Raw genomic sequence first — 112,885 nt, 5'->3', positions numbered from 1 at the left:
GCGTTTCCGCAAGGAAGAGGAAATCAAGAAGGGCGAGGCCAAACTGCGCGAGAGCGGTGCCGTGGGCGCCCAGGACAACGTGAAGATTCTCACCAGCTGCCCCAGCTGCCTGCAGGGCCTGAACCGCTACGAAGGCGACCTGAACAACGGCCTGCTCGAAGCCGACTACATCGTGGTCGAGATGGCGCGCGAGATTCTGGGCGAGAACTGGATGCCCGACTACGTACAGCGTGCCAACAACGGCGGCATCGAGCGGGTGCTGGTCTAGAAATGAAGCCCCCCCTGAGTCGCTTCGCGCCTTCCCCCTCTCTCGCTGCGCGGGAGGGGGACGACACCCTCGCTGCGGGGCGGCCCTTGCTCGGTGTCCCTGGCTTGGCGCCGCGCCGGTTTCAATCGATGCGGATGGCAAGCAGCGCCTTGGAGTCGTGCCAATGAGTTGCCCACTGTGCGCTGAAGATGGCGGTGCGCTAGTCTGGCGTGGTGAGCGCCTGCGTGTCATCCGTGCGCAGGAGGCGGGGTTTCCTGCCTTCTATCGCGTGGTGTGGAATGCACATGTGGCCGAGTTCTCGGACCTGGCTGCCGTTGATCGTGTGCACTGCATGGAGGCAGTGGCCCTGGTGGAGCAGGCCCTGCGCCAGCACCTGTCGCCCACCAAGGTCAACATCGCGGCGCTGGGCAACATGGTGCCGCACCTGCACTGGCATGTGATTGCGCGGTTTGACTGGGACAGTCACTTTCCATCGCCCGTGTGGGCGGCGGCACAGCGGCCCAGCCCGGCGGCGCAAGAGGCCGGCGTGCGGACCCTGCTGCCCGCGCTGGAGGCGCAGTTGCAATCGCGGCTGGCGCAGTTGCCTACCCGGTAACCCTGTTTGCGGTGTGCCCCGGAGCGGGTGGGACAATCGCGGAGGTCGTTTCTGACAACAGTTTTCTCACAGGTGAATCCATGGCAGGTTTGAAAGCGGGTGCGCCCACGCCGCAGGCAATCACGGTGCACGAGGCATCGCGGGTGCTCGAAGTAGGGTTCTCCGATGGCACCACGTTCCGCATTCCGTTTGAGCTGATGCGCGTGTATTCACCCTCGGCAGAAGTGCAGGGCCATGGCCCAGGCCAGGAAGTGCTGCAGACGGGCAAGCGGGAGGTCACGCTGGTCAACCTGGAACCCGTGGGCAACTATGCGGTCAAGCCCACGTTTTCTGACGGGCATGACAGCGGCATCTTCACCTGGGACTACCTCTACGAACTGGGCGACAAGCAAGACGCGCTGTGGACCCAGTACACCGAGCGGCTGGCCGCTGCGGGGGCGGACCGCGATGCGCCGATGGCGCCTCAGGGTGGTGCCGGTGGCCATGCCTGTGGCAGCCATTGAGGCTGCGGGCCGGGTGTTTTTCTGGAGGAGCACAGAACTCGGCGGAAGCCCTTGTCTGTCAAGGTGCTATTGAAATAATAGCTGTTGGTGCAATGTAGAAAAGCGCTGGCGGCTGATTTCTTTTCAATAGCGTTGTCCAAATTGCGACAGATGCCCCATTTCAGTGCGGGGTTGTCGCTGTACCTCTGGCGTTCACGCGCCTAGCATGAATCTTATGAGCACCACGCATTTCGGTTTTCAGTCGGTGGACGAGCAGGAAAAAGCACGCCGCGTGCGCGGCGTGTTCGACTCCGTGGCCTCCAAGTACGACGTGATGAACGACCTGATGTCGGCGGGCCTGCACCGTGCCTGGAAGGCCTACACCGTGATGGTGGCCAACCTCAGCGAAGGCAGCCAGGTGCTCGATATTGCAGGGGGCACGGGCGACCTGGCGCTGGCGTTCTCCAAGAAGGTGGGCGCCACCGGCCGTGTGGTGCACACCGACATCAACGAAGCCATGCTGCGCGTGGGGCGCGACCGCCTGATTGATGCGGGTGTGGTGTTGCCGACACTGGTCTGCGATGCCGAGAAGCTGCCGTTCCCCGACGCACATTTCGATGTGGTGAGCGTTGCTTTTGGCCTGCGCAACATGACGCACAAGGACCAGGCGATTGCCGAAATGTGCCGCGTGCTCAAGCCCGGCGGCAAGCTGCTGGTGCTGGAGTTTTCAAAGGTCGCAAAGCCACTCGAAAAGGTGTACGACTGGTATTCGTTCAAGGTGCTGCCCCAGTTGGGCAAGCTGGTGGCGGGCGACGACGCCAGCTACCGCTACCTGGCCGAGTCCATCCGCATGCACCCCGGGCAGGAAGAGCTCAAAAGCCTCATGCAAAAAAATGGCTTTGGGCATGTGGACTATCACAACATGACTGGGGGCATTGTGGCCTTGCATGTTGGAATCAAGTGCTGAGCGTTTCGCTCAGTCATTAACGGAGACGGAGAAGTCATGATGAAACTGTGGTCTGTGGTGTTGGTTGCGATGCTGGCGTTTGCGCACGCCGATGCCGACGCCCGGCGACTGGGCGGTGGTAAATCGACGGGGCAGCAATCGAGCAACGTTACGCAGCGTGAGTCGGCAGCGCCGGGTGCGCCCGCCCAGAATGCGACCAATGCGGCGGCTGCCAAGCCGCCTGCTGCGGGTGCAGCTCCGGCCGCTGCTGCGGCCAAGAAGCCTTGGGGCGCGATGCTGGGTGGCCTGGCCGCTGGCCTGGGCTTGGCCTGGCTGGCCAGCTCGTTGGGGCTCGGTGCAGGGTTTGCCAACATTCTGATGATTGCGTTGCTGGCAGTGGCCGCGTTTGCCATCTTCAAGATGGTGATGCGCGCACGCAGTGGCGGTGGCAACGGTGGCGCTTCTGCCGGTGGTGCGCCGTTCGCGTTCCAGGGCGCGGGTGCTGCCACGCCCGCCGCAGCGCAGGTGCCTCCGCAGTACAGCCCCAACAACGTGGGCAACGACGCCTCGGCGCGCCCCTGGGAGCGCAGCAGCATGGCGTTTGATGCCTCGCGCACTGCACAAGGCGGTGCGGGTTCGGGCGTGGTGATCGGCTCGGGCCTGTCCGGGTCGCAGAACTGGGGGATTCCTGAAGGCTTCGATACCGAGGGCTTCCTGACTGCCGCCAAGCGCAACTTCGTCACCTTGCAAGCGGCCTGGGACCGTTCGGACATCGCCACCCTGCGCTCCATGATGACCGACAGCATGCTCGGCGAGATTCGCACCCAGCTCACGGAGCGCGAAGACCACCGTGGCGTGCAGCCCAACCACACCGATGTGGTCATGATCGAAGCCCAGTTGCTGGGCATTGAAGACCTGGGCGACGGCTACATGGCCAGCGTCGAGTTCTCCGGCATGATCCGCGAAGAGCCCTCAGCCGGCCCGAGCCCCTTCCGCGAGGTCTGGAACATGACCAAGCCCAAGGCCGGCAGCAGCGGCTGGCTGGTGGCCGGCGTGCAGGCCCTGCAGTAATAAAGGAAATGCCCCGCTGTGGGGCTATCCCAGTTCAGGGAATAATCGGGGACTATGGCAACACCACAGTCCCCTTTTTCGTTTCTGGACGGCCTCTTTGAGCGTGTGGCCGCCGGCCCCCAACCCCCCCAGTGGCTCGTGCATGAGATGCAGCAGCGCATGGTGCTGTTCCTCAACCATGTACTGATGCAGGAAAAAGAGGCCATGGACCGCCTGGTGCGTCAGAAGGGCCGCATCGCCCGCGTGCAGTGGCGTGCGTATTCGATGGCCCTGGTCATCACGCCCGCTGGGCTGTTCAACCTGGCGCCCGAAACTGCCGCGCCCGATCTGCAGCTTCACGTCACCGAGACCTCTCCCTTTGCGCTGGCCCAGACGGCCCTGCGGGGTGACAAGCCTGCCATCCGCATTGAGGGCGATGTGCAACTGGCCGCCGAAATCAACTGGCTGGTCGATCACGTGCGCTGGGATGTTGAGGAGGACCTGGCGCGTGTGATCGGTGACGCCCCCGCACACACTGTGGCGCAGGTGGCGAGCCGCGCTGCGCAGGCGCTGCGCCAGTTCGTGGGCACGCGCGTTGCACCAACGTCGTCAGCCGTCGCGCCCATGCCATCCGGACCCTCCACGCCTTCCGCGCCAAACAGCGGTTCCGACCGGGCTGGCGCATGAAGCAGTTCCTGAGGGGCGGCGCCATCCTGTGGGTGGTGTTCCGGTACGGCCTGGACGCCATGGTGCTGGACAGTTTCCAGAAGCCCTGGCTGCGATCGGTATCGCGCGTCCTGTCGTTCGGACGCAACCTGGATGCACCGCGCGGCCAGCGGCTGCGTTTGGCGCTGGAGCGCCTGGGCCCCATCTTCGTCAAGTTTGGTCAGGTGCTTTCGACACGCCGCGACCTGCTGCCGCCCGATGTGGCCGACGAGCTGGCCCGGCTGCAGGACCGCGTGCCACCCTTCGACCCGGAGATCGCCATCGCCACGATCGAGCGGGCATTCCGGCGGCCGGTGGATGAGGTTTTCACATTCTTCGATCGCGTGCCGGTGGCCAGTGCCTCCATTGCGCAGGTGCATTTCGCCACGCTGCGGGACCGCCATGGCATCGAGCGCGAGGTGGCGGTCAAGGTGCTTCGCCCGGGCATGTTGCCCGTGATCGAGAAAGACCTGAGTCTCATGCGCATGATGGCCGGGTGGGTGGAGAGCCTGTCGGCCGACGGCAAGCGCCTCAAGCCCCGCGAGGTGGTGGCCGAGTTCGACAACTACCTGCACGACGAACTGGATCTGGTGCGGGAGGCCGCCAACGCTGCGCAGCTGCGCCGCAACATGCAGGGGCTGGACCTCGTGCTGATCCCTGAGATTTTCTGGGACTTCTGCCACCCCGAGGTCATGGTGATGCAGCGCATGAACGGTGTGCCCATCAGCCAGATCGAGCGCCTGCGGGATGCCGGGGTCGACATCCCCAAACTCGCGCGCGACGGCGTCACCATCTTCTTCACCCAGGTGTTCCGTGACGGCTTCTTTCATGCCGACATGCACCCCGGCAACATCCAGGTGAGCCTGGATCCGGCCACCTTTGGGCGCTATATCTCGCTGGATTTCGGCATCGTGGGCACGCTCACCGAGTCTGACAAGGAGTACCTGGCGCAGAACTTCGTGGCGTTCTTCCGGCGCGACTACAAGCGCGTGGCGGAGCTGCACATTGAAAGTGGCTGGGTGCCGCCCGAGACGCGGGTGAACGACCTCGAATCGGCCATCCGCGCCGTGTGCGAGCCGTACTTTGATCGCCCGCTCAAGGAGATCTCATTGGGCATGGTGCTGATGCGCCTGTTCCAGACCTCGCGCCGCTTCCACGTCGAGATTCAGCCCCAGCTGGTGCTGCTGCAAAAGACCCTGCTCAATATCGAAGGCCTGGGCCGCGAGCTGGACCCGGAGCTGGACCTGTGGAGCACGGCCAAGCCCTTCCTGGAGAAGTGGATGCTGGAGCAGATGGGGCCGCAGCGCCTGTGGCGGGAGCTGCGGGCCGAGGCGCCCCACTATGCCAAGCTGATTCCCGAACTGCCGCGCCTGCTGCACGACGCCTTGCGGCAGCGCCCGGCTGACCAGCAGCAAGCCTTGCGCGAACTGCTGGAAGTCCAGCACCGTACCAACCGGCTGCTCCAGTCCATCATTTATGGCGGCGTCGGTTTTGTGCTGGGCCTTCTGGCGATGCAGTTGTTTGTGCGGATGCGGATTTTCTGAAACGGTGCGAACGGCACGAAAGTTGCCTTCATAATCCGCTGCAACTTTTGTTACGAATTTTGTAGCAAAGTGGTCACCCCTGGATCTGCAGGGGCCTCGGCGTGTCGGCCCACGGCACGCCGGGCGCACACCTGCTTTTTGTAACCTTCCTTGGAGTTTCGGAGCGGCGCCATGCTGATCACATTCATCGTTCTGTACCTGCTGGTCTCGATTGGTATCGGCCTGTATGCCGCCACGCGCGTGCACAACACGGCCGACTATGCGGTGGCGGGCCGCAGCCTGCCCCTGGCTGTGGTGATAGCCACGACCTTTGCGACCTGGTTTGGATCGGAAACCGTTCTCGGCGTGTCAGCCCGGTTTGTGGATGGTGGGCTGGGTGCGGTGGTGGAGGACCCATTTGGCGCCTCCATGTGCCTGGTTCTTGTGGGGCTGTTTTTTGCCTACAAGCTTTATAAGAAGAACCTCATCACCCTGGGTGACTACTACCGCCAGCGTTACGGGCGTGTGATCGAGGTGGCTTGTTCAGCCATCATCATGTTCAGCTACCTGGGCTGGGTGGCAGCGCAGATCACAGCTCTGGGGCTGGTGTTCAACCTGCTGACGCAGGGGTATGTGTCCGTCACCATGGGCATGGTCATCGGTACGGTCATCGTTCTGGTCTACACCCTGTATGGCGGCATGTGGTCGGTGGCCATGACCGACTTTGTCCAGATGATTGTGATCGCCGTGGGGCTGCTGGCCATTGCCTGGTACGCGGCGGAACTGGCCGGAGGGGCGGGCAAGGTCGTGGAATATGCCGCGCGTGAAGGCAAGTTCCAGTTCTTTCCCACTGGTGGGCTCAAGGAGTGGACCTTTTTCTTTGCCGCCGCGATCACGATGATGCTGGGCTCCATACCCCAGCAGGATGTTTTTCAGCGCGTGATGTCGTCCAACAGCGCCGAGACAGCGCGCACCGGCCCGGTCATCGGAGGGGTGCTGTACCTGCTGTTTGCCTTCATCCCCATGTTTGTCGTTACGGCCGCCGTGTTGGTCATGCCCGAAACCGCCCAGGCGCTGCTCAAGGACGATCCCCAGAAAGTGCTGCCCACGCTGGTGATGGAACGCATGCCGCTGATTCTTCAGATCGCCTTCTTTGGCGCGCTGCTGTCGGCCATCATGTCCACCGCATCGGCCACGTTGCTCGCACCGTCCACCACTTTTGTGGAGAACATCCTGCACAACCTGCGGCCTGGCATGACCGATGCCCAGACACTGAAGGCCATGCGCATATCGGTGCTCGTGTTTACCGCCTGCGTGCTCACTTACGCGATCACCATGCAGGGAACGTCGATCTATGAACTGGTGTCGGGCGCTTACCAGGTACCGCTGGTGGGGGCTTTTGTCCCCCTGGTGTTCGGCCTGTACTGGAAGCGCGCGACTACCCAGGGCGCCATCCTGGCGGTGGCCATGGGCCTGGGTGTGTGGCTGCTGTTTGTGGCCAGCCCCATGCTGTCCGAAGCGTTCCCGCAGCAACTGGCTGGGGTGCTGGCGGCATTGGTCGGCATGATCGGGGGCTCGCTGGCACCGCAGTGGATCGACGACCACAAAGGCCACGTCACCCACTACGAGGGCAGCGCCAGCTGATTGCATCGCCCCATGCCCAGTGCGTGGGGCTTGAGGATGGGCATGCCGCCTATAATTGAGGGTTTTGCACTTTCCCTCAACACACTGACATGCCTATTTACGCCTACAAATGCGGCTCCTGCGGCCATGCCAAGGATGTGCTGCAAAAAATCTCTGATGCGCCCCTCACGGTGTGCCCCGCCTGCGGCGCGGAAGCATTTTCCAAGCAGGTCACAGCGGCCGGCTTCCAGCTCAAGGGCTCGGGCTGGTATGTGACCGATTTTCGTGGTGGCAGCGGTGGCAGTTCTGCCCCTGCGACGGACAGCAAGACGGAACCGAAAGCCGAGGCCGCGGCGCCGGCAAGTTCTGGTGATGTTCCTAAAAAAGAAGCATCTGGTGCAGCAGCATCAAGCGCTGGTGGCAGTTCTACCACTTCCACCTCCTCTGCGAGCTGAGTGACCCTCATGGCTGCCTTGCGCAAGTGGCTGTTGACCGGCCTTCTGGTGATTGTGCCGGGGGTTATCACGGCCTGGGTGCTCAACTGGATCGTGAGCACGCTGGACCAGACCCTGCAAATCCTGCCTGTCGCATGGCATCCCGACAAGCTGCTGGGCTTTCACGTCCCGGGCTTTGGAGTGGTTCTCACGCTGCTGATCCTGTTGGTGGTCGGTGCCGTCGCCAGCAACTTCGCGGGCCGCAAGCTCGTGCAGTGGGGTGATGCGGTGGTGCACCGCATCCCGGTGGTGCGTTCGATCTATTCCAGCGTAAAGCAGGTGTCCGACACGCTTTTTTCCGAAAGCGGCAATGCCTTTCGCAAGGCCGTGCTGGTGCAGTGGCCGCGCGAGGGCGTCTGGACCGTGGCCTTCGTCACTGGCGCGCCCAATGGCGAGGTGGCGGCATACCTGCGCGATGAATTCGTGAGCGTGTATGTGCCCACCACGCCTAACCCCACTGGCGGGTATTTTGTGATGCTGCGCAAGAGCGACTGCGTCGAGCTCGACATGAGCGTGGACGCCGCCCTCAAATACATTGTTTCGATGGGCGTGGTCGCTCCGGCTGACCCCACGCTTGTTTCCCACAGTAAGTAAATCCCTTTAACGCGCCCCTTGGGCGCCGGAAGTTTCTGCCATGGCCATGCGTTCCCACTATTGCGGTCTTGTGACCGAAGCCCTGATGGGCCAAACCGTTACCCTGTCTGGCTGGGTGAACCGTCGTCGTGACCATGGGGGCGTGATCTTCATCGACCTGCGCGACCGCGAAGGCTACGTGCAGGTGGTGTGCGACCCCGACCGTGCCGAGATGTTCAAGACCGCCGAAGACGTGCGCAACGAGTTCTGCGTGCAGGTGGTGGGCCTGGTGCGCCCCCGCCCTGATGGCACGACCAACGACAAGCTCAAGAGCGGCCAGATCGAAGTGCTGTGCCATGAGCTGAACGTGCTCAACCCCTCGGTCACGCCTCCGTTCCAGATGGACGACGAGAACCTGTCGGAAACCACGCGCCTCACGCACCGTGTGATGGACCTGCGCCGCCCGCACATGCAGCGCAACATGATGCTGCGCTACAAGACCTCCATCCAGGTGCGCAACTTCCTGGACAAGGAAGGCTTCATCGACATCGAAACGCCCATGCTGGGCAAAAGCACGCCCGAAGGCGCGCGCGACTACTTGGTGCCCAGCCGCGTGCACGACGGCCAGTTCTTCGCGCTGCCCCAGTCGCCCCAGCTCTACAAGCAGATGCTGATGGTGGCTGGCTACGACCGCTACTACCAGATCACCAAGTGCTTCCGCGACGAAGACCTGCGCGCCGACCGCCAGCCAGAATTCACGCAGATCGACTGCGAGACGTCGTTCCTGGGCGAAGAAGAAATCCGTGCGATCTTCCAGCGCATGATCACGGAGGTGTTCCAGCAGCAACTGGGCGTGGACCTGGGCGAATTCCCGATCATGACTTACCAGGAAGCGGCTTTCCGCTTTGGCTCGGACAAGCCCGACCTGCGCGTAAAGCTCGAATTCACCGAGCTGACCGAAGTGATGAAGGACGTGGACTTCAAGGTCTTCTCCGCTCCCGCCACCACCAAGGGCGGCCGTGTGGTTGCCCTGCGCGTGCCCGGCGGCGCACAGATCTCGCGCGGTGAGATCGATGCCTACACCGAGTTCGTCAAAATCTACGGAGCCAAGGGCCTGGCCTGGATCAAGGTCAACGAAGTGGCCCAGGGCCGCGAAGGGCTGCAGTCGCCCATCGTGAAGAACCTGCATGACGCGGCCATCGCTGAAATCCTCAAGCGCACGGGTGCGCAGGACGGTGACTTGCTGTTCTTCGGTGCCGACAAGGAAAAGATCGTCAACGATTCCATCGGCGCGCTGCGACTGAAGATCGGCCACAGCGAGTTCGGCAAGAAGAGCGGTCTCTTTGAAAACCGCTGGGCGCCGCTGTGGGTGGTGGACTTTCCCATGTTCGAGCACGACGAGGAAGAAGACCGTTGGACGGCCGTGCACCACCCCTTCACCAGCCCCAAGGACGGCCACGAAGAGTTCATGGCCACTGATCCCGGCAAGTGCATCGCCAAGGCCTACGACATGGTGCTCAACGGCTGGGAGCTGGGCGGTGGCTCGGTGCGTATCCACCGCGCCGATGTGCAAAAGAAGGTGTTCGATGCGCTCAAGATCACACCCGAAGACGCTCAGGCCAAGTTCGGCTACCTGCTGGATGCCCTGCAGTACGGCGCGCCCCCACACGGTGGCCTGGCCTTCGGTCTGGACCGCCTTATCACGCTGATGACCGGTGCGGAATCGATCCGTGACGTGATCGCTTTCCCCAAGACCCAGCGCGCTCAGGACCTGCTCACGCAGGCGCCTTCGCCCGTGGACGAAAAGCAGTTGCGCGAGCTGCACATCCGCCTGCGCAACATCGACGCTGTCAAGGCAGCCTGATCCGGGGCTTTCCCCGAACCCGGCGCGGATCCACTCTCGTGGCATCGCACGACAAAGCGGCAAGGGCTTGGCAGCCTGCGCCGCTTTTTTCTTGGCCAGCCCATGCCCACGGCGATGTGGCGCTGGCACTGAAAGGACACTTTCCATGCGTTCAATGACGACCCAGGCTTTGTGGATGGGCGCCGTGCTGCTGGCCCTGGCAGGTTGCGGCGAAAAGAAGACCGAACTGGGCCAGGGCGGTTCCGTGGTCACTGGCTCGGCAGGGCCGGCAGGGGCCAGCAACGCTGCGCGCGAACTGGTGCGCTGCGAGGCGCCCGTGGCCACGCTGGCGCTGGCAGAAAACCCCAGCGGCTACACCATGGGTTCGGGCTACAGCCTCCCGCCATCCCCCGTGCCCCTGGTCAAGCTGCTGGCCCAGCAAAGTGGCTGCTTTCGTGTGGTGGACCGGTCGGCCGGGCTGCGCGGAACCATCCAGGAGCAGGATCTCAAGGAATCCGGCGTGCTGCGCAAGAACAACTCCACCGTGGCAAAGGGCAAGGGCTATGAGGCGCAGTACACGCTCACACCCAGCCTCACGTTCAGTGAGCAGGACGCGGGACGGGGCTTGGCGGGCGTGATTGCCATGATTCCGGTGCTGCGCGACATCGCGGGCCTGGCCGGCATGGTGGAGCAAGTCAAATTCAAGGAGGCGCAAACGGCACTGCTGCTGTCCGACAACGAAACCACCGAGCAGGTTGCCGCCGCCACCGGGTCCGCACGCACCACTGACCTGGGCGTGGGCGGGCTCGTGTTCGGCAAGCTCGGGGGCGCAGCGGGTGCGGGCTGGAGCAATACCAACGAGGGCAAGGTCATTGCCGCTGCCTTCCTGGACGCGCACAACCAGTTGGTGGTGCAGGTCAGGGCGCTGCAGGCCAAGGAGCTGCCGCCGCCCGTTCCCACCACTTCAGCCCCGCGTTCCAAGGCCGGGTAGAGAGGGAAGGTGTCGCCCATGGTGCCGACAGCGCAGCACAGGCCCTACAAGCTTCCAGAGTCGGTGCTGGTGGTCATCCACACGCCCGCCCTGGAGGTGCTGCTGATCCGCCGCACGGGCGGTGATGGGCACTGGCAATCTGTCACCGGGAGCAAAGACCGCCTTGATGAGTCGTTTGAAGAAACCGCCCGCCGCGAAGTGGCCGAGGAAACCGGCATTGACGCGCGGGCGCCCGGCTGCCTGCTGACCGACTGGGCCTTGGAGAACGTCTACGACATCTGGCCGCAATGGCTGCACCGATACGCCCCGGGGGTCGTGCGCAATCGCGAGCGGGTGTTTGGCTTGTGTGTGCCAGCAGCTACGCCCGTGGTACTGAGTCCTCGTGAACACGATGCTTTCGAATGGTTGCCGTGGCAGCGCGCGGCCGAGCGCTGCTTCTCGGCCTCCAATGCCGAGGCCTGCTTACTGCTTCCTCGTTTTGTGTAGGCAGACGTTGGTGCGCGCCCCGCACTGCGCGCGGCGGCGCCGGCAGCTCACCTGCGCTGGGCGAGGATGCGGATCAGGTGGTCTGCGAAGCCCTCCGCTGCAGGCGAGGTGGCCCGCCGTGCGGGGCTATAGAGGCACACGTAGCGCATGACTTCGGGTGACAGGATGCGGCGGCGCACCAGTCCGAGTGGCTTGGCCAGTGCGCCCACATAGTCGGGCGCCAGCGTAGCGGCCACATCGGCGGCAGCCAGGCCCATGGCGGTGGAGATGTTGTCCACGATCTCTACGGGGGTCACGCGCTGCTCGCTGGGCAGCCCGGCGTGCATCTGCGCCACGCTGCGTTCGTGATCCCGCCCGGCAGCCACCAGCGGGTAGGCGTGCAGCTGCGCCCAGGTCACGTTGCGTTTGTGGGCCAGGGGATGGGTGGGCGCACACCACAGCACCCAGGGGCTCTCGAACAGCTGGGTTCGCACGATGTCATCGCCACAGGCGCGATCCGGACCCAGGGCCAGATCGGCGTCGCCGCTGGCAACCGCATCGACGAGTTTTTCCACCGGCACGTCGCGAATGCGGATGTGCACCTTGGGCCTGGTTTGTGTATAGGCCTTGATGGCTTTGGGCAGGATCACGCTGGCGACGACCAGTGGTGCTGCGATTCGCACGATGCCCGCTGCGCGGTTGCGGACATCGCTGGCGGCCGACTGCGCTATGCGCAGGTGCTTGAGCACGGACTCTGCCGAGGCCAGAAACTCCCGCCCCGCGCTGGTGATGTCAACCCTGCGCGTGCTGCGCTCAAACAGTTTGAAGCCGAGTGCGTCTTCCAACTCGCTCACGAGTTGGCTTACTGCAGACGGCGTAAGTGCCAAACGCTCTGCGGTGGCCGCGAAGCTGCGCAGTTCTGCCACGGTGACAAAGGCTTCGAGCTGGCGTGGCGTGAAATGAGGCAGAGACATGGCTGGAGCGATGGAATCGCTGGGATTCATGCCATTCATTAGAACATCTTCACAATCCGTCATAAAGCATTGATTGTGGTCAAGGAAGGCGCTGCAGATACTTCGCGACGGATCGGGCAAGGTTGCCCGGCTCTGTTGTCTGACTGGAGAACTCCCTTGAGCAATGACATGCTGAATGTCGCCGGCATCGCGGTGTCGCCCCACCACTACATCGATGGCCAGCGCGTTGCGTCCGAGATGCGGTTCGATCTGCACTCGCCCATCGACCAGGCGCTGCTGGGCTCCATCAGCGAAGGATCGCCCGCCCATGTGGACGCAGCTGTCACCGCGGCGGCGCGCGCCTTCCCTGCCTGGAGTGCGCTCACGGCGGCGGAGCGCAAACCCTACCTGGATCGTTTCGCCGCCGAGATTGGAAAACGTGCCGAGGCCTTCTGTACGCTCGAATCCAACGATGCTGGCGTGCTGCTCTCGCGCATGAAGCATGGCGTGGTGCCGCGTGCCATGCTCAACATCAGCTGGTTCGCCGAGCATGCGCTCACGCTGCAAGACAGGCCCATTGAGACGGAGCAGGCCACCCACCTCGTGCGCCACGATCCGGCCGGTGTGGTGGCCATCATCACGCCCTGGAATGCCCCGCTCATGCTTTCCACCTGGAAGCTAGGACCTGCGCTGGCTGCGGGTAACTGTGTGGTCGTCAAGCCACCGGAATGGGCACCGCTGACCAGCAGTCTGCTGGCCGACTGTGCGCACGCCGCCGGCCTGCCGCCTGCTGTTTTCAACATTGTGCAGGGCGGGGGCGCCAGCACCGGTGCGCGCCTGGTCAGCGACCCGCGCCTGGCGCGTATCTCGTTCACCGGATCGGTCCCCACGGCCAAGTGGATTGCCCAGTCGGCCGGGGCCAACCTCGTGCCTTGCAGCCTGGAGCTTGGTGGCAAGTCGGCCTTCATCGTGCTGGAGGACGCCGATATCGACAATGCCGCTGCCACCGGCGCACTGATGTACCGCAACGCTGGCCAGGTGTGCCTGGCAGGCACGCGCCTCCTGGTGCACCGCAAGGTGCGCGACGCCTTCGTAGCGGCCTTGCGCGGCCATGTGGAAAAGCTCACCGTGGGCGACCCGCGCGACGAGGCCACCGAGGTCGGGCCGATCATCCACCCGCGCCAGGTGGAGCGCGTGCACGGTTTTGTGCAGCGCGCCGTGGCCGATGGCGCCACGCTGCTCTGGGGTGGCGCGCACCATTCCTTCGGTGCGCAGTATTACCAGCCCACGCTGCTGGCTGGGGTGCGCCAGGACAGCGAGATCGTGCAGAACGAGGTCTTCGGACCTGTACTCACCCTGCAGGTCTTTGATAGCGACGAAGACGCTATCGCCCTGGCCAACGGCACGGACTACGGCCTGGGTGGCGTCTGCTACGGCGAGGTGGAGCATGCGAGCGCCGTGGCGCAGCAGGTGCGCACCGGCTTCATCTGGGTCAACAGCTTTGGCATCCGCGATCTGGCTGCGCCGTTTGGCGGCATCAAGCGCAGTGGTGTGGGCCGCGAGGGCGGGGACTGGAGCTTCGAGTTCTTCTGCGATGTCAAGGATGTGGTGCTGCCCAAAAAGCCGTTCCGCGCAAGTTTCAGCCATCGCTGACCCCACCCCAATCACATGCAGGAGAACACCACCATGGGAAGCATTGTTGGCGCAGCCATCGTCTCGCACCATCCCGGCCTGATGCAATGCGAAGAGTTTCGCGTGCTGCAGGGCGCGGGGGCCGACTCGGACCTTATCCCCGGCTATGCCCGGCTGCGCGCCAAGCTCGCCGAAGCCCGGCCTGACGTGGTCGTCATCTTTGATTCACACTGGTTCACCACGGGCTACCACCTGGTGGATGGGGCCTCACGCTATCAGGGCAACTACATCTCGGATGAGATGCCCTGGTATCTGCACGGCGTGCCCTACAACTACCGGGGCCATCCAGGATTGGCGCTGGAGATCGAGGCCGTCTCGCGCGAATTGGGGGGCTACAACCGCGTCATCAACCATCCCGAACTGGGCCGACAGTACGCCACCATCAACCTGGTCAAGCACCTGCGGTTGGAGCACAGCGACACGCCGGTTGTCACCGTGAGTTCATGCCAGAACTGCGACTGGACGCATTTCGTGAAATCGGGGGAGGCCATTGGCGAGGCCGTGCGCCGCAGCAACCTGCGTGTGGCGCTGCTTGCCTCCGGGGCGCTCAGCCACAAGTTCAACCCCATCGACTGGAAGCCCAACCACCCGCGTATCTTCCATGAGAGCAATGTCTCGCGCCCAGAGAACATCGCGAGTGACAAGGGTGCGATCGAGCTGCTGCAGCAGGGCCGCCATGGCACTGTGCTCGACCGTTGGCAAGACGAATACCGAAAGCTCCCCTGGGAGGCCTTTGGCGCCCACTACCTGCAGATGGTGGGTGCCATGGGGGGCGCGGACTGCCGTGCGCGGGGTGAGACGCTGTCCGCTTACGAGAACGCGCGCGGCACCGGCAATGTGCATATGTGGTTCGATATGCAAGAGCTAGCGGCATGAATTTCGAATTCCCGCTCAAAGAACTGCCCGCCGTGATGCGTGGACCGCGTATCGAGCGCCGCCGCGTTCTGGTGGGTGGCAGTGCCTGCTGGGGCAGCATCGTGGAAGAGGGCGCACAACAAGGGCAATTGCGCCTGGACGATGGCCGCGTGGTGGACTTGGCGGCCGTGCAGCACCTGCCACCGGTGTCGCCCAGCAAGATCATCGCCGTGCACATCTCGTACAGCTCGCGCAGCTTCGAGACGCGCAACCAGCCCAGGCCGACCGAGACGCCCACCTATTTCACCAAGCCGCCGACTTCGGTCAACGGCCATGGCTGTGAGATCCACAAGCCCGCTGACAGCCTGTACCTCAACTACGAAGGCGAATACGCCATTGTCATTGGCAAGACCTGCCGCAACGTGTTGCCCGATGAAGCCTGGGACTACATCGAAGGCTTTTGCCCTGCCCTGGACATGGGCCTGCAGAACTACCGCGACACCGACCAGGGCAGCATGCTGCGTGTCAAAGGCGCGGACACGCTGCTGCCCATCGGCCCCGGCATTGTGCGCGGCGTGAACATTTTCGAACAGACGCTGCGCACCTATCGCAACGGTCTGGTGGTGCAGGAGGCGCACATCGGCGACGAGACCATCTGGGGCCCGCACTACGTGGTGGCCGATATCGCACGCCACATCACCCTGGTGCCGGGCGACGTGATCCTGATGGGGACGCCTTGTCATTCGCGCTCGGTAGACCCGGGCGACCTGGTGGAGTGCGAGATCACAGGCCTGGGGCGCCTGGCAGGCACGGTGGTTGCCATCCCGGCGCCGCGCGCGTCAGCCCTGGGCGTAGGGCACCAGCCCACCGATAGCCCCGAAGTGCGGCGCGTCGCCTTTGGATTTGACGAACGGGTGCCCGACCCCTTGAAAGCGAACTACCGGCGGGCGGCAAGAGGCCAGACCCCATCGCCCTAGTGCTCCGCCTTTGCTTTTGCTTCCCCCGTGATCACGCCACAACAACCTGGAGACAAACCATGAAACCTTCCTTTTCCGCTCCGCGCCGCAATGTTTTGCAATTTGCACTGGCGGGTGCAGCTGGGTCTTTGCCGCTGATGGGCCGTGCGCAGTCCATCGACACCGTCAAGATACTGGCCGGTTTTGCCGCTGGCGGCACGGTAGACACCCTGGCCCGCCGTGTGGCCACCCAGCTGGCACCGGCCTACGCCAAGTCGGCTGTGGTGGAGAACAAGACCGGGGCAGGCGGGCAGATCGCCATTGCGACCCTCAAGGCGGCTCCGGCAGACGGTGCCACGCTGCTGGTCACCCCCATGTCCATGCTGGGCATCTACCCCCACACCTACAAAAAGCTGCCCTACGACCCGGCGGTCGATGTCACTCCCGTCTCGCTGGGCGTGGTGTTCGACATGGGGTTTGCCGTGGGGCCACAGGTGCCAGCGTCGGTGAAGACCGTGCCGGAGTTTCTGGAGTGGTGCAAGGCCAACTCGAACGGCGCAAATTTTGGCTCTCCTGCGCCAGGCTCGGTCCCTCACTTCGTGGGTGAACTCATCGCCCGCGCCGGCAAGGTGGACATGAGGCACGTGGGCTTTCGCGGATCGCAGCCTGCCATTCTGGATTTGATGGGCGGCCAGATCGCCGCTGTGTCGGCGCCTGTGGGCGAGTTCTTGCCCCACCTGGCGGGCGGCAAGGTGCGTCTGTTGGCCACTTCGGGTGCCACACGCAACAAGTTCGTGCCCGGTGTGAGCACGCTGGTGGAGCAGGGCTTCAAGGACATGGTCTACGGCGAGTGGTTTGGTTTCTTCCTGCCGGGCAAGGCACCTGCGGATCTGGTGCAGAAGGCCAACACCGCCATTCGTGCCGCGCTGGCCGACACGGAGGTGATCGCCGGGCTGGCTGCCATGGGGCTGGAGGCCCGTTCGTCCATGCCTGCCGAGCTGGCGGCGCTGCTCAAGGCCGATGGCGAGAAGTGGGGCCCCATCGTGAAGGCCATTGGCTTCACCGCTGAGTCTTGAATACACCCCTGAGTCGCTTCGCGCCTTCCCCCTCAAGGGGGACGCCGTCAGCGCGGCGGGGCGGCCCTTGCGCGGCGGCCGCGGGCCTTGGTCGCGCCGGTCTTCGCGCGGTTGCCACGGTGCACAACCCTGAAGAGAGAACAACAGATGTTTGACGACGCAGTGATCCAGCAACTGGCCCGTGAACTGCACCAGGCCGAGAAGACCCGCGTGCAGGTAGAGCATTTCTCCAGGCGCTACCCCGGCATGACGGTGCAGGACGGCTATGCCATCTCGCGGGCCTGGGTGGCGATGAAGATCGCCGAGGGGCGCACGGTGCGCGGCCACAAGATCGGGCTGACCTCGCGCGCCATGCAGGTCGCCAGCCAGATCACCGAACCTGACTTCGGCACATTGCTGGACGACATGTTTTTTGCCGAAGGTGGCGACATACCCCTGCAGCGCTTTATCCTGCCGCGCGTGGAGGTGGAGCTGGCCTTCGTGCTCAACAAGCCGCTGCGTGGAGAACCTGGGCGCCCTCCGCTAAACATCTTCGACGTGCTGGCCGCCACCGAGTACGTGGTGCCTGCCATCGAGATCATCGACGCGCGCATCGAACAGCACGACCGCCACACGGGTGTGATGCGCAAGGTGTTCGACACCATCTCCGACAACGCCGCCAACGCCGGCATCATCACCGGCGGACGCCCGGTGCGCCCCGATGCGGTGGACCTGCGCTGGTGTGGCGCACTGCTCTACAAGAACGGCGTGATCGAAGAGTCCGGGCTGGCGGCTGCCGTGCTCAACCACCCGGCTACGGGCGTGGCGTGGTTGGTCAACAAGCTCGCCCCGTATGGAGAAGGCCTGGCGGCGGGGGAGGTGGTGCTGGGTGGCTCCTTCACGCGCCCCGTGGCCGCCGCAGCGGGCGACACCTTCCATGCGGACTACGGGCCGCTGGGCAATATCGCTTTTCGCTTTGTTTGAGGGCTTGGGTATGCACACCCCTGTTAACACCTTCAAGGCAGCACTGGCTGCGCGCACGCCGCAGATCGGCCTGTGGTTCGGCCTGGCCCATGGTTATGCGGCCGAGCTGGTGGCGGGTGCTGGTTTTGACTGGTTGCTGCTCGATGGCGAACATGCCCCCAACGATGTGCCGCTCATGCTTGCCCAATTGCAAGGTATTGCCAGCGCACGTGCCCTGTTGGGCACCGGGCCCCACCCGGTGGCGCGCGTGCCCGTGGGCGACACGGCGTTGATCAAGCAGTACCTGGACATTGGTGCGCAGACGCTGCTGGTGCCCATGGTGGATACCCCCGAACAGGCCGCGCAACTGGTGCGCGCCATGCGCTACCCGCAAGACGACGGGCAAGGCGGCATCCGTGGCCTGGGTGCAGGCCTGGCGCGTGCCTCGCAGTGGATGCGCTACCCGGGCTACCTCACGGAGGCCAATGCCCAGGTCTGTCTGCAGGTGCAGGCCGAGAGCACGCTGGCCATTCAGAACCTGGATGCGATCGCCGCCACGCCGGGGGTGGATGGCGTCTTCTTTGGCCCGGCGGATCTGTCAGCCAGCATGGGTCACGTTGGCAATCCAGGCCATCCTGATGTCCAGGCCGTGATCGAAGACGGAATACGCCGCGTGCTGGCAGCGGGTAAGGCCCCGGGCATTCTGATGGCCGACGAGAAGCTGGCACGCCGCTATCTGGAGCTGGGCGCCGTCTTCGTCGCTGTGGGGGTGGACACCAGCGTTCTGGTGGCGGCCATGCGGGACCTGGCGGCACGCTACGGCAGGCCGGTGAGCCTGGCTCCCTCCCGCAATGCACGATCGGTGGCCGTGTACTGATCCTGGCAGGCGCAGGGCCAGCGACCGGGGGCCTACCCTGGTGGCCGCAGCCGAAGCTTGTCCGCTGGATTGTCTGGCGCAGCGCTGGCAGCGCTGGTAGGGGCCCTGGGATCGTCGCCCAGCGGCGGCCGGGCCGCTGAAGCTGGCTCGGCGGCGTTGCGCGAGCGGATGGCCACGCCCCCTGGGTGCCGCTCGCTGTCCTGCCCCAGGATAGCCCGTGCCGGGGTGGAGCCCACGCGGGCGCGCAGCGTGTCAATGGCCTCCTGCAATGGCTCGGGCGAGGCCATGCGTGCCCGGTGGCGCAGCAGCACCTGCTGGGACATGTCCACCAGCTTGGAGTTGAGCGTTCGCTCGGCCTCTGCCAGCAGATGATGGACGGCACCGGTCGGGTCTCCGTGCAGGCTTTGCGCGATGGCGGCCTCGGCGGTTTTGTTGATGTGGACCAGGCATTCGCGCACAAGGTCGCCATACGGCGTGTGCAGGTTGCAGGCGTTGGCCAGAAGCTCGGTCAGGCCGCGCGTGTTGGCATAGCGCATGCCCAGCGCACGCACCCAGCCTTCGCCGTCGGCCAGATCAATCGACGTGACGGCCAGCACCGCCAGCAGGCTGCCCAGGTTGCAAGCGGCCTCGAAATCAAAGCTGCTGGCCGTGATCTCGCGTGCCATGCTGCGCACCGACTCCACTGCTTGCGAGAACTGCCGCTGCTGGATGAGCTGCAGCGTGCGGGCCACCTCGGCAAAACGCAGCACGCGGGCGCTGCCCTGGTGGCGCTCCAGAATGCGGCCAAAGTCGGCCATGCAGCGTTCGATGCCCTTGCGGTCGTTCTCGGCAAAGTACGAGAACGTGAGCAGCACCAGCGACTGGAAGTCAAACAGCTTGGAGTCGATGCCCAGGATGGCAGCCCGCGCCAGCACCTTGGTGGCGGTTTCGCGGTCGCCCATGTAGTACGACATCATCCCCAGCTTCTGCAGCCGCACCACCGAATCCGGGGTCAGGCCGCTGGCCGTGCGGTAGGTTTCGATGGCCTGCGAGAAATTGCCCAGCTCCACCTGCGCCCGGCCCAGCACGTCGTAGGCATCGGCAAACGAGGCGTCTTCGCCAATCAGCTCCTGCAAGGTGGTCACGGCGCGCGCCGCCTGGCCCGACTCGATCTGCGCGCGGGCCACGCCCAGTTTGGCCCAAGGCAGGGCGCGCGCGGCGATCACGGCTTCAAACAGCGTGCGGGCCTCGTCGTGGCGACCCAGGCGCAGCAGCAACTCGGAGCCAATGCGCGCGGCATACAGCCAATAGGGTTGGCGAGACTCAAATCGCTCCACACACAGTTGGGCGGCACGCTCAAAATCTTCGGCCTCGATGGCGTCAAAAATGGGTCGCAGATGGATCTTGCGCAGCCGCGCCAGGCTGAGGCGCTCAAACAGTGCGCTGGGGGTGAAGGGCTTGAGCAGATACCCGTCCAGCGCCGACTCGGCGGCCTCGGCCACGGCGGCATACGACGCCTCGGCCGTGACCATGAAAAACACGGTGGAAAACGGCAGCAGCTGTGCGCGCCGCAGATCGTCCAGCAAGGTCTGGCCCGAGTAGCCGCCTTCGCCAAAGTATTGTTCGCACAGCACGTAGTCAAACACGGTGTGCTCCAGCCGGTTGCGTGCGTCCTGCACACGGCTGCATTGCACGATGCGGGTCACGCCGTACTCACGCAGCTGCCCCACCAGAATGCTGCGTGATGTGGCATTGCTGTCAACAATCAAGGCCAGCACCTGGGGTGGGGCGGATTGTTCTTTCTCGGTTGCCATCGGTGGTGTGTACCGGCCCTGCTGCTGGCGTGGATAGGGGAAGCCCCCAGTGTAAGGGCGACCCGCACGGCGCAAATGCCGGGCAAACCCGCTGCGTGCGCGGCTTGCGACACAATCCCCCATCGCAGGCCCGGCATGGGGACTGGCAAGCGCGCTCAACTACTCCGATGAGGCTCATGGAACACGACGACATTCTGCGGGTGGCCACCTACAACATCCACAAGGGCGTACAAGGCATCGGCCCGGCGCGCCGGCTGGAAATCCACAACCTGGGGCTGGCGGTGGAGCAGCTCGACGCCGACATCGTCTGCCTGCAGGAGGTGCGCAAACTTCACCGGCGGGAACAGGCGTATTTCCAGCGCTGGCCCGAGTTGCCCCAGGCCGAGTTCCTGGCCCCCGAGGGCTATGAGGCGGTGTACCGCACCAACGCCATCACCAAACACGGCGAGCACGGCAACGCCCTGCTATCGCGCTGGCCCGTGATCGGCCACCAGCACGAAGACATTTCCGACCACCGCTTCGAGCAGCGGGGGCTGCTGCATGTGGAGGTGGACGCCCATGGCCGCCGCGTGCATGTGATCGTGGTGCACCTGGGGCTCATCCCGGGCAGCCGCATCCGCCAGATCGAACGCTTGCAGCGTTTTATCGAACGCGAGGTGCCCGGTGGCGCCCCGTTGGTGGTGGCCGGAGACTTCAACGACTGGGGCCAGCAGATCAAGCGCATGCTCGCGGGCTATTTTCTGTACGAGTTTGATGCACCGCGCACCTTCACCTACCCGGCTCGGCTGCCGCTGGCGCAGCTGGACCATGTCTATGTGCGGGGCCTGACGCCGCTGTCCCTGCACGTGCCCAAGGGCCGCATCTGGTGGCGCATGTCCGACCATTTGCCGCTGATTGCCGAGTTCAGGCTGTGACGTTCCCCCCCTGTGTCGCCTTCGGCGCCTTCCCCCTGAGGGGGACGACACCCACGCTGCGGGGCGGCCCTTGCTTGGTGTCCCGCGCCTTGGCCGCGCCAGTTTCGCCGCGAGTTGGTGGCGGCCTGCAGAGATGAGAAGAAAGTCTTCCGCCACGCTGCGTGGATTCGAGTTTGCCGATGACCACCAGGTGCGCCTGCTGCAGGGGGCCGAGGAGCTGTTCCCTGCCTTGATCCAGGCCATGGATGCGGCCTTGTCGGACATCCAGTTCGAGACCTACATTTTTGATTTCACCGGTGCCGGTGCGGCGGTGGCCGAGGCCCTGATGCGCGCGGCGCAGCGCGGCGTGCGCACCCAGCTGGTGGTAGACGGCGTGGGCACCGGCGCCTTGCCGCACGACTGGGCGCAGCGCCTGCAGGCGGCCGGCGTGCAATACCGCGTGTACTCGCCGCTCGGCCCGCTGGGGTTGCTGCTGCCGCACCGGTGGCGAAGGCTGCACCGCAAGCTGTGTGTGGTCGATGGGCGCATGCTGTTTTGCGGCGGCATCAACGTGCTGGATGATTTTCACGACCCCAACTACGGCACGCTGGATGCGCCGCGTTTCGACTTTGCGGTGCTGGCCACGGGCAGCCTGGTGGCGTCGGCCAGCGAGACCATGGACCAGCTGTGGTGGCGCATGCAGGCCGTGCGCGACGCGCGCCAGCGCCGCCTGCCCGAGGCCTTGCAGGCCCTGCGCGCGGCCAGCGCCGCCCAGCACGCGGCCCGGGTCGCCCAGGCAGGCCCGCCCATGCGGGCTGCGCTGGTGCTGCGCGACAACGTGCGCAACCGCAGCCGCATCGAGAAGGCCTACCGCAAAGCCATTGGCGCGGCGCGGCACGAAGTGATCATCGCCAACGCGTATTTCATGCCCGGCGGCAAGCTGCGCCGTGCGCTGGTGATGGCAGCGCGCCGGGGCGTGCGCGTGCGCCTGCTGCTGCAGGGGCGTTATGAGTACTTCATGCAGTACCACGCGGCGCGGCCGGTGTATGGCGCGCTGCTGGAGGCGGGGGTGGAGATTCATGAATACGCGCCCAGCTTTTTGCACGCCAAGGTGGCTGTCATCGACGCGCTGGGCGACAAACCCTGGGCTACCGTGGGCTCGTCCAACCTCGACCCCCTGAGCCTGCTGCTGGCGCGCGAGGCCAACGTGGTGGTGGAAGACGCTGCCTTTGCCACCGACCTGCGCCAGCGCCTGGTGCATGCCATGCAGCATGCTGGCCGGCGCATGGACCCGGCCCGGTACGCAGGCCGCCCCCTGCGCCAGCGCGTGCTCGACCGCGTTGCCTTTGGCCTCATGCGGCTGGCGTTGTGGGTTACCGGAAACAGGTATTGAGCAGGCCCCCATGGGGCGCTGCGCGCCCCGGACGCGCCATTTGCCTGCGCCTGGGCCGTGGGCAGGTGGCATGAACGACGGAATCCTGCAAGGCATTGTGCTATTGTTTTGATAGCTTTTTGCGCTTGTCCATCAAGCGCTGGATGCCTAAAACCCTTGAAATCCATGCGCCAGCGTTCGCTGTTACGATTCTGGCCATGTCCAGCCAACCCGCCGCCGATATGACGCCCACCCCGCCGGATGATGAAGGCACGCCTGTCTCCGTGAAGATTCGCGAACGCCTTGCCGCCGCCCGCAAGCGCTTTCACGCCAATGACAACATTGCCGAATTCATCGAGCCCGGCGAGCTGGAAAAGCTGCTCGACGAGGTCGAAGTCAAGATGCAGGGCGTGCTCGACAGCCTAGTGATCAACACCCAGGGCGACCACAACACCAACAACACCGCGCGCCGCGTGGCCAAGATGTACCTCAACGAGGTGTTCAAGGGCCGCTACGTGGCGCAGCCGCCCATCACCGAGTTCCCCAACGCCGAGCACCTCAACGAACTGATGATCGTGGGCCCGCTCACCGTGCGCAGCGCCTGCAGCCACCACTTCTGCCCCGTCATCGGCAAGATCTGGATCGGCGTGATGCCCAACGAGCACACCAACGTGATCGGCCTGAGCAAATACGCACGCCTGGTGGACTGGATCATGGGCCGCCCCCAGATCCAGGAAGAAGCCGTGGTGCAACTGGCCGACCTGATCATGGAAAAGACCCAGCCCGACGGCCTGGCCATCGTGATGGAGGCCAGCCACTTCTGCATGTCCTGGCGCGGTGTGCGGGACAACGACAGCCGGATGATCAACTCGGTCATGCGCGGCGTGTTCCTCAAGGACAGCGCTCTGCGTCGTGAATTTTTGTCCCTCATTCCTGGAAAGAACTGACCATGCTGGTACGCCTGCTTTACGCCAGTCGCGCGGTCGATACCTCGCCCGCCGCCATCGAAGCCATCCTGACGCAGTCGCGCCAGCACAACCCAGGCAGCGGCATCACCGGCGTGCTGTGCTATGGGGGCGGTGTGTTCCTGCAAGCCATCGAGGGCGGGCGCTCTGCGGTGAGCGAGCTGTATGGCCACATCCAGAAGGACCCGCGCCACAAGAACGTGGAACTGCTGCACTACGAAGAAATTGCCGAGCGCCGCTTTGGTGGCTGGACCATGGGACAGGTCAACCTGTCCAAGATCAACCACTCGATCCTGCTGAAATACTCCGAAAAGCCCGAACTGGACCCGTATGCGGTGTCGGGCAAGGTGTCGTTTGCGTTGCTTGAAGAGCTGATGGCCACCGCCTCCATCATCGGAAGAGCCTGAAAAGCGGGGCGCTTTGCTACTGCGCGGCCTGATCCCGGGTCTGCGGTACTCGCCGCACGGGAGTGCGGCTGCGTTCCTCAACCCAGGCTGAGGCCGCTCGCTACGCAAATCACCCCACTTTTCGTCGTTGCCCTGAACTCGCCATTTCAGCCGCAGCCCACAGGTGCTGCGGCTTTTTGCATTCAAGCCGCTCCTTTTTTTCCCGTGACCTTCACCGCCTTCGCCCTCATCATCCTCGCTGGCCTCATCCACGCGTGCTGGAACATCGTGGCCAAGAAGGCCGGGGGTGACTCGCGGTTTGCGTTCTTCACCTCGGTGATCATGATGGTCGTCTGGGCGCCGCTGGGCTGGTGGCTGGGGCGCGACGCGGTGCCGCAGTGGGGCGCTGTGGAGTGGGGCTTTGTGGCCGCCAGCGGGCTGCTGCATGTGGCGTATTTCGTCATCTTGCTGCGCGGCTACCGCGTGGCGGACCTCACGGTGGTGTACCCGCTGGCGCGCGGCTCGGGGCCGCTCTTGTCGTCGCTGGTGGCCATCACGCTGCTGGGCGAGCAGATCTCTGCGCTGGGCGCTTTGGGCATCGTGGGTGTGGTCGGGGGCGTGTTTCTGATCGCGGGTGGCCCGGGCCTGCTGCGCGCCGCGCACGACCCCGCTGCGCGGGCTCGGGTGCACAAGGGCATGTTGTATGGCTTGCTTACGGGCGCTTTCATTGCCAGCTACACGGTGGTCGATGGCTATGCCGTCAAGTTCTTGCTCATGTCGCCCATTCTGGTGGACTACATGGGCAACTTTGTGCGTGTGGGCCTGCTCGCGCCCGTGGTGCTGCGCGACCTGCCCACGGCCCGCACGCTCTGGCTGGCGCAGTGGCGTTTTGCGCTGCTGGTGGCGGTAGTGAGCCCAGTGGCCTATGTGCTGGTGCTGTATGCCATGCAGCAGGCGCCCCTGTCGCACGTGGCCCCGGCGCGCGAGGTGTCCATGCTGTTTGCTGCGCTTATCGGCGGGCACCTGCTGGGGGAGGGCGACCGCGTGGCGCGCATTTTTGGCGCGCTGTGCATTGCGGCAGGCGTCACGGCCCTGGCCTTGGGATGACGGCCGCCGCACCACAACCTCTGCTGCTGGGCTGCGACTTCTCCAGCAGCCCCACGCGGCGCAAACCCATCGTGCTTGCGCTGGGCCAGCGCCAGGGCGCGCGCGTGTCGCTCACCGCGCTGCAGCCGTTCGACACCCTGGCCGCGTTCGGCCAATGGCTGTCTCAGCCCGGTGACTGGGTGGGTGGCTTTGACCTGCCCTTTGGCCTGCCGCGCGAGCTGGTGCAGGCGCTGGGTTGGCCCACCGACTGGCATGCCTGCATGCTGCACTACCGCAGCCTCAGCCGCGAGCAGATCCGCGCGCAGTTTGCGGAGTTCTGCGATGCCCGCCCCGTGGGCGGCAAGTTTGCCCACCGCGCCACCGACGGGCCTGCAGGCTCCAGCCCTTCGATGAAATGGGTGAATCCGCCCGTGGCCTACATGCTGCACGCAGGTCTGCCGCTCCTGCTGGATGCCGGGGTGCACCTGCCCGGCCTGCACCCTGGCGCCCCTCACCGCGTGGCGCTGGAGGCCTACCCCGGCCTGCTTGCGCGCGAGGTGCTGCAGCGGCGCAGCTACAAAAGCGACGATCGCGCCAAGCAGACGCCGGACCGACTCATTGCCCGCAAGGACTTGATCAACGCCTTGGAACTGGGCCAGACCCGCCTGGGCCTGCGCCTCAAGCTCAGCCACGCCCAGCGCGATGCGCTGGTGCAGGACGCCAGCGGCGACAGCCTGGACGCTGTGCTGTGCCTGCTGCAGGCCGCCTGGGCCGAGCAGCGCCATGCCGAGGGCGATGCGCTCTATGGCCTGCCCCCAGGGCTGGACCCGCTCGAAGGCTGGATCGTGACGGCTGAAAAGCCTTAACCAACCATTCCACCGCTTTTCCCGGCATCGGCCCGGCGCAGGCTGCGTAGCATGGGCGGTACACGCTGGATGCTTTGTTTGCCCATGCCTTTTGCCCCCCGCCTTTTGTTCGTGCTGGTCCTGCTGGCCCCGCTGTTGGTGCAGGCCGCCCCCGCGCCCTGGTACTACTGGCGCAGCTTGGTCGATGGCCAGCGCGTGTGTGCACAAACCTCGCCCGGCCACGGCTGGGAGCGCGACAGCGCTGCCTATGAAGGCCCTGGCTGCCAGCCCCGGCGCAAGGTGCTCATCGTGCCCATGCGGTAGCTGTGGCTGTCCGCCTATGGCTTCTGGTGATTGCGGTGCTTGTTATAAAAATAATAGCTGCTAGCGCTTGCTGGATAAGCGCTAGAGGCCAAAATTGCTTGCATTAATGTGTGTACATTCGATAATGACATGCATGACCGAACTCATCCTAATCCGCCACGGAGAGACCGACTGGAACCGCGAGCTGCGCTTTCAGGGCCATGTGGACGTACCCCTCAACGCCACTGGCCACGAACAGGCCCGCCGTCTTGCAGAGCGCCTGGCTGCAGAGCGCCCCGTGGTGCACCACCTCATCTGCAGCGACCTCATCCGCACCCAGCAGACCGCCACGCCCAGCCTGCAGGTGCTGTTCCCCCAGGCCCGCATCGACACCCTCACCGACAGCGCCCTGCGTGAGCAAAACTTTGGCGTGGTGGACGGCAAGCGCGTGGATGACGTCAAGCTGGAGCACGCCGACGCATGGAACCAGTGGCTGCGCTTTGAAGCCGACTACGGCATGCCCGGCGGCGAGACCACCCGCCAGTTCCACACCCGCGTGATGGACGCTGTCTACCGCATCGCGCAGCAGCACAGCGGCCAGACGGTGATGGTGGTCACCCATGGCGGCGTGCTCGACATGATCTGGCGCACTGCGCGCGGCACAGGGCTGGATGGCCCGCGCCAGAGCGACATTCCCAACGCGGGGCTCAACCGCGTGCGGGTGAGTGGCGAGGCGGTGGAGGTGCTGGACTGGGCCGACGTGCGGCATCTCGCGGATTTGCCGGAGCAGCCGGTGTATGACCAGACGAAGTTGGTGGTGCGGTGAGCTGAGAGGTTCAGGGTTCTGCTGAGTCTGCGTTTGCTTTGGCAATCTGAATCGGCTAGAGCGGCTGGCCGACCTAGACTTACAGCAGTGCCGCCCCGAAGCCGAAAATCAACCCAACGATGGTGGCGAAGCACAGTGCCGTTAGCACCACCGGCAATAGCTGTGCGTCAAAAAGCAATGCGACAGCGAAATTCAAAGCCGCTCCAGCGAGGGCAGAAGATATCAACGATGCCCGCAGTGTGAACGGCAGGGCCGCTCTGCCGGCTGGGACAACGAGTGCCTGTCCTGAACTTGCCGGAAAGGTGCTCCGTCCAATGACTCTGCCAAGGATGCCTCCGGTCACCGCTCCAGCAACCAGCCCGAGGAGGACGCCGCTCCATGGTGAGTTCACACGCCAGAGAGTGAACGCGATAGACAAAGCGCAGGAGACCGACGCGCTTTGCGCTGACAGTGTTGCCAACGGAACTACAAAATCTCCGGGTTTGAGCGGTGGCATGTTGTTGATCATGGGAGTTTGCAAGCGGTGGACTATGTGCAGGAGCAATCGCTAGATTGTGCTTGCACGGGCAATCCCAGCGCCTCACTCACCACCCCCACCTGCCGCGCCAACCGCACCGATTCCGGCTGCCCATTCACCAACGGCTGCAACAAATTCTGCACCGCCGCCCACTGCCCATTGCGCTGCAGTGCATCCAGCCAGATCTGGTGAAACAAATCCCGCTGCGCGTGGCTGCCGCCAATCTCCACCAGCCGGGGCAGGGCCGCGCCCAGTTGCTCCGCTGCAGTCGCCCAGTCGCCTTGTGCATGCGCCAGCAAGCCCTGCGCTGCGGGTACACACACCTGTTGCCACACGGTGCGTTCATGCGCCTCGGTGCGGGTGGCGGCGTGGGCCTCAAGGTTGCGTTTTAGCGTGCGTGCTGCCTCCATGCGCCCGGCGCGGGCCAGGCCGTAGAGGTATTGCAGGTCCAGGAAGGGCAGCACATGGTCGGCAAGGCGTTGCGCGAGGTGGTTGGCCACATCAGCCCAGCGGTCGCCCACGTCCACGCCCGCCAGCTCCAGCCGGGCGAGCAGCGACACGGCGTTGATCTGGTCTTGCGTGTATTCCTTGACCACGCCCCAGATCTGGCTGTCGTAGAGCGCCAGCACCTCGGCGTCCCGGTCCTGCTCCAGCAAAAACAGCGCCTGGTGCCACCAGTTGTGCGTGACCATGAAGGAGTTCAGGCCCGTCCAGGTGTCGCTCACGCTGGCCATGAAGTCGGTACCTTCGCGGATGCGGCCTTGGGTCAGCATGACGTGGGCCAGTGCGTGGTGAGCCCAGGGCTCTTTGCGGCACAGGCTGATGGCGTGGCGGGCGGCGCTTTCGGCCTCGGGCAGGCGGTGGCATTGCTCCCAGCCAAAGGCCAGCATGCCGTGCAGGTAGGGCACCTCGGCCGCTACGGGCAGGGCCTGCAGCGCCAAGCGCAGCATGCCGGGCGAGTCGCCCCGGTTGAACAAATGGTATTGGCCGAGCTTGAGGGACGCGAGGTCGCGCGGGTGCAGGCGGGCTTGCTCCTCGTGCAGTGCAATGGCGCGGGGCAGGTCACCATCCACCCAGGCGGCGATGGCGGCCACAAAGCGTTGCTCACGCTCGGTAGCCTCTGCGGCACGGGCCAGGGCCTGGTCGATGAAGGGGCGCGCGTTGCGCGGGGCGTCGGCCGATTCGGCAAACATGTGCAGCGCCGCGCAGCTGGCCTGAACGATGGGGCTGGTGTCGGCCGCCGCGTTCAGCACGTTCACCGCGCGGGCTTCACAGGCGATGAAGCCTTCGACAAAGTCGTTCAGGGCTGCGGCGCTTGCCGGGTCCTGCAAGGTGACGGGGTTGCCCAGGCTATCGGTCGTGCGGGTGTGCGTGGAGGATGGCATGGGGCATTGTTAGGGGTGGTGGATCAGCCGCCCTTGATCAGCGTCAGATAGGCCTTGCGGGTGTCGGCCGATACAGAGGCCACGAGCTGCTCGTGCGGCGTTTGGTGGCGCGCCAGCATGCGGGCGGTGGCAATGGTCTTGGATTTGCAGAACCAGTGGCAGGTGTGCTGCATGAGGAACAGTTCGGCCGTCATCATGAAGGCACGGTCCTTGGGCGCAAGGTGGCTGGTGTTCTGCACCACGTGCGCAATGCCGCGCGCGTGGATGGCCAGGGCCTTGCGCATGTCGAAGGTGAAGCTGGGCAATATCTTCTCGGCAAAGGGGATCGCCATTGCCAGGCGGCTGACGCGTGTGGTGGCCTCGGGCTCCTTGGCAAAGTCGGCGGCAAACCGGCTGAATTGCTCGGTGAGTTGCGCCTCGGTGGTGCTCAGCAGGCTCCAGATCTGCTGGCGGCGCTCGTCCGTGCTTTCGCCCAGGGCGCGCAGGTAGCCGTCGGTCAGGGCTTCCATGAGCTTTTCGATCTGGTAGTTGGCCAGGTGGCTGCCCAGCAGCGCAATGCGCTTGCGCTGCTCTTTGGCGTTGAGCATGTAGGTGCCGGTGGCGATCAGGATCGCCAGGATGAGGATGTCCATGCGGTGTGGTGCGTTCGTACAGGGGGTGGGAGAGTGGTGGCCCAGGGTGGCCCGGTGTCTGCCAACAAACCCCCAAGGTTACCAACAACCTCCGGCCATGCTTTCAGCTCGCTGGCGGCTGGGGCCAAGCCCGCTGGGGTTCACGGATCAGCTCGAATGCATGTGCCACCTGCAGCACGCCCAGGTCGTCAAAACGTGCACCCGCAATCTGCAGGCCAATGGGCAGGCCGCTTGTGGTGTAGCCGCAGTTGACCGACGCGGCGGGCTGCTCGGACATGTTGAAGGGCACGGTAAACCCGATGTGCTCCAGCGGGCGCAGCGGGTCGTTGGTGGGCGAGGGCAGTTCGGCCTGGAAGGCGGGCATGGGCGCCACGGGAGAGATCACATAGTCAAAGGCACTGCAGGCCTTCACGGTGTTGACCCGCGTCAGGTGGAACTGGTGGCTGGCGTTGAAGACTTCGGTGCCACTCATGCCCGCTGCGCTGTCGGCCCAGGTGCGGATGTAGGGCAGCACCTTGTCGCGCCGCGCGGCGGGCAGGGCCTGCAGGTCGATGTGCGAGCGCATGCGCCAGAAATGGTCCATGCCGTCGAGCATGGCCTGGGTCATGAAAGGCGCCATGGGCACGATGGTGGCGCCCGCGGCCTCCATGAGTTTTGCTGCGCGTTCTACGGCGGCTTTCACCTCGGGCTCCACCGGCAGGCCGCATCCGGCGTCCAGCAGCAAACCAATGCGCAGGCCGCGCAAGCGTTCGGCGCCCTTGTTGAACTGGCTCCACGCGATGTCCTGGTAGGGCAGGCTCATGCTGTCGCGCGCGTCGGGCTGGCTCAGCACCTGCATCATCAGCGCGGCGTCGGCCACGGTGCGGGTCATGGGGCCTGCGGCGCGGCCGGTGTAGGGTGGATCGATCGGAATGCGGCCCAGGCTGGGCTTGAGGCTGAAGATGCCGCACCAGCTGGCGGGCAGGCGCAGCGAGCCGCCGATGTCGGTGCCGATGTGCAATGGGCCATAGCCTGCGGCTGCGGCAGCGCCACCGCCGGCGCTGGAGCCGCCGGGGCCCTTGCGGGTGTCCCACGGGTTGCGCGACAGGGGGTGAAAGGTGGACAGGCCCGAGGACAACATGCCGTAGTCAGGCATGGTGGTCTTGGCCACGATGACGGCGCCCGCATCGCGCATGCGGGCGGCGGGCGGCGCATCGGCAGCGGCGGGCACCAGCTCGACGGCGGCCGTGCCCAGGGGCGTTGGATCGCCTTCGGTGGCGATGTTTTCCTTGATGGTGCTGGGCACGCCATCCAGCGCGCCCTTGGGCTCACCACGCAGCCAGCGGGCTTCCGATTCGCGGGCTTGTGCCAGGGCCATCTCAGGGCGCAGCAGGTAGGTGGCGCGGATGTGGGGCTCCCACCGCTCAATGTGGGCCAGCACGGCCTGCGTGACCTCGACGGGGGACAGCGTGCGCTGGCGGTAGGCGGCAAGGAGGTCGTGGGCGGGCAGGTCGTGCAGGGCTGTCATGGCGGGATGTGGGGAGTTTTATCAATAAAAAAGGCTGCTAGCGCTTATTGGTAAAGCGCTGGCAGCTATTATTTTGGGAGCTGTCTGCTTCTGCGTGCTTCAGCTATTCATTGCGTTGTGCGCTGCCCGCGAAACTGGCGCGGCCCAGGCGCGGGCAGCCGAGCAAGGGCCGCCCCGCAGCGAGGGCTGCGTCCCCCTGCCCGCATTGCGCAGCAATGCGAGAGCGGGGGGAAGGCCCGAAGGGCCACAGGGGGGGGCCATCTCAAGACCAGGACAGCGCGGAGATGTCGTTCACGAACACGGGCATGTCTTTCCACAGGCCCTTGAGGTTCTTGTTGGCCACCGTGATCCATTGGTTGGAGTACAGGAAGGCGTGCACTGCATCGTTGGCCAACAGGCGCTGGGCATCGCCCAGCAGCTTGGCGCGGTCGGCGGGGCGGGCTGCGTTCTTGATCTGGGTGAACAGGTCGTTGAACTTGGGCGAGTTGTAGGCCCAGTAGTAGTCGGGCTTGGCAAAGTTGCCCAGGTCGAAGGGCTCCACGTGGCTGATGATGGTCAGGTCGTAGTTCTTGCTGCCATAGGTGCCGCTGAGCCACTGCGCCCATTCCACGTTCTGGATCTTGGCGATGATGCCGACCTTGGCCAGCTGGGCGGCCACCACCTCGCCGCCCTGGCGGGCGTAAGGCGTGGGGGGCAGCGTCATGGTCAGCTCCAGCGGCGTCTTGATGCCGGCTTCGGCCAGCAGCTTCTTGGCCTTCTCGGGGTCGTAGGGGTTCACGCCCGTGGTGTCCACATAGCCAAAGGCGCCGGGCACATAGTGGCTGCCAATGGGCGCACCGTAGCCGTCGCCTGCGCCTTCGATCACGGCCTTGCGGTCAATGGCTGCGGCAATAGCGCGGCGCACGCGCACATCGTCCAGCGGCTTCTTGCCGTTGTTGATGGCGAGAATGGTCTTGGCGCGCGAACCTGCCACGATCACCTGGTACTTCGGGTTGGCCTTGAACTGTGCCACGCTGCGCGGTGTGACGCGCGGGAAGGCGTCCACGTCACCGGCCAGCAGGGCGGCCACCTGGGCGGCGGGGTCAGAGATGAAGCGGAAGGTGGCGCGCTTGATCTTGATGGCCTTGGCGTCGCGGTAGCCGTCCCACGCGGTCAGCACCACGGACGAGCCCTTGTTCCAGGCCTGCAGCTGGTAGGGGCCGGTGCCAACGGGCTTGTTCGCGTTGGTGTCGGCGCTCTTGGGCTCCACGATGATGGAGGTGGCCTGGCCGAGGATGAACAACAGGTCGGGGTCGATCTCCTTGTTGAGCAGCACCACGGTGTAGTCGTCCACCACCTGGGTGGTGATGCCTGCAAAGGTGCGCTTGTCCTTGTTGGTGCTCTTCTCACCGCCCGCGCGGTCGTACGAGAACTTGACGGCCGCAGCGGTGAAGGGCTCGCCGTTCTGGAACTTCACGCCACGGCGCAGCTTGAAGGTGTAGGTCTTGAGGTCGGGCGAGACCTCCCAGCTTTCGGCCAGCAGGGGCGACACGCTGCCGTCGGGGTTGATCTTGGTGAGCGTCTCGAAGATGTTGTACTGCACGATCTCGGCAATGGCAGACGCGGCACCGGCTGTCGGGTCCAGGCCTGGGGGCTCCAGCGTCATCGCCAGCGTCACCGCATCTTTGCGGCTTTGCGCCATGGCGCCAAGCGAGGTGGACAAGGGCACAGCGGCGATGGCGCCAGTGGCAAGGACGGTACGGCGGTTCAGCATGTTCGGACTCTCCAGACAAAAAACCAGACGAAGACCCCGGCGCCTTTGCAATGGGTTACCGGGGAGCACAAAAGCTTTTTACACCATCACATCGGTATTTGGTTACACGATTTTTGCTGCGGCCGCAGCAGCGGCACGGCGCGCCCTTGCACGGCCCGGCAGCACCTGCGGCACCGCACCCACCAGCGATTGCGTGTACGGGTGCTGCGCGTTGCGGAACAGCTCTCCGGGAGAGCCCCGCTCTACGATGCGGCCCTGGTACAGCACCACCACCTCGTCGCACAGGTGATTCACCACGGCGAGGTCGTGGCTGATGAGCATGTAGGTGATGCCGAACTGCTGCTGCAGGTCCTGCATCAGGTTCAGCACCTGGGCCTGCACCGACACGTCGAGCGCGCTCACGGGTTCGTCCGCCACGATGAGGCGGGGCCGGGTGATGAGGGCACGCGCTATGGCGATGCGCTGGCGTTGGCCGCCCGAAAACTCGTGCGGGTACTTGCCCAGGTCGTTGGTGCGCAGGCCCACCTGGGCCAGCACCTGGGCGGCCTGCTCGCGCTGCTCGGCGCGCGTGGTCTGTCCTTGCGCCTGTAGTGGCTCGGTCACGATGCGCTCGACCGTCTGGCGCGGGTCCAGTGATCCATATGGGTCCTGGAACACCATCTGAAAGTCGCGCCGCGCCTGGCGCAGTTGCTCGGCGGGCAACTGGTGCAGGTTGCGGCCCAGCAGCTCGACCGTGCCGGAGGTGGGGGTATCGAGCGCCATTACCAGCCGTGCCAGGGTGGACTTGCCCGAGCCGGATTCGCCAACGATGCCCAGGCTGCGGCCCGAGGCAATCGAGAAGTTCACGCCGTTGAGGGCATGCACCTTGCCGGGTGGCTTGAACAGATGGTCGCGCGGCAGCGTGTATTCACGCACCAGGTCTTTGACCTGCAGCAGCGGCGTTTCTGCGGGATCGGTGCTGTGGAGCGCCTGGGTCATGCGGCCACCTCGACGATGTTTACCACCTGGGCACTCTGGGCTTCGGCAATGGCCTCGCGCCGCAGACAGCGCACCTCGTGGTCGCCATCGGCATCGGTGGCCACGAGCGTGGCCTCGGGCTGGTTGTGGTGGCAGGCATCCACCGTGTAGCTGCAGCGGCCCGCAAAAGGGCAACCTGAAGGCAGGTCGACCAGCTCAGGCACCGTGCCGGGGATAGTGGACAGGCGCGGGCGCTGGCCGGGCGCGTGCACGGCGCCCAGATGAGGCCGGGCGGCAAACAGGCCGCGTGTGTAGGGGTGTGCCATGGCCGAGAAGACCGAGGCGGTGGAGCCGCTTTCGACCACGCTGCCGCCGTACATCACCATCATGCGGTCCACGTTCTGCGAGATCACGCCCAGGTCGTGCGAGATCAGGATGAGCGCCATGTTGCGCTCGGCCACCAGATCGCTGATGAGGTCCAGGATCTGCTGCTGGATGGTCACATCGAGCGCCGTGGTGGGCTCGTCGGCAATCAGCAGATCAGGCCCGCAGGCCAGCGCCATCGCGATGGTGATGCGCTGGCGTTGCCCGCCGGAGAACTGGTGCGGATAGGCGTCAAAGCGCTGCGCGGCGTTGGGGATGCCCACGCGGTCCAGCAGGGCAATGGCTTCGGTGCGTGCGGCTGCCGCATTCATGCCCCGGTGCAGGCGCAGCGGCTCTGCCACCTGGTGGCCGATGGTGTGCACGGGGTTCAGTGCGGTCATGGGCTCCTGGAACACCATGCCAATGCGGTTGCCGCGCATCTGGCACATCTGTGCATCGGTGCGGCCCACCAGCTCTTGGCCATCAAAGCGAATGCTGCCGGTGACCTGCGCGCTGTCAGGCAGCAGGCCCATGAGCGACATGGCGGTGATGGATTTGCCACAGCCCGATTCACCAATCAGGCCCAGGGTTTCACCGCGCGCCAGCGAAAAGCTCACGCCGCGCACGGCATCGGCCGGGCCCCGGTGCGTCTGCAGGCGGATGCGGAGGTTGGAGACTTCGAGCAGGAAAGACATGGAGAACAGTTCGTGCAAGGTTCGGCGGAGGTTTCAGCGCTTGCGCGACAAGCGTGGGTCCAGCAGGTCGCGCAGACCATCGCCCAGCAGGTTCAGTCCCAGCACGGCCAGCGCAATCGCCACACCAGGCCAGACGGCCAGCAGCGGGGCTTGGAACATCAGCGTCTGTGCTTCGCTGAGCATGCGGCCCCAGGAGGGTTGGGGCGGCTGGGTGCCCAGGCCCAAATAGGAGAGGGCGGCTTCGGCCAGGATGGCAATGGCGAACTGGATGGTGGCCTGCACGATGAGCACCGACAGGATGTTGGGCAGCACATGCTCCAGCGTGATGCGCAAGCTGCCCTTGCCGCAGGCGCGCGAGGCCAGGATGTATTCGCGCGACCACACCGCGTTGGCCGACGCCCGGGTGACGCGCGCAAACGTCGGGATGTTGAAGATGCCGATGGCAATGATGGAGTTGACGATGCCCGCGCCGAACACAGCGGTGAGCATGATGGCGGACAGGATGGCCGGGAAGGCAAACGTAAAGTCGGCCAGCCGCATGATGAGTTCTTCAACCCAGCCGCGCTTGGCCGCAGCCAGCAGGCCCAGCGCTGTGCCAACGGTCAGCCCGATGCCCACGGCGATCACGCCCACCAGAATGGAATTGCGCGCACCCACCAGCAACAGCGACGCCACATCACGCCCAAAGGCATCGGTGCCCAGCCAGTGTGTGCCGGTGGGCGGCTGCAGCTTGGAGGCCAGGTCCATCTCGTAGGGCGACCAGGGTGTCCAGACCAGCGACAGTGCAGCGGCCAGCAGGAGCAGCAGCGACAGGACGGCGCCGATCACGAAGCTGCGGTGGCGCAGCGCGCGGTGCAGCCAGCTGGGGGCAGAGGTGACAGAAGGCGAAGGAATGACAGCGTTCATGGGGGGATCAGATGTCGGAGGCCTTCACGCGCGGGTCGATCACGGCGTAAAGGATGTCCACCACGAAATTCACGATGACCACCATGGCGGCGAGCAGCATCACGCAGTTGCGCACCACGATCAGGTCGCGGTTGGAGATGGACTGGAAGATCAGGCGCCCCAGGCCGGGCAGGTAGAACACGTTCTCCACCACGATGGTGCCCGCCAGCAGGTTGGCAAACTGCAGCCCCATCACGGTGATTACCGGGATCATGGCGTTGCGCAGCACATGGCCCCAGAGCGCCGCGCGCTGCGACAGGCCCTTGGCGCGGGCGGTGCGCACAAAGACTTCGCGCAGCACCTCCAGCACGGCCGAGCGCGTGATGCGCGCGAGGATGGCGGCCTGCACCACGGCCAGCGCAATCGCGGGCAACAGCAGGGCTCTGAGGGCTTCGAGTGGACTGCCGCCAGCGTCTTCGGTCCAGCCGGGGAAGCCACCGGCCGAGAACCACTGCAATTTCACGGAGAACAGCAGGATCAGCAGAATGGCGAACCAGAAATTGGGGATGGCAATTCCGATCTGCGCCAGCCCCATCACGCCGACATCACCGATCTTGTTGTGGCGCGATGCTGCATACACACCTGCCACCAGGGCCAGCACGGTGGTGATGACCATGGCCATCAGGGCCAGCGGCACCGTTAGGGCCAGGCGTTCCAGCACCAGGTCGAGCACGGGTGAGCTGTAGGCATAGCTGTCGCCCATGTTGCCCACCACCAGCCCGCTCACCCATTGCCAGTAGCGCAGGCTGGCGGGCTGGTCCAGCCCCAGTTTGCTGGCCAGCGCAGCCACGGCTTCGGGCGAGGCGTCGGGTCCCATGAGCATCTGGGCGGCGTTGCCCGGCAGGATCTCCAGCACCAGAAACACAACAATGGACGCGCCGATAAGCGTGGCCAGGAGGGTAATAAACCGCTTGAGAAAAAACAGGCCCATGGGTGAGGTGGGTGAGGAGAGGGGTAGGGCGCGCGGGCGTCAAAATTAATGTGTATACACAGCATAACGGTAAAAACATCCCCGTCAGCGGTGGTGGGTTGCAGTGTGGCATGCAAGGCACATGCCACCAGCGCGGGATAATACGGAGCATGAACCGCGCCGCGTACCCCTTCTCCTTTGTTTTTGGCCCTGTGCCCAGGGAGGCCGTATGGCGCTGATGATCACCGACGAGTGCATCAACTGTGATGTGTGCGAGCCCGAATGCCCTAACCAGGCCATCTATCTGGGGCAGGAGATCTACGAGATCGACCCGAACAAGTGCACGGAATGTGTGGGGCACTTTGACGAGCCCCAATGTGTGCAGGTCTGCCCCGTCGCCTGCATCCCCGTGAACCCGCAGCACGTCGAGAACCACGAAACCCTGTGGCAGAAGTTCCAGCGGTTGCAGGCGCCAGCTTCGAGTTAGTTTGTAGTGTTTTTTGGCTCTAGCGCTTATCTATCAAGCGCAAGAAGCTATAAAAATAATAGCTATTGACCGAAGGGGATGCGACGGACCGTGGTTACCCAGAACCCTGCCGCGCCGCTCAGTCTTCTGCAGGGCGGGGGGGCTTGGGGCGCGGCGGTTTGGTGGTGTGGATGAGCAAGGTGGCCTTGTCCATCTCGCCTGCCAGCATGGCCGGGTAGGCCTTCAGCGAATGGACGATGCTGTCTTCGATCAGCGTGCGCTGGTCGGGGGAGGGTTTTTTGAGCACCCAGTTGGCGACTTCGCTTTTCACGCCCGGGTGGCCGATGCCCACGCGCAGGCGCCAATAGTCAGAGGAGCCGAGCTGGCCATGGATGTCCCGCAGGCCGTTGTGCCCTGCATGGCTGCCGCCGCGCTTGAGCTTGACCTGCCCTGGCGGAATGTCCAGTTCGTCATGCACCACCAGGATTTCTTCGGGCTGGATCTTGAAGAAGCGCGCCAGCGAAGCCACCGACTTGCCCGAGAGATTCATGAAGGTCTGTGGCTGCAGCAGCCAGACGCTTTGCCCATGCACCGTCGTGCGCGCTACCAGCCCGTGGTAGCTGCGCTCGGGCACCAGCGTGGCCTTGAGTTCGCGCGCCAGCGCATCAATCCACCAGAAACCGGCGTTGTGGCGGGTGGCTTCGTAGTCTGGCCCGGGGTTTCCAAGGCCTACAAACAGCTTGATCATTGGCGGGATTATCGGTGGGTGTGGGGTGGTTAGAGCCAGACGGTTTGCAGATGCGAATGGCTTTGCGCCAATGAAAACGGCCCACACAAGGTGGGCCGTTGGGGGTCAACGCCGCAGGGCGGGCTGACCGGGTGAAGTCATCGAGGTCGTTGACCGATTACTTCTTGCCCTTGCCCTTGCCCTTGGCATCGGCAGCAGGAGCGGCTTCGGCAGGGGTCTCAACGACCACCACTGGAGGCACCACGGACACCAGCACGGGGTTGTTGTTCTGACCGCCACGGATCTTGGCCGTCACGCCCTTGGGCAGCTTGATGTCCTTCAGGTGGAGGGATGCGCCCTTTTCCAGCTTGGACAGGTCCACAGCGATGAACTCAGGCAGGTCCGAAGGCATGCAGGTCACGTCCAGCTCATTCACGATCGGGTTGACCATGCACTTGTCGACCTTGACGGCGTTGGACTCGTCAGCACCGCTGTAGTGCAGTGGCACCTTCATGTGCAGCTTGGTCTTTTCGTCCACGCGCTGGAAGTCGATGTGCAGCACGAGTTGCTTGTAGGGGTGGTATTGCACGTCACGCAGCAGAACCTTGGAGGTCGTGCCGGCCACTTCCATGTCCAGCACGCTGGAGTGGAAAGCTTCCTTCTTGAGGGCGTGCCACAGTGCATTGTGGTCCACCTCGATGAGTTGGGGTTCGGCGGTGCCACCGTAGACGATGCCAGGCGTCTTGCCCGAATTGCGCAGACGGCGGCTCGCACCCGTACCTTGCTTGGCGCGCTCAAAAGCGACGAAGTTCATAACTAGCTCCTGAAAAGGACAGACCGCGACCAGTCTTGCCCTGTTTTAAAAAGGCCCGCGATAGCAGGCCACACTTCGTTCCCGAACCAACAGACAAGCCTCCCGAAGGAGGCTTGGTGTCCTGTTCAACCGTCTTTCCAAGCCGAAGGCCTCTTGCGAGCCCCGCGTTTGTCAGAACAGGTTGTCTTGGTCCGAGAACAGACTCATCACCGACTCACCCTTGGCAATGCGCTGGATCGTCTCTGCGATCAGCGGGGCCACGGAAAGTTGGCGAATCTTGGCGCATCCCCGGGCGTTGTCGCTCAGCGGGATGGTGTTGGTCACCACCACTTCATCGAGGGCCGAGCCCTTGGCGATGCGTTCGATGGCAGGACCCGAAAAAATAGGGTGCGTGCAGTAGGCGTACACCTTCTTGGCGCCACGCTCCTTGAGCACTTCAGCGGCCTTTACCAGCGTGCCGGCGGTGTCGATCATGTCGTCCATGATCACGCAGTTGCGGCCTTCGATTTCGCCGATCACGTGCATGACTTCGGACACGTTGGCTTTGGGGCGGCGCTTGTCGATGATGGCCAGGTCGCAGTTGAGCTGCTTGGCCAGTGCACGGGCGCGCACCACGCCACCCACGTCGGGCGAGACCACAATCAGGTCTTCATAGTTCTTCTGACGCAGGTCGCCCAGCAGCACGGGCGACGCGTAGATGTTGTCCACCGGGATGTCGAAAAAGCCCTGGATCTGGTCGGCATGCAAGTCCATGGTCAGCACGCGTGCCACGCCCACGGCTTGCAGCATGTTGGCCACCACCTTGGCGGTGATAGGCACGCGCGTCGAACGCGGGCGGCGGTCTTGGCGGGCATAGCCGAAGTAGGGGATCACGGCGCTGATGCGCTCAGCCGATGCACGCTTGAGCGCATCAACCATGATCAGCAGTTCCATGAGGTTTTCGTTGGTGGGGGCGCAGGTGGACTGCACCACGAAAACATCGCGTGCACGCACGTTTTGCTTGATTTCAACGGTGACTTCACCGTCGGAGAATCGACCCACGTCAGCCGCACCGAGGGTGGTGCCGAGGTGTTGGGCAATTTCAGCTGCCATGCCAGGATTGGCATTGCCGGTGAAAACCATGAAGTCGGGGTGGTTGGCTTGCATGAGCGTCCCAGCAGTCTGAAATAAAAGCCCGTACGCGGAAAGCGTTTGGCAGGGGAAGAAGGATTCGAACCTTCGCATGCCGGAATCAAAATCCGGTGCCTTAACCAGCTTGGCGACTCCCCTACACAGGTCAACTACCGAAGGCAGCTAACCTTAATTCTTGCCTGATGCCCAACCTGCCAGAGGATGGACCATCAGATTTTCACATTCCTTAACTTGCCAGCCCTGTGGGGCTCCACTCAAGTCAACTGCATGTGACATATGCGCAAACACTGCACTTCCTGAGCCTGTCATCCTGCCTTGCAATCCTCGGGCATCGAGCCATTCAATGGCTTCGGTAACCTCGGGGCAAAGTGCCTGGGCAACTGGCTGCAAGTCATTTCGACCGAAGTCAAAGTGTGCTGCAGCAAAGCCTAAGATTGTAGCACTATCTGAATCGCGTTTCAAACTTGGTGACGAAAAAATTGCTTTTGTCTCCAAGCCTGCAGCGGGCTTCACGATGGCAAAGCGCGCTTGCGGTAGTTGCTGTGCTTTCTCAAGCGGCGTGATTGTCTCACCAATTCCTTCGACCCAAGCGTTGTGACCGCGTAAAAAAAATGGAATGTCTGCACCGAGCTTCAGACCAATAGCTTCCAGTGCCGATTGCGACAGGTTCAGACCCCACAACCTGTTAAGGGCAAGCAAGGTGCTGGCTGCATCGGAAGAGCCACCACCCATGCCCGCCTGGGAGGGGATGTTTTTCACGACGCCAATGTGTGCACCCTGAGTGCAGCCGGTGGCTTGCTGCAGTGCGAGCGCGGCCTTGATCGTCAGGTCTAGCTCTGGCAGTGCCGTGCCCAGGTCTTCGCGTGTGATAGCGCCACCGGCGCGGCGCTCGAAATGGAGGGTGTCGCACCAGTCGATCAACATGAAGACCGACTGCAGCAGGTGGTACCCGTCCGCGCGTTGGCCTGTGATGTGAAGGAACAGGTTGAGCTTTGCCGGAGCCGGCACGTCATACAGGGATTGCATGGCAACGAATTGGGCGCGTGAGGAGGGCGGCTAGCGGGTCAGTGCGATGCGCAAAGTGGCCTGGGGGGCGGGGTCGTCGCGGTGTGCCACCAGTCGCCCCTGTTCCAGGGCCGAAAGATCGGCCCTCCAACCTGGCACAGTGGTTTGTACACCCTTGAGCCAGGCGAACAGGGCGGCCACGGGGATGCGCGTGCCCGTCACATCCTGCAGCAGTGCGTCGAGCGAATCAGAGGTCCGCGATTCCTGCGCGCTGGTCAGCTGTGCATGGCCATCTTTCCATTCCAGCTGTGCGATGCGGCTGCCGAGCGGGCTGATCAGTGCAAGCCCCCCGGTCTGTGCATTGCCCCGCAGTTCAAATATTGCAGAGAACGACTGCGATGCCTGTCCTTCCACCTGCAGGGCGATACGCCCATTCCAGGCATCTTCTTCGCCTGCAGGTACCTGTGGCGGCTGCGCGCAGCCGACCAGCCACAGTGCGCAGGCCACCCACAACAGCAGCCCGGCGACACGTGGGCCGACCATGACGCGCGCAATGCGTTGAAAAGGAGTTCCTGAAACTCCGTGCATCAAAGGCTCACCCCAAGGCGCTTCAGCGTTTCTTTCAGCGTTTCATTGTCAGGGCTTGTCCGCGCGCCTTCTTTCCAGACCTTGAGAGCAGCCTCCTTGTCACCCAGGCTCCAAAGCACCTCACCGAGATGCGCTGCGATTTCTACATCCGGGCGAGCTTTGTAGGCAGTTTCCAGGTGCCGCTTGGCCTCTGCCTTGTTGCCCATGCGAAATTCCACCCAGCCTAGGCTGTCGGTAATGAAGGGATCGGAGGGGGCGAACTCCAGTGCTTTCAGAATCAGCTGTTTGGCTTCGTCCAAGCGCACGCCCCGGTCTGCCAATGAATAACCGAGGGCGTTGTAAGCATGGTGGTATTGAGGCTTCTGGGAAATCACCTGCCTCAGCAGTTTCTCCATAGTCTCCGGGTGACCCGCTTTTTCGGCCAGCATGGCTTGGTCATACACCAGTTCGGCGTCATCAGGTGCTAGCGCCACAAGCTCGCTCTGGACTTGGTAGGCTTCCTGGTAAAGCCGCAGGTCACGCAGTAGCTGCACCTCGGCCAGCAGCTTCATGCGTTTGTCGTCAGCAGAGGTTCCTGGCAGGTTTCGCAGCAGTTCCCGCGCCTGGGCCACTTTGCCCTGCCGTGCAAGCAGGGACGCGCGGCGGCTTTGCGCACTGAAGGCTTCGTCCACGTTGTCGATGCGGTTGAGCCACGCTTCTGCAGCGGCAAAATCGCCCTTCTTCTCTGCGAGCTGTGCGGACAGCAAATAGGCTTGCGTAAGCCCTTTCTGTCGCACTTCAGGATCGGTCGCGGCGGAGGTGAGCTCCATGAAGCGCTGCAGCGCACTCTCTGCAGCGGAGAGCCTGTTGTCTTGCAACTGCAGGGTGGCCAGCACCAGCCAGGCCTCTACCAAGTCCGGTTTCTCTTTGGTGACGTATTCCAGTTGGCGGGCAGCATCGGGATAGCGCTGCAAGCCCAAAAGAACCCGCGCATAGCCCATTCGCAACTCTGGCACGGGTTGTTTGGCAAGTGCTTGTGTTACCAGTGGTTCGGCCTCGGGGGTGTTCTCTTCCATCAGCTCCAGCGCCAGCCTGGCGGCCCCCTCGTTAGCGTCGTCAAGGGCCTGCGCGCGCCGAGCGGCATCCAGTGCCCCCGATTTATCACCCGCCGCGAGGCGAAGGCGACCCAGGGATACCCAGGCCACAGGGCCGGTGGCAGGGTGGGAAAGCTCGTTCACGAGGGCGGCTTCCACCACCTTCGCTGCCAGCGCCTTGTCGCTGGCACGCCCATACATCTGGGGCAGTGCAGACAGGGTCGAAGCCTTTGCGCGGGGGGATGATTGGGCGAGTTCCTGGCGCAGCAGATCGGGTGTTTCGCCAATACGGTTCAGTGCAACAAGAATTTGCAGCACATAGCGATTCGCCTCGCGCGACTGTGGAAGAGCCTCTTTCCATGCCTTGGCCGCTGCCAGTGCATATTCACCCGATCGTGACTGCAAGGCGATATCTGCGGCCCTTTGGTAGAGTTGGCCGTCTGCGCTGCGGCGTGCAGCCTCCAGCATGAAGGCATAACCAGCACCGGGGTCGCCTGTCCGGGCGCTGATTTCGCCCAGGAAAATCTCGTAGAACAATTCAGCATCCAGTGCCGGGTTGGATACCACTGGAGATTCATCTGTGGCGGGGCGGCTGTCACTGCCGGTCTGTTGTGCCCATGCTGAGTGGGCGGATACCGCGATTACGGTCGTCAATGCGGCAATCCGAAAGCTGTGAAATAGCACCATCGGGTCATAATAATCCATGCCTGTTAACCCATTGCCGGGGTCTTTGTATGCCTGAGTTGCCCGAAGTGGAAGTGACCCGCCGCAGTTTGGTTCAGGCCATCACTGGCGCCCGCATTGAGGCGGTCACGCTCGGCAAACCCTTGCGCTGGCCTCTGGGGTGCGCGCCACAGACTTTGGTGGGGCAGCAGGTGATGGGCCTGCGCCGGCGCGGAAAATATTTGCTGGCCGATACCAGTCGAGGAGTTCTGCTTGTGCATCTTGGGATGTCGGGCAGCCTGCGCTTCAGCCAGGGGTTACCGGCGGCCGGAGTCCACGATCACTTTGACATGCTGACCAGCCAGGGGACGCTGCGGCTGCACGATCCGCGCCGATTCGGTGCCGTGGTGTACGTTCATGGGGAACAAGACCCTGTTGCGACCAAGCTTCTGGGCGGGCTGGGAATGGAGCCGCTGTCTGACGGATTCTCGCTTGCTGCTTTCCAGGCTGGTCTGAAAAAGAGCCAGATGCCCATCAAACAGTTGCTCTTGGCTGGCCGGCTGGTGGTGGGGGTTGGCAATATCTATGCGTCAGAAGTGCTTTTTCTGGCTGGAATCCGTCCCACGACGAGTGCGTCGCGTATCGGGCCTGCGCGGGTGCTCAAATTGCACGCTGCCATTCGGTCTGTATTGGCGCGGGCCGTGGATATGGGGGGCAGCACGCTGCGCGATTTTTCCAGTGCAGATGGAATGGCAGGCCACTTTCAGACCCAGACCAACGTTTATGGACGCGATGGATCGCCATGCCATGTTTGTGGCACTCCGATAAAGGTGCTGCGCCAGGGGCAGCGGAGCAGCTATTTTTGCCCGATGTGCCAGCGGCCTTGAATCAGGTCAAGTACCAATTCGCCGTGGCATGACGGCCCGCGAGCGGTCGATGCTATATTTTGTGTATGCCTGCCCTGCAGGCCATTCTTAGATCTCTGGGAGCAAAGTGGGTCCTTCATTCAACGAACAGTTCGACCAGCATGGTGCCTGGCGGCGTGAGTTCGCCCAGCAGCTCAAGCGGCTGGCCGAGTGGATGTCCTCGCACGAACTCATGGACGCAGCCGTCCAGGAGCGGCTGCAACGCCTGGAGGAGCAGGTTCGCAGCGACAAGGTCATGGTGGCGTTTGTTGCCGAATTTTCGCGCGGCAAATCTGAGTTGATCAACGCGATCTTCTTTGCAGACTATGGCCGCCGCATCATGCCTGCGAGTGCAGGGCGCACCACCATGTGTCCCACCGAACTTGGGTACGACGCCAGCGTGGCGCCCAGCCTTCGGCTGCTGCCCATTGAAACCCGACTGCAGATGCAGAGCCTGGCGGAGTGGCGGGTTAAAACGGACCGGTGGCAGGAGATCCCCCTGGATGTCGGAAACGCGGACCAGATTGCCAAGGCGCTCGAAAAGGTGGCCGAAGTACGAAAGGTCAGCCTGGACAACGCGCGAGCATTGGGCTTTTGGCACGATGATCTGACCGATGAAAACCCTGTGCCTGATGCCCAGGGCTTGGTGGAGGTGCCCATGTGGCGCCACGCCCTCATCAATATTCCCCATCCTTTGCTGAAACAGGGGCTGGTGATTCTGGACACGCCTGGGCTGAATGCCGTGGGCGCTGAGCCTGAACTGACCGTCAACCTGATTCCGCAGGCGCATGCGGTGGTCTTCATTCTGAGTGCTGATACCGGAGTTACCCGCTCTGATTTGTCCATCTGGCGCGAGCACCTGGCCATTTCGGCGGACAGCATGGACGCCCGGCTGGTGGTGCTCAACAAGATAGACACCTTGTGGGACACGCTCAATTCTGCAGAGCAGGTGCAGGCGCAGATGGAGCGCCAGTGCAGTACGTCTGCAGAAATGCTGGGTGTTCCGTTGGACAGGGTTGTGCCCGTGTCTGCGCAGAAAGGGTTGGTCGCCAAGATCACTGCTGATGATCTGCTGCTGGAGACCAGCGGCCTGCCTGTTCTGGAAGAGGCGCTGGCCAAAGGAATCATGGGGCGGCGGCAGTCTATTTTGCGGGCGGCTGTGGCCAACGGCGTGGCCAGTTTGCGCACTGAGACTTCTCGGGTCATCAATATCCGACGCCGAGATCTTGACGACCAGATGGCCGAATTGCGAAGCCTGCGCGGCAAGAATGCGTCTGTGATCGAATCGATGCGGCACCGCATCGAACAGGAACAGCGGGAGTTTGACCTGAGCACTTCCAAAATCCAGGCGGTGCGTGCGGTCCATCTGAAGCTGCTTCGAGATGTATTTCAGCAGTTGGGTGCCAAGGCGCTCAAAGTCGAGCTTTCGGAATTGGCGCAGACCCTGCAGCAAAAAGGGCTCAAGCTGGGTGTGAAGAAAATCTATCTTCAGACTTTCGACAAGTTGCGCGGTACGCTGGACAAAGCACAAGCGTCAGGCACTGAGATTCAGGCCATGTTGGGTGGCACCTTCAGGCAACTCAATGCCGAGTTCGGCTTTTCTCTGCAGGTCCCCTCGCCTCCGCAGCTGGAGCACTTTACGCACGATCTCAATCAGATCGAACAGAGCCATCTCCAATACCTCGGCATGGGTAATGCGCTCAAGCTGGCCCAGCCCGAGTTTGCGGAACGTCTGGTCCGGGCTCTTGCCATGCGTTTGCGCACCGTGTATGAATCGGCCGCGAACGATCTTGAACTGTGGAGCAAATCTGCTACGGCCCAACTGGATGCGCAGCTGCGTGAGCGTCGCCGTAGTTTTGCGCGTCGCATCGAGGCTGTGGATCGCATTCAGCAGGCTGCCAGCGGTTTGGTGGAGCGCATTGCGGAAATTGAAGCGAGTGAGGATGAGTTGGTCCAACTGGAGCAAAGGCTGCAGGAGTTGACCTCCCAGCTTGTTGCTCTGCCCGGTCTTGACTCCGTGACATCGGGTAGCCATCTGGTATCTGCATGAGCGACGGTGGGCGGGAGGATGTGGCTGGGCTCGTGGTCGCATGGCAGGCGTCTCATGGCCGCAATCACCTGCCTTGGCAACAGACGCGCGATCCGTACCGGGTCTGGCTGTCCGAGATCATGCTGCAGCAAACGCAGGTTACTACGGTGCTTGACTACTACGCGCGCTTTCTGGAGCGTTTTCCCGACGTAGTGGCCCTGTCGCAGGCAGAGCAGGATGAAGTGATGGGTCTCTGGAGCGGGCTGGGCTACTACACCCGGGCCCGCAACCTGCATCGCTGCGCCCAGCAGGTTGTGGCAGAGCATGGAGGCGCCTTTCCTCGCACCGCCGAGATGCTGGCTACCTTGCCGGGGATTGGTCGCTCCACCGCTGGAGCGATTGCCGCATTCTGTTTCTCTGAACGCGTGCCTATTCTTGATGCCAACGTGCGCAGGGTTTTGACGCGCTTGCTCGGCTTTGAAAAGGACCTCGCGTCGTCGGGGAACGAGCGTCTGCTGTGGAAGGAGGCGGAGTCGTTGCTGCCGCAGAAAAATCTGCTTACGGCCATGCCCCGATATACCCAGGGACTTATGGATCTGGGAGCGTCGATTTGTACGCCACGATTGCCACGCTGTGACCGGTGTCCTTTGGTGGGCCGCTGTGTGGCATTCAAAGACGGAGATCCACAACGCTACCCCGTCAAGACGCGCAAGCTGGCACGCCGGTCTGAGTCTTGGCAGCTTCTGGTACTTCGAAATTCTGCTGGCCAGGTGTGGTTGCAACGTCGCCCCTCTGCTGGGATATGGGCTGGCATGCATTGTGTGCCGGTCTTCGCCGACGGCGTCTCTTTGAACGGATATGTCAAATTCTTAGGTGATGCTTCTCGCATCTCCTGCAACGAACTCCAGCCTTTTCTCCATGTGCTGACACACAGGGATTTGCATCTTCACCCCGTGTTGGTCACGGGGGAGATTCCAGATCAGCCCACTGAAGAAGGGGCGTGGTTTGGGGTCAATGAGTGGTCCTCTATCGGCCTGCCCGCCCCCATCCGCAAGCTGCTTGATTCGACCCAAGCCCAGTTGCGGTGAGAGTGCCCGGGCTTTGTTGCGTAGATATCAGCGTCCGTCCAGCTCTCGGTGTCTCTTCAGGGTTGCCCAGCGGCTGCTCAAAACATCGGCTAGTCGTTCCACCAAGTAGACCGAGCGGTGCTGGCCGCCAGTGCAGCCTACCGCGACCGTGACATAACTGCGGTGGTTCCGGTCAAGCATTTCTAGCCAGTGCGCGAGAAATTGCTCGATATGCGCCTGCATCAGCGACACATCGGGTTGCTGACGCAGGAAATGGGCGACAGGTTCGTCCAGCCCCGTCAGATCCCGCAGCGCAGGTTCATAGTGGGGGTTCGGCAACATTCGCACATCAAAGACGTAGTCAGCGTCCATCGGTATGCCACGCTTGAATGCAAAAGACTGGAATACCAGGGTCATCTGTCCCCGGGTGGTGACAAGCAAACTCTTCACGTAGCTTTGGAGCTGTGAAGCCCGTATGGTGCTTGTGTCGATCACATGCGACTGTTCTCGCAGTTCCGCCAGCAGCTCGCGCTCCAACTCGATAATCTGCACGAGCGCTTTTCGACCCTGTTGGAGATCGTCGTGCGACAGCGGATGGCGCCTGCGTGTTTCTGAGAAACGCCTGACAAGCGTATCGATGGTGGCGTCGAGGAAAACCGATTGCACTGAAACGCCCTCGCTCCTGAGCCGACTCAGCTCCTGTGGAACCTGATGCAATGAGGTGGCACTTCGAACGTCCATCGCGATAGCAACGCGGTTGCCGTGGTGACGGTGTTCCAGCGCCACAAAAGCTGGCAGCAGTTCTGGGGGCAGGTTGTCTACGCAGTAATACCCTGCGTCCTCCAGCGCATGCAGCGCCACGGACTTTCCTGATCCCGACATACCCGTGATCAAAACGATTTCAAGTGCCATCAGCCATGTCCTTCTCGTGCAACGGCCGCGAGATCCAGCATCTCGCTCGCGTGGGCGAGCGTAGTCTGGGTGGATCGTTCGCCGCCCAGCATGCGGGCAATTTCTGCCACACGGTTCTCGCCCTGCACCATCGATACGGCGCTGGTGGAGCCATTCGGGCTCTTGCGTTTGGCCACCTTGAGGTGGTGGTGTGCGCAAGCCGCCACCTGCGGCAGGTGGGTGACCGCGAGCACCTGACGGTCGCTGCCAAGCTGCTGCATCAGCCGCCCCACTGTTTCAGCCACCGCCCCCCCTACGCCAGAGTCCACTTCATCAAAGATGAGCGTGGGGGCCATACCCAATTCACTGGTTGTTACAGCGATGGCCAGCGAAATGCGGGAGAGTTCGCCGCCCGATGCGACTTTGCCGATGGGTTTCGGTGTCATCCCGGGATGGCCCGCGACGAGGAATACCACGTCATCGATACCGTGGTGCGAGGGCTCTGAGGCCTTGGTCATGGAAACCTCGAATTTTCCTCCCTCCATGCCCAGGCCCTGCATGGCTTGGGTAATGGCGTGAGACAGTTTCGGGGCGGCTTTGGCGCGACCCAGAGACAGCGCGCGTGCCGACGCGTGGTAGGCCTTGGCACTGGCGGCCTCGGCGGTCTCCAGTCGTTCCAGATCTGTCGCTGCGTCCAGCCGGCGCATCTCCTCCTTCCAGCTCTGGTGTAGAGCCGGCAGCTCTGCTGGCGTGCGCTTGTAACGGCGTGCCAAGGTCATCCAGAGCGAAATGCGGGTGTCGAGTTCGGCCAGACGCTGTGGATCTATTTCCACGTGCCTCAGATACAGCTGCAGCGAGTGGAGCACGTCGCTGGCTTGTGCGAGGCTGGAAGAAAGGATGTCTGCGAGCGGTGCGAACTCGGGCTCAATATGCTCGTGGCTTTGGAGAAGATCGTGCGCGCGTGCAAGCCCAGTCAGTGCACCAGCATCTTCATCTTGGAGGGCTTGGATGGCGCCCTCTGCCCCTTCCAGCAGCGCCTGCGCATGTGAGAGGCGTTTATGTTGTGCGTCGAGTTCTTCCCATTCGCCATCAATGGGTGCGAGCTTGTCCACCTCGTTGATCTGCCATTGCAGACGCTCACTTTCCTGCTGCAAATTAGCCTGGGCCAGGCGTGCTTGCTCCAGGGCTTTTTGATCCTTTCGCCATTGGGCCCAGAGCGCTGCAGTTTCTGCTGTGTGCACCCCTGCAAATGCGTCCAGCAGGCCGCGTACCGAGTCGGGTCTTGTAAGGCTTTGCCAAGCATGCTGCCCGTGGATGTCTAGCAGGCTGTCTCCCAAAGTCCGCAGTTGGGCAGCAGTGGCTGGGGTGCCATTGATCCAAGCCCTGCTTTTACCCTGAGAGTCCACGGTCCGACGCAAAAGCAACAGCTCATCAATGTCAAAACCCGCGTCCTCCAGCCATGGATGGAGATGGGGTGGGCAATCGAACTCAGCGCAAAGATCCGCTTTGTCAGCGCCCTCGCGAACCACACCTGCATCGGAGCGTGCGCCCAGAACGAGTTGCAGTGCATCAATCAGGATGGATTTCCCAGCGCCTGTTTCTCCCGTCAGCACGGTGAAACCGGAGCTTAGTTCAAGTTCAAGCGCTTGAACGATCACAAAATCACGCAGGGTAATCCGCCGGAGCGCCATGGTCAGGAGCCCCCTTCGTTCCAGCGCAATTTTTTGCGCAGGGTGGCAAAGTAGTTCCAGCCTTGAGGATGGAGAAACCGCACGCAGTGCTCTGACCTTTTCACCAGAATGCGGTCACCATGTAGCAGTGAGGCCAGTGACTGCATGTCAAAGTTGGCACTGACATCCCGACCACTCACAACCTCAACCGCCACCTCGGTGGCATCCGACAGAACAATCGGTCGGTTGGAGAGCGTATGAGGGGCGATGGGCACCAGCACCCATCCGGGAATGGAGGGGTGAAGCATGGGACCACCGGCTGACAGCGAATACGCCGTTGACCCTGTGGGTGAGGCGATGATGAGTCCGTCTGCGCGTTGGTTCGCCACAAATCGGCCGCCGACCTCGACCCGCAATTCCACCATGCCTGAAGTCGCGCCTCGGTTCACAACGACATCGTTCATCGCGAGGGCTTCGAAGACGACGCGCTCGTCGCGCACGACCGTGGCGTGCATCAGCGGTCGCAAGTCTTCCTCGTATTCGCCCTGAAGCATGGGGGGTAGAGTGGCCTGATAGGTATCGAAAGGAATGTCGGTGATAAAGCCGAGCCGTCCCTGGTTGATGCCGATCAGGGGCGTCCCAAACCGGGCGAGCCGCCGACCTATGCCCAGCATGGTGCCGTCACCCCCGACCACCAGGCCCAGATCGCATCGACTGCCTATCTCGTCTACATTCAGGACTGGATAGTGTGTGAGCCCGGTGTTGCTTGCGGTCTCAGCTTCCAGCATCACTTCGCAACCCTGGCGTTCAAGAAAATGGGCGATGTCTTCCAGGGCCTGGCGGGAGCTTTCACCGATGGAGCCCGCCGAAGAAGCTTGGTACTTGCCTATCAGTGCGACATGGCGGAAATTGGACGTCATCGCGAAATTACATCATTAAAATCATTCCATGCTCGATGACCGTGCCAAGTTGTTGCTCAAAGCGCTGGTCGAGCGCTACATCGCCGATGGGCAGCCCGTCGGATCCCGCACGTTGTCGCGCGCGTCTGGGCTGGATTTATCTCCAGCCACTATCCGTAACGTCATGGCGGATCTGGAGGAGTTAGGGCTGATCGCGAGTCCCCACACCTCAGCCGGTCGCATTCCTACTGCACGAGGTTATCGGCTGTTTGTGGACACCATGCTGACAGTGCAGCGGGACCCTCTGACCCCCCCCCAGCTTGCGCCCGAACAGCCGCAAAAGGTGATCGCCAACGCTGCCCAGTTGCTATCCAATCTTTCGCAGTTCGTCGGTGTCGTTATGGCACCACGCAGAACATCGGTGTTCCGCCATATTGAGTTCTTGAGGCTGTCCGAACGGAGATTTTTGGTCATCATCGTTTCGCCCGAGGGCGACGTTCAAAATCGCGTGATCTTCACGGACGTGGACTACTCCCAGTCACAACTCATTGAGGCTTCCAACTTTCTGAACGCGCATTACGCGGGGCTTGCAATGGAGCAAGTGCGTGAGCGCCTGAAATCTGAGGTGGATGTGCTGCGCGGCGAGATCGCTTCGCTCATGCAGGCTGCGGTGAATGTGGGGTCTGAGGCTTTGTCCCAAGCGCAAGACGAGGTCGTGATTTCTGGTGAGCGCAACCTGCTGGCGGTCAGTGATTTCTCCAGCGACATGGGCAACTTGCGACGTGCCTTCGATCTGTTCGAACAGAAAACCCAGATTCTGCGGTTGCTGGATATCTCCAGCCAGGCCGAGGGAGTGCGCATCTACATTGGCGGTGAAAGCCATGTCGTGCCTTTTGAAGAGCTGTCCATCGTCAGTGCTCCGTATGAGGTGGATGGCAAAGTGGTCGGGACGCTGGGCGTGATCGGCCCCACGCGCATGCCATACGACCGGATGATTCAGATCGTGGACATCACATCAAAGCTGGTGTCCAACGCACTCAGCCATCGCAAGTAAAGCCCCTACAATACGGCGCTTGCCCCGTTGTATAGCGCTGGAGCATGGCCTGGGGCGTTAGCTCAGTTGGTTAGAGCAGAGGACTCATAATCCTTTGGTCGTTGGTTCAAGTCCAACACGCCCTACCACCTATTCATTCGAATGGGCGATCATCACGATCACGGCCAGTTTTCTTGTCGCAATGTGCGCCTTTCTTCTTTTGGAGTCTCTGGAGTGCATTACAATTGCGGCTTGCGTTGAGTTGAGCTTTTGCTGAGCAGGCCCATGCGGCATGGTTACGGTAAAAAAAGTTGATTTCAAGGATTGCCAAGAAATCATGCTATAATTCAAAGCTTAGCGGCTGTAGCTCAGCTGGATAGAGTACTTGGCTACGAACCAAGGGGTCGTGGGTTCGATTCCTGCCAGCCGCACCAATGTTTAAAGCCTGCAATCGAAAGATTGCAGGCTTTTTCATTTGTCAAAGCGTTTCTCGCTGACGGGGGAGATCTTCTATGAGCAAGGCCTTTACCAAAGAAACCGATGCTTCCGATGAGGATGAATTGGTGTTGCCTGCGTTGCCTGCGGGCGGCAAGAACTACATCACTCCGGCAGGGTACGCGCGCCTGCGTGATGAGTTGCTGGACCTGATTGACAACGAGCGACCCAAAGTGGTCGAAGCCGTGCACTGGGCTGCCAGCAATGGTGATCGGTCTGAAAATGGCGACTATCTCTACGGCAAGAAACGTTTGCGAGAGATTGATCGGCGCATCCGCTTTCTCACCAAGCGGCTCGAGATTGCCGAAGTGGTGGATCCCAGCCTGCATGCGGGCAGCAATCAGGTGTTTTTCGGCTCTACAGTCACGTACATCGATGACGAAGGTATAGAGCGCACGATCACCATCATGGGCATCGATGAGGCGGACAGCCGCGAATCGCAGGTGAGCTGGATCTCGCCGGTGGCGCGTGCGCTCTTGAAGGCCCGTGTGGGGGACGAGGTGCAGTTGCCTACGCCCGGGGGCGTGCGAAGCCTTGAAGTGGTGGCAGTGCAGTATCCGCAGCGCGCGGCGCATGCGGACTGAGCAGGGTCCACAACGCCGCTTTATGCCAAGCCCAGCATTGGTTGATGGCGCCGCTCAGCACTGTGAAGTGCTTACGTGGCCTGCGGGGTGATGCGTGCAGCGCGAATGACGGCCTGGGTGCGCCGCAGGTTGCGCAGTGCGGTTTCGAGGTGGGTCTGATCTCGCACCGCCACAATGAAGCGCAAGTCCGTGGTGTCGAGGGCCGCCTCGTCATCCATATCCACATGGGTGATGTCAGCTTCTGAATTGGCCAGTTCAGCGGCCACGCGGGCGAGCACACCTTTGCCGTTGGTGACAGTCACCACGACCCCGGTTTCGAACATGCGCGTGGGCTCGTCCGACCAGTCCACCGCAATGAAGCGCTCGCTGTCCTTGTGCTGCAGCCGCTTGGCCACCGTGCAGTGGGCGTTGTGAACCACCAGGCCCTCGCCACGGCCCAGATAGCCCACGATGCTGTCGCCAGGTACTGGGCGGCAACAGGATGCGTACTGCACCGAGGCATTTTCGCTGCCATCCAGAGTTACCGCTCCTTGCGAAAGCGTCTCGTGGGATGTGTAGCGCTCCCGTGTCATGAGCAGCGCATCAGGACGATGGCCGTGTTCGGACATCAGCACCATGAGTCGCTTGGCCACGATGCTGGCGATGCGCTTGCCCAGGCCCAGGTCCGTCATCAGTTCGCTGCGGGTGCGGTTTCCTGTAAAGCGCAGCAGTTTGTCCCACATCGGTTGGGTCTCTGCGTCCTGGGGAGGGAGCTGCTCCAGGCCTTCCGCACGGATGGCCTGGGTCAGCAGCTTCTCGCCCAGGCCTTCCGATTCGGTCTGTGCCAGCGTTTTCAGGTAGTGCCGGATCTTGGAGCGTGCGCGGCCCGTGCGCACAAAACCCAGCCAGGCCGGGTTGGGCGTGGATACCGGGGCTGTGATGATCTCCACCACATCGCCATTCTTGAGTTCGGTGCGCAGGGGCACTTGCTCATTGTTGATTTTGGCCGCCGTGGTGCGGTCGCCAACGTTGCTGTGGATGGCGTAGGCAAAGTCCACCACGGTAGCTCCGCGAGGCAGGGCCATGATCTGGCTCTTGGGCGTGAAAACGTAGACAGCGTCCGGGAACAGGTCCACCTTGACATGGTCCCAGAACTCGGCGGCATCGCGGGTCTCGTTCTGGATGTCCAGCAGGGACTGCAGCCACTTGGTCCCTAGTCGCTCGGCCGATGTGCCATCGCCGTCCTGCGCCTTGTACAACCAGTGTGCGGCCACACCAGCCTCGGCAATGACATGCATCTCGTCCGTGCGCATCTGGAATTCGATGTTCACGCCGGAAGGGCCCACCAAGGTGGTGTGCAGGGATTGGTAGCCATTGAGCTTGGCGATGGCGATGTGGTCCTTGAACTTGCCAGGAACCGGCTTGTACATCTGGTGGAGCACGCCCAGGGCGGTGTAGCAGTCTGTCACCGTGGGTACGATCACCCTGAATCCGTAAATATCGGTGACCTGGGCAAAACTCAGGTGCTTGAGGTCCATCTTCTGGTAGATGGCGTACAGCGTTTTCTCGCGGCCGGCAAGGCGGACCTTCATACCGATCTTGGAGAAGGCGGTGTCCACCTCGGCCTGAACCTTCTGCACCAGATCGCGCCTGCGGTTGCGTGATTTGTTGACTGCCTTGGACAGCGTGGCGTAGCGCCATGGGTGCAGGTGCCGAAAGGCCAGATCCTGTAATTCCCGGTAAGTCTGGTTAAGGCCCAGGCGGTGGGCAATGGGTGCATAGATCTCCAGCGTCTCCGAGGAGATGCGGCCCCATTTGCTGCGCGGCATGTCCGACAGCGTGCGCATGTTGTGCGTGCGGTCCGCCAGCTTGATGAGGATGACGCGCACGTCGCGCGCCATGGCCAGCAGCATCTTGCGGAAAGACTCGGCCTGGTTCTCTTCGCGGGTGTTGAACTGCAGCTTGTCGAGCTTGGTCAGCCCATCTACCAGTTCAGCCACGGGGGCGCCAAAGCGGTCTATCAGGTCTGCTTTGGTGACGCCACAGTCTTCCATGGCATCGTGCAGCAGTGCGGCCATCAGCGCCTGGGCGTCCAATTTCCAGGTGGCGCACTGTGCAGCCACGGCAATGGGGTGCGTGATGTAGGGCTCACCGCTGTTGCGCAACTGACCCAGGTGGGCCTCGTCAGCGAAGCGATAGGCTTGGCGCACCTGTTCGATGCTGGTCGCGTCCAGGTAGTCGAGGCTGTCTGTCAGCGCAGCAAAGCTGGCCGCAGCCGCATTGGCTGCCGCTGCGGCTGCCGACAAAGTTCCCGCCGTTGGTACTTCGCCGGGGCGGGCTTGCGTTGCAGAAGGTGAGTTGAGCACCGCGTTCATGCCTTAAATGTAGCGCGGGAGCGCATCAGGAGACTTTGGGGCAAAAAAAAGCACCGCTGTCGCGGTGCTCTTTGCGGGCTGCGCCCAGAAAAAAGCTCAACCAGGAACCTTCTTGAGCATTTCCAGGCCAACCTTGCCTTCGGCGATTTCGCGCAAGGCGGTCACGGCAGGCTTGTTGCGGCTTTCGATGCGGGGGGCGTGGCCCTGGCTCAGCATGCGGGCACGGTACGTGGCGGCCAACACGAGCTGGAAGCGGTTGGGGATCTTTTCCAGACAGTCTTCTACGGTGATGCGTGCCATCGTTTTACTCCGGGGATTCAGGTGATATTGAGCGACTGGAAGGTGTCAGCACGGGCGCGGCGCTGGGCGGCGTACTTGAGTCGCTGGGCGTGAACTACGGCTTTCAGGTCGAAAAGCGCGCGCTCAAACAACTCATTGATTATAACGAAGTCAAATTTGCTCACCTGGGCCATCTCGGTAGCCGCGTTCTTGAGACGGACTTCGATGACATCGGGGGAGTCTTCGCCCCGTCGTTCCAGGCGCGAACGCAGTTCTTCCCAGCTGGGGGGCAGGATGAACACGAGGATGGCATTCGCGAAGGCTTCCTTGATCTGCAGCGCGCCCTGAAAATCGATCTCCAGGATCACGTCCGAGCCTTGGGCAATGCGCTCCTCGATCGCCTTCTTGGAGGTGCCGTAGCGGTTGCCATGTACATGCGCCCATTCCACGAAGGCGTTGCCTTCCACCATGGCATCAAACTCGGATTGCGACGCAAAGTAGTAGTCGCGGCCATGTTTTTCTTGCCCGCGCGGAGCGCGGGTGGTGTGGGAGATCGACAGGTGGACGTGGGAGTCCAGTTCCAGCAAGGCCTTGACCAGGCTGGATTTGCCTGCACCGCTGGGGGCCGCAACTACGATGAGATTTCCGGGATAGTCCATAGTTGATGTGCGCGAAGCGCTATCAAAAAATGAGTGTTATTCGATGTTCTGTACTTGCTCGCGCATCTGCTCGATCAGCACTTTCATGTCCACGCTGATGCGGGTCAGGTCAAGGGCGGCAGATTTGGAGCCCAGCGTATTGGCCTCGCGGTGGAGTTCCTGGATCAGGAAGTCCAGGCGCTTGCCCACCTCGCCGCCCTTCTTGAGCAGGCGTTCGATCTCGTCCAGGTGGGAGTCCAGCCGGGTGATTTCCTCGGCCACATCAATGCGGATGGCAAACGCCGTGGCTTCGGTCAGGGCGCGGTCACGGGCGGCCTCGGGCAGAGTGGCACCGTCGGTCAGCGCCATGGCTTCCTTCCAGCGCTCCATGAAGCGCAGCCGTTGCTGCTCGACCAGCAGCGGCACCATGGGGACGGCCTGTTCGGCCAGGGCGCGCAATTGCTTGACCCGGTCCAGCAGCATGGTGGCCAGGCGCTTGCCCTCCCGTTCGCGGGCGGCCATCAGGGCGGTCAGGGCTTCTTCGGCCAAAGCAGGAACGGCATCGCTCCAGTCCTCAGAGCCCGATGGGGCGTTGGCGCACAGGCGCAGGGCGTCGGCTACCGTGAGGGGCGCCGCCGTCGGCAGCCATGCCTTGACGGAATCTTGCAAAGAATTGAGCCGCTGCAGCAGCCGCGCGGGCGGATCCTGCAGGGTGTTGCTGTCCTCGTTCTCCAGGGCGGCGCGGACTTCAACCTTGCCGCGCTTGAGGCGGGCGGTCAGCAGGCTGCGCAGCGCGGGCTCCATGGCACGCAGTTCATCGGGGAGGCGGAACGAAAGGTCCAGGAAGCGGCTGTTGACCGAGCGGATTTCCAGCCCCAGTCTGCGTGATTGGGGCGCGCGGGTGTCGTTTTCAGCGCCAGTGGCAGATGCGCCATGCTGTGCGCTGGCGTATCCGGTCATGCTGTAAACTGGCATTGGACTTTTTGATGGTTGCTTGCGATCCGGCGATTATCCGGGTTCCGCTCCACCCCCGAGTCATCTTCGCAAAATATGTCAAAAATCAAGCCGGCTCCTTTGCCGCCCGATACCGCAATTGGCGGCTACCGCGTGGTGCGCCGGTTGTCTTCTGGCGGCTTTGGTGTGGTCTATCTGGCCCTGGATGCCGAAGGGCAACAGGTCGCCATCAAGGAATACCTTCCTTCGTCGCTGGCCACGCGTGCACCGGGCGAACTGCTGCCCAAGGTGCAGTCCGAAAAACTCTCGCTCTACCGCCTGGGGCTCAAGAGCTTCTTTGAAGAAGGCCGGGCGCTGGCCCAGATCTCGCACGCCTCTGTGGTGAGCGTGCTCAACTTCTTCCGCGAAAACGAAACCGTCTACATGGTGATGAACTACCTGGAGGGTGCGACCCTGCAGGACTTCATCATCACCGCGCGCGACCTGAAAACACAGAAGGTCTTCCGCGAATCCACCATCCGCTCGCTGTTCGACGAGGTGCTGCGCGGGTTGCGCATCGTGCACCAGCACAAGATGCTGCATCTTGATATCAAGCCGGCCAACATCTTCATCACCGACGACAACAAGGCCGTGATGATCGACTTTGGCGCTGCGCGTGAGGTGCTGTCCAAAGAGGGAAATTTCATCCGCCCGATGTACACGCCCGGCTTTGCCGCCCCCGAGATGTACCGCCGCGATTCGTCCATGGGCCCCTGGACCGATATTTACGCGATAGGTGCCTGCATCTACGCCTGCATGCAAGGCTTTCCGCCCAACGAGGCGCCCCAGCGCATCGAAAAGGACCGCCTCTCGCTGGCCCTGACCAAGCTGCGTGGCGTGTACTCCGACAACCTCATCGAGGTGGTGGAGTGGTGCATGGCGCTCGATCCGCTGTCGCGCCCGCAGTCGGTGTTTGCGCTGCAAAAGGAGCTCAGCCGCGAGGGCGAGCGCCGCTACACCAAACTGACGGTGGCCGAGAAGATGCGCCTGCAGCTCGACACCCTGGTGTCCGACACCAAGAAGAATGTGCAAAAGGTGGGTGAAGCCACCGGTATCGGAGCCAAACCCAAATGAACCCGAAGCCCTCTTTGCGTGAGTCGCTATGAAATTCTCGGTTTTCCAGATCAGCCGCCGTGGTGGCCGCGAGAAGAACGAAGACCGCATGGGCTATTGCTACACGCGCGAATCGGGCCTGTTTGTATTGGCCGACGGCATGGGTGGCCACCCGGAAGGCGAAGTGGCTGCGCAAATAGCGCTGCAGACCATCTCGGCCTTGTTCCAGCGCCAGGCCAAGCCGCAGCTCAAGGATGTGCAGGAGTTTCTGTCGGGCGCGCTGCTGGCGGCGCACCACCAGATCCTGCGCTACGCTACCGACAAGGGCATGCTCGACACGCCGCGCACCACGCTGGTGGCAGCGGTTTTGCAGGACGGCACAGCCACCTGGGTGCATTGTGGCGATTCGCGGCTGTACATGGTACGCGACGGTGATTTGCTCACCCGCACCCGCGACCACTCCTACATGGAGCTGCGCAATTCCCCACCGCCGGGCCTGGAGCGCATCAACCGCAACGTGCTGTTCACCTGCCTGGGCTCGCCCACCAAGCCCATTTATGACATCACCGGCCCGGTTTACCTGGAGCAGGGCGACCGCATTTTGCTGTGTTCGGATGGGCTGTGGGGCACCCTCAGCGACGAGGAGATTGCCACCCAACTCGGCCGCAACACCGTGTCGCACGCTGTGCCCGAGCTGGTGGAAGACGCACTGCGCAAGGCGGGGGACAGCAGCGACAACGTGACCGTGATAGCTCTGGAGTGGGAGACGCCCGACGCCTTCGAATCCACCCAGGGCGTCTCGACCGACAGCATCAGCGACGACGTGTTTGCGTCCACTATCCAGGCAGGGCCACTCGATGGCCTGGTGGATGACCTGGACGATGCCGCCATCGAGCGGTCCATCGCCGAAATCAACGAAGCCATTCGCCGCTCGGCCGCACGGAAAGCATGACACCCCCCTGAGTCGCTGCGCGCCTTCCACCTTCTCTCGAATCGCTGTGCGATTCGGGAAAAGGGACACTGCCAGTGCACGCAAGGGAGACGCAGCTACGCAGCCTGGGCGGCCCTTGCGCGGCGGTCGGTGGCCTTGGCCGCGCGTTTCGGGCGAGCCTTTGGTCATGCATGAGGCACGCCCGTTTTTCTACTGAAAATTCTATGACCACCTTCACCCGCACCGGCGACCGAGCCGCCCACCAGCTGCGCCCTGTGCGCATCACCCGCCACTACACCATGCATGCCGAGGGCTCGGTGCTGATCGAGTTCGGCAACACCAAAGTGCTCTGCACCGCTTCGGTGGAAGAGCGCGTTCCGCCCCACAAGCGCGGCAGCGGCGAGGGCTGGGTCACGGCCGAATACGGCATGTTGCCCCGCGCCACCCACACCCGCAGCGACCGCGAGGCCGCGCGGGGCAAGCAGACCGGCCGCACGCAAGAGATCCAGCGCCTCATCGGCCGGAGCCTGCGCGCGGTGTTTGACCTCAAGCTGCTGGGCGAGCGCACCATCCAGCTCGACTGCGACGTGATCCAGGCCGATGGCGGGACCCGCACCGCTGCCATCACCGGCGCCTGGGTCGCGGCGCAGGATGCGGTCAACCAGCTGCTGGCCAGCGGCAAGATCACGCAGTCCCCCCTGGTGCAGCCCGTGGCCGCCATCTCGGTCGGCATCGTGCAGGGCACGCCGCTGCTGGACCTGGAATATGTGGAAGACGTGGACTGCGACACCGACATGAACGTTGTGATGACGGGCGCAGGCCACTTTGTGGAAGTGCAGGGCACGGCCGAAGGCGTGGCGTTTACCCGGACGGAGATGGACCAGCTGCTCGCGCTGGCCGAAAAAGGCATCGCAGAGCTGGTGCAGTTGCAGCAACGGGCGCTGCTGGAAACCCCCTAACCCTCTAACCTGATATTGCTCACTAATTGATAGCTTCTTGCGCTTGCTGGATAAGCGCTAGATGCCAATTTGAATCATGAAAATCGTTCTAGCATCCAACAACCGTGGCAAGCTGGCCGAGCTGCGGTCCATGTTCGCGCCACTCGGGGTCGAGCTGGTTCGCCAGGCCGACTTGGGCGTGGGTGAGGCCGAAGAGCCATTTCGCACCTTTGTGGAGAATGCCTTGGCCAAAGCCCGCTTTGCCTCGGCCCACACCGGCCTGCCCGCCTTGGCGGATGACGCCGGTATGTGTGTGGATGCCTTTGGCGGCCTGCCGGGCGTCGATACCGCCTACTACTGCACCCAGTTTGGCTACGAGAAGAGCGACGACAACAATGTGCGCGCCCTGCTGGAGCAGTTGCACGGCGTCGCCAACCGCCGCGCCGCCATGGTCAGCACTCTGGTTGCCGTGCGGAGCCCGCAAGACCCTGAGCCGCTGATTGCCGTGGGCCGGGTGGTGGGCGAGATCACCACCGAACCCCGGGGCAGCAACGGATTTGGTTTTGACCCTGTGATGTTCATCCCCGAATTCGGCAAGACCTTTGCCGAGCTGCCTGTGGAAGTGAAGAACGCCCACAGCCACCGGGGCCGCTCGGCCGCGCAGATGCTGGCGCTGATGCGCGAACGCTGGCTGTAGAAGGGACGACAAGAACGTGGCCCACATCCCGATCACGCCGCAAGCTGAGGCCGAACCCGCCGTGGTGCGCGACATCCAGCACTACATGCGCCCCGGCCTGCTGCAGCTGCCCAGCCTGCCGCCCCTGTCGCTGTATGTGCACCTGCCCTGGTGCCTCAAAAAATGCCCGTACTGCGACTTCAATTCGCACGAGGCCCATGGCGACGGAGCGGGTGACAACGGGGTGCCCGAGCAGCGCTACATCGACGCCCTGATGGCCGACCTGGAGGCCGCGCTGCCGCTCATCTGGGGCCGCACGGTGCACAGCATCTTTATCGGTGGGGGCACGCCCAGCCTGTTTCCACCAGCCGCCATTGACCGGCTGATTGGCGACATCCGCGCCCGCCTGCTCCTTGCGCCCGACTGCGAGATCACCTTGGAGGCCAACCCCGGCACGTTCGAGAAAGACCGCTTCCGCGCCTTCCGGGCGGCGGGCGTCACGCGCCTGTCGGTGGGGGTGCAAAGCTTCAACGACCAGCACCTCAAGGCCCTGGGCCGCGTGCATGACCGCAGCCAGGCCTTGGCGGCGGTGGAGGAGGCCGCCGCGTCGTTTGACACCTACAACCTCGACATCATGTACGCGCTGCCAGGCCAGACGCCGCAAGAGCTGGAGCAGGACATGTTGACGGCATTGGCCTTCAAACCGCCGCACATCTCCATCTACCACCTCACCATCGAGCCCAACACCTACTTCGCCAAGTTTCCGCCAGCCATCCCCGAGGACGACCAGGCCTACGCCATGCTCGACCGCATCACCGAGATGACGGGCCAGGCGGGCATGGCGCGCTACGAAATATCGGCCTATGCGCAGCCCGGCCACCAGTGTTTCCACAACACCAACTACTGGCAGTTTGGTGACTACCTGGGCATTGGCGCGGGCGCACACAGCAAACTCAGTTTTGCCCACCGCGTGGTACGCCAGGTGCGCTTTCGCGACCCAGGCCGTTACATGGACAACGCCCTGGCCGGCAGGGCTGTGGCGCAGGATGAAGACGTGCGCCGGGCCGAACTTCCGTTTGAATACATGCTCAACGCCCTGCGCCTGCGCGGTGGTTTTGCGCTGCAGGATTTCATGGATCGCACGGGTTTGCCGCTGACCACCATCGCCAAGGGGTTGAAGGCGGCCGAGAGCAAAGGTTTGATCGAGCGCGACCTGACCCATGTGCGCCCGACAGAGCGGGGCTTTGATTTTCTGAGCGACCTGCAGGAGCTGTTCCTGGCGGACTGACCGGCGCTACCGACAATGCCGGGGCGCCGCCGCTCTTGGCGCGGTTGGCGCTGCGTGCGGCGCGCCGTCCCCCGCGTGGTCAGCCGCAGCGCACCGCCACAATGCGGCCGTTGGCATCCACCTCCAGGTTGAGCCGCTGGGCATTGAATTCCTTGGTGATGATCTGGCCGGGGCGCAGGACGCGGGCCATTTGTGCGCCCGACCGCACCCGGGCCAATTCGACCACCGACGCCGTGCTGTTCTGCCCCACCACCGACTGGGCTGGTTGGGCGTTGCACAGGCCGCCTGGCGCGGGTTCTGCCGGCGCCGGGCTGCCAGAGGGGGCCGGGGGCTGGCCTTGGCTGGCGCAACCCGTCATCAGCGCCGCAACCACCAGGCTGCCAGAGATGCCAAAAGGTATTTTCGTCATGGGTGAGGCTCCAGAAAACAAGACCCTCACCATACCGGAAGCCCTGTGAGCGCGGGTGTCCACGCGTAACACGGGGGGAGGGCGGTTGTCCCTCCAGCTGGTTGGGTGACTTGATGAGGGTCAAGAAAATGTTGGCTGAATTGCGACAGACAGCGCGCCTCCTTCACACGACGGGTACCCGGCGATGGTTTGCCGTAAGGCCCTGTCCGCACAATGGATTGTTGGTGGTCTGCGCTCCCCGCTGGGTGGGCAGAACACCGGGGCCAGTGTGGAGCGCGCTGGCTTCTGGCAACCGAGTTTGTGCAGCCCCGAACAACCATGTCCGACGATCCCATCTTCAGCCTCATCCACTCTCTCGGCGACACCCTGGATGGTCTGGACGTCGCCTTGTGCGCGTTTGACGAAAACGATTGCACCCTCGCATGGAACCGTACGTTCTTCAAGTTCTTCCCGGAGCATGTGGGGCATGTCTACGTGGGCGAGCCCTACCACGCCAATCTGCGGCGCTTTTACACCGAGCGGCTGGATGCGCAGGAGCTGCCCAATATCGACCGCTACATCGCGGCAGGCGTGGAGCGGCACCGCGCACAGACGCGCCCCTACAGCTTTGAGCACCGGGGCCTGCGGGTCCACGTATCGTCGTTGCCGATCGCCGGGGTAGGGCGCGTGCGGGTCTGGCGTGCAGAGGCGGTGCAAAGTCCACAAGAACAGGAAAAGCTGGACAAGGTGGGCGATGCCAACATCCACGAGCCCGGCTATCCGCGCAGCCACATGGTGGAAAGTACAGAGCTTTTTGACCGCATTCCCGATGGCTTGATGATCTGTGGGGAGGACCAGCGCATTCAATGGGTCAACGAGCCGTTCATGCAGATGTACAGCCTTGTTGATCGCGCCGCTGCAACGGGCCTGAGCTTTGAGGACATTTACCGGGGGGCCTGGGCTGCGGATGGGCCGGGTGACATGGCGCCCTTTTATGAGGGGCTCACCATCCTGCACGAACACATGCGATTTGCAGGCGCACCGTTTGAGGTGCCCTTGCCCCGCAACCGCTGGAGCCGCGTGATCGCCAAGCAGGGTTTGGACGGGACCGTGTTCTATGCACATGTGGATATCACCGAGTTCAAGCGCCAGCAGCGTCGGCTTGCCCAGGCCGAGCGCAGTGCCCGCGACAGCGAGGCGCAACTGCGTGAGAAGTCCATCCTGCTGGAAGCCACGTTGGAAAACATGGACCAGGGCGTGGCCAAGATCAGTGCCACGGGCATTGTGGAGCTGTGCAATCGCCGCGCGCTAGAGCTGCTGGATTTGCCCGTCGAACTGATGGCCTCCAAGCCCTCGCTGGTGAATGTGCTGGCCTACCTGCGCGCACGGGGCGAGTTTGACGGGGCCTCGCAAGACATCCAAGACATGCTGCTGAACAGTGACGGCGGGGTCGATCAGCAGCAGGTCTATGACCGCCCCCGGCCCGACGGGCGCATCCTGGAGGTCCAGACCGTGCCCATCAAAGGTGGAGGTGCGCTGCGCACCTTCACCGACGTGACGCAGCGCAAACAGGCCGAGCACCGCATACGGCATGTTGCCGAACACGATGGACTCACGGGGTTGCTGAACCGCTCGGCCTTCCTGCAAACCCTTCAGGCGGCGGTGCCCGATGCGCGGCGCCAGGGCCAGGGCTTTGCCGTGTTGTATGTGGACCTGGACGGCTTCAAGCCCATCAACGACCGCTTCGGACATGCCGTGGGCGACCAATTGCTGGCGTGGGTGGCCCGGCAGCTTGCCCAGGCGGCGCGCGAAAACGACGTGGTGGCGCGGCTGGGGGGCGACGAATTTGCCCTGCTGCAGCGTGGCGTCTCTGACCGCGACAGCGCTCTCCGGCTGGGCGAGCGCCTGGTGCAGGCCATTGCCCAGCCGACGGAAATTGAATCGCATTTCATCCAGATCGGAGCCTCTGTAGGCATCGTGATGTCGTCCGCCGACGCCACGAACGCCGAAGAGCTGCTGCGCAAGGCCGATTCCGCGATGTACCTGGCGAAAGCCTCTGGGCGCGGTTGTGTGCGGATTTATGGTGCGTGACCGCCCAGCGTGCATGCGCCGGGTCAGCGGGCCTGGAAGACGTCCTTCGAAAGTCGAAGATGTCCTACACACCTCGGTCACGGGGCGGCCTACTATTTGTCCGTCGATACCCCGTCGACATCCCTCCCGCTTGCACAAGCAAGTGTTCAGCCCGCACCCAGCGGGCTTTTTTTTGCCCGTTTCCCGTCCTGCCAGTGCCTGCACCGCTAACCGCAAGACATGGGGCTTGTCGTGAATGAGCAGGTGAATACTGGGTTCTTTGACCCCGTCCACTGCACGTTGCGCCAGGGGGCTGCATCATTCACAGCCAGGTGGGGTGTCATCGTGGGGCCACCGCTATTGATTACAAAACCAGAATGATTCTGTACAAGCCCGGGGCGCAATTCATCTACAAGGGCCGACGTGTCAGCGTGGACTACGTCATCATCCGAAGAACGGGCCTGTGGGTCCGATTGGCCGGCAGTGAGGAGGTGTGCCGACCAGAAGATCTGACACCCATTTCGCCCCATGCTTATGGCTTACCCGAAGGCCGCCACTGACGGCGGGTAGGGTGGTGGGGCACAAAGCACAACGGGCCGTGAAGGCCCGTTGTGTTGGATGTTTTGGCGGAGACTGTGAGATTCGAACTCACGGACGGTTGCCCGTCGGCAGTTTTCAAGACTGCTGGTTTAAACCACTCACCCAAGTCTCCGGGAGGGAAGGCGCGAATTCTAGCTGACTGCGGGTGCTTATTTTTTCAGCATGCCCCGGGTCTCTATGAACTTGACCACATCGGCCACGCCTGCCAGGGTTTTGAGATTGGTCATCACAAACGGTTTGAGGCCCTGGGCGTTGGTGCGCATGCGGGTGGTGTCGGCATGCATCACGTCCAGGTTGGCGCCCACGTGGGGGGCCAAGTCGGTCTTGTTGATGATGAACAGATCGCTCTTGGTGATGCCGGGGCCGCCCTTGCGGGGGATTTTTTCGCCAGCGGCCACGTCGATCACGTAGATGGTGAGGTCCGAGAGCTCGGGGCTGAAGGTGGCGGCCAAGTTGTCGCCGCCGCTTTCTACAAACACGATGTCGGCGTTGGGGAACTCGCCCAGCATGCGGTCGATGGCTTCGAGGTTGATGGAGCAGTCTTCGCGGATGGCGGTGTGGGGGCAGCCGCCGGTTTCCACGCCCAGGATGCGCTCTGCGGGCAGGGCGCCGCTCACGGTGAGCAGGCGCTGGTCTTCTTTGGTGTAGATGTCGTTGGTGATGGCGATGAGGTCGTATTCATCGCGCATGGTCTTGCACAGCATTTCCAGCAGCGTGGTCTTGCCGGAGCCCACGGGGCCGCCGATGCCGACGCGCAGCGGGGGCAGGTTTTTGGTGCGGTTCGGGATGTGGTGCAGTGTGTTGGTCATGGCGTAATTTACTATCAAATCAATAGCTGCTAGCGCAGTATTCGCAAGCGCTAGGAGCGAAAAAGTCTTGAATATTGCACTTCGTGCTGGGCGCTCAGGATGGCCAGCATCGGCGAGAAGGCCTGGAGCTCGCTATCCATCAGGCCCATGGCGTGGTCGGCGGCGGCAGGTATGGCATCGGCCAGTTTTGCGAGGATGCGCTGGCCTGCGCTTTGGCCCAGCTGCATGGATTTGAGGGCGGCCTGCACCATGTTTTCGGCCCAGCCGAAGGCGTAGGCCAGCAGAACATCGCGCACGGGCGCCTGGGTGGTGGAGGCGGCCAGTGCAAATGCCACGGGGTATGTGGGGGGCAGGGCGGCCAGGTGGCGGATGGCGGACAGGGACTCTTCGTCACCCTGGTGCTGGTTGCGCAGCCAGTCGGTCATCGACCGGCCCATCTGCTCGGTCTGTAGCCGCATTTCGCTGGTTTCGCGGGTGTGTAGCACCCAGTCGTTGAGTTCGCGCACGTGCGCCCAGTCGGCGCGGCGCCAGGCGCCTGCTGCTTTGGCGATGAGGGCCATGTCGCCGCGCGCCTGCGTGATGTGCAACTGGTCTAGCAGCCAGTCGCCCACGGCGGTTTCGCTGGCGAGGCCTGCGTTTTCAATGGCGCTTTCCAGCCCTTCGGAATACGAGAACCCGCCCACGGGCAACGCGGGGGAGGCCAGCCACATCAGCTGCAGGAAGCTGGCGGCGGGCAGGGGCGCGGGGCGGTCCAGGCGCATGGAGCGGGGAGTCAGTGGTCGTGGTTGCAGTGGGGGCCGTGCACATGCCCCTGGGCCACCACGGGGATGGACACGGTGCGCCCGGGGCCTGGGGCTGCGGTGTTTGCTGCTGCGTGGCTGTGATCATGGCTGTGATCGTGATCGTGCCCATGGTCATGTCCGTGGTCATGCCCACCATGGTGGTGGTGCCCGCCACCGTGCCCTGCCGCATAGGCCCCGCCTTCGGGTTCAAAGGGCAAGTTCTGCTCGGTCACGATCAGGTGCATGGCGCGCAGCATGTCGGCCAGAACGTGGTCGGGTTCGATCTTGAGGTGGTCGGGCTGCAGCTCGATGGGCACGTGCCGGTTGCCCAGGTGGTAGGCGGCTCGGGTCAGGTCGAAGGGGGTGCCGTGCTGTGTGCAGTGCGTGATGACCAGCACGGGCTGCGGTGCGGCGATGACGCGGACCATGGAGCCGTCTTCGGCCACCAGCACATCACCGCCGCGCACCAGCGTGCCGCGCGGCAGGAAGATGCCCAGCTCGCGCCCGGCGGAGTCGGTGGCGGCAAAGCGGCTTTTCTGGCGCACGTCCCAGTCCAGCTCGATGGTGGTGGCGCGCTTGACCAGTACGGGCGCAAGGCCTTTGCCTTGGGGGATCAGTTTGGAGGCTTGGATCATGGAGATTCTTTGTTGCAGCGGGCAAACGCGCATTGTGTGCCAGGGGCTCAACCCTGGGGAGCGCGTTTGTTTACAGCGTACGGGTCATGAAGAAGCTGTAAGGGTCGAGGCAGTAGTCGGCAAAAGGGCCGCATTCGACGAAGCCGTTCTGCAGGTAGAGCTGCCGCGCGGGTTCGAAGAACGGTTGCGTGCCGGTCTCCAGGCTCACGCGGGCAAAGCCGCGTGCGCGGGCCTCTTGCAGCAAATGGTTCAGGAGCTGGCGTGCAATGCCCCGGCCGCGATGGCGGGTGCTGGTGCGCATGGATTTGAGTTCAGCGTGGCCGGCATCGAGCCGCTTGAGCGCGCCCGTGCCCACCAGCATGTCGCCATCCGCTCCGGTCAGCCAGGCAGACCAGAACGCGATGTTCGGCTGGCGCAGCTGGTCCATGTCCAGCGCGTGCACGCTTTCAGGCGGTGAAACGGCGCGCATGTCCACCAGGTGCTCTTGCATGAAGGCTTCAATGCGCGGGTCGCTCAGGTCGTCCAGGCGGATCATCAGGTCTTGCAATACGGCGCTCATGGGACGTGGGCCTCAGAACAAAAAGTAGCGCTGCGCCATGGGCAGCACGGTGGCGGGCTCGCAAGTGAGCAGCTGCCCATCTGCGCGTACCGAATAAGTCTGCGCGTCGATTTCCATCTTGGGCGTGTAGCTGTTATGCACCATGTGCTGCTTGCGCACGCTGCGGATGTTGCGCACCGCGCTCAGCGTTTTGCGCAGGCCGAAGCGCTCACCGATGCCCGCCGCCAAACCTGCCTGCGAGACAAAGGTGAGGGAGGTCTTGGCAATCGCTCCGCCAAACGCGCCAAACATCGGCCGGTAGTGCACGGGCTGGGGCGTGGGGATGGAGGCGTTCGGGTCACCCATCGCCGCCATGGCGATGAGGCCGCCCTTCAGGATCAGCGCGGGCTTCACGCCGAAGAATGCGGGCTTCCAGATGACGATGTCGGCCCATTTGCCCACTTCGAGCGAACCCACTTCATGGCTGATGCCGTGCGCAATGGCGGGGTTGATGGTGTATTTGGCCACGTAGCGCTTGATGCGCGTGTTGTCGTTGCGGGCGGTGTCACCTTGCAGGCTGCCGCGCTGCACCTTCATCTTGTGCGCGGTTTGCCAAGTGCGCAGGATGACTTCGCCCACGCGGCCCATGGCCTGGCTGTCGCTGGACATCATGCTGATGGCGCCCAGGTCGTGCAGGATGTCTTCCGCGGCAATCGTCTCCTTGCGGATGCGGCTTTCGGCAAAGGCCAGGTCTTCGGCAATGCTGGCATCGAGGTGGTGGCACACCATGAGCATGTCCACATGCTCGTCGAGCGTGTTGTGCGTGTACGGCATGGTGGGGTTGGTGGAGCTGGGCAGGAAGTTGTCCTCGCCCACCACGCGCAGGATGTCCGGTGCGTGTCCTCCCCCGCGCCTTCGGTGTGGAAGGCGCAGATGCCGCGCCCACCCACGGCGGCAATGGTGTTCTCCACAAAGCCCGATTCGTTGAGCGTGTCGCTGTGGATGGCCACCTGCGTGTCGGTTTCTTCGGCCACGTCCAGGCAGTTGCTGATGGCCGACGGCGTGGTGCCCCAGTCTTCGTGCAGCTTGAGGCCGATGGCGCCTGCGTTGATCTGCTCATGCAGGGCATCGGGCAGGCTGGCGTTGCCTTTGCCGAGAAAGCCCAGGTTCATCGGGAAAGCGTCGGCCGCCTGCAGCATGCGCTCCATGTTGAAGGGGCCTGAGGTGCAGGTGGTGGCTAGCGTGCCCGTGGCGGGGCCGGTGCCGCCGCCTAGCATGGTGGTCACGCCGCTGGCCAGGGCTTCCTCGATCTGCTGCGGGCAGATGAAGTGGATGTGGCTGTCGATGCCGCCTGCGGTGACGATGTTGCCCTCGCAGCTGATGACCTCGGTGCCGGGGCCGATGATGATGTCCACGCCGGGCTGCGTGTCGGGGTTGCCGGCTTTGCCGATGGATGCGATGCGGCCTGCGCGCAAGCCGATGTCGGCCTTGAAGATGCCGGTGTGGTCCACCACGAGGGCATTGGTCAGCACCGTGTCCACCGCCCCCTGGGCGTTGCTGCGCTGGCTTTGTGCCATGCCGTCGCGGATGGTCTTGCCGCCGCCAAACTTCACCTCTTCGCCATAGCTGCCTGCGCGCAGCGTGTGATCGGCCTCGACTTCGAGGATGAGTTCCGTATCGGCCAGGCGCACGCGGTCGCCCACAGTGGGGCCAAACATTTCGGCGTAGGCGCGTCGTCCAATGGTTGCCATGGGTGTGCTCCGCGAGAAACTGATTACTATGTTTTTAATAGCTTCCAGCGCTTATCCATAAAGCGCTAGAGGCTGTTTTGACCTGAATTTTTACAGTGCGCCCTGTACCAGGCCCTGAAAGCCGTACACGCGGCAATCGCCCGCGTAGTCCACCAGCTCTACGGTGCGCTCCTGGCCGGGCTCAAAGCGCACGGCCGTGCCGGATGCAATGTTCAGCCGCATGCCGCGTGCGGCGGCACGGTCAAAACCCAGGGCGTTGTTGGTCTCGGCAAAGTGGTAGTGCGAGCCCACCTGGATCGGGCGGTCGCCGGTGTTGCGTACCACCAGCGTGAGGGTGCGGCGGCCGGTGTTGAGCGGGTGTTCACCGGGTTCGGTGAAGAGTTCGCCTGGGATCATTGCGTGCTCCTGGTGGGTCAACGGGTCAGGCCATTTGCGCGAGCAGCGCACCACCGAACACTGCCACGCCCGCACCTGCGGCGCGCGCCAGCCACACATGGCGGTGGCGCAGTGCCCAGCCCGCCGCGAGGCCCGTGCCATGCAGCAGCACGGTGGCGGTCAGCATGCCCGCCAATGTTTGCCAGGCGCTGCCGCTGCCTGCCAACTCGTAGCCATGGGCCACGCCGTGGAAGACTGCGAACACGCCCACACCCAGCGCCGCCAGCAGTCCGGGCACGCGCAGGCGCGACACGACGAGCAGGCCTGTGACCAGCAGCGACGCAGCAATCATCGGCTCCACAGCAGGCAGCGCCACGCCCCGCAGGCCCAGCACGGCGCCCACCAGCAGCATGGCCGCAAAGCCCACGGGGCCCCATAGCAGTTCGCGCCCGGCGCTGCGCGCGGCCAGGGCGCTCCACAGGCCCACGGCCACCATGGCGGCCAGGTGGTCCAGGCCGAACAGGGGGTGGGCAAGGCCGCTGAAGAAACTGTTGTGGATGTGGGATTCAGCGCCTGTATGGGCGTTGGCGCACGTGCTGATTGCGCTGGCAGCTATGAAAAGGAGAGCGGCTGTGTGGCGGTGTGAGAGTGCGATGCGCATGGGGGCTCCACAGAGAGAACGAGGGACAGAGAGAAAGGGGGTCAGACGATCGGTTGATGGACGGTGACCAGCTTGGTGCCGTCGGGGAAGGTGGCCTCGATCTGGATGTCCGGAATCATCTCGGCGATGCCGTCCATCACGTCCGCGCGGGTGAGCACGGTGCGGCCCTCGCTCATCAATTGCGCCACGGTCTTGCCGTCGCGGGCGCCTTCCATCACGGCGGCGCTGATCAGGGCCATGGCCTCGGGGTAGTTGAGCTTGAGGCCCCGGGCTTTGCGGCGCTCGGCCAGCAGGGCGGCGGTAAAGATCAGCAGCTTGTCTTTTTCGCGAGGGGTGAGTTCCATGGTGTACCGGGTGATCTAGTGGAAGCAAGCCCATCTTAGGCAGCAAGCCCCGTGCCCGCCATACGTCATCTGGCGCAGGGGCTGTGCTCATGTGGGTTGGCAGTGGCATGGAAACTGCACCGGAAGGGGTTAACGCCGCCATTGCCCATGCCTCCTCACGCCGCCTCTATCGCCCCCGCTGACGCCGCACCGTTGCAGCCGACAGAGCCGGGCATGGCTGCACATGAACCCCAGCAGGCCCCGCAACAGGTGGTCAAGGTCCGGCGCGACTACAACAGCTGGGTCGCCACCGAGACCATGGAGGACTACGCACTGCGCTACACCCCCCAGCGCTTTCGCAAATGGTCCGAATGGCGCGTGGCCAACACAGCGTTCGGGGCTGCGTCTTTCCTGATCCTGGAAGCCGTGGGCGCCACGCTGCTGGTGCAGTACGGCTTCATCAATGCCTTCTGGGCCATCGTGGCCACGGGGCTCATCATCTTCCTGGCGGGGCTGCCCATCAGCGTGTATGCGGCGCGCTATGGGGTGGACATGGACCTGCTCACGCGCGGCGCGGGGTTTGGCTACATCGGCTCCACGCTCACCTCGCTGATCTACGCGAGCTTCACCTTCATCTTCTTCGCGCTGGAGGCTGCCGTGATGGCCTACGCGCTGGAGCTCGCGCTCGACATCCCGCCCACCTGGGGTTACCTCATCTGCGCCATTGTGGTGATTCCACTGGTCACGCATGGCGTGTCGGCCATCAGCCGCCTGCAGGTGTGGACACAGCCGCTGTGGCTGGTGATGCTGGTGGTGCCGTTTGTGTATGTGATCGTGCGCGATCCTGGTGCGTTTTCTGGCATCGCGCACTACGGTGGTGAATCAATGCGGGGCGCCACATTCCAGCTGCCCTTGTTTGGTGCGGCGCTCACGGTCGGTATTGCGCTCATTACCCAGATGGGGGAGCAGGCCGACTACCTGCGCTTCATGCCCGCATCCACCCCCGCCACACGTGGGCGCTGGTGGCTGGGCGTGCTGGTGGGCGGGCCGGGCTGGGTGGTGCTGGGCGTGCTCAAGATGCTGGGCGGTGCGCTGCTGGCCTACCTGGCGCTCACCCACATGGTGCCGGCCGACCGTGCGGTAGACCCGAACCAGATGTACCTGGCCGCGTATGAGTATGTGTTCCCCCACTACGGCTGGGCGGTGGCGGCCACGGCGCTGTTTGTGGTGATCTCGCAGCTCAAGATCAATGTGACCAACGCCTACGCAGGCTCGTTGGCGTGGTCGAACTTCTTCTCGCGCCTTACCCACAGCCACCCGGGGCGCGTGGTGTGGGTGGTGTTCAACACCCTCATCGCCTTCATGCTGATGGAGATGAACGTGTTCCGCGCCATGGGCGAGGTGCTGGGGCTGTACTCCAACATCGCCATCGCCTGGATCATGTCGGTGGTGGCCGACCTCGTCATCAACAAGCCGCTGGGTCTGTCGCCCAAGGGCATCGAGTTCAAGCGCGCGCACCTGTACGACATCAATCCAGTGGGCGTGGGCTCGATGGCGCTCGCGTCCATTCTGTCCATCAGCGCGCACCTGGGCCTGTTCGGACCGCTGCCGCAGGCGTTCTCGGCGGTGATTGCGATGGCGGTGGCCTTTGTCACCGCACCGCTCATTGCCTGGGCCACTGGAGGGCGCTACTACATTGCGCGCCAGCCCGATCCCGCTGCGGTGACCGATGTGGTGGCGGTGCCCATGCACGGTCCGGTCAGCGGCAAACAAGGTGCTGACCTGGGCAGCTACGTGCGTTACACCGTGCAGCGCTGCGTGATCTGCGAGCGCGAGTACGAAGCCCCGGACATGGCCCAGTGCCCTGCTTACCGGGGGGCTATCTGCTCGTTGTGCTGCACGCTCGATGCGCGCTGCGGCGACCTGTGCAAACCCCACGCGAGCATGGCGGTGCAATGGTCGGCCGCGCTGCGCTGGGTGCTGCCGCGCGCCATGTGGCGCTACCTGGACACGGGCCTGGGTCACTTCCTGTTGCTGATGCTGGTGATAGCGCCGCTGCTGGCCTCGGTGATGGGGCTGCTGTACCACCAGGAGCTCAACACCATCGCCCAGGCGGCCACCGACACCGAGGTGATGGCTGCACCCGAAGTGGCGCTGCGCTCGGGCCTGCTCAAGGCCTATCTTGCACTGCTGGTCATTTCAGGCATCGTGGCCTGGTGGCTGGTGCTGGCGCACAAAAGCCGCCAGGTGGCTCAGGAGGAATCCAACCGGCAGACGGGCCTTTTGGTGCGCGAGATCGAGCTGCACCGCCAGACCGACGAGGCCCTGCAGACCGCGCGCAGCGTGGCCGAGCAGGCGCGCCAGGTGGCCGAAGAAGCCAAGCGCGCCGCCGACCAGGCCAACCACGCCAAAAGCCGCTACATCAGCGCCATCAGCCACGAGATCCGCACGCCGCTCAACTCCATCTTGGGCTACGCGCAGCTCATGGGCGAGGACGCGGGCGTGCCCCCGCACCGCAAGCAGGCGGTGCATGTGATCCGCCGGGGGGGCGAGCACCTGCTCTCGCTCATCGAAGGTACGCTCGATATTGCGCGCATCGAATCCGGCAAGCTCACGCTGGACGTGACGCCCATGCGTTTTGCCGATGGCCTGCACGAGATGGCCAGCCTGTTTGAACTGCAGGCCGCGGCCAAGGGCCTGGCCTTCCAGTTTGATGTGCTGGGCGTGATTCCGGAAGTGGTGCGTGCCGACGAAAAGCGCCTGCGCCAGATCCTCATCAACCTGCTCGGCAACGCCGTCAAGTTCACCTCGCACGGCACCGTCACGCTGCGCGTGCGCTATGCACGCGAAATGGCGCGCATCGAGGTGCAGGACACGGGGCCAGGCCTCACAGCCGAGGAGATCGAGCGCATCTTCGAGCCCTTTGCGCGCGGCGGCTCGGGCGGTGGCAACACCGCGGCCGCGCCGGGCGCAGGCCTGGGCCTGACCATTGCCAAGATGCTCACCGCGCTCATGGGCGGCGAGCTGACGGTGAGCAGCACCCCAGGCGTGGGCTCGGTGTTCCACGTCAAGCTGTTTCTGCCCGAGGTGCATGGGGATGCGCTGGGCAAGGCGGCGGCGCCCATGGCCGTACAAGCCCAGCGCGCCCGCAAGGGGTATGCGGGGGAGCGCCGCCGCATCCTGGTGGTGGACAACGAAGAACCCGACCGTGAGCTGCTGGTGCAACTGCTGGAGCCCCTGGGCTTTGAGCTGCGCCAGGCCGCCAGCGGGCACGACGCGCTGGACCTGCTGGCCACCGGCTACCGGCCCCACGCCATCTTCATGGACCTGGCCATGCCGGGCATCGACGGGTGGGAGACGCTGCGGCGCGTGCGGCAGATGCGGTTGCCGAACGTGCATTGCGCCATTGTTTCCGCCAATGCGTTTGACAAGGCGCTGGACAACGACGTGGACATCCGCCCCGAAGACTTCATCGTCAAGCCCGTGCGCCACAGCGAGCTGCTCGACTGGCTGGAGCGCCGTTTGGGGTTGCAGTGGCAATACGGCGAAGCCAATACGACCCCCGCCTTGCCTGCGGCAGCGGATGCGCCCCTCACATACCCCGACACCACCGCCCTTGCCGCCTTGGCCCAGGCAGTGTCTTTGGGCTACTACCGTGGCATCCTCAACACGCTGGACGACATTGAACGCAGCCAGCCCGCGCACAGCGCTTTTGTGGGCACCATGCGGCAGCTGGCCAAGCAGTTCCAGTTCGATGCCATGGGCCAGATCCTGGAGCAGGCGCCATAGTGATGACCACCGCCAACCCATCTTCCTTGCACGCGTCTGCAGCGCCCGGTGCAGCGCTGGACCGCACCGACAGCGACGTGGTGCTGATCGTGGACGACGTTCCCGACAACCTGGCCGTGCTGCACGACGCGCTGGATGAATCTGGCTACACCGTGCTGGTCGCCACGCATGGCGAGGCGGCCTTGCAGCGTGCCGCGCAGGCCCTGCCCGACATCGTTCTGCTCGACGCCATGATGCCCGGCATGGACGGTTTTGAAGTCGCCCGGCGCCTGAAGGCATCGCCCGCCACGGCGCACATCCCCATCATCTTCATGACGGGCCTGACCGAGACCGAGCACCTCGTGGCCGCGCTGGAGGCGGGTGGCGTGGACTACGTCACCAAGCCCATCAAGCCCCGCGAGGTGATGGCGCGCATGGGCGTGCACCTGGGCGCAGCCCGCAAGGCCCGGCAGGACGCCCGCCAGGCCCGCGAGGCGCGCAACGCGCTCGATGCGTTCGGCTACGCCAGCATCACCGTGCGTGCGTCGGACGGCCGCATCGTCTGGCAAACCCCGCTGGCGCGCGAGCTGCTGCAAAGCTACTTTGGCGAAGTGAGCCCCGATGGCACGCCCACCGCATTTGGCCAATGGGCGCCCGAGCCGGTGCAGGCCTGGCTGCGCCGCCATGTGCTGGCCGACAACGCGGCCGAGCTGCTGGCCGCTTCGCTGGCCGAGCCCCCGCGCCTGGCCGTGGAGCAGGGCGCCCGCAGGCTCACCTTCCGCCTGCACCAGCAGGCAGGCGACAGTGCGGGCGGCGGCGACTGGCTCATCGTGATGCGCGAGGTGTCCGACGCAAAAATCATCGAATCCATGAGCCTGTCCTTCAAGCTCACCGCGCGCGAGGCCGAGGTGCTGTACTGGGTGGTCAAGGGCAAGATCAATCGCGACATCGGCGACATCCTGGGCGCGAGCCCCGCCACGGTGAAGAAACACTTGGAGCGCGTGTTCGCCAAGCTGGGGGTGGAGACGCGCACCGCAGCGGCGGCCATGGCCATGAATCGCATCCGGCAGCTGCACCCGCAGTTTGAGGGATAGATTTTTGGTGTTTTTTGGCCGCTAGCGCTTGTTGCTAAAGCGCTGGTAGCTATGAATTTTGAAGAGCCAGTGTGACCGCCGTAGGCCGCGCGTCAGCGGCCCACAGCCTTCTCCAGCTCTTGCTTGTTCATTTTTGAGCGCCCTTTGATCCCCTGGCGTTTGGCGTCTTCGTAGAGCTGATCCCGGGTGCGCCCCTGCGGGCCACGGCGCGAGTTCCTGCCTCCGCGCACGGGCGCAGGCGTGGCACGCAGGATCTGAGGGGCGGCGGTTTTACTTTCGCCGTGCTGTGCGCGTTCCTTGTTGACCGTGCGGGCCGCTATTTCCTCGGCCGTGTCTTCGTCCTTGCCGCGTTCCAGCAGGCTGTCCTTGATGTGTTCGTACTGGCGCTCGCGTTTGGCGCTCCAGGTTCCGCGTGGCATGGTGGGCTCCTTCGAGTGGCAGGTGATGAGCGTTTCAGCTTAGGCCCTGGCCCGGCGGCCCCGGTCAGTGTTGCGCGGGGGCGGGTGTAGGACGCATGCCCCGCATGTCTTCTGAAGGGAGTGGTTCGCCCTAGTCCACTGAAACCGAGAAATCGGCTGTGCGCCGAGGTGGCAGCGGGTGCAGCGCAAGGCGCGGGCTGCGGCCAAGGCTGGCCGCCTTGGCAAAATCCGCAACGCAACGCAACGCAACGCAACGCAACGCAACGCAACGCAACGCAACGATGCGCCTGCTGCCACCCCGGCTCGAAGGGTGAGGGTCTGGCAGGGCCGCCCTCGTCGTTGCCGTGCTCGCCGGGTGTGCAACCCGCCTGCGCCCGCCGCCTAGAGGGCGGCCCTGCCAGACCCTCACGAACAGCCGATTTCTCGGTTTCAGTGGCCTAGTTGGGTCAAAAAACGGCTGTAGCGCTTATTTGACAAGCGCTTATAGCTATTATTTTTGAATCAACTACATCCCCAGCGACTTCAGCAGCGCGTCCGTGTCGTCCTGCCCCCCGCAGGCGGTGGCGCGGGCACGGGAGGGGCTTCTTGCGACTGGGCCATCAGCGCGTCGGCATCCGGCACTTCCTGCGCCTCGAAGTCGTAGAGCTTGATGAACTCGGTGCGGTCGATGGCCAGTTCCAGGTAGAAGATGTTGTTGTTGCTGGTGTAGAAGGTCACACGCCGGGCTTCGGGCTTGTCCAGGTTGGCGTCCACGCTCAGCATCACCTGCTTGTTCAGCACCAGCATCTTGGGCTGGTTCTGGGTGATGTGGGTCTGCAGCTCGCGGCGCACCTTGCCGGTGAAGTCGCCCACCACCTGGTTCATCAGCTCGCCCATCACATTGCTCACTTCGTCCGACGTGTAGGAGCTGACCAGATCGTCCTTGGACATGCCCATGTTCAGCAGGTAGTTGGCATACAGCTCCATCGCGGCCTGGGCCGAGAAGTTGATGATGACCAGCCCCGAGAAGCCGCCATCGAACAGCACAAAACAGCCGATGTCGGGCTTGAGGCACGTCTTGCTGATGCGTTGCACCATGCCGGAGTAGTGGATCTGGCTGTGGGTGGCCACGTTCAAGACCCGGGTGACGGAGTTGCACAGGCTGATCAGCAGATCTTCGGTGCCGTAGACGGGGGATTTATCGGGGAGGCTCATGGTGTGGGTAGGCATCTGCCAGGAAAAACAACAACAAAACTGCAACGCAGACAGAGCATAGGCGATGGCGCACCGCGAGGCCAGAGTGCTTTCCGTCCTGGTGCGCTCAGCTGCGGGTGTTGGCCGTGCGGTTCTTGGGCGCAGAACTTGCGTGCCCTTGATCCGGGTCATACCACGTTGGCGCCCTGGGCCCGCATGGGATGCAGCGGATTGACAACCAACCGGGCAGGCGTATCGTGCCTCCCATACCAAAAGAGAGGGGCGCCAGATGGGTGTTGTCTATAACTATGGGTTGGCCGATTTCCAATCGATTGCGGCGGGCGCAGCGGTTTTGGCCAGTGGGGGGGGCGGCAGCTACCACGACGCTTGTTCGATCCTTCAGGAGCTGGCTGGTCAGGGCTGGAGCGGCACGGTCACGGTGCAGGACTATGACGGCGCCACCAACGCCTGTGTGCTCGCCATCATGGGCTCGCCCGATGCGGCCGACAGCCTCACGCTGTCTGCGGTGCAGAACTCGGTCAGCAACACCGTGGCCGTGATGGAGGCCAGTACCGGTGCCCTGCTGGGCGCCTTGATCCCTGTGGAGATCGGGCCCATCAATTCGCTCGTGCCGCTCATTGGCGCGGCCATGTCGCAGGGCGCGGTCTGGGTGGTCAACGGCGATGGCGCCGGCCGTGCCGTGCCCGAACTGCCCCAGACCACCTTCACCGGCGGTGCGCAGCTTGCGCCGTGCCCCGCTGTGCTGGCCAGCGATGCCTCTACGCTGGTGGATCTGGAATCCGCTGTGCTGGGCGCTTCTACCGCTGCGCGCGTGGAGACCCTGGCGGGTGGCGTGGTGGCCGGGTTTGGCGGGTATTCGGGCATTGCCATGTGGCCCTCCAACGCGGGCAACGGTTTTGCGTTATCGGGCAGCTACATTCCGGGCACGCTGGAGCAGGCGCGGGGGCTGGGGCAGTTTCTGCTGCAGGCCGCCACGCCGCCCGCCACTGCTGCCGTGGCGGACGTGATCACCATGATCACCGGCCGCCCAGCCAGCGCGGTGGTGACCAATTTTTTCATCACCTCGGTCACGCAGTCCACCTCCAGCGCGTCGCTGGATTCGGGCATCATCCGCCTGGACAACACACAGGACCCGAGCCTGAGCACCGAGACGCACTATCTGTACAACCTGAACGAGAACCTCATCATGTACTCGTCTGCGAGCGTGGCGCCCGATGTCATCGCCCCCGACTCCATCTGCTACTACTCGGAAAGCACGGGCCGCGGCTTCTCCAACGCCAGCGACGACCTGGCCCTGTACTTCGATCCCACCACGGGCAAAAGCACGGGCCAGATGGTGAGCGTGATCGCCGTACAGACGGCCCCCCAGCTTTACAACACCCCGGGTGTCGTGGCTTCGTTTGCCGGTTTGCTGCGCAACATGGGTTACGCCGGGGCGAAGCCGTCGGCCTGAAGAATCAAGGGTTTTTGCCGCCATGGGTGATGAAGCAGACCTGAACAAGGAGCGGCTGGAGCTGGTGCTGGAGGCCGCCGGGCTGGACCTGTGGGAGAACGACCTGGTCAGCGGCCAGGTCACCCACAAGGCCACCAAGACCTTTGAGGAGCTGGGTTTTACCCAGGACGAAATCGTGACGGGCGTGCAGGACATCTTTGGCCTGTTCCACCCTGGCGACCTGGAAAGCGTCAAGCAGGCGGTGGCCGACCACGTGGCAGGCATCACACCGCAATACCGTGCCGAGTTCCGGCTGCGCTCCAAGGCGGGCGAGTGGATCTGGTTTGCCAACTACGGCCGCATCATGGACCGAAGCAGCGCCACGCCCGGCAAGCGGTTGATTGGCGTCACCTTCAACATCCATGACCGCAAGCAGAAGGAAGACGAGATTGCGCAGATCAACCAGCAGCTGCTGGAGCAGAACAAGCTGCTGCAGGAGCTCAATACCGCGCTGGAGTTGCTGGCCGCAAATGACTCGCTGACGGGCCTGGCCAACCGGCGCACACTGATGGAACTGGGCGCGAACGAATGCAAACGCACCGAGCGTTTTGACCACCCCCTGTCCCTGCTGGTGGTGGACATTGACCTGTTCAAGACAGTCAACGACGCCTGGGGGCACCTTGCGGGAGACCGCGTGATCTGCGCCGTGGCCCAGGCCTGCGCGGCGCGCAAGCGCAGCGGTGTGGACATCGTGGCGCGGTTCGGGGGCGAGGAGTTTGTGATCGTATTGCCCGAAACCGATGGCGTCAGCGCCTTGCGTGTGGCCGAATCACTGCGCCACGATGTGGCCGCGTTGAGCGTGCCCGTGAATGAGCAGGGTGCGAGCGCTTCGGTCACCGTGAGCATCGGTGTGGCCACGATGCACAAGGGCTCGGGCATCGGCTTTGAAGAGCTGGTCAACCGTGCCGACAAGGCCCTGTACCGCGCCAAGGGCACGGGGCGCAACGCCGTGTACTGCGCCGATGTGCAGCAGGGTGGGGCCCCTGCGGTCCATGTACTCATCGAGCCGGACGAAGACGCAGACGCAGACGGCGTTGTCACCGCCTGAGCACCGTCCGCTCCTCACTCCTCGCTCGTCCACTCCACCTGCACGCCCAGGCTGCGCAGGTTCTCCACGAAGTGCGGGTGGGCGCGGCGGATGGGTGTGGCGTTGCGGATCTCCGAGCGCCCGGGGGTGCTCGCCGCCACCATGAAGAGCGCAATCGCCACGCGGATGATGTAGGGGCTCTCCACCACCGCAGGCGTCAGCGGGTTGCCGCCAAAGGTCACCAGACGGTGCGGGTCGGACTGGAACACATGCGCGCCAAACTTCGACAGCTCGCCCGCCCAGCCTAAAGCGCCGTCGTACACCTTGTTCCAGAACAGCGCATTGCCCTCGGCCCGCACACCCAGGGCGATGAAGATGGGCAGCAGGTCCACCGGAAAGTACGGCCAGGGCGCCGCCTCCACCTTGGTCAGCACATTGCTGGTGAACGGCGTCTGCACCTTGAGCGGGCCCGCGCAGTGCGCGCGCGACCAGCCGTCCTCGTGCGTGATCGTGACGCCAAACTTGGCGAACGTGCGGTCGATGAGCGGAAAGTTCTCCGGCGCGCTGTTCTTCACCACCACGTCGCCCCCCGTGATCGCACCCAAGGCGAGGAAGGTGGTGATCTCGTGAAAATCCTCGTCGAAACGGAACTCCCCGCCGCGCAGTTGCGTGCCGCCATGCACCGTGATGCGCGAGGTGCCCATGCCCTCAATGCGCACGCCGATCATGGTCATGAAGCGGCAGAACTCCTGCACGTGGGGCTCCGACGCGGCGTTCGTCAGCACCGACGTGCCCTCGGCCGTGGCGGCGCACAACACGAAGTTCTCGGTGGTGGTGACCGATGCGTAGTCCAGCCAGTGGTGGTTGGCCTGCAGCCTGCCGTCGCAGCGGATCAGCAGCGAGCCTTCGGCCCGTTCCACGCGCCCGCCAAAGCGGTGGAACACCTCCACATGCGGGTCGATCTCGCGCACGCCCAGGGTGCAACCCTTGACGTTGTCCTCCAGCCGCGCCACGCCAAAGCGCGCCAGCAGCGGGGGCACCAGCATGATGGACGAGCGCATTTCCTCGGGCAGGCGGTGGTGGGCCGCGTCGAACGTGGTGGCGTGGTGGTGCAACTCCAGCGTGCCGGTGGCATGGTCCATGCGCACATCGCTGCCCAGGGTGCGGAAGATGTCGAGGATCTTGCGCACATCGGTGATGTCGGGCACGCCGAGCAGCCTGAGCGGCTCGTTGGTGAGCAGCGTGGCGCAAAGCACGGGCAGCACCGCGTTCTTGTTGGCAGAAGGAATGATGCGGCCCCGCAGCGGGGTGCCGCCGTGGACGACGAGGTTGGACATGGGGAGGGAGGAGAAGAGGCCTGGGCGGGCCAGGGGTTGCGCGAGGTCGATACTCTAACTGGGTTGGGTTTTTTGTGTATTTGGGGGCGGTGTGCTTGTGTTGAGGGCGGAAGCCGGGAGTCGCCCGGCATGCGAGTAACTTTCTTTTGCTTCGCCAAAAGAAAGTCACCAAAGAAAAGGCGACCCCCAGTCTGCGACCCCTTCGCTGCGCTACGGGGCAAACCTGCGTCGGGGCGGTTGCGGGGTGCGCCGCAGAACTCACTGCGCGCCTGCGGCGCTCCGCTCGAACAACTGCGGCGAGTCAGAGCACGAAGCATGGGCGCTCCGACGCCCATGCCACCCCGCAACCGCCCCGCCGCAGGCGCAGCCAGCAGGGGGGTTGGGCACCCGAATATCCAACAGCCGAACAGCCACACGGGCCTTTGCTTCGCTCGGCCTCACCTCGCGGGCGCAAGCGCCACGCGCTGCGCAAACTGGGCCGAGCGAAGCAATGGCCCGAATGGATGTCCGCTCCCCGGGTTCCCTTCAGGATGCGCCGAGGAGCGCAGCGGCCAGCGGATCAGGGCTCGCGATTGTCTGAGCGCAACGCAGTGGAGCGAGTTCGAGCGAGACCCCGCTGGACGCGAGCACCGCAGGTTGCCTTCAGCGAAGCGAAGGGACGCAGCGTGTAGGGTCGCCTTCTCTTTGGTGACTTTCTCTTGGCGAGGCAAGAGAAAGTTACTGCGCCGCCGGGCGCACACCCCGGCCTCCGCCCTCCAACCAGGCATGCGGCAAATCCAGTGCACAATCCCAGGCTTCGTCAAGCTCAGCCCGAACGGGCAGATGAACCGATCAGACCCTGACAAACTCAGCTCGAATGGCCGACAGCATGGGGTATGCTGCAAAAATAATAGCTATAAGCGCTTTATGGACAAGCGCCAGCGGCAGACACAACCAAAAATCAACCCCGCCCCTCAGCCGCCTGATGAATCGCCGCTCGAATCCTCGGATACGTCCCGCACCGGCACGCATTGCCCCCCATTGCCGCATCAATGTCCGCATCGCTGGGCTTGGGGTTTTTCTTGAGCAGCGCGCAGGCCGACATGAGCTGCCCGCTCTGGCAGTAGCCACATTGCGCCACGTCCAGCACCGTCCACGCGCTGCGCAGGGCGGTGGCCTCGGGGCCTTGTAGCCCCTCAATGGTCGTGATGTCGGCATCGCCCACGGCCGACAGGGGCGTGATGCAGGCGCGCACGGGCTCGCCATTCAGATGCACGGTGCAGGCGCCGCACAGCGCCATGCCGCAGCCAAACTTGGTGCCGTTCATGTGAAGCTCGCCGCGCAGCACCCACAGCAACGGGGTGTCGGGTTCGGCGTTGACGGAGATGGCTTTGCCGTTGACGCGCAGGGTGGTGGGCATGATGGTTCCTTGAATCGATTCAGGCCAGCTTCAGGGGCAGGGCGCGCAGGCGCTGGCCGGTGAGTGCGAAGAGGGCGTTGGCCACCGCAGGCGCAATGGGCGGCACGCCGGGCTCGCCCACGCCCTCGGGCGGTTCGGCACTGTCGATGATGTGGGTCTCCACCCGTGGGCAGTCGGCCATGCGGAGCAGTGGCACGTCGTGAAAATTGCTCTGCTGCACCTGCCCGTCCTTCAGTGTGATCTCGCCATACAGCGCCGCCGTGAGGCCAAACACCACGCCGCTTTCCATCTGCTGCGCAATCAGGTTGGGGTTGATGGCCGCGCCGCAGTCGACAACGCACACCACGCGGTGCACGCGGATGGCCTTGTCCGCCCCCACCGACACTTCGGCCACCTGCGCCACGATGGAGCCGAACGACTGGTGCAATGCCACGCCGCGCGCACGCCGCTCGCCTGCCGCGCCGGGCGCCAGCGGCTTGCCCCAGCCCGCCAGTTCGGCCGCCTTTTGCAGCACCTTCAGATGGCGCGGGTGCGTTTGCAGCAGTGCTGCGCGAAAGGCCACGGGGTCCTGCTTGGCCGCGTGAGCCGCTTCATCGACAAAACTTTCCTTGAAGAACGCCTGGTGCGAATGCCCGACCGAGCGCCAGAAGCCCACCGGCAGCGGCAGGTCGACGATCTCGTGCGCAATGCGCGCGTGGGGCCATTCGTAAGGCTGGTCAAACGCGCCTTCGGACGTGGTCTTGTCCGGCCCTGCGCCTGCGAGGCCAAAGGTGCGCACCAGCACCTGCGGCACGATGGCCTGGCCCACCGACACGTTGTGCCACGCCACCAGCTGGCCCTGCGCGTCAAACCCCGCCTTGAAGCGGGCCATGCACGCCGGGCGGTAGAAGTCGTGCTGCGTGTCCTGCTCGCGGCTCCACAGCGTTTGCACCGGCGCACCACCGGCCACCTTGGCTATGGCGGCGGCCTGGGCCACGTAGTCGGCCTCCAGCCTGCGGCCAAAGCCGCCACCCAGCAGCAGCTGGTGCACGGTCACTTTTTTGTCGTCGATGCCTAGCGCCTTGGCCGCCGCGCGGCGCGCCAGGCCCGGCACCTGGGTGGATGTCCACACGGTGGCAGCGCCGTCTTTGAACTGCACCGTGCAGTTGATCGGCTCCAGCGCGGCGTGGGCCAGGTAGGGCGCGCGGTAGTCGGCGGTGATGGTGGTCGCAGCGCCTTGCATGGCCGCGTCCACATCGCCCGCGCTGTGGTAGCCAAAGCCTTTGGCCTGGTCCAGCGCCTGGGCCAGTCGCGCCATCACGGTTTCGCTCGACAAGGTGGCGGCGGGGCCGTGGTCCCATTCCACGGTGACTGCGGCGGCGGCCTTTTTGGCGTGCCACGGCGTGTCGGCAATCACGGCCACACCGCCCGTGCCGCCGTGGTAGGGCGCCACTTCGAGCACGTGCTTCACGCCGGGCAGCTTCTGGGCGGCGGCTGCATCAAAGCGGGCCACCTTGCCGCCGCGCGTGGGGCACATTACGAGACTGGCGTGCAGCAGGCCGGGCGGGTTGGCGTCGATGCCGAAGACGGCCGTGCCATCGAGTTTGGACGGCGCCTCGATGCGCGTGAGCGGCTTGCCGATCAGCTTGAACTGCGCGGGCTCTTTCAGCGTGACCTTGCCCGGCATGGGCTGCTGCGCGGCCAGGGCGGCCAGTTCGCCAAAGGTGGCGCGCTGGCCTGCAGAGTGTTCTACCCAGCCTGCGTTGGCCGTGCACTCGGTCGCCTGCACGCCCCACTGCGCAGCGGCAGCGCGGATCAGCATCGCACGCGCATGGGCGCCAGCTTCGCGCATGGGCAGCCACAGGTCCTTGATGCTGCTCGATCCGCCCGTCATCATCACGCCCACCTCGCGCATCGTCTTGGCAGTCAGCCAGCCGGCCACGGCTTTCATCGAGCCGTCGTTGTCGGGGTGAAAGGGCAGGCCGTCCACCACCGTGGCGAGGTTGTTGTAGATGTCGTCGATGGGCGTCATCTCCAGCCGCACCTGCGCCCAGTCGGCGTCCAGCTCTTCGGCCAGGATGGCGGCCAGGCCCGTGTGGGCACCCTGGCCCATTTCGGACTTGGCCATCATCACCGTCACGGTGTTGTCGGCCCCCACTTTGACCCAGCCGTTCAAGGCGGCCTGCCCGCTGGTCTGCGGCAGCGGGTCGGACGGGTGCAGGCGCTGGCGCGGCGGCATCACGCCCCAGCCAATGACCAGCGCGCCCGCTGTTGCGGCGCCGCCGAGGAGCACTGTGCGTCGTTTCACCATGGGTTCATTCCTTATTGGGGCCTTAGCCGCCCATCGTAAATCCGAGGGGCGTTTCTCCACCACCCGGATTGCCGCAGATTTTGAGTGTTTTTGGCCTCCAGCGCTTATATATAAAGCGCTATTAGCTACTGATTGCATAGCGTTTCGCCTACCCGACACAACGCGGGTGACCTGGCTTTACGCGTTCGCGCCGTGCCACCGTGTACGCCACCCGGCGTATTTCCCAAGCAGGCCCCGCTCTCCAGAATCCATTCCATCGCTCGATCACCCAGGGCCCCGCAAGGGACCGGCGAGCGAAGCGGTTTGATTGATTGAAACCACCACCGGAGAAGCACACATGCAACGTCGTTATTCCCTCAAGGCCCTTGCGGCCGTCGCTACGCTCGCTGGCCTGTCTGCGCTGCCAGCCCACGCCCAGGACACGATCAAGGTCGGCATCCTGCACAGCCTGTCGGGCACCATGGCCATCTCCGAGACCGTGTTGAAAGACACCGTGCTCATGGCCATCGACGAGATCAACGCCAAGGGCGGCGTGCTGGGCAAGAAGCTCGAACCCGTGGTGGTGGACCCGGCCTCCAACTGGCCCCTGTTTGCCGAAAAAACCAAGCAGCTGCTCGGCCAGGACAAGGTCTCGGTCATCTTCGGCTGCTGGACCTCGGTGTCGCGCAAGTCGGTGCTGCCAGTGGTTGAAGAAATGAACGGCCTGCTGTTCTACCCCGTCCAGTACGAGGGTGAAGAACTGTCCAAGAACGTGTTCTACACCGGCGCCGCGCCCAACCAGCAAGCCATCCCTGCGGTGGACTACCTGATGAGCAAGGACGGCGGCAGCGCCAAGCGCTGGGTGCTCTTGGGCACAGACTATGTGTACCCCCGCACCACCAACAAGATCCTGCGCGCCTACCTCAAGTCCAAGGGCGTGAAGGACAGCGACATCGACGAGAAGTACACCCCGTTCGGCCACTCCGACTACCAGACCATCGTGGCGGACATCAAGAAGTTCAGCCAGGGCGGCAAGACGGCTGTGGTCTCCACCATCAACGGCGACTCGAACGTGCCGTTCTACAAGGAACTGGGCAACGCAGGCCTGAAGGCCAAGGACGTGCCTGTGGTCGCCTTCTCGGTGGGCGAGGAAGAACTGCGCGGCGTGGACACCAAGCCGCTGGTGGGCCACCTCGCCGCATGGAACTACTTCCAGTCCATCAAGAGCCCGGCCAACACCGAGTTCATCAAGAAGTGGAGCGACTACGCCAAGGCCAAGGGCATTGCCGGCCACAAAGACAAGCCGCTCACCAACGACCCGATGGAAGCTACCTACATCGGTATCAACATGTGGGCCCAGGCCGTGACCAAGGCCAAGAGCACCGACACCGACAAGGTGATTGCCGCCATGGCTGGCCAGACCTTCAAGGCACCGTCGGGCATCGTCAGCAAGATGGACGAGAAGAACCACCACCTGCACAAGAGCGTGTTCATCGGCGAGATCAAGGCCGATGGCCAGTTCAACGTGGTGTGGAAGACGCCTGGTCCTGTGAAGGCCAAGCCATGGAGCCCGTACATCGAAGGCAACGACAAGAAGAAGGACGAGCCGGACGGCAAGTCGAAGCTGTGACACCCCCCTGAGGCGCTTCGCGCCTTCACCCCCTCTCTCACGCTTGTGCGTGGGAGGGGGGACGCCGCCAGCGCGGCGGGGCGGCCCTTGCGCGGCGGCCCTGGTCTTGGCCCTGCGCGCTGCACAGGCCTGTTTCTATTTGACCTACCGGCCCTCTCATGTTTGCCTCTTTCTTTCACCGCCTGATCGCCTGCCTGCTGCTGTGTGCAGCCGTGCAGGCGCACGCACTCACGGCCGAGGCGGCGCGGGCCATGGCCAGCGGCGATACCGACGAGCGCATCGCCGCGCTGCAGCAGGCCATTGCCACCCCCGACGACGCCACGCTGGCCTTCATCCGCGCGATGGGCGAAGACGCCGTCAAGATCGCAGGCGACAAGGCCATCGTCATGAAGGACGAAAAGGGCTACGACCCGGTGAGTGGCGCCGAGGTGCCTGTGCCCGACGATGCCGAAGACATCGTCAACAACAACCGCATGCGGGGCGAGTTCGACGCAGCGCTGGCTTCGCTGCAACTGCTGTCGCCCGATGTGGCCCAGCGCCGCACCGCCATCGACGCGCTGCGCGAAGAGACCGACGAGGCGCGTCTGCCCCTCATCGAGAAGGCCCTGGCCGCCGAGAACAACGCCGACCTGCAAGCCCGGCTCGAAGCCATCCGCGCGCGCATCCTGCTGGCCAGCAGCGACGCGTCGCAGCGCCTGAAGGCCGCGCAGTATCTGGCCACCAGCGGGAACCCCGGCACGCGCACCGTGCTGCTGGAGCAGCTGCGCAACGAACAAGATCCGCAGGTGAAGGCCGCCATCCAGGCCGCACTGACTGCGGTGGAAGGCCGCCTGCAGTGGGGCGAGAAGCTGGCCGCGCTGTTCACCGGCATCAGCCTGGGCTCCATCCTGCTGTTGGTGGCGCTGGGCCTGGCTATCACCTACGGGCTGATGGGCGTGATCAACATGGCCCACGGTGAGCTGATGATGATCGGCGCCTATGCCACCTATGTGATGCAGGGTGTGTTCCAGCGGTACTTTCCGGGTGCGTTCGACTGGTACCTGGTCGCGGCCGTGCCGGTGGCGTTCATGGCGTCAGCCCTGATGGGCGCGGTGCTGGAGCGCAGCGTGATCCGCTTCTTGTATGGCCGCCCGCTGGAGACGCTGCTGGCCACCTGGGGCATCAGCCTGATGCTGCAGCAGCTGGTGCGCACCGTGTTCGGTGCGCAAAACGTGGGCGTGGAAAACCCCGCGTGGATGAGCGGCGGCGTGCAGCTCATGGAAAACCTGCAGCTGCCCTGGAACCGCGTGATCATCGTCGCCTTCGCGCTGGCGGTGCTGGCCGGTGTGGCCTTCCTCATCAGCAAAACGCGCCTGGGCCTGTTTGTGCGCGGTGTTACGCAGAACCGGCCCATTGCCTCGTGCATGGGCGTGAACACGGCGCGGGTGGATACCTATGCCTTTGCGCTGGGCTCGGGCATCGCGGGCCTGGCGGGCTGCGCATTGAGCCAGGTGGGCAACGTGGGGCCCGACCTGGGGCAGAGCTACATCGTGGACTCGTTCATGGTGGTGGTGCTGGGCGGCGTGGGCCAGCTGGCTGGCACCGTGTATGCCGCGCTGGGCCTGGGTGTGCTCAACAAGTTCCTCGAAGGCTGGACGGGCGCCGTGCTGGCCAAGATCGCCGTGCTGGTGTTCATCATCATCTTCATCCAGAAGCGGCCGCAGGGCATCTTTGCGGTCAAGGGGCGTACGGCCGATTGAGGCCGATAGAGACAGACTGATATGACTACGCCATCTCCTATCCAACTTCCTGCTCCGGCACCGCTGCTTACCCGCAGCGGCTGGTCAGCCTTTATCGTGGCGCTCATCGTGGTGTGCGCCGTGGCGCCCGTACTCAATCTGTGGGTGCCCGCAGGCAGCGCTTTCCACCTCAGCGACTACGCCGTGGCGCTTCTAGGCAAGATCATGTGCTACGCCATCTGCGCACTCGCCATGGACTTGATCTGGGGCTACACCGGCATCCTGAGCCTGGGCCACGGCCTGTTCTTCGCTTTGGGTGGCTATGTGATGGGCATGTACCTCATGCGCCAGATCGGCCGCGACGGCAACTACAAAAGCGATCTGCCCGACTTCATGGTGTTCCTCGACTGGAAGGAGCTGCCCTGGCATTGGGCGTTGTCCGACAGCTTTGTGGCCACCTTAATCCTCATCGTGGCGGTGCCCGGCGTGATCGCGTTTGTGTTCGGCTACTTCGCGTTCCGCTCGCGCATCAAGGGTGTGTACTTTTCCATCATCACCCAGGCCATGACCTATGCGGCCATGCTGCTGTTCTTTCGCAACGAGACGGGCTTTGGCGGGAACAACGGCTTTACCGACTTCAAGCGCATTCTGGGCATGCCCCTGGCCACGCAGAACATGCGCATGACGCTGTTCGTGCTCACGGGCGTGACGTTGCTGGTGTTCTTCTTGCTGGCCCGCTGGCTGGTGCGCAGCAAGTTCGGCCGCGTGCTGCAGGCGGTGCGCGATGCCGAAACGCGCGTCATGTTCTCGGGCTACTCGCCGCTGCCCTACAAGCTCACCATCTGGACCATCAGTGCCATGATGTGCGGCGTGGCGGGCGCGCTGTATGTGCCCCAGGTCGGCATCATCAACCCCGGCGAGATGAGCGCCGCCAACTCCATCGAGATCGCGGTGTGGGCTGCAGTGGGTGGCCGCGCCACGCTGATCGGGCCCATCGTGGGGGCGTTCATCGTCAATGGTGCCAAGAGCTGGCTCACCGTCACGGCGCCGGAATTCTGGCTGTATTTCCTCGGTGCGCTGTTCATTGCGGTGACGCTGTTCTTGCCCGATGGCGTGGTGGGCCTGGTGAAGAAGCTGAAGAAAAACAAGAAGACTGAAGGAGCCGCGCCATGACGCCCGATCTGATGGATGAAGGCGCGCGGCGCATACAGGCCAAGCTGGCACCCGCTGCCCTGGGTCAGACCGAATCTGGTGGTCGCGCCGCAGGTTTTTCGCGCATCGCTACGCCCGGCGAGGTGGACATCACCCACGGCCGCATCCTGTACCTGGAAGATGTGAACGTGAGTTTTGATGGCTTCAAGGCCATCAACAACCTGAGCCTGGACATTGCGCCCGGCGAGCTGCGCTGCATCATCGGCCCCAATGGCGCGGGCAAGACGACGATGATGGACATCATCACCGGCAAGACGCGGCCGGACAGCGGCACGGTGTACTTTGGCTCGACCATCGACCTCTTGCGGCACAACGAACCCGAGATCGCCAGCCTGGGCATCGGCCGCAAATTTCAGAAGCCCACGGTGTTTGAGCAGCTCAGTGTGTTCGAGAACCTGGAACTGGCCTTGAAGACGCACAAGGGCGTGACGTCGAGCATGTTCTTCCGTCTCGATTCAATGCAGTCGGACCGGCTGGCCGAGATCCTGCACACGATTCATCTGGCGGACAGCGTATCGCGCATGGCGGGGAATCTGAGCCATGGGCAAAAGCAGTGGCTCGAGATTGGCATGCTGCTGATGCAGGACCCCAAGTTGTTGTTGCTGGATGAGCCGGTGGCGGGGATGACAGATGAAGAGACGGCGCGCACGGCAGAGCTGTTCTTAACGTTGAAGGGCAAGCACTCGCTGATGGTGGTGGAGCACGACATGTCTTTCATTCGCACCATTTCTGAGATCGTGACGGTGTTGTGCGATGGGTCTGTGCTGGCGCAGGGGACGCTGGACCAGGTGCAGGCGGATGAGCGGGTGATTGAGGTTTATTTGGGGCGGTGATGGTGCTTTGCTGCTCTGGTTCCTTTGGTCTTGAGAACGTCCGCTATGCGTTCGGGCTGAGCCTGTCGAAGCCTGGGCTTGCGCGCTGGTTTGGGCGGTGTGCTTGTGTTGAGTGCGGAGGCCGGGTTGTCGCCCCGGCAGGCGACTCACTTTTCTTTGCTTCGCCAAAGAATAGTAAGCAAAAGAAAGGCGACCCCCAGTCTGCGAACCCTTCGCGTTGCGAAGGGGCAAACCTGCGGCGGGGCGGTTGCGGGGTGCGCCGTGGAACTCGCTTTGCGCCTGCGGCGCGCCGCTCGGACAACCACGGCGAGTCAGTTCACGAAGCATGGGCGCTTCGACGCCCATGCTCACCCCGCAACCGCCCCGCCGCAGGCGCAGCCAGCAGGGGGTGGACAGCCGAACAGCCAAACAGCCATACGGGCCTTTGCTTCGCTCGGCCTCACCTCGCGGGCGCAAGCGCCACACGCTGCGCAAACTGGGCCGAGCGAAGCAATGGCCCGAATGGATGTCCGCTCCCCGGGTTCCCTTCAGGATGCGCCGAGGAGCGCAGCGGCCAGCGGATCAGGGCTCGCGATTGTCTGAGCGCAACGCAGTGGAGCGAGTTCGAGCGAGACCCCGCTGGACGCGAGCACCGCAGGTTGCCCGCAGCGAAGCGAAGGGACGCAGCGTGTAGGGTCGCCTTCTCTTTGGTGACTTTCTCTTGGCGACGCAAGAGAAAGTTACTGCGCCGCAGGGCGCACACCCCGGCTCCCGCCCTTGGCAAAGGCATGGGGATCGATCAGCGGAGGGCTTCGACAAGCTCAGCCCGAATGGGCAGGGGATGTCCAATACTATAAAAACAATAGCTGCTTGCGCTTGAAGGAAAAGCGCTAGAGGCCAAAAACACTCAAAACCACCATGCTCACCGTCCAAAATATCAACCAGTACTACGGCGGCTCCCACATCCTGCGCGACGTGAGCCTCACCGCCCAGGCCGGCAAAGTCACCGTCCTGCTAGGCCGCAACGGCGTCGGCAAAACCACGCTGCTCAAAAGCCTCATGGGCCTGGTCCCCATCAAAAGCGGGGGCATCACGTTCGATGGCAAACCCATCGACAAAACCACTCCCTATGACCGGGCGAGAGCAGGCATCGGCTTCGTCCCCCAAGGCCGCGAGATCTTCGGCCGCCTCACGGTAGAAGAAAACCTGCGCATGGGCCTGGCCTACAAAAGCGGCTCCACGCCCGTGCCCCCGCACCTGTACGAGCTGTTTCCCGTGCTCAAGCAGATGCTCAAGCGCCGGGGTGGTGACCTATCCGGCGGGCAACAGCAGCAGCTGGCCATCGCCCGTGCCCTGGCCCCCGGCCCACGTCTGCTCATCCTGGACGAGCCCACCGAAGGCATCCAGCCCAGCATCATCAAAGACATCGGCCGCGTCATTCGCATGCTGGCAGACAAGGGTGAAATGGCCATCCTGCTGTGCGAGCAGTACTACGACTTCGCGCAGGAGCTGGCCGATGACTACCTGGTGATGGAGCGCGGCGAAGTGATTGCGCGCGGCCCGGGCAGCGAGATGGAAGCCAAGGGAATTCGCAATCTGGTCGCCATCTGAATGAAGGCGACAGACGTTCAGGCCTGCACCAGGCGGTTTTGTGAACCACGCCAGCGCGACACACTCTCCATGATCAGCACCGTGCACAGCACCCAGGTGCCCGCCAGCAGCCAGCCCGCCAGCACATCGCTGGCGTAGTGCACCTGCAGCACCACGCGGCTCCAGCCAGTGGTGAAGGTGAGCGCGCCCGCTGCCAGCACCGCAGGCAGGTGCCAGGGCCTTGGCAGCAGGCGGGTAGCCAGGTAGGCCAGCATGGCGAAGGCCGCCATCGACGCGCTGCTGTGCCCGCTTGGAAAGCTGAAACCGTGGGCCTGTGCAATGCCGTGTTCGTGTTCCGGCCGCACGCGTTCGAACAGTTTTTTCAGGATCTTGGTCAGTGCACCATTGCCCGCCAGGGCCACCAGCCAACCGATGGCCAGTAGGCGGTGTTGGCACGCCCACAGCAGCACCGCCACCACCACGGTGCACCCGGCCAGCACCCACGAATCGCCCAGGTGCGTTAGCACCGCAAACCACTGCAGCACGGCCGTGTCGGCGTGCGTGCGCAGTCCTTGCGCAATGGCATCGTCCAGTGTTCCCCAACGGCCGCCCTCGCTCCAGCTTTCGGCCAGTTCGGCCATCGTGGCGCCCGCCAGCACCAGCGTGAATGCGCTGGCGCCCATGGCGGCCAGCACCACCCCATACGCCTGCGCGGGCAAAAACCGGCGCAGCGGTGGGCTGTGGTGTTGCACAGTGCGCAAGCCGACCAGGGCCAGCGCGCCCACCAGGGCCGAGGCCACCATGCCTGCCACCCACCATTCCATCGGGTAGCGCGCCAGCAGCGCCCCCAGCGCGGCAAGGTCCATCGGGGTCGTGAGTGTCGTTGTCGTCATCGGGTGCTGGTGGCTTTCTGCGTTTTGTTTTGGAAGTCAATAGGAGGGAGCCGGGCGTTGTAACCGAGTTCCCTACACCCCGCCACAGCGAAGGTGTATGCCCCCTTGCCATGCGGCGTCTGTCGGCAAACTCTGACAGGGCAAGGGCGCAGCTGCTGGCTGCGGCAGGGGCGCGGCGGGGCGATCATTCAGGTCACCGCATTACACAATTCAGGATGGCTGCAGGGGGCTCCCGGGCACAATCCGTGCCCGACGCTCCAGGCGTTGCCTCCTGACGCAGCCGTCGAACCATGACCCCTTCCGAGCATCCCCATCCTGTCCGTCCCCACGGGCCCATCCACCTGGTGGTGCCCAAGCGCCCCGGGGCCGACCTGGACCTGCTGCGCGCCAAGCTCGAAGGCGTGCCCGCCTTGCAGGAGCACGACGTGGTCTGGCATGTGCCCGACCAGCGCGGCGACATCGTGCAGCTGGCGCGCGATGCTGCGCAGGCTGCGCTGGCCGATGGCGGGCTGGTGGTGGCGGCAGGGGGTGACGGCACCATCAACGCCGTGGCCTCGGCGGCGCTGCTGGCGGGGGTGCCACTGGGGGTGGTGCCCATGGGCACGTTCAACTACTTCAGTCGCGAACACGGCTTGGCGCTGGACCCCGAAGCCGCCGTGCAAGACATGCTGCAGGCGCTGCGCAACGGCGACCTGCGCCCGGTGCAGGTCGGTTTTGTCAACCGGCGCATGTTTGTCGTCAACGCCAGTGTGGGCCTGTACCCCAAGATGTTGGCCGACCGCGAAATGGCCTCGCGCCGCTTTGGTCGAAAGCGCTGGGTGGCCGTGGCGGCTGCGGTGTGGAGCATGTTCCGCCCCTCGGCGGGCCGCCGTTGGCGCGTAGTGATGAAGACCGACCGTGGTGCCCAGGCGCAGCAGGAGGAGCACCTGGTCACCACGCTGTTTGTGGGCAACAACCCTTTGCAGCTCGACCGCATGGGCCTGCCGCAGGCGCAAACCGTGGCCGACGGTGGCAAGCTGGCCGTGGTCATGCTCAAGCCCCAAGGCCGCTGGGCCATAGCGCGCACGGTGTGGAACGCGGCCACCGGGCAGTTGCACAAAGACAATGCCGTGGTCAGCATGGCCTGTACCGAGCTGACCGTCACCCCCGCCAGTTGGCGCCCACCGCAAGTCAAGCTGGCGTTTGATGGCGAGCGCGAATGGATGGTGCCGCCCCTGCATTTCCGCCTGAGCGAGCGCCCGCTGTGGCTGGTGGCGCCCACCACCTTGATGCGTGATGATGAGCAGGAGGGCGAGACCCAGGGTACGCCAGTTGCAGCGCCAGAGCCCGTGTCGGTGCCCGGTCTCATGCCTGCATGACATTGGCCTGAAAGCACCGATGACCGTTTTGATGCACCTCTCGGATCTGCACTTCGGTGCACACGATCCTGCGGTGTGTGCGGCGGCTCAACGGCTGGCGCAGCGGCTGGGCGTGGCGATGGTGGTGGTGTCCGGCGACCTGACGCAGCGCGCCACCGCCGTGCAGTTTGAGCAGGCCGCGCGATTTGTCAAAGGCCTGCATGCCCGCTCTACCCTGGTGCTGGCGGGCAACCACGACCTGCCGCTGTTTGCCTGGTGGATGCGCTGGGGCCGCGCCTACGAGCGCTATGCCCACCAGTTCGGCATCGACCAGGAGCCCGTGCGGCAGATGGGCGCCTTTTATGTGGTGGGCGTGAACACCACCCGCGCCTGGCGGCACGAGCGGGGCAGCCTGTCGTCGGCGCAGATCGATCATGTGGCCATGCTGCTGGCGCGCGCCCCGCCAGATGCCTGGCGCATCGTGGCCAGCCACCACCCCCTGGTGTCCCGCGACGCCGCCGACCGCGCGCACCGGCCCCACCGGGCGGACGAAGCATTGCAACGCTGGCGCGCGGCGGGCGCCCATATGCTGCTGTCAGGCCACGTGCATGAACCCAGCGTGTTGCAGCCCCTGCCGGGCCTGTGGGCCTGCCGCGCGGGCACGGCGGTGTCGCACCGCCTGCGCCACGGCAGCCCCAACAGCCTGGTGGTGCTGACGGTAGAAGCCTCAGGCGCAGCCGTGGGGGGCTGGGCCCGCTATGCCGCGCGCTGGGACTACGACGAAGCGGCGGGGGAGTTTGTGTGTGTGCAGCGGCAGGCGGTGGGGGCGGAGTGAGCCACACGCTGTGCAAGCGGTGCTGCCCATCAAGAAACTCCTGTTTTGATAGCTGCTAGCGCTTGATGGGTAAGCGCCAGAGGCCAAAATCACTAGTATTTTCATCGCCCGTACTCTGAGCGGGTGTGTCATTCCGTCTCCCTGTGCGGGGGAGAGCCGGGGACTGGGGGCTGTACAGGCGGTGCACTGAACCCCTTCAGCCAAAAACCTCTACACAAAAGCGGATCGTGGCTAGAACCGGAAATACAAGAACGGCTGAAATGGCTGGGTAAGCACTTTACCTAGCGAATAGAGAAAAAGGACTGCGAGAACGGTTCTGAGAAAAAGACGGATCTTTGGGGTTTCGATCCACGCTGCAACACGCTCAGTCATCCAGCTTCTTGAGGTGACGGATGCAATCAATGAAATACCGCAAATTATCAGAGTAGATAATGGAATGTATACAGAATGATCTACATTGGAAAAATCATACATTTTCCCCCAGTATTCGAATGCATGACCGATATTTGGTGAGCGAAAAAGAACCCAACTGTGAACTACGACAATAAATGTAAAACCAATGCCAATAAATGTTGGTATTTTTTTAAGCCATTCCCCTAAAAATGCCCTCTCTGCAATAAGAAAAACACCATGAAATCCTCCCCATGCAATATATGTCCAATTCGCTCCATGCCAGATTCCGGAGGCCATAAATGCAATGAATAAATTTAGGTATGTTCGCATCGGTGAAATTTGATTGCCACCCAATGGTATATACAAATATTCTCGTATCCAGGTCGAAAGAGAGATGTGCCAGCGCCGCCAGAATTCTGTGATGCCAATCGACACATATGGGAAATTGAAATTCTCCTGAAGCCTGAATCCAAGCATCATCGCGATACCAATCGCCATATCTGAGTAGGCTGAAAAATCAAAATATATTTGTATGGAAAACATCAGTGCACCGATCCAGGAATCGATCACGGTCAACTGTGTTATTGGAGTATTAAATATCTGATCAGAAACCATGCTGGCTGGGTCAGCTATGAGTACCTTCTTGCAGACTCCTAAGACGAAGCGCTCAAAACCTGCGGCAACCAGCGCAGCGTCGAACGGCGAACGTTTTGAAATCTGTGGTTCAATCTCATGATATTTGATGATCGGCCCGGCCAGTAGCTTTGGAAAGAAGAATACAAAAAATAGATATTTGAAAAAACTCTCAGCTGGCGGAGATATCTTTCTGTGGATATCCACGAGATAGGTTATTTTTTCAAAAACAAGAAATGATATTCCAATTGGTAAGATGAATTCGGGCACTTTCATGTTGGTGCCAAAAATGTGTGATGCCATTGGATTTGCAATTTCACCGATAATAAATCCGGTGTACTTAAACGTCACAAGTAGCAGAATGTTGCTGGCAATACCTACATGTAGATACAATTTTGAGGGGTTTGACTTGGCAATTTTTCTTCCTAGCCAATAGTCCAGAATTGAGGAGGAAAAGATCAGGAAAAAAAATTTTGGTTCTGCCCATAAATAAAAAATAATACTGATTAATGCGATCCACATCAGCACGCCCTTCGCTGAATTGCGAAGCGCGAGATAGACAGTAAAGACTACGGGAAAGAAAATAAAGAGAAAAATTGGCTCGTAGAACAGCATTATTTACACCTAGGCGCTTCTTCTGCTAATCGGACACTTTGGAGGGCAGACATAGACCACTTGCTCGTCTTCCGAAAGGCCTTTTTGATCCATGATTGCTAAATTTCGAAGGCTACCTTTGAACGGTTTTTGGCAATACACCATCGGTGATGTATTTATGAAGAAGTGGTGTATATGACGCAGTCGAAAAAATCCCTGCATGCTCTTCAAGAATGATCACGTCAGACGATTCCAATAGGTTGAAATCCATTTTTTCGATATCAAAATTTGGGGCATTATTTTTGTAATAAAAATGACGTTGATGAACGGAAAAATAGAAGAGCTGCCTCACGGATGGAGGGCAGGAGCCAGCCACCAAATTGCGTCCAAGCGACGTGAAAAAACTATTTCCCACTACAACAATTGAATACTGAGATGAACAGCTTTTGGTAGTTGATTCTTCTCTGACTATTTTTGCTGTTTTGTTCGCTGGAAGTGGCCATTTGAGGTTGAGTAAATTTACAAAATCCTGCTCTTCCCAACTCGCCTCTGGAGCATCCTCAATCTTGGGCCTGTAAGGTGTGGCAATCGGCTTACCAGTCAAGCGATTCATTTTATTAATAATCTCATTTGTTGCATCCATTGCCGCAAGGTCCGTCCAGTGAATACCCCCTTTAGGAAATGGCTCATACCCATAGCGCTGCTGTATTTCACTCATCTTTGAGCTTGCGTCTACGTAGTTCACTCCAGCTAGTGCAAGATACTTGAGCGCCTCGGAGATAAATATATCGCGCTCTTTTGAAGGGCAAGGGTAGCCAAAGGGCAATTTATCCGACATGTACTCAACCTTGGATGGAGTAAGAATGTAAAGAAAATTCTTGCCTTTTTTTTGAAAACCGTTCTGTATTTCAAGAATCATCTTCGCCCATGCTTCCAATGTCGGCGCTGCGGCGGTAATATCGCGTTTGCAATAGGTAGATGCATACGATGGGTGGAAGAGGTATCCGTCTCGACCTACCAATATTTCGCGATTACTGGAGGCGCGAAGCAGAGTGTATTGTGCTTGATTGAAAAAACGAGTAATGGATGCGTAAAACGGCATCCAATTAAATACTCTGGCGGCGATTTCCTTTTGAAACCTTCCATTCATGAGGGAATGGAGCCCACCCGACAACGGAATTTTATTTTCTACCACACCGATCAATGGTGCGGATGGGTCAATGATTTTTTTCCCCGTGGCATACATTCCAAATGCAACGACCCCTGGTATCCAGAGCACGCTCATCATCCACAGCATGAGCACATCCGAAGCACGTCTAGCAACTGGTGTTTGTAATAGAGGCTCAGTCTGAGAGGAGAAGCGACGGCGCCATGCTGCTAGGCCAGTTGCGACTCCCACAAACCCCAAGATACCGACGATCCAGATGAGTGAATGCTTGCGATCAGAAACATCGGCTGTGGCAGCCCTCGGAGTGACAATATTGGAGAGTTCGGACCAGGGGGTGGTGCCAACTGTGGTGGTCACCCTGGCACGGCAACCATAGGCTGTACCGTTTGTGAGTCCTGTTACTGTGATGGGCGACGCCGCACCGCTCTGAACATTGTTATTGCAGACAACCATGTACTCGACCAGCCTGCCGCTGCCGAGGCGGCCAGGCGTAAAGCTGACGGTTGCGCTGCCGTCACCCGGGCTGGCAAGTCCAATTTCTGGTACGTCGGGCAAGGTGGTCGCCAAAGCTGTGCATGCAACGATTGACCCAACTAGCAAGAATAAAAAACGCGTCATGCAGGCCCTCCCCCGGTTTATTTCTGGCAAATTCATGTTTCTAGGCGCGGATTGGCCGCAATATCCTTGGAATGGCGCCCTTCCAATCGAAGCAGCGATAGTACTGGTAAGGCGGGATACAGCCCGCACAGCGCTAGACGACCTACTACATCGAGCCCCCTCGGTCGCATTCGTTTCTTGGCCTTGCATACGCTGAGTTGCAAAAAAAAGGACGGTGCGGGTGGCGTCCCCGGTGATGCACTAGGCTCCGTAAGCGTTATTGGCTGCCGAAGCCGGGTATCTATAAAACGGGGCAGATCGCGTTGACCCTCTATGTGCAGCCTGCCTATTCAGGCATCACATTGGGCTTCAGTGCTTACTCAGAAAGCGCAAAACGCTACATTTTCGCTAGCAACGGGTTAGATGCTTCCCTCTTTCACCGCATCGCACGCAGTGCGGATGCCACTGATGCGCTTGCGCGATGGGCGTTATGCGCGGCAATGATTGTTCGCTGCGGGGAACGGGGGGTTGACCGCTGAGCCTAGCCCCCATGGTGTCGGTTCTGGCGGATACGCCCCCTCTTGTGAGGAATGCGCAGCGTTTCAAAGCCACCCTTCCAATTGAACATTGGGGCTCCCTCGCCTCCCAACCCTTCACCGTGAGAGGGGGCGCAAGCCAGAACGTGCGAGCCGTTGCGGTTTTGCCTGGAGTGTTTTCACTGGTTGACCGTCGGGGGCTGCCCCGCCTATTCTGGCTGGCAGGGGCCGGTGATGCCCCCTATACCAACGAACTCCCCCCCTCCCCGCGCCATGCACAAAGAATTCCACCACGATGCGGTGCGCCGCCTGCAGACGCTGATCGAGCGCGAGACCGGCACGCCGCTGCGCGAAGAAGCCCTCGCCGAGATGGCAGCCATCCTGCGCAAGGGCGACGGCCCGGAAGGTGTGGCCACCGATGACCGGTCTGTGGCCCCACGTGAGGTCACCATCCTGCTGGCCGACCTGCGCGGGTTCACCGCTCTGTCGGGCTCGCAACCGGCGTCGGTGGTGATTGCGGCGCTCAACCGCTGCCTGTCGCGGTTGTCTGAAGTTGTGTTCAAGTACCAGGGCAGCATCGACAAGTTCATGGGCGACTCGATCATGGTGCTGTTCGGTGCGCCTGTGGCGCGCGAGGACGATGTGGATCGCGCGCTGTTGTGTGCCGTGGAGATGCAGATGGCAATGCGCGAGCTGAACCTGGCACACCTGCGCGAGCGCCTGCCCGAGGTCTTCCTGGGCATCGGCGTGAACACAGGCACGGTGATGGCCGGGCGTTTTGGCTCGGACGTGTATTCCGAATACACGGTGATCGGCGAGGCCGTCAACCTGGCCTCGCGCATTGAGGCACTGAGCCTGCGCGGCCAGGTGCTCATCAGCGACACGACGTACCAGCGCTGCTGGGGTCTGGTGTCGGCGTCTGCCCCCATGCAGGTCTACGTCAAGGGCCGCACGCAGCCCGTGAGCCTGCGCGAGCTGATCGCCATCCCTTCTCAAAAGCTCAAGGTGCCGCGCCAGGAGTTTCGCCGCAGCCACCGTGTGGATGCGCGCCTGCCCTGCCTGTGCCAGCGCATGCAGGACAAGATCGTGGTACCCCACATCGTGCACGGCGCCATTCGCGACATCGGCTACCACGGCCTGCTGGTGGAGCTGATCGAGCCGCTGGAGCCGCACAGCGAGATCAAGCTGGAATTTGAGCTGCCACTGGTCGACTACCGCGTGGCTGATGTGTATGCGCGGGTCATCACCCTCAAGCAGGAAGGCGACGAGTGGGTGGCCGGGCTGGAGTTCACCTCCATCAGTGCCGAATGCCACGCCAAGGTGCAGATGTTTGTGCAGCTGCTGGTAGCGCACTGATCGACGCGGGTGTGCCCCGGGGCACATTCAACAGCCCAGCATCTGCGCTAGATCGTTCAGGTCTGTGGCGTGCAGATCGTTGCCATGCTGTGGCGTACTGTCCTTGGGCTGGGCGGCGCCCAGTTCCAGGGGGCGCTCGATGTAGGCGGTGTGCAGCCCACATGCGCGGGCAGCGGCCAAGTCGTCGTGGTGCGTGGCCACCAGCGCCACCTGTTCGGGCTGCAGGTCGAACACGCGCGCTACGCCCAGGTAGGTCTCCGGGCTGGGTTTGTAGGCCTTGAACACCTCGGCGCTCAGCACGCAGTCCCACGGTAGCCTGGCACGCTTGGCCATGTTGGTGAGCAGGCCGATGTTGCCGTTGGACAGCGTGGTGATGGTGAAGCGTGTCTTGAGCCGCGTGAGGCCTTCCACGCTGTCGGGCCAGGCATCGAGCCGGTGCCACACATGGTTGAGGTGGCGGCGTTCGGCGTCAGACAGTTGTGCCAGGCCAAAGCGCGGCAGGATCTCGTCGAGGATGCTTCGGTGCAGGTCGTCGATCAGCGTCCAGCCCTGCTCGCCCCGCATCACCCGCGCCATGGCGGGCTGGTAGCCGGCGCGCCACGCCAGCGCAAACGCATCGCCATCCACGGCGGGGTACAGCGCCTGCATCTCGCGCACGATGCTGCCGTGCCAGTCCACCACGGTGCCAAAGATGTCGAACGCCAGCACCTTCACGGTGCTGGCGATGTGGTCTGCTGTGCTTGGGGTGGTCGTCATTCGCAGTCCTTGAAAAAGGAGGAAGGGCGTGGTCAGGGCGTCAGCGTAGCAGCCATAGCTGGCATGGCTTTGAACCTGGGTTACATATTTCCCCGCTTCAGCAAGGCGGTGCTTTGCATGCTATGGTTACAAAAATCGGGTTTACCCCCGTAACTGCGTTTCTTTCTCTCCTTCTCCCTGTCTCGTCTACCTTCTGCGCCCTGCCGTCGCTTGCCGGTGCAGCGTCTCCCCTGTTGTTGCCATGACCGCGCCCCTTTCCCCCACGTCCATCGCCGCCACCCCTACCGACGACCGCACCTTGGTGCGCGCCGTGCTGGCACTCGGGGTCGGCGGCTTTTCCATCGGCACGGGTGAGTTCGTCATCATGGGCCTGTTGCCTGAGGTGGCGCGCGATATTGGTGTGAGCATTCCGCAGGCCGGGCATGTCATCAGCGCCTATGCGCTGGGCGTAGTGGTGGGCGCGCCGGTGCTGGCCGTGCTGTGCGCCCACTGGGGGCGGCGCGCGCTGCTGATGGCGCTGATGGTGGTGTATGCGCTGGGCAATTTCGCATCGGCGCTGGCCCCGGGCTATGGGTCGCTGAGCGCCATGCGCCTGTTCACCGGTCTGCCACACGGCACCTACTTTGGCGTGGCCGCGCTGGTGGCCGCCGCACTGGCGCCACCGGGGCGCCGCGCACGCGCAGTGGGCTGGGTCATGCTGGGCCTCACCACCGCCACGCTGGTGGGTGTGCCCATTGCCGCTGCGCTGGGCGAGGCTTTTGGCTGGCGCGCTGCGTTTGTGTTTGTGGGGTTGATCGCGGTGGCCGCCGTGGTCATGGTGCGCCTTTGGGTGCCCCCCATGCCCGCGTCGCACGGCGCCAGCCCGCTGCGCGAGCTGGGCGCGCTGGCGCGCAAGCAGGTGTGGTTCACGCTGGGCATTGGCGCCATTGGTTTTGGTGGCATGTTTGCAGTGTTCAGCTACATCAAGCCCACCTTGATCGAGGTGGCCGGCATGCCGCCCGCGCTCATGCCCTTTGTGCTGTCGCTGTTTGGCCTGGGTATGGTGGTGGGCAACATCGTGGGCTCGCGCATGGCGGACAAGGCGCTGATGCCTGCTGTGGGCAAGGTACTGGTGTGGTCCATCCTCGTGCTGGCGCTGTTTGTGCCCGCCGCACACCACCCTGCCAGCGCCGCGCTGGCCACGTTCTTCCTGGGAACCTTGGTGGCCATCGGCCCTGCGCTGCAGATCCGCCTGATGGACGTGGCAGGCGACGCGCAGACCCTGGCCGCCGCGCTCAACCACTCGGCCTTCAACGCCGCCAACGCGCTCGGTGCCTGGCTGGGCGGGGTGGGCATTGCGGCAGGCTTGGGCTGGACGTCTACCGGGTGGGTGGGCGTGTTGCTGGGGCTTGGCGGCGTGGGCATGTTTGCGTGGGCGCTGGTTAGCGAGCGGAACACCAAGCGCTTTGCCGCCTGACGCCCAAGGGCCACTGACCTGTGTCTTGTAGCGGCGGTGCGACACTGCCGAAATCCACGGAGAAATGACCGCGTTGTGCCTTAAAGTGGCAGCGGGCCGGCCTTTCTGCCAGCCACGTCGCTCGGACGGTTCCGGGCGCTTACGTGAAAGTCACCACAGCATGTCTGCTTCTCAAGGCAAGCGCCGCTTTGCGCGCATCGATCGCCTCCCTCCCTACGTCTTCAACATCACGGCCGAGCTGAAACTCGCCGCCCGCCGCCGTGGCGAAGACATCATCGACATGAGCATGGGCAACCCCGACGGGGCCACGCCGCCGCACATCGTCGCCAAGCTCACCGAAGTGGCCCAGCGGCCCGACACCCACGGCTACAGCGCCAGCAAAGGTATCCCGCGCCTGCGCCGCGCCATCAGCCACTGGTACAAAGACCGTTACGCGGTGGACATCAATCCCGACACCGAGGCCATCGTCACCATCGGCTCCAAAGAAGGGTTGGCCCACCTCATGCTGGCCACGCTCGACAGGGGCGATACCGTGCTGGTGCCAGACCCGAGCTACCCCATCCACATCTACGGCGCGGTGATTGCCGGTGCTGACATTCGCAGCGTGCCCGTGGCGCCCGACGTAGACTTTTTTGCCGAGCTGGAAAAGGCCATCCGCGGCAGCTACCCCAAGCCCAAGATGATGATCTTCGGCTTTCCCAGCAACCCCACCGCGCAGTGCGTGGAGCTGAGTTTCTTCGAGCGCGTGATCGCCCTGGCCAAGAAGCACGACATCCTGGTGGTGCACGACCTGGCCTATGCCGACATCGTGTACGACGGCTACCGCGCCCCCAGCATCATGGAAGTGCCCGGCGCCAAGGACGTGGCGGTGGAGTTTTTCACCCTGAGCAAAAGCTACAACATGGCCGGCTGGCGCGTGGGCTTCATGGTGGGCAACCCCGACCTGGTGGCCGCGCTCGCCCGCATCAAGAGCTACCACGACTACGGCACCTTCACGCCCCTGCAGGTTGCCGCCATTGCCGCGCTGGAGGGCGAGCAGCAGTGCGTGAAAGACATCGCCGCCCAGTACCAGCGCCGCCGCGACGTGCTCTACAAGGGGCTCACCGAAGCGGGTTGGGCGGTGGACTGCCCCAAGGCCAGCATGTACATCTGGGCCCGCATCCCCGAGCCGTATCGCGCGCTGGGCTCGCTGGAGTTTGCGAGGCAACTGCTGGACAAGGCCAAGGTGTGTGTGTCGCCGGGCATTGGTTTTGGCGACCAGGGGGATGAATATGTGCGCTTTGCGCTCATCGAGAACGAGGCACGGATTCGGCAGGCGGTGCGGGGGATTCGCGCAATGTTCAAGGCGGATGGGTTGCTCATGGCGCCTACGACGGCGGCGGCCTGACATTGGAAGAGGCCGTTTGGGGACTGAACTCCAATTGATTCTGAATGGGGATTGGGGCTTGCCCCCTCCTTGGGGCCATAGCGGTCTTGAAGTTCTCACTACTATTCGGTTGTGCGAGGAACCCATGCTTCAGAACTACGTGCTGCTCCGAGAATTCCTCCCGCGCGATCAGGAGGTGTTCTGTTCGCTGCAGGAAGATAAAGACGTAGGTCAGTTTGTAGATTGGTTGCCACGAACGCGCTATCAAGCGGAGGTTGCTTTCTGGGATGCGCTGGAGCAGCAGGTTATGCCGATCAGAAGCCGATTTTTCTACGCTGTCGAAGTGGACTCCATCGTGGCGGGGAGCGTGGGGTTCACGTTGCTCAGCGGTGGTAGCGCTGACTGTGGGTGGTTCTTGCGTAAGAACTTTTGGGGTAAAGGCATTGGCACGAAGGCTGTTGCCTTATTAGTAGAAGATGCCTTCGTAAAAGGCATTTCTAAGCTGAGAGCATCTGCTAGAAGCGAAAACATCGGCTCTATAAGGGTTGCAGAGAAGTGCGGCTTTCAGCGCCTTGGTGAGAAAAATGGGCGTGTATTTTTCGAGGTTATTGATAACCGAAAAATTTGACCTGCCGTCTCATAGACCACCACCTCACATCGCCCAAATCCGAGGCGCCTCCCCCCCCAACCCCCACAACACCTCCCGCCAGGCCACCCGCACCGCCTTGAGCAGCTTCATCGCGGGCTCCACCTGCGGTGCCAACACGCGCACCACCACCATGCGGTCGTTGGGGCTGGTGGCGCCGGCGGTGGCTTTGACCTGAGGGTGCTGATCCATCACTGCGCGGGCCGCGTCCAGCGCAGCGTCGCGGCGCGTGCGGTCGAGGGGAGTGCCTGCGGCAAAGAACATGCTGGCCATGCAGCGGTGGCCTGCCAGGCCCAACAGGCTGCTCAGCAGCCGTTCATCGGCCGCGTCGATCACGCCGCGCTCCAGCCACAGGCCGGGCACTTCCAGGTGCTGGGTGAAGCGGCCTTGTTCAAACGGCTGGCCCGCGTGCGGCAGGCCCAGTGCGGTCACGTCCCAGGCGATGCATTCGGCGCCGGGGGCGAGGTTCAGCGTGAGGTGGTTTTCGGCATGGCAGGCGCTGTAGCACAGGGCCTCCAGCGGCAGCCATTCCAGGCGCGCGCCTTCGGCCAGGGTGAGGTGGCTGCGCTGCAGGGCCAACGGGCCGGTGGACCGGTAGAAGCGCGTGGCGCCGGGGGTGGTGACCAGGCCGTGGGCACCGGGGCCCACGGTAGTGGTGATGTCCAGCGTGTCGCCGCCCACCAGGCCGCCGGGTGGATGCACCAGCACGTTGTGGCAGATGGCGTCGCCCTCGGGGTAGAGGCTTTGCAGGATGCGCAGCGGGCCGTTGTGCTCGTAGCGGGCTACGGTGCGGGCGTTGTTGTTTTGTGCCGTGTAGTCGAGCTGCAGGCGGGCGTGCCAGGACATGGAGGAGTCTTTGCTATCAAATAAGTAGCTTATTGCGCAATGCAGATAAGCGCTAGGGGCCTTTTTAGGCAGAATAATAGCTGACGGTAGGTGGGTGCTTGGTTTGTTTTCGGAGACGGGCCGGTGGCGGGGCTGCACGGCATCGTCTGCTCCCCCCTTTGGCAGGCCCTCCCTCGCGACAACGGCGCGAGGGGGGGCTTTTGTGAGCTGTTCTAAAACTCCAGGTTGTCAATCAACCGCGTGCTGCCCAGCCGCGCAGCCCCCAGTGCCACCAGCGAGCCCGCTGCATCGGCCGCTGTGGCGGGCAACAGGTCGGCGCGGCGGCGCACGGTGAGGTAGTCCGGTGCCCAGCCCCGCGCGCGCAGGGCGTCCAAGGCCCGGGGCTCCACCGCGCTGCGGTCGTTGGGCGCAGCGTTCAGCCATTGCTGTGCCAGTTGCTTCAATGCCTGCGACAGGGCTACGGCTTCTTGCCGCTCTTCCAGGCTGAGGTAGCCGTTGCGTGAACTCAATGCCAGGCCATCGGCCGCGCGGCAGGTCTCGCCCGCTACCACCTCAATCGGCAGCGCAAACTGCTGCACCATGTGGCGGATCACCATGAGCTGCTGGTAGTCCTTCTTGCCGAACACGGCGGTGCCGCCCGTCTGGCCGAGCACGCAGGCAAAGAGCTTCATCACCACCGTGCTCACGCCTGTGAAGAAGCCGGGGCGGAAATGGCCTTCCAGCATGTCGGCCAGCAGCGGATCGGGGTGCACCTTGAAGGTCTGGGGTTGTGGGTACAGGTCGGCCTCGCGCGGGGCAAACAGCACATCGCAGCCCGCAGCTTGCAGCTGTGCGCAATCGGCCTCCCAGGTGCGGGGGTAGCTGTCAAAGTCCTCGTGCGGCAAAAACTGCAGGCGGTTCACAAAGATGCTGGCCACCGTCACGTCGCCCAGGGGCTTGGCCTGGCGCACCAGGGCGATGTGCCCGTCGTGCAGGTTGCCCATGGTGGGCACAAAGGCGGGGTGGCGGTAGGAGGCCAGGGCCTGGCGCAGGTCTGCGATGGAGCGGGCAATCAGCATGGGGTGGGAGAGGTCGAAAAGAAATGAAGAAATGCGGTGAAGGCTCACCAGGCGTGCAAGGCGTTATCCGGGAACTGCCCCTGCTTCACAGCCTGCACATAGGCCTCCATGGCGCCTCGCACGCTGCCTGCGTCCTGCATGAAGTTGTGGACGAATTTCGGCATCTTTCCGAGGTTCATGCCCAGCATGTCGTGCAACACCAGCACCTGGCCGGCCGTGCCGTTGCCCGCGCCGATGCCGATGGTGTGGCAGTGCAGCAGTTCGGCAGTGAGGTCGGCGGCCAGCGCGGCGGGCACCATCTCCAGCACCAGCATGGCGGCGCCTGCGTCTTGCAGCTCATGTGCCTCCTTGCGCAGGGTGCGGGCGTCATCGTCGGTCTTGCCCTGAACACGGTAGCCGCCCAGGGCATGCACCGTCTGCGGTGTGAGGCCCAGGTGGGCGCACACCGGCACGCCGCGCCGCACTAGAAACTCCACCGTGGGCGCTGTCCAGCCCCCGCCTTCGAGCTTGACCATGTGCGCTCCCGCCTGCATCAGCACGCAGGCGCTGCGCAGCGCCTGCTCTCGGCTCTCGGCATAGGTGCCATAGGGCAGGTCGGCCACGAGCCAGGCCGTGCCCTGCACCCGGTGCAGGCCACGCGCTACGCTGGCCGTGTGGTAGGCCATGGTGTCCAGCGTCACGCCCACCGTGCTGGGCAGGCCCTGGCACACCATGCCCAGCGAATCCCCCACCAGAATGCATTCCACCCCCGCCGCATCGGCCACGGCCGCAAACGTGGCGTCGTAGGCGGTGAGCATGGTGATCTTCTCGCCCGCTGCGCGCATCTGCGCCAGGCGCGGCAGGCTGACCGGGCGGCGCTGGGGCAAGGGGGATGCGGGCGGCAGAGTGCCGTAGGGCGTGGCTGGGGGGGCTGCAGGGCTGGTCATGGGGCGCTCCGGTCGGGGGCTGTGAAATTGCGGCCGAGTCTATGCGAGATGGGCGCGGCGCTTGCCACACCTCATGCTTGAGAATGTTGCTATTTATTTAATAGCTGTTTACGCTTTCTGTGCAATGCTCAGAAGGCTATTTGACTTGGAGTAGGGCTGCACGGCGTGCGCCACCCGGGCGGGTGTCAACGCTCGGGCAGTGCGCGCCAACGGCGCCACAGGGGCGACAAGGCGGCCATCAGCAGGGCCGTGCTGACGGCCACGGCGGGCGCGCCCGTCAGTAGCTCCGGCCACGAGCCGTCGGGCAGCTCCAGCGCGCGGGCGGCTTCGTCCCACACGCTGGCCGACCCCGCCAGGGACAGCGCCAGGCCCAGGCCCAGTAGCGTGGAGCCCCCCCAGGGGCGGCGCAGCAGCGCAATGCGCACCCAGGCCAGCGCCAGCAGCGTGGCCGGCACCAGCGGCAGCATGATGTTGTTGGCCAGGCCCGCCACGCCCAGAAGCATCAGTGCAGGGGCGGCCAGCGTGAGCGCGCCACACAGGGCAGCAATCTGCCGCAGCGACAGCAGCCGCGCGGCGATCAGCGCCAGCGCCGCGAAGAAGCCCGCGCTGGCGGCGGCCAGCACACTGCTGCGCTGGCGCTCCTGCGCCCTTTGCGACGGCGTGGCGCCTTCCAGGTGGTGGGCGACGAGGCCGGGCTGTGCCATGCCGTAGCGGGGGTGTGCCCATTGCACCAGGCGGGGCGGCGGACTGAGGTGCTGTTGCAGCGCGCTGTGCAGGTTGTCGCGCCATTGGCTGGGCGAACGCGCGAGGTCGCTGGCAAAGCAGGCACGGGGGTCGCGAGAAACGGCGACATCGCAATCCCGCCCATCCCGGGGAGACTGGGCAGCCCGGGCGTCCCGTGCGCGGTCCTGCGGCTGCGCGGTGCGTGCATGCTGCGCCTTGGAGTTGCGCCACTCTTGGGCCAGGGGCGATTGCAGGGCGGCCTGGTAGGCGCTGACGAGCTGCTGCGCCTGGTCCTGCGCCGACGCCCCCGGCCGCACGGGTGCGTATCCCCATCGGCCCAGCGCCGCGCCGTAGTGCGCCAGTTGCTGCGCAATGGCATCGGTGTCGGCCTGAGCCAGCCAATGCAGGGATTGCAGCGCGTTGGTTGCGCAGCCGGGGTCGTATTCCCTGTACCTCTGGTTCTCGTTGCATTTGTCGTTGTCATGGATCTCGGCGGCGGCTGTGGACGGCTCAGCAGCCTGCATGGCCTGTGCGGCCTGTGTCCACTCGACCAGCCGCGCCGCGTTGTCCGGCGCCAGCAGCAGCTCCCAGCGGCGCACATGCCAAGCCGCCTGCTGCTGGGCGGCGGTGTCCTGGCCCTGCCACAGGCGCTGGATGCGGTCGCGGTAGGCCGCGTCCAGCAGCAGCGTGGGGGCCAGCAGCAGGGCGAAAAACAGTGCGCCCCACAGGTATTCGCACCACAGGCCCAGGCGCGGCGCGGGTGCGATCTCGCGCCAGCGGTTGTGGATGCGCACGCGCCACAGCCACCACAGCGCCAGGCCAAAGGCGATGATCCAGGCGATGATGCCGCCCACCTGCCGCGTGGTGTCCTCGGGCCAGTTCCACGTGGCGACCACTGTGCCTTCGGGGCTGCCCATCCAGCGCGCGGGTTCGGCCGTCCAGCCAATCCACCCGCCAAACATCAGCAGGCACCACAGCAGCGCCAGCGGCAGATGCCAGTGCAGGCGCAACTGCCACAGCAGCGGGCTGTGCATCAAAAACCATTGATCCCAGGCAGTGGTCAGGCGGCGCATGGTGTGTCAATCTTTCACGAAAAGGCGGCGGGTCGAGTCGGTGATGTCGCGCAAATAGCCCAGCGGCAGCCCCGCATCCACGGCGGCGCGCAGGAAGTCGGCGGCGCTGGTGTCGCCCTGAAAGCTCACGATGTGTGTGTGCCCGTTGACCTGGTGCGTGTGCGGGGGCAACTGGCCCAGCCAGGCGCTCAGGGCGGGCTCCGACCAGCTTGTCTCGAACTCGATCGCGCAACCCACCATCTGCGCAAAGCGTTCCTGCACGCTGCGCGGCTGGCCGTGCTCCAGGAACAGCACGGCATCGGCCACTTTCTCCACCTCATACAGTTGCTGAGAGCTGAGCACCAGTGCCATCGGGCGCCAGGGCGAGCGCGCCAGCGATTGCAGATCAGACAGCAAGGTCTGCTGGGCGTTGATGTCCAGGTTGGCCAGCGGTTCATCAAGCAACAGCACGCATGGCTGGGTGAGCAGCACGCGGGCGAGTTCAAAGCGCATCTTGTAGCCCGAGGAGAGCTGCTTCCACTGGTGGCCGCGAAAGGGCCGCAGCGACAGCCGGGCAATCACCAGCTCCACCAGGCAGCGGTTGGCCTCGCCCACCACGCCGTGGCTGCGCGCGGCGAACTGCAGGTGGTCCATGAGCTGCCCGCCCCAGGGGTGTGGGCGCTGCGGGATGTAAGCCAGCTGTGATCGCAAGGCATAGGGGTCGCGGGCAGTGGCGCCCCAGTCGAGCTGGCCGGCGTCTGGCGCCAGGTCGGCCGCGAGCAGGCGCAGCAGGGTGGTCTTGCCATTGCCGTTCTCGCCCACCAGGCCCAGGATGTGGCCTGGCGCCACCTGCACGTCCACCGGGCCCAGGGTGAAAGCCCCCTTGCGAAAGCGCTTGACCAGCCCCGAGCCCTGCACCCGCCGGGCCTGCCTGCCTGCTGCTGTGAGCGTTGCGCTGTGGGTGTGGTGGTGGGCGCCGCGGACGGCGGCGAGAGCGGTGTGCAGCAGCGCGGCGCGTTGTGCTGCCGGGGCCTGGGCTGGTAGTGCATCCCAGGCATCCAGGCTGGCCAGCACCTGCTGCTGCACGGACGGAGGTACGGGCAGGGCTGCGTCCAGCAGCGTGCGCCAGGCGCCGTGCCATTGGCCTGCGCCCAGTGCGTGCTCGGCCGCCAGCGCCCATGGCGGCGCGTGCGCAGGGGCGGGCTGCGCCGAAGCCGTGGCATTGTTTTCCATGTGGACTCCCTCTGTGGATAGGCCCGTCTGTGCGGGCTGCGGGTGCCGGCGTGCGGGCCGCACCCGGCACGTCGGTGGCGGGGCTTTATAGCATTTGCCCCGGTGGGGGGAGCGATGCCGCTATGCTTGGCGCCCCATGAACAAACGCCGCGACAACCCGATGACTCCTGAAGCCCTGGCGACACTGGCGCGCGAGGATGTGCACCGCGCCCTGCAAGAAGACGTGGGCAGCGGTGACCTGACCGCCGGCCTGATCGACCCCACCCGCCGCGCCCGTGCCCGCATCCTGGCGCGCGAATCCGCCGTGATCTGCGGCGCCCCCTGGGCCGAAGCCGCGCTGCGCGCACTCGATCCTACGGTGCAGATCACCTGGCATGTGGCCGAAGGCCAGCGCTGCGCGCCCGATCAGGTGGTGCTGGAGCTGGAAGGCAATGCCCGCGCACTACTGTCGGCCGAGCGCACTGCGCTCAACTTTCTGCAACTGCTGTCGGCCGTGGCCACCAAAACCCGCACCTATGTGGATGTGGTGGCGGGCACCCGCGCCCACATCGTGGACACGCGCAAGACCATCCCCGGCCTGCGCCTGGCGCAAAAGTACGCCGTGCGCGTGGGCGGCGGCACCAATCACCGCATCGGTCTGCACGACGCAGTGCTCATCAAGGAAAACCACATCGCCGCCGCCGGTGGCGTGACGGCTGTGCTCAAAGCCGCCCAGGCTGTGGCAGCTCAAGCAAAGTTCATCGAGATTGAAGTGGAAACCCTGGAGCAACTGACCGAGGCGCTCGATGCCGGTGCCGAGATGGTGCTGCTCGACAACATGCCGCTGCCCACGCTGCGCGAGGCGGTGCGCATCAACGCGGGCCGTGCAATTTTGGAAATATCGGGTGGCGTCACGCTCGAAGGCTTGCGCGAACTGGCCGAGACGGGGGTGGATCGCATCTCCATCGGCACGCTGACCAAAGACGTCAAGGCGACGGACTTTTCCATGCGCCTGCAGGAGCTGTCATGACCACCGCTGTAATGAACCGCATCGACGTGGAGTACGAGCAGCCGCTCGATACCGAGGAAGGCTCCGTCTGCTCCACCAAACACGCCTGGGCGCGCGTGCCACCCGAACCCACGCAGGCCGAACGCCTCGCGCTCAAGGACAAAATCCGCCGCCTGCTGAAAGAGAAAAATGCGGTGATGGTGTCGCACTACTACGTGCACCCCGACCTGCAGGATCTGGCCGAGGAAACTGGCGGCCTGGTGAGCGACTCGCTGGAGATGGCCCGCTTTGGCCGCGACCATGCCGCGCAGACCCTGGTGGTGAGCGGCGTACGCTTCATGGGTGAGACGGCCAAGATTTTGAGCCCCGAAAAGACGGTGCTCATGCCCGACCTGGATGCGACCTGCTCGCTCGATCTGGGCTGTCCTGTGGAGGAATTCAGCGCGTTCTGCGACGCCCACCCCGACCGCACCGTGGTGGTCTACGCCAACACCAGCGCGGCCGTGAAGGCGCGGTCCGATTGGCTGGTCACATCCAGCTGCGCGCTCGACATCGTCGGCGCCTTGAAGGCAGCAGGGCAAAAGATCCTGTGGGCGCCCGATCGCCACCTGGGCGCCTACATCCAGCGCGAAACCGGGGCCGACATGGTGTTCTGGAACGGCGCCTGCATCGTGCACGACGAGTTCAAAGCCTTCGAGCTGGAGGCGCTCAAAAAAGAACACCCCCACGCCAAGGTGCTGGTCCATCCTGAAAGCCCTGCAGACGTGATCGCCCTGGCCGATGCCGTGGGCTCCACCAGCGCCATCCTCAAGGCCGCACGCGAGATGGATGCCACCGAATTCATCGTAGCCACCGACAACGGCATGATGCACAAGCTGCGCACGCTGAACCCCGGCAAGGTGTTCATTGAGGCCCCCACCGCCGGCAACAGCGCCACCTGCAAGAGTTGCGCACACTGCCCCTGGATGGCGATGAACGGCCTGGCCGATGTGGCGCGGGTGCTGGAGACCGGCGCCAACGCGATCCATGTGGACCCGGCGCTGATCCCGCGCGCGCGCCAGCCGATTGACCGCATGTTGGCCTTCACGGCCGCGCTGAGGAACGGGCAGCCCACGGCGGGCCTGGTCCCTGGCATCGGGGCCGCCTGAGGCATCACGCAGGTATTGAGTCGTGGCGGACCGGGCGGGCGCTGGCTACGCCACGCCGTCCACAATGACGTGCCGCGTGCCCACCGAGCAGCTTTCAATGCGGGCCCGGATGCGATAGACATCGCGCAGCATGGCTGCAGTAATCACCTGCTCGCAAGGCCCGCTGTGCTGCGCCTGGCCGTTGGCGATCACCAGGGCGTGGTCGCAGTAGCGCAGCGCC

102 protein-coding genes, 4 tRNA genes and 3 pseudogenes (2 of these 109 only partly in view) are annotated in these 112,885 nt (G+C 63.6%); 58 read left to right on the top strand and 51 right to left on the bottom strand.

Annotation, left to right across the window (positions count from 1 at the left end; translation table 11 throughout):
- The 13 genes from C8C93_RS14850 to nudB all read left to right on the top strand — a co-directional run.
- Positions 1–268, top strand: the 3' end of a protein-coding gene (locus C8C93_RS14850; RefSeq protein ID WP_121507418.1) for an FAD/FMN-binding oxidoreductase. It extends 3,659 nt beyond the left edge of the window; 268 of the gene's 3,927 nt are visible here — the last part of the coding sequence; its start codon lies beyond the left edge, outside the window; the stop codon is at positions 266–268.
- Between the two features lie 163 nt (positions 269–431).
- Entirely contained in the window at positions 432–863 is a 432-nt protein-coding gene (locus C8C93_RS14845; protein ID WP_121507417.1) for an HIT family protein, read from the top strand.
- An 80-nt stretch (positions 864–943) separates the two neighbouring features.
- On the top strand, positions 944–1,366 hold the full coding sequence (locus C8C93_RS14840) for a gamma-butyrobetaine hydroxylase-like domain-containing protein (protein ID WP_121507416.1): 423 nt from the start codon (positions 944–946) through the stop codon (positions 1,364–1,366).
- Positions 1,367–1,580: 214 nt separating this feature from the next.
- Positions 1,581–2,312 (top strand): bifunctional demethylmenaquinone methyltransferase/2-methoxy-6-polyprenyl-1,4-benzoquinol methylase UbiE, encoded by a 732-nt coding sequence (ubiE, locus tag C8C93_RS14835; RefSeq protein WP_121507415.1) that lies wholly within the window; start codon positions 1,581–1,583, stop codon positions 2,310–2,312.
- A gap of 36 nt (positions 2,313–2,348) precedes the next feature.
- A complete protein-coding gene (locus C8C93_RS14830) occupies positions 2,349–3,362 on the top strand; it encodes a Tim44 domain-containing protein (RefSeq protein ID WP_121507414.1) in 1,014 nt (337 codons plus the stop codon).
- A 54-nt stretch (positions 3,363–3,416) separates the two neighbouring features.
- Positions 3,417–4,028 carry an SCP2 domain-containing protein gene (locus C8C93_RS14825; RefSeq protein WP_121507413.1) on the top strand — a complete coding sequence of 204 codons (612 nt, stop codon included), beginning with the start codon at positions 3,417–3,419 and terminating at the stop codon, positions 4,026–4,028.
- A complete protein-coding gene (ubiB, locus tag C8C93_RS14820; protein ID WP_121507412.1) occupies positions 4,025–5,590 on the top strand; it encodes a ubiquinone biosynthesis regulatory protein kinase UbiB in 1,566 nt (521 codons plus the stop codon). The genes C8C93_RS14825 and ubiB overlap by 4 nt, the downstream gene beginning before the upstream one ends.
- A 171-nt stretch (positions 5,591–5,761) precedes the next feature.
- Positions 5,762–7,213 (top strand): sodium:solute symporter family protein, encoded by a 1,452-nt coding sequence (locus C8C93_RS14815; RefSeq protein WP_055399122.1) that lies wholly within the window; start codon positions 5,762–5,764, stop codon positions 7,211–7,213.
- 89 nt (positions 7,214–7,302) lie between these two features.
- Complete coding sequence (locus C8C93_RS14810) at positions 7,303–7,647, top strand: FmdB family zinc ribbon protein (protein ID WP_121507411.1); 345 nt, start codon at positions 7,303–7,305, stop codon at positions 7,645–7,647.
- 9 nt (positions 7,648–7,656) lie between these two features.
- Entirely contained in the window at positions 7,657–8,280 is a 624-nt protein-coding gene (locus tag C8C93_RS14805; protein WP_055399363.1) for a DUF502 domain-containing protein, read from the top strand.
- Between the two features lie 40 nt (positions 8,281–8,320).
- The gene (gene aspS, locus C8C93_RS14800) at positions 8,321–10,123 is read left to right on the top strand and encodes an aspartate--tRNA ligase (RefSeq protein ID WP_121507410.1); all 1,803 of its coding nucleotides are present in this window, start codon (positions 8,321–8,323) and stop codon (positions 10,121–10,123) included.
- Between the two features lie 154 nt (positions 10,124–10,277).
- The gene (locus C8C93_RS14795) at positions 10,278–11,093 is read left to right on the top strand and encodes a CsgG/HfaB family protein (RefSeq protein ID WP_370110847.1); all 816 of its coding nucleotides are present in this window, start codon (positions 10,278–10,280) and stop codon (positions 11,091–11,093) included.
- A gap of 18 nt (positions 11,094–11,111) precedes the next feature.
- Positions 11,112–11,579, top strand: coding sequence for a dihydroneopterin triphosphate diphosphatase (gene nudB, locus C8C93_RS14790; protein WP_055399114.1), 468 nt, complete (start codon positions 11,112–11,114; stop codon positions 11,577–11,579).
- Positions 11,580–11,626: 47 nt separating this feature from the next.
- Here nudB and C8C93_RS14785 read toward each other — a convergent pair whose 3' ends face one another.
- Complete coding sequence (locus tag C8C93_RS14785; RefSeq protein WP_121508812.1) at positions 11,627–12,532, bottom strand: LysR family transcriptional regulator; 906 nt, start codon at positions 12,530–12,532, stop codon at positions 11,627–11,629.
- Positions 12,533–12,688: 156 nt separating this feature from the next.
- Here C8C93_RS14785 and C8C93_RS14780 point away from each other — a divergent pair, with 156 nt between their 5' ends.
- The 6 genes from C8C93_RS14780 (at position 12,689) to C8C93_RS14755 (ending at position 18,909) form a co-directional block, all read left to right on the top strand.
- On the top strand, positions 12,689–14,164 hold the full coding sequence (locus C8C93_RS14780) for an aldehyde dehydrogenase family protein (RefSeq protein ID WP_121507408.1): 1,476 nt from the start codon (positions 12,689–12,691) through the stop codon (positions 14,162–14,164).
- Between the two features lie 33 nt (positions 14,165–14,197).
- A complete protein-coding gene (locus C8C93_RS14775) occupies positions 14,198–15,079 on the top strand; it encodes an extradiol ring-cleavage dioxygenase (protein WP_121508811.1) in 882 nt (293 codons plus the stop codon).
- Positions 15,076–16,035 (top strand): fumarylacetoacetate hydrolase family protein, encoded by a 960-nt coding sequence (locus tag C8C93_RS14770; protein WP_121507407.1) that lies wholly within the window; start codon positions 15,076–15,078, stop codon positions 16,033–16,035. The genes C8C93_RS14775 and C8C93_RS14770 overlap by 4 nt, the downstream gene beginning before the upstream one ends.
- Positions 16,036–16,094: 59 nt before the next feature.
- Entirely contained in the window at positions 16,095–17,090 is a 996-nt protein-coding gene (locus C8C93_RS14765; protein WP_199727033.1) for a Bug family tripartite tricarboxylate transporter substrate binding protein, read from the top strand.
- Positions 17,091–17,237: 147 nt separating this feature from the next.
- On the top strand, positions 17,238–18,053 hold the full coding sequence (gene hpaH / locus C8C93_RS14760) for a 2-oxo-hept-4-ene-1,7-dioate hydratase (RefSeq protein ID WP_121507406.1): 816 nt from the start codon (positions 17,238–17,240) through the stop codon (positions 18,051–18,053).
- Positions 18,054–18,063: 10 nt separating this feature from the next.
- Positions 18,064–18,909 (top strand): aldolase/citrate lyase family protein, encoded by an 846-nt coding sequence (locus tag C8C93_RS14755; RefSeq protein WP_121507405.1) that lies wholly within the window; start codon positions 18,064–18,066, stop codon positions 18,907–18,909.
- 32 nt (positions 18,910–18,941) lie between these two features.
- Here C8C93_RS14755 and C8C93_RS14750 read toward each other — a convergent pair whose 3' ends face one another.
- Positions 18,942–20,702, bottom strand: coding sequence for a tetratricopeptide repeat protein (locus C8C93_RS14750; protein ID WP_121507404.1), 1,761 nt, complete (start codon positions 20,700–20,702; stop codon positions 18,942–18,944).
- Between the two features lie 176 nt (positions 20,703–20,878).
- Between C8C93_RS14750 and C8C93_RS14745 the strand changes: the two genes are divergently transcribed.
- From C8C93_RS14745 to C8C93_RS14710, 8 genes are all read left to right on the top strand, one after another.
- Positions 20,879–21,616 carry an endonuclease/exonuclease/phosphatase family protein gene (locus C8C93_RS14745; RefSeq protein WP_055399101.1) on the top strand — a complete coding sequence of 246 codons (738 nt, stop codon included), beginning with the start codon at positions 20,879–20,881 and terminating at the stop codon, positions 21,614–21,616.
- Between the two features lie 133 nt (positions 21,617–21,749).
- On the top strand, positions 21,750–22,988 hold the full coding sequence (clsB, locus tag C8C93_RS14740; protein WP_055399099.1) for a cardiolipin synthase ClsB: 1,239 nt from the start codon (positions 21,750–21,752) through the stop codon (positions 22,986–22,988).
- Between the two features lie 197 nt (positions 22,989–23,185).
- On the top strand, positions 23,186–23,914 hold the full coding sequence (gene folE, locus C8C93_RS14735) for a GTP cyclohydrolase I (protein ID WP_055399357.1): 729 nt from the start codon (positions 23,186–23,188) through the stop codon (positions 23,912–23,914).
- Positions 23,915–23,916: 2 nt separating this feature from the next.
- On the top strand, positions 23,917–24,339 hold the full coding sequence (locus C8C93_RS14730; protein WP_055399097.1) for a BLUF domain-containing protein: 423 nt from the start codon (positions 23,917–23,919) through the stop codon (positions 24,337–24,339).
- Between the two features lie 204 nt (positions 24,340–24,543).
- Positions 24,544–25,425, top strand: a complete 882-nt coding sequence (locus C8C93_RS14725; RefSeq protein WP_055399095.1) for a DMT family transporter — start codon at positions 24,544–24,546, stop codon at positions 25,423–25,425.
- Positions 25,422–26,270: a DUF429 domain-containing protein gene (locus tag C8C93_RS14720; protein ID WP_121507403.1), complete on the top strand. Its 849-nt coding sequence runs from the start codon at positions 25,422–25,424 to the stop codon at positions 26,268–26,270. The genes C8C93_RS14725 and C8C93_RS14720 overlap by 4 nt, the downstream gene beginning before the upstream one ends.
- Positions 26,271–26,354: 84 nt before the next feature.
- On the top strand, positions 26,355–26,573 hold the full coding sequence (locus C8C93_RS14715; RefSeq protein WP_055399091.1) for a hypothetical protein: 219 nt from the start codon (positions 26,355–26,357) through the stop codon (positions 26,571–26,573).
- A gap of 133 nt (positions 26,574–26,706) precedes the next feature.
- Positions 26,707–27,378: a histidine phosphatase family protein gene (locus C8C93_RS14710; protein ID WP_110959857.1), complete on the top strand. Its 672-nt coding sequence runs from the start codon at positions 26,707–26,709 to the stop codon at positions 27,376–27,378.
- A 79-nt stretch (positions 27,379–27,457) separates the two neighbouring features.
- On the opposite strand, the gene C8C93_RS25025 is transcribed toward C8C93_RS14710, so the two are convergent.
- From C8C93_RS25025 to C8C93_RS14670, 9 genes are all read right to left on the bottom strand, one after another.
- A complete protein-coding gene (locus C8C93_RS25025; RefSeq protein WP_147433771.1) occupies positions 27,458–27,886 on the bottom strand; it encodes a hypothetical protein in 429 nt (142 codons plus the stop codon).
- Between the two features lie 20 nt (positions 27,887–27,906).
- Positions 27,907–29,280 (bottom strand): tetratricopeptide repeat protein, encoded by a 1,374-nt coding sequence (locus C8C93_RS14705; RefSeq protein WP_121507402.1) that lies wholly within the window; start codon positions 29,278–29,280, stop codon positions 27,907–27,909.
- Positions 29,281–29,303: 23 nt separating this feature from the next.
- Entirely contained in the window at positions 29,304–29,912 is a 609-nt protein-coding gene (locus C8C93_RS14700) for a hypothetical protein (RefSeq protein WP_055399085.1), read from the bottom strand.
- A gap of 103 nt (positions 29,913–30,015) precedes the next feature.
- Positions 30,016–31,419, bottom strand: coding sequence for an amidase (locus tag C8C93_RS14695; RefSeq protein ID WP_121507401.1), 1,404 nt, complete (start codon positions 31,417–31,419; stop codon positions 30,016–30,018).
- Between the two features lie 262 nt (positions 31,420–31,681).
- The gene (locus C8C93_RS14690; RefSeq protein WP_055399081.1) at positions 31,682–33,172 is read right to left on the bottom strand and encodes an ABC transporter substrate-binding protein; all 1,491 of its coding nucleotides are present in this window, start codon (positions 33,170–33,172) and stop codon (positions 31,682–31,684) included.
- A gap of 102 nt (positions 33,173–33,274) precedes the next feature.
- Positions 33,275–34,150, bottom strand: a complete 876-nt coding sequence (locus tag C8C93_RS14685; protein WP_121507400.1) for an ATP-binding cassette domain-containing protein — start codon at positions 34,148–34,150, stop codon at positions 33,275–33,277.
- On the bottom strand, positions 34,147–35,187 hold the full coding sequence (locus C8C93_RS14680; protein ID WP_121508809.1) for an ABC transporter ATP-binding protein: 1,041 nt from the start codon (positions 35,185–35,187) through the stop codon (positions 34,147–34,149). The genes C8C93_RS14685 and C8C93_RS14680 overlap by 4 nt, the downstream gene beginning before the upstream one ends.
- Before the next feature lie 33 nt (positions 35,188–35,220).
- A complete protein-coding gene (locus C8C93_RS14675; RefSeq protein WP_055399077.1) occupies positions 35,221–36,093 on the bottom strand; it encodes an ABC transporter permease in 873 nt (290 codons plus the stop codon).
- 7 nt (positions 36,094–36,100) lie between these two features.
- Entirely contained in the window at positions 36,101–37,063 is a 963-nt protein-coding gene (locus C8C93_RS14670) for an ABC transporter permease (RefSeq protein WP_121507399.1), read from the bottom strand.
- A gap of 208 nt (positions 37,064–37,271) precedes the next feature.
- On the opposite strand from C8C93_RS14670, the gene C8C93_RS14665 reads away from it, so the two are divergent.
- The gene (locus C8C93_RS14665) at positions 37,272–37,529 is read left to right on the top strand and encodes a YfhL family 4Fe-4S dicluster ferredoxin (RefSeq protein WP_121507398.1); all 258 of its coding nucleotides are present in this window, start codon (positions 37,272–37,274) and stop codon (positions 37,527–37,529) included.
- 118 nt (positions 37,530–37,647) lie between these two features.
- Here C8C93_RS14665 and pth read toward each other — a convergent pair whose 3' ends face one another.
- The 7 genes from pth to C8C93_RS14630 all read right to left on the bottom strand — a co-directional run bounded on the left by pth (position 37,648) and on the right by C8C93_RS14630 (position 43,551).
- On the bottom strand, positions 37,648–38,256 hold the full coding sequence (gene pth / locus C8C93_RS14660; protein WP_121507397.1) for an aminoacyl-tRNA hydrolase: 609 nt from the start codon (positions 38,254–38,256) through the stop codon (positions 37,648–37,650).
- A 157-nt stretch (positions 38,257–38,413) separates the two neighbouring features.
- Entirely contained in the window at positions 38,414–39,049 is a 636-nt protein-coding gene (locus C8C93_RS14655; RefSeq protein WP_055399069.1) for a 50S ribosomal protein L25/general stress protein Ctc, read from the bottom strand.
- 171 nt (positions 39,050–39,220) lie between these two features.
- Positions 39,221–40,195, bottom strand: a complete 975-nt coding sequence (locus tag C8C93_RS14650) for a ribose-phosphate pyrophosphokinase (RefSeq protein WP_055399067.1) — start codon at positions 40,193–40,195, stop codon at positions 39,221–39,223.
- A gap of 46 nt (positions 40,196–40,241) precedes the next feature.
- Positions 40,242–40,318, bottom strand: a tRNA-Gln gene (locus C8C93_RS14645).
- A gap of 30 nt (positions 40,319–40,348) precedes the next feature.
- Positions 40,349–41,206 (bottom strand): 4-(cytidine 5'-diphospho)-2-C-methyl-D-erythritol kinase, encoded by an 858-nt coding sequence (ispE, locus tag C8C93_RS14640; protein ID WP_121507396.1) that lies wholly within the window; start codon positions 41,204–41,206, stop codon positions 40,349–40,351.
- 30 nt (positions 41,207–41,236) lie between these two features.
- Positions 41,237–41,728 carry a lipoprotein insertase outer membrane protein LolB gene (locus tag C8C93_RS14635; protein ID WP_121507395.1) on the bottom strand — a complete coding sequence of 164 codons (492 nt, stop codon included), beginning with the start codon at positions 41,726–41,728 and terminating at the stop codon, positions 41,237–41,239.
- 44 nt (positions 41,729–41,772) lie between these two features.
- Entirely contained in the window at positions 41,773–43,551 is a 1,779-nt protein-coding gene (locus C8C93_RS14630; protein ID WP_121507394.1) for a tetratricopeptide repeat protein, read from the bottom strand.
- A gap of 29 nt (positions 43,552–43,580) precedes the next feature.
- On the opposite strand from C8C93_RS14630, the gene mutM reads away from it, so the two are divergent.
- From mutM to mutY, 3 genes are all read left to right on the top strand, one after another.
- Positions 43,581–44,396 carry a bifunctional DNA-formamidopyrimidine glycosylase/DNA-(apurinic or apyrimidinic site) lyase gene (gene mutM / locus C8C93_RS14625; RefSeq protein WP_121507393.1) on the top strand — a complete coding sequence of 272 codons (816 nt, stop codon included), beginning with the start codon at positions 43,581–43,583 and terminating at the stop codon, positions 44,394–44,396.
- Between the two features lie 106 nt (positions 44,397–44,502).
- Entirely contained in the window at positions 44,503–46,464 is a 1,962-nt protein-coding gene (locus tag C8C93_RS14620; protein ID WP_055399056.1) for a dynamin family protein, read from the top strand.
- Complete coding sequence (gene mutY / locus C8C93_RS14615) at positions 46,461–47,531, top strand: A/G-specific adenine glycosylase (protein ID WP_121507392.1); 1,071 nt, start codon at positions 46,461–46,463, stop codon at positions 47,529–47,531. The genes C8C93_RS14620 and mutY overlap by 4 nt, the downstream gene beginning before the upstream one ends.
- Before the next feature lie 27 nt (positions 47,532–47,558).
- Here mutY and rapZ read toward each other — a convergent pair whose 3' ends face one another.
- From rapZ to C8C93_RS14600, 3 genes are read right to left on the bottom strand one after another with little or no spacing between them, the layout of a single operon-like run.
- A complete protein-coding gene (rapZ, locus tag C8C93_RS14610; RefSeq protein WP_121422498.1) occupies positions 47,559–48,422 on the bottom strand; it encodes an RNase adapter RapZ in 864 nt (287 codons plus the stop codon).
- Entirely contained in the window at positions 48,422–50,092 is a 1,671-nt protein-coding gene (gene recN, locus C8C93_RS14605) for a DNA repair protein RecN (RefSeq protein WP_121507391.1), read from the bottom strand. Before recN ends, rapZ begins: the two co-directional genes overlap by 1 nt.
- A 2-nt stretch (positions 50,093–50,094) precedes the next feature.
- The gene (locus C8C93_RS14600; protein ID WP_055399049.1) at positions 50,095–50,991 is read right to left on the bottom strand and encodes an NAD kinase; all 897 of its coding nucleotides are present in this window, start codon (positions 50,989–50,991) and stop codon (positions 50,095–50,097) included.
- Positions 50,992–51,019: 28 nt separating this feature from the next.
- Here C8C93_RS14600 and hrcA point away from each other — a divergent pair, with 28 nt between their 5' ends.
- The 4 genes from hrcA to greB all read left to right on the top strand — a co-directional run bounded on the left by hrcA (position 51,020) and on the right by greB (position 53,082).
- A complete protein-coding gene (hrcA, locus tag C8C93_RS14595; protein ID WP_055399047.1) occupies positions 51,020–52,024 on the top strand; it encodes a heat-inducible transcriptional repressor HrcA in 1,005 nt (334 codons plus the stop codon).
- Between the two features lie 51 nt (positions 52,025–52,075).
- Positions 52,076–52,152: transfer RNA gene (locus C8C93_RS14590), tRNA-Ile, on the top strand.
- 208 nt (positions 52,153–52,360) lie between these two features.
- A tRNA-Arg gene (locus C8C93_RS14585) sits at positions 52,361–52,437 on the top strand.
- 78 nt (positions 52,438–52,515) lie between these two features.
- Positions 52,516–53,082 carry a transcription elongation factor GreB gene (greB, locus tag C8C93_RS14580; RefSeq protein WP_121507390.1) on the top strand — a complete coding sequence of 189 codons (567 nt, stop codon included), beginning with the start codon at positions 52,516–52,518 and terminating at the stop codon, positions 53,080–53,082.
- A 71-nt stretch (positions 53,083–53,153) separates the two neighbouring features.
- Here greB and C8C93_RS14575 read toward each other — a convergent pair whose 3' ends face one another.
- From C8C93_RS14575 to C8C93_RS14560, 4 genes are all read right to left on the bottom strand, one after another.
- Positions 53,154–55,436 (bottom strand): bifunctional (p)ppGpp synthetase/guanosine-3',5'-bis(diphosphate) 3'-pyrophosphohydrolase, encoded by a 2,283-nt coding sequence (locus C8C93_RS14575; RefSeq protein WP_055399042.1) that lies wholly within the window; start codon positions 55,434–55,436, stop codon positions 53,154–53,156.
- Positions 55,437–55,532: 96 nt separating this feature from the next.
- On the bottom strand, positions 55,533–55,736 hold the full coding sequence (gene rpoZ / locus C8C93_RS14570) for a DNA-directed RNA polymerase subunit omega (RefSeq protein ID WP_005794722.1): 204 nt from the start codon (positions 55,734–55,736) through the stop codon (positions 55,533–55,535).
- 17 nt (positions 55,737–55,753) lie between these two features.
- Positions 55,754–56,374, bottom strand: coding sequence for a guanylate kinase (gene gmk / locus C8C93_RS14565; protein WP_055399040.1), 621 nt, complete (start codon positions 56,372–56,374; stop codon positions 55,754–55,756).
- Between the two features lie 36 nt (positions 56,375–56,410).
- Positions 56,411–57,328: a YicC/YloC family endoribonuclease gene (locus C8C93_RS14560; protein ID WP_121422508.1), complete on the bottom strand. Its 918-nt coding sequence runs from the start codon at positions 57,326–57,328 to the stop codon at positions 56,411–56,413.
- A gap of 75 nt (positions 57,329–57,403) precedes the next feature.
- On the opposite strand from C8C93_RS14560, the gene C8C93_RS14555 reads away from it, so the two are divergent.
- From C8C93_RS14555 to hemW, 5 genes are all read left to right on the top strand, one after another.
- On the top strand, positions 57,404–58,420 hold the full coding sequence (locus C8C93_RS14555) for a serine/threonine-protein kinase (protein WP_008905072.1): 1,017 nt from the start codon (positions 57,404–57,406) through the stop codon (positions 58,418–58,420).
- Between the two features lie 28 nt (positions 58,421–58,448).
- Positions 58,449–59,351, top strand: coding sequence for a PP2C family serine/threonine-protein phosphatase (locus C8C93_RS14550; protein WP_121507389.1), 903 nt, complete (start codon positions 58,449–58,451; stop codon positions 59,349–59,351).
- A 203-nt stretch (positions 59,352–59,554) separates the two neighbouring features.
- Positions 59,555–60,289, top strand: a complete 735-nt coding sequence (rph, locus tag C8C93_RS14545) for a ribonuclease PH (RefSeq protein ID WP_121507388.1) — start codon at positions 59,555–59,557, stop codon at positions 60,287–60,289.
- A 76-nt stretch (positions 60,290–60,365) separates the two neighbouring features.
- Entirely contained in the window at positions 60,366–60,965 is a 600-nt protein-coding gene (gene rdgB, locus C8C93_RS14540; RefSeq protein WP_121507387.1) for an RdgB/HAM1 family non-canonical purine NTP pyrophosphatase, read from the top strand.
- Positions 60,966–60,981: 16 nt separating this feature from the next.
- Positions 60,982–62,232 (top strand): radical SAM family heme chaperone HemW, encoded by a 1,251-nt coding sequence (gene hemW, locus C8C93_RS14535; RefSeq protein ID WP_121507386.1) that lies wholly within the window; start codon positions 60,982–60,984, stop codon positions 62,230–62,232.
- Between the two features lie 79 nt (positions 62,233–62,311).
- Here the strand turns inward: hemW and C8C93_RS14530 are convergent, their stop codons facing one another.
- On the bottom strand, positions 62,312–62,641 hold the full coding sequence (locus C8C93_RS14530) for an I78 family peptidase inhibitor (protein WP_121507385.1): 330 nt from the start codon (positions 62,639–62,641) through the stop codon (positions 62,312–62,314).
- Positions 62,642–62,959: 318 nt separating this feature from the next.
- Here C8C93_RS14530 and C8C93_RS14525 point away from each other — a divergent pair, with 318 nt between their 5' ends.
- Positions 62,960–64,711: a GGDEF domain-containing protein gene (locus C8C93_RS14525; protein ID WP_121507384.1), complete on the top strand. Its 1,752-nt coding sequence runs from the start codon at positions 62,960–62,962 to the stop codon at positions 64,709–64,711.
- Positions 64,712–65,314: 603 nt separating this feature from the next.
- On the opposite strand, the gene C8C93_RS14515 is transcribed toward C8C93_RS14525, so the two are convergent.
- From C8C93_RS14515 to C8C93_RS14475, 9 genes and pseudogenes are all read right to left on the bottom strand, one after another.
- A tRNA-Ser gene (locus C8C93_RS14515) sits at positions 65,315–65,402 on the bottom strand.
- Between the two features lie 37 nt (positions 65,403–65,439).
- Positions 65,440–66,099, bottom strand: coding sequence for an urease accessory protein UreG (gene ureG / locus C8C93_RS14510; protein WP_121507382.1), 660 nt, complete (start codon positions 66,097–66,099; stop codon positions 65,440–65,442).
- A gap of 50 nt (positions 66,100–66,149) precedes the next feature.
- Positions 66,150–66,860, bottom strand: coding sequence for an urease accessory protein UreF (locus tag C8C93_RS14505; protein ID WP_121507381.1), 711 nt, complete (start codon positions 66,858–66,860; stop codon positions 66,150–66,152).
- Positions 66,861–66,871: 11 nt separating this feature from the next.
- Positions 66,872–67,516, bottom strand: coding sequence for an urease accessory protein UreE (ureE, locus tag C8C93_RS14500; protein WP_121507380.1), 645 nt, complete (start codon positions 67,514–67,516; stop codon positions 66,872–66,874).
- Positions 67,517–67,586: 70 nt separating this feature from the next.
- Positions 67,587–68,075, bottom strand: coding sequence for a GNAT family N-acetyltransferase (locus C8C93_RS14495; protein ID WP_121507379.1), 489 nt, complete (start codon positions 68,073–68,075; stop codon positions 67,587–67,589).
- A gap of 12 nt (positions 68,076–68,087) precedes the next feature.
- Positions 68,088–69,805: pseudogene (ureC, locus tag C8C93_RS14490) on the bottom strand (urease subunit alpha).
- A gap of 90 nt (positions 69,806–69,895) precedes the next feature.
- Positions 69,896–70,201 (bottom strand): urease subunit beta, encoded by a 306-nt coding sequence (locus C8C93_RS14485; RefSeq protein ID WP_121507378.1) that lies wholly within the window; start codon positions 70,199–70,201, stop codon positions 69,896–69,898.
- Between the two features lie 25 nt (positions 70,202–70,226).
- Positions 70,227–70,841, bottom strand: a complete 615-nt coding sequence (locus C8C93_RS14480; protein WP_121507377.1) for a HupE/UreJ family protein — start codon at positions 70,839–70,841, stop codon at positions 70,227–70,229.
- A gap of 41 nt (positions 70,842–70,882) precedes the next feature.
- Positions 70,883–71,185, bottom strand: a complete 303-nt coding sequence (locus C8C93_RS14475; protein WP_121507376.1) for an urease subunit gamma — start codon at positions 71,183–71,185, stop codon at positions 70,883–70,885.
- A gap of 213 nt (positions 71,186–71,398) precedes the next feature.
- Between C8C93_RS14475 and C8C93_RS14470 the strand changes: the two genes are divergently transcribed.
- Positions 71,399–74,953 (top strand): ATP-binding protein, encoded by a 3,555-nt coding sequence (locus tag C8C93_RS14470; protein ID WP_233559414.1) that lies wholly within the window; start codon positions 71,399–71,401, stop codon positions 74,951–74,953.
- A gap of 2 nt (positions 74,954–74,955) precedes the next feature.
- Positions 74,956–76,026 carry a response regulator gene (locus C8C93_RS14465; protein WP_055399009.1) on the top strand — a complete coding sequence of 357 codons (1,071 nt, stop codon included), beginning with the start codon at positions 74,956–74,958 and terminating at the stop codon, positions 76,024–76,026.
- Between the two features lie 92 nt (positions 76,027–76,118).
- Here the strand turns inward: C8C93_RS14465 and C8C93_RS14460 are convergent, their stop codons facing one another.
- A complete protein-coding gene (locus C8C93_RS14460) occupies positions 76,119–76,445 on the bottom strand; it encodes a plasmid stabilization protein (RefSeq protein ID WP_121507374.1) in 327 nt (108 codons plus the stop codon).
- Between the two features lie 505 nt (positions 76,446–76,950).
- Positions 76,951–77,639, bottom strand: a pseudogene (locus C8C93_RS14455) (DUF3334 family protein).
- 268 nt (positions 77,640–77,907) lie between these two features.
- Here C8C93_RS14455 and C8C93_RS14450 point away from each other — a divergent pair.
- On the top strand, positions 77,908–79,092 hold the full coding sequence (locus C8C93_RS14450; protein ID WP_121507373.1) for a DUF917 family protein: 1,185 nt from the start codon (positions 77,908–77,910) through the stop codon (positions 79,090–79,092).
- A 22-nt stretch (positions 79,093–79,114) separates the two neighbouring features.
- Positions 79,115–80,179 carry a sensor domain-containing diguanylate cyclase gene (locus tag C8C93_RS14445; RefSeq protein WP_121507372.1) on the top strand — a complete coding sequence of 355 codons (1,065 nt, stop codon included), beginning with the start codon at positions 79,115–79,117 and terminating at the stop codon, positions 80,177–80,179.
- A gap of 14 nt (positions 80,180–80,193) precedes the next feature.
- Here the strand turns inward: C8C93_RS14445 and C8C93_RS14440 are convergent, their stop codons facing one another.
- The 3 genes from C8C93_RS14440 to C8C93_RS14430 form a co-directional block, all read right to left on the bottom strand.
- Positions 80,194–81,495 (bottom strand): UDP-N-acetylglucosamine 1-carboxyvinyltransferase, encoded by a 1,302-nt coding sequence (locus C8C93_RS14440; RefSeq protein ID WP_121507371.1) that lies wholly within the window; start codon positions 81,493–81,495, stop codon positions 80,194–80,196.
- Positions 81,496–82,435: 940 nt separating this feature from the next.
- Positions 82,436–82,894: a (2Fe-2S)-binding protein gene (locus C8C93_RS14435; protein ID WP_121507370.1), complete on the bottom strand. Its 459-nt coding sequence runs from the start codon at positions 82,892–82,894 to the stop codon at positions 82,436–82,438.
- A gap of 19 nt (positions 82,895–82,913) precedes the next feature.
- The gene (locus C8C93_RS14430; RefSeq protein WP_121507369.1) at positions 82,914–85,184 is read right to left on the bottom strand and encodes a xanthine dehydrogenase family protein molybdopterin-binding subunit; all 2,271 of its coding nucleotides are present in this window, start codon (positions 85,182–85,184) and stop codon (positions 82,914–82,916) included.
- 337 nt (positions 85,185–85,521) lie between these two features.
- On the opposite strand from C8C93_RS14430, the gene urtA reads away from it, so the two are divergent.
- From urtA to urtE, 5 genes are all read left to right on the top strand, one after another.
- Positions 85,522–86,793, top strand: a complete 1,272-nt coding sequence (gene urtA / locus C8C93_RS14425; RefSeq protein ID WP_121423059.1) for an urea ABC transporter substrate-binding protein — start codon at positions 85,522–85,524, stop codon at positions 86,791–86,793.
- A 158-nt stretch (positions 86,794–86,951) separates the two neighbouring features.
- Positions 86,952–88,532: an urea ABC transporter permease subunit UrtB gene (gene urtB / locus C8C93_RS14420; protein WP_121507368.1), complete on the top strand. Its 1,581-nt coding sequence runs from the start codon at positions 86,952–86,954 to the stop codon at positions 88,530–88,532.
- A gap of 21 nt (positions 88,533–88,553) precedes the next feature.
- A complete protein-coding gene (urtC, locus tag C8C93_RS14415) occupies positions 88,554–89,684 on the top strand; it encodes an urea ABC transporter permease subunit UrtC (RefSeq protein ID WP_121507367.1) in 1,131 nt (376 codons plus the stop codon).
- Entirely contained in the window at positions 89,681–90,556 is an 876-nt protein-coding gene (gene urtD, locus C8C93_RS14410) for an urea ABC transporter ATP-binding protein UrtD (RefSeq protein ID WP_121507366.1), read from the top strand. The genes urtC and urtD overlap by 4 nt, the downstream gene beginning before the upstream one ends.
- A gap of 897 nt (positions 90,557–91,453) precedes the next feature.
- On the top strand, positions 91,454–92,146 hold the full coding sequence (urtE, locus tag C8C93_RS14400; RefSeq protein WP_055398987.1) for an urea ABC transporter ATP-binding subunit UrtE: 693 nt from the start codon (positions 91,454–91,456) through the stop codon (positions 92,144–92,146).
- A 17-nt stretch (positions 92,147–92,163) separates the two neighbouring features.
- On the opposite strand, the gene C8C93_RS14395 is transcribed toward urtE, so the two are convergent.
- Positions 92,164–93,018, bottom strand: coding sequence for a phosphatase PAP2 family protein (locus C8C93_RS14395; RefSeq protein WP_233559412.1), 855 nt, complete (start codon positions 93,016–93,018; stop codon positions 92,164–92,166).
- A 290-nt stretch (positions 93,019–93,308) separates the two neighbouring features.
- Between C8C93_RS14395 and C8C93_RS25665 the strand changes: the two are divergent.
- Positions 93,309–93,671 (top strand): annotated as a pseudogene (locus tag C8C93_RS25665) (diacylglycerol kinase family protein); the annotation flags it as partial.
- Here C8C93_RS25665 and C8C93_RS25660 read toward each other — a convergent pair.
- The gene (locus C8C93_RS25660; protein ID WP_370110844.1) at positions 93,629–94,366 is read right to left on the bottom strand and encodes a DUF2694 family protein; all 738 of its coding nucleotides are present in this window, start codon (positions 94,364–94,366) and stop codon (positions 93,629–93,631) included. The pseudogene C8C93_RS25665 and the gene C8C93_RS25660 overlap by 43 nt on opposite strands.
- Before the next feature lie 29 nt (positions 94,367–94,395).
- On the opposite strand from C8C93_RS25660, the gene C8C93_RS14385 reads away from it, so the two are divergent.
- A complete protein-coding gene (locus C8C93_RS14385; RefSeq protein WP_121422545.1) occupies positions 94,396–95,190 on the top strand; it encodes a metallophosphoesterase in 795 nt (264 codons plus the stop codon).
- A 231-nt stretch (positions 95,191–95,421) separates the two neighbouring features.
- Here C8C93_RS14385 and C8C93_RS14380 read toward each other — a convergent pair whose 3' ends face one another.
- The gene (locus tag C8C93_RS14380) at positions 95,422–96,831 is read right to left on the bottom strand and encodes an MBOAT family protein (RefSeq protein WP_121507363.1); all 1,410 of its coding nucleotides are present in this window, start codon (positions 96,829–96,831) and stop codon (positions 95,422–95,424) included.
- Positions 96,832–96,943: 112 nt separating this feature from the next.
- The gene (locus C8C93_RS14375) at positions 96,944–98,632 is read right to left on the bottom strand and encodes a hypothetical protein (RefSeq protein ID WP_233559409.1); all 1,689 of its coding nucleotides are present in this window, start codon (positions 98,630–98,632) and stop codon (positions 96,944–96,946) included.
- 752 nt (positions 98,633–99,384) lie between these two features.
- Between C8C93_RS14375 and C8C93_RS14370 the strand changes: the two genes are divergently transcribed.
- Positions 99,385–100,467 carry an adenylate/guanylate cyclase domain-containing protein gene (locus C8C93_RS14370; RefSeq protein WP_121507361.1) on the top strand — a complete coding sequence of 361 codons (1,083 nt, stop codon included), beginning with the start codon at positions 99,385–99,387 and terminating at the stop codon, positions 100,465–100,467.
- A 27-nt stretch (positions 100,468–100,494) separates the two neighbouring features.
- On the opposite strand, the gene C8C93_RS14365 is transcribed toward C8C93_RS14370, so the two are convergent.
- Positions 100,495–101,223: a haloacid dehalogenase type II gene (locus C8C93_RS14365; protein ID WP_121507360.1), complete on the bottom strand. Its 729-nt coding sequence runs from the start codon at positions 101,221–101,223 to the stop codon at positions 100,495–100,497.
- A gap of 241 nt (positions 101,224–101,464) precedes the next feature.
- Between C8C93_RS14365 and C8C93_RS14360 the strand changes: the two genes are divergently transcribed.
- The 3 genes from C8C93_RS14360 (at position 101,465) to C8C93_RS14350 (ending at position 104,673) form a co-directional block, all read left to right on the top strand.
- Positions 101,465–102,679: an MFS transporter gene (locus tag C8C93_RS14360; RefSeq protein WP_121507359.1), complete on the top strand. Its 1,215-nt coding sequence runs from the start codon at positions 101,465–101,467 to the stop codon at positions 102,677–102,679.
- A gap of 160 nt (positions 102,680–102,839) precedes the next feature.
- Positions 102,840–104,066: an alanine transaminase gene (gene alaC / locus C8C93_RS14355; RefSeq protein WP_121507358.1), complete on the top strand. Its 1,227-nt coding sequence runs from the start codon at positions 102,840–102,842 to the stop codon at positions 104,064–104,066.
- A gap of 124 nt (positions 104,067–104,190) precedes the next feature.
- Complete coding sequence (locus C8C93_RS14350; protein ID WP_158603272.1) at positions 104,191–104,673, top strand: GNAT family N-acetyltransferase; 483 nt, start codon at positions 104,191–104,193, stop codon at positions 104,671–104,673.
- Positions 104,674–104,697: 24 nt separating this feature from the next.
- Here C8C93_RS14350 and C8C93_RS14345 read toward each other — a convergent pair whose 3' ends face one another.
- The 5 genes from C8C93_RS14345 to C8C93_RS14325 form a co-directional block, all read right to left on the bottom strand.
- Entirely contained in the window at positions 104,698–105,537 is an 840-nt protein-coding gene (locus tag C8C93_RS14345; RefSeq protein WP_121507356.1) for an urease accessory protein UreD, read from the bottom strand.
- 212 nt (positions 105,538–105,749) lie between these two features.
- Complete coding sequence (gene panC, locus C8C93_RS14340) at positions 105,750–106,595, bottom strand: pantoate--beta-alanine ligase (RefSeq protein WP_121508808.1); 846 nt, start codon at positions 106,593–106,595, stop codon at positions 105,750–105,752.
- A 44-nt stretch (positions 106,596–106,639) separates the two neighbouring features.
- Positions 106,640–107,521, bottom strand: a complete 882-nt coding sequence (panB, locus tag C8C93_RS14335) for a 3-methyl-2-oxobutanoate hydroxymethyltransferase (RefSeq protein ID WP_121507355.1) — start codon at positions 107,519–107,521, stop codon at positions 106,640–106,642.
- Positions 107,522–107,706: 185 nt separating this feature from the next.
- The gene (locus tag C8C93_RS14330; RefSeq protein ID WP_121507354.1) at positions 107,707–109,317 is read right to left on the bottom strand and encodes a hypothetical protein; all 1,611 of its coding nucleotides are present in this window, start codon (positions 109,315–109,317) and stop codon (positions 107,707–107,709) included.
- A 6-nt stretch (positions 109,318–109,323) separates the two neighbouring features.
- Complete coding sequence (locus C8C93_RS14325) at positions 109,324–110,529, bottom strand: ABC transporter ATP-binding protein (RefSeq protein ID WP_121507353.1); 1,206 nt, start codon at positions 110,527–110,529, stop codon at positions 109,324–109,326.
- 136 nt (positions 110,530–110,665) lie between these two features.
- Between C8C93_RS14325 and nadC the strand changes: the two genes are divergently transcribed.
- Positions 110,666–111,538: a carboxylating nicotinate-nucleotide diphosphorylase gene (gene nadC / locus C8C93_RS14320; RefSeq protein ID WP_121507352.1), complete on the top strand. Its 873-nt coding sequence runs from the start codon at positions 110,666–110,668 to the stop codon at positions 111,536–111,538.
- A complete protein-coding gene (gene nadA, locus C8C93_RS14315) occupies positions 111,535–112,665 on the top strand; it encodes a quinolinate synthase NadA (protein WP_121507351.1) in 1,131 nt (376 codons plus the stop codon). The genes nadC and nadA overlap by 4 nt, the downstream gene beginning before the upstream one ends.
- Before the next feature lie 45 nt (positions 112,666–112,710).
- Here the strand turns inward: nadA and C8C93_RS14310 are convergent, their stop codons facing one another.
- Positions 112,711–112,885 carry the end of an ABC transporter ATP-binding protein gene (locus C8C93_RS14310; protein WP_121507350.1) on the bottom strand. It continues 581 nt past the right edge of the window, so only the last 175 of its 756 coding nucleotides appear in the window; its start codon lies off the right edge, out of view; the stop codon is at positions 112,711–112,713.

The organism is Acidovorax sp. 93, from assembly GCF_003633835.1.
In the GTDB taxonomy this organism is placed as follows: Bacteria; Pseudomonadota; Gammaproteobacteria; order Burkholderiales; family Burkholderiaceae_C; genus Acidovorax; species Acidovorax facilis.
Note: the sequence above shows the minus strand (reverse complement) of the source record. Positions and strands in the feature narration are given on the sequence as shown.

Excerpts from the sequence above, each read along its gene's own strand:
- C8C93_RS14845 (WP_121507417.1), top strand. The coding sequence starts at position 432 with ATGAGTTGCCCACTGTGCGCTGAAGATGGCGGTGCGCTAGTCTGGCGT.
- C8C93_RS14840 (WP_121507416.1), top strand. The coding sequence starts at position 944 with ATGGCAGGTTTGAAAGCGGGTGCGCCCACGCCGCAGGCAATCACGGTG.
- ubiE (WP_121507415.1), top strand. The coding sequence starts at position 1,581 with ATGAGCACCACGCATTTCGGTTTTCAGTCGGTGGACGAGCAGGAAAAA.
- C8C93_RS14830 (WP_121507414.1), top strand. The coding sequence starts at position 2,349 with ATGATGAAACTGTGGTCTGTGGTGTTGGTTGCGATGCTGGCGTTTGCG.
- C8C93_RS14825 (WP_121507413.1), top strand. The coding sequence starts at position 3,417 with ATGGCAACACCACAGTCCCCTTTTTCGTTTCTGGACGGCCTCTTTGAG.
- ubiB (WP_121507412.1), top strand. The coding sequence starts at position 4,025 with ATGAAGCAGTTCCTGAGGGGCGGCGCCATCCTGTGGGTGGTGTTCCGG.
- C8C93_RS14815 (WP_055399122.1), top strand. The coding sequence starts at position 5,762 with ATGCTGATCACATTCATCGTTCTGTACCTGCTGGTCTCGATTGGTATC.
- C8C93_RS14810 (WP_121507411.1), top strand. The coding sequence starts at position 7,303 with ATGCCTATTTACGCCTACAAATGCGGCTCCTGCGGCCATGCCAAGGAT.
- C8C93_RS14805 (WP_055399363.1), top strand. The coding sequence starts at position 7,657 with ATGGCTGCCTTGCGCAAGTGGCTGTTGACCGGCCTTCTGGTGATTGTG.
- aspS (WP_121507410.1), top strand. The coding sequence starts at position 8,321 with ATGGCCATGCGTTCCCACTATTGCGGTCTTGTGACCGAAGCCCTGATG.
- C8C93_RS14795 (WP_370110847.1), top strand. The coding sequence starts at position 10,278 with ATGACGACCCAGGCTTTGTGGATGGGCGCCGTGCTGCTGGCCCTGGCA.
- nudB (WP_055399114.1), top strand. The coding sequence starts at position 11,112 with ATGGTGCCGACAGCGCAGCACAGGCCCTACAAGCTTCCAGAGTCGGTG.
- C8C93_RS14785 (WP_121508812.1), bottom strand. The coding sequence starts at position 12,532 with ATGTCTCTGCCTCATTTCACGCCACGCCAGCTCGAAGCCTTTGTCACC.
- C8C93_RS14775 (WP_121508811.1), top strand. The coding sequence starts at position 14,198 with ATGGGAAGCATTGTTGGCGCAGCCATCGTCTCGCACCATCCCGGCCTG.
- C8C93_RS14770 (WP_121507407.1), top strand. The coding sequence starts at position 15,076 with ATGAATTTCGAATTCCCGCTCAAAGAACTGCCCGCCGTGATGCGTGGA.
- C8C93_RS14765 (WP_199727033.1), top strand. The coding sequence starts at position 16,095 with ATGAAACCTTCCTTTTCCGCTCCGCGCCGCAATGTTTTGCAATTTGCA.
- hpaH (WP_121507406.1), top strand. The coding sequence starts at position 17,238 with ATGTTTGACGACGCAGTGATCCAGCAACTGGCCCGTGAACTGCACCAG.
- C8C93_RS14755 (WP_121507405.1), top strand. The coding sequence starts at position 18,064 with ATGCACACCCCTGTTAACACCTTCAAGGCAGCACTGGCTGCGCGCACG.
- C8C93_RS14750 (WP_121507404.1), bottom strand. The coding sequence starts at position 20,702 with ATGGCAACCGAGAAAGAACAATCCGCCCCACCCCAGGTGCTGGCCTTG.
- C8C93_RS14745 (WP_055399101.1), top strand. The coding sequence starts at position 20,879 with ATGGAACACGACGACATTCTGCGGGTGGCCACCTACAACATCCACAAG.
- clsB (WP_055399099.1), top strand. The coding sequence starts at position 21,750 with ATGAGAAGAAAGTCTTCCGCCACGCTGCGTGGATTCGAGTTTGCCGAT.
- folE (WP_055399357.1), top strand. The coding sequence starts at position 23,186 with ATGTCCAGCCAACCCGCCGCCGATATGACGCCCACCCCGCCGGATGAT.
- C8C93_RS14730 (WP_055399097.1), top strand. The coding sequence starts at position 23,917 with ATGCTGGTACGCCTGCTTTACGCCAGTCGCGCGGTCGATACCTCGCCC.
- C8C93_RS14720 (WP_121507403.1), top strand. The coding sequence starts at position 25,422 with ATGACGGCCGCCGCACCACAACCTCTGCTGCTGGGCTGCGACTTCTCC.
- C8C93_RS14715 (WP_055399091.1), top strand. The coding sequence starts at position 26,355 with ATGCCTTTTGCCCCCCGCCTTTTGTTCGTGCTGGTCCTGCTGGCCCCG.
- C8C93_RS14710 (WP_110959857.1), top strand. The coding sequence starts at position 26,707 with ATGACCGAACTCATCCTAATCCGCCACGGAGAGACCGACTGGAACCGC.
- C8C93_RS25025 (WP_147433771.1), bottom strand. The coding sequence starts at position 27,886 with ATGATCAACAACATGCCACCGCTCAAACCCGGAGATTTTGTAGTTCCG.
- C8C93_RS14705 (WP_121507402.1), bottom strand. The coding sequence starts at position 29,280 with ATGCCATCCTCCACGCACACCCGCACGACCGATAGCCTGGGCAACCCC.
- C8C93_RS14700 (WP_055399085.1), bottom strand. The coding sequence starts at position 29,912 with ATGGACATCCTCATCCTGGCGATCCTGATCGCCACCGGCACCTACATG.
- C8C93_RS14695 (WP_121507401.1), bottom strand. The coding sequence starts at position 31,419 with ATGACAGCCCTGCACGACCTGCCCGCCCACGACCTCCTTGCCGCCTAC.
- C8C93_RS14690 (WP_055399081.1), bottom strand. The coding sequence starts at position 33,172 with ATGCTGAACCGCCGTACCGTCCTTGCCACTGGCGCCATCGCCGCTGTG.
- C8C93_RS14685 (WP_121507400.1), bottom strand. The coding sequence starts at position 34,150 with ATGACCCAGGCGCTCCACAGCACCGATCCCGCAGAAACGCCGCTGCTG.
- C8C93_RS14680 (WP_121508809.1), bottom strand. The coding sequence starts at position 35,187 with ATGTCTTTCCTGCTCGAAGTCTCCAACCTCCGCATCCGCCTGCAGACG.
- C8C93_RS14675 (WP_055399077.1), bottom strand. The coding sequence starts at position 36,093 with ATGAACGCTGTCATTCCTTCGCCTTCTGTCACCTCTGCCCCCAGCTGG.
- C8C93_RS14670 (WP_121507399.1), bottom strand. The coding sequence starts at position 37,063 with ATGGGCCTGTTTTTTCTCAAGCGGTTTATTACCCTCCTGGCCACGCTT.
- C8C93_RS14665 (WP_121507398.1), top strand. The coding sequence starts at position 37,272 with ATGGCGCTGATGATCACCGACGAGTGCATCAACTGTGATGTGTGCGAG.
- pth (WP_121507397.1), bottom strand. The coding sequence starts at position 38,256 with ATGATCAAGCTGTTTGTAGGCCTTGGAAACCCCGGGCCAGACTACGAA.
- C8C93_RS14655 (WP_055399069.1), bottom strand. The coding sequence starts at position 39,049 with ATGAACTTCGTCGCTTTTGAGCGCGCCAAGCAAGGTACGGGTGCGAGC.
- C8C93_RS14650 (WP_055399067.1), bottom strand. The coding sequence starts at position 40,195 with ATGCAAGCCAACCACCCCGACTTCATGGTTTTCACCGGCAATGCCAAT.
- ispE (WP_121507396.1), bottom strand. The coding sequence starts at position 41,206 with ATGCAATCCCTGTATGACGTGCCGGCTCCGGCAAAGCTCAACCTGTTC.
- C8C93_RS14635 (WP_121507395.1), bottom strand. The coding sequence starts at position 41,728 with ATGGTCGGCCCACGTGTCGCCGGGCTGCTGTTGTGGGTGGCCTGCGCA.
- C8C93_RS14630 (WP_121507394.1), bottom strand. The coding sequence starts at position 43,551 with ATGGATTATTATGACCCGATGGTGCTATTTCACAGCTTTCGGATTGCC.
- mutM (WP_121507393.1), top strand. The coding sequence starts at position 43,581 with ATGCCTGAGTTGCCCGAAGTGGAAGTGACCCGCCGCAGTTTGGTTCAG.
- mutY (WP_121507392.1), top strand. The coding sequence starts at position 46,461 with ATGAGCGACGGTGGGCGGGAGGATGTGGCTGGGCTCGTGGTCGCATGG.
- rapZ (WP_121422498.1), bottom strand. The coding sequence starts at position 48,422 with ATGGCACTTGAAATCGTTTTGATCACGGGTATGTCGGGATCAGGAAAG.
- recN (WP_121507391.1), bottom strand. The coding sequence starts at position 50,092 with ATGGCGCTCCGGCGGATTACCCTGCGTGATTTTGTGATCGTTCAAGCG.
- C8C93_RS14600 (WP_055399049.1), bottom strand. The coding sequence starts at position 50,991 with ATGACGTCCAATTTCCGCCATGTCGCACTGATAGGCAAGTACCAAGCT.
- hrcA (WP_055399047.1), top strand. The coding sequence starts at position 51,020 with ATGCTCGATGACCGTGCCAAGTTGTTGCTCAAAGCGCTGGTCGAGCGC.
- greB (WP_121507390.1), top strand. The coding sequence starts at position 52,516 with ATGAGCAAGGCCTTTACCAAAGAAACCGATGCTTCCGATGAGGATGAA.
- C8C93_RS14575 (WP_055399042.1), bottom strand. The coding sequence starts at position 55,436 with ATGAACGCGGTGCTCAACTCACCTTCTGCAACGCAAGCCCGCCCCGGC.
- rpoZ (WP_005794722.1), bottom strand. The coding sequence starts at position 55,736 with ATGGCACGCATCACCGTAGAAGACTGTCTGGAAAAGATCCCCAACCGC.
- gmk (WP_055399040.1), bottom strand. The coding sequence starts at position 56,374 with ATGGACTATCCCGGAAATCTCATCGTAGTTGCGGCCCCCAGCGGTGCA.
- C8C93_RS14560 (WP_121422508.1), bottom strand. The coding sequence starts at position 57,328 with ATGCCAGTTTACAGCATGACCGGATACGCCAGCGCACAGCATGGCGCA.
- C8C93_RS14555 (WP_008905072.1), top strand. The coding sequence starts at position 57,404 with ATGTCAAAAATCAAGCCGGCTCCTTTGCCGCCCGATACCGCAATTGGC.
- C8C93_RS14550 (WP_121507389.1), top strand. The coding sequence starts at position 58,449 with ATGAAATTCTCGGTTTTCCAGATCAGCCGCCGTGGTGGCCGCGAGAAG.
- rph (WP_121507388.1), top strand. The coding sequence starts at position 59,555 with ATGACCACCTTCACCCGCACCGGCGACCGAGCCGCCCACCAGCTGCGC.
- rdgB (WP_121507387.1), top strand. The coding sequence starts at position 60,366 with ATGAAAATCGTTCTAGCATCCAACAACCGTGGCAAGCTGGCCGAGCTG.
- C8C93_RS14530 (WP_121507385.1), bottom strand. The coding sequence starts at position 62,641 with ATGACGAAAATACCTTTTGGCATCTCTGGCAGCCTGGTGGTTGCGGCG.
- C8C93_RS14525 (WP_121507384.1), top strand. The coding sequence starts at position 62,960 with ATGTCCGACGATCCCATCTTCAGCCTCATCCACTCTCTCGGCGACACC.
- ureG (WP_121507382.1), bottom strand. The coding sequence starts at position 66,099 with ATGACCAACACACTGCACCACATCCCGAACCGCACCAAAAACCTGCCC.
- C8C93_RS14505 (WP_121507381.1), bottom strand. The coding sequence starts at position 66,860 with ATGCGCCTGGACCGCCCCGCGCCCCTGCCCGCCGCCAGCTTCCTGCAG.
- ureE (WP_121507380.1), bottom strand. The coding sequence starts at position 67,516 with ATGATCCAAGCCTCCAAACTGATCCCCCAAGGCAAAGGCCTTGCGCCC.
- C8C93_RS14495 (WP_121507379.1), bottom strand. The coding sequence starts at position 68,075 with ATGAGCGCCGTATTGCAAGACCTGATGATCCGCCTGGACGACCTGAGC.
- C8C93_RS14485 (WP_121507378.1), bottom strand. The coding sequence starts at position 70,201 with ATGATCCCAGGCGAACTCTTCACCGAACCCGGTGAACACCCGCTCAAC.
- C8C93_RS14480 (WP_121507377.1), bottom strand. The coding sequence starts at position 70,841 with ATGCGCATCGCACTCTCACACCGCCACACAGCCGCTCTCCTTTTCATA.
- C8C93_RS14475 (WP_121507376.1), bottom strand. The coding sequence starts at position 71,185 with ATGGAACTCACCCCTCGCGAAAAAGACAAGCTGCTGATCTTTACCGCC.
- C8C93_RS14470 (WP_233559414.1), top strand. The coding sequence starts at position 71,399 with ATGGCTGCACATGAACCCCAGCAGGCCCCGCAACAGGTGGTCAAGGTC.
- C8C93_RS14465 (WP_055399009.1), top strand. The coding sequence starts at position 74,956 with ATGACCACCGCCAACCCATCTTCCTTGCACGCGTCTGCAGCGCCCGGT.
- C8C93_RS14460 (WP_121507374.1), bottom strand. The coding sequence starts at position 76,445 with ATGCCACGCGGAACCTGGAGCGCCAAACGCGAGCGCCAGTACGAACAC.
- C8C93_RS14450 (WP_121507373.1), top strand. The coding sequence starts at position 77,908 with ATGGGTGTTGTCTATAACTATGGGTTGGCCGATTTCCAATCGATTGCG.
- C8C93_RS14445 (WP_121507372.1), top strand. The coding sequence starts at position 79,115 with ATGGGTGATGAAGCAGACCTGAACAAGGAGCGGCTGGAGCTGGTGCTG.
- C8C93_RS14440 (WP_121507371.1), bottom strand. The coding sequence starts at position 81,495 with ATGTCCAACCTCGTCGTCCACGGCGGCACCCCGCTGCGGGGCCGCATC.
- C8C93_RS14435 (WP_121507370.1), bottom strand. The coding sequence starts at position 82,894 with ATGCCCACCACCCTGCGCGTCAACGGCAAAGCCATCTCCGTCAACGCC.
- C8C93_RS14430 (WP_121507369.1), bottom strand. The coding sequence starts at position 85,184 with ATGGTGAAACGACGCACAGTGCTCCTCGGCGGCGCCGCAACAGCGGGC.
- urtA (WP_121423059.1), top strand. The coding sequence starts at position 85,522 with ATGCAACGTCGTTATTCCCTCAAGGCCCTTGCGGCCGTCGCTACGCTC.
- urtB (WP_121507368.1), top strand. The coding sequence starts at position 86,952 with ATGTTTGCCTCTTTCTTTCACCGCCTGATCGCCTGCCTGCTGCTGTGT.
- urtC (WP_121507367.1), top strand. The coding sequence starts at position 88,554 with ATGACTACGCCATCTCCTATCCAACTTCCTGCTCCGGCACCGCTGCTT.
- urtD (WP_121507366.1), top strand. The coding sequence starts at position 89,681 with ATGACGCCCGATCTGATGGATGAAGGCGCGCGGCGCATACAGGCCAAG.
- urtE (WP_055398987.1), top strand. The coding sequence starts at position 91,454 with ATGCTCACCGTCCAAAATATCAACCAGTACTACGGCGGCTCCCACATC.
- C8C93_RS14395 (WP_233559412.1), bottom strand. The coding sequence starts at position 93,018 with ATGACGACAACGACACTCACGACCCCGATGGACCTTGCCGCGCTGGGG.
- C8C93_RS25660 (WP_370110844.1), bottom strand. The coding sequence starts at position 94,366 with ATGAGACCGGGCACCGACACGGGCTCTGGCGCTGCAACTGGCGTACCC.
- C8C93_RS14385 (WP_121422545.1), top strand. The coding sequence starts at position 94,396 with ATGACCGTTTTGATGCACCTCTCGGATCTGCACTTCGGTGCACACGAT.
- C8C93_RS14380 (WP_121507363.1), bottom strand. The coding sequence starts at position 96,831 with ATGCTGTTCTACGAGCCAATTTTTCTCTTTATTTTCTTTCCCGTAGTC.
- C8C93_RS14375 (WP_233559409.1), bottom strand. The coding sequence starts at position 98,632 with ATGAATTTGCCAGAAATAAACCGGGGGAGGGCCTGCATGACGCGTTTT.
- C8C93_RS14370 (WP_121507361.1), top strand. The coding sequence starts at position 99,385 with ATGCACAAAGAATTCCACCACGATGCGGTGCGCCGCCTGCAGACGCTG.
- C8C93_RS14365 (WP_121507360.1), bottom strand. The coding sequence starts at position 101,223 with ATGACGACCACCCCAAGCACAGCAGACCACATCGCCAGCACCGTGAAG.
- C8C93_RS14360 (WP_121507359.1), top strand. The coding sequence starts at position 101,465 with ATGACCGCGCCCCTTTCCCCCACGTCCATCGCCGCCACCCCTACCGAC.
- alaC (WP_121507358.1), top strand. The coding sequence starts at position 102,840 with ATGTCTGCTTCTCAAGGCAAGCGCCGCTTTGCGCGCATCGATCGCCTC.
- C8C93_RS14350 (WP_158603272.1), top strand. The coding sequence starts at position 104,191 with ATGCTTCAGAACTACGTGCTGCTCCGAGAATTCCTCCCGCGCGATCAG.
- C8C93_RS14345 (WP_121507356.1), bottom strand. The coding sequence starts at position 105,537 with ATGTCCTGGCACGCCCGCCTGCAGCTCGACTACACGGCACAAAACAAC.
- panC (WP_121508808.1), bottom strand. The coding sequence starts at position 106,595 with ATGCTGATTGCCCGCTCCATCGCAGACCTGCGCCAGGCCCTGGCCTCC.
- panB (WP_121507355.1), bottom strand. The coding sequence starts at position 107,521 with ATGACCAGCCCTGCAGCCCCCCCAGCCACGCCCTACGGCACTCTGCCG.
- C8C93_RS14330 (WP_121507354.1), bottom strand. The coding sequence starts at position 109,317 with ATGCGCCGCCTGACCACTGCCTGGGATCAATGGTTTTTGATGCACAGC.
- C8C93_RS14325 (WP_121507353.1), bottom strand. The coding sequence starts at position 110,529 with ATGGAAAACAATGCCACGGCTTCGGCGCAGCCCGCCCCTGCGCACGCG.
- nadC (WP_121507352.1), top strand. The coding sequence starts at position 110,666 with ATGAACAAACGCCGCGACAACCCGATGACTCCTGAAGCCCTGGCGACA.
- nadA (WP_121507351.1), top strand. The coding sequence starts at position 111,535 with ATGACCACCGCTGTAATGAACCGCATCGACGTGGAGTACGAGCAGCCG.